The organism is Microbacterium paludicola (genome assembly GCF_015235415.1).
GTDB lineage: Bacteria > Actinomycetota > Actinomycetes > Actinomycetales > Microbacteriaceae > Microbacterium > Microbacterium paludicola.
Genome location: NZ_JADGLL010000002.1, coordinates 1 through 112,367 on the forward strand (window position 1 = coordinate 1; position 112,367 = coordinate 112,367).

104 protein-coding genes, 3 tRNA genes and 1 pseudogene (1 of these 108 running past the window's edge) are annotated in these 112,367 nt (G+C 71.0%); 49 read left to right on the forward strand and 59 right to left on the reverse strand.

Annotated features, from left to right (window positions below; translation table 11 throughout):
• The first annotated feature begins 65 nt into the window (after positions 1-65).
• The 11 genes from IR155_RS01120 to IR155_RS01170 all read left to right on the forward strand — a co-directional run bounded on the left by IR155_RS01120 (position 66) and on the right by IR155_RS01170 (position 9,962).
• Positions 66-1,013, forward strand: coding sequence for a type II secretion system F family protein (locus IR155_RS01120; RefSeq protein WP_135112334.1), 948 nt, complete (start codon positions 66-68; stop codon positions 1,011-1,013).
• 40 nt (positions 1,014-1,053) lie between these two features.
• Positions 1,054-1,254: a DUF4244 domain-containing protein gene (locus tag IR155_RS01125; protein WP_135112336.1), complete on the forward strand. Its 201-nt coding sequence runs from the start codon at positions 1,054-1,056 to the stop codon at positions 1,252-1,254.
• A gap of 59 nt (positions 1,255-1,313) precedes the next feature.
• A complete protein-coding gene (locus IR155_RS01130; RefSeq protein WP_233441059.1) occupies positions 1,314-1,622 on the forward strand; it encodes a TadE family type IV pilus minor pilin in 309 nt (102 codons plus the stop codon).
• 42 nt (positions 1,623-1,664) lie between these two features.
• Entirely contained in the window at positions 1,665-1,997 is a 333-nt protein-coding gene (locus IR155_RS01135) for an Rv3654c family TadE-like protein (RefSeq protein WP_135112338.1), read from the forward strand.
• A 97-nt stretch (positions 1,998-2,094) separates the two neighbouring features.
• A complete protein-coding gene (gene topA / locus IR155_RS01140) occupies positions 2,095-4,935 on the forward strand; it encodes a type I DNA topoisomerase (protein WP_135112340.1) in 2,841 nt (946 codons plus the stop codon).
• Positions 4,932-5,558 (forward strand): dTMP kinase, encoded by a 627-nt coding sequence (tmk, locus tag IR155_RS01145; protein WP_135112342.1) that lies wholly within the window; start codon positions 4,932-4,934, stop codon positions 5,556-5,558. Before topA ends, tmk begins: the two co-directional genes overlap by 4 nt.
• Positions 5,559-6,045: 487 nt before the next feature.
• On the forward strand, positions 6,046-7,221 hold the full coding sequence (locus tag IR155_RS01150; RefSeq protein ID WP_135112344.1) for a DNA polymerase III subunit delta': 1,176 nt from the start codon (positions 6,046-6,048) through the stop codon (positions 7,219-7,221).
• Positions 7,218-8,768: an alpha/beta hydrolase gene (locus tag IR155_RS01155; protein WP_135112346.1), complete on the forward strand. Its 1,551-nt coding sequence runs from the start codon at positions 7,218-7,220 to the stop codon at positions 8,766-8,768. The genes IR155_RS01150 and IR155_RS01155 overlap by 4 nt, the downstream gene beginning before the upstream one ends.
• Positions 8,769-8,856: 88 nt before the next feature.
• Positions 8,857-8,928, forward strand: a tRNA-Thr gene (locus tag IR155_RS01160).
• 156 nt (positions 8,929-9,084) lie between these two features.
• A complete protein-coding gene (locus IR155_RS01165; RefSeq protein ID WP_135112348.1) occupies positions 9,085-9,516 on the forward strand; it encodes a rhodanese-like domain-containing protein in 432 nt (143 codons plus the stop codon).
• A gap of 62 nt (positions 9,517-9,578) precedes the next feature.
• Positions 9,579-9,962 carry a hypothetical protein gene (locus IR155_RS01170; protein ID WP_135112350.1) on the forward strand — a complete coding sequence of 128 codons (384 nt, stop codon included), beginning with the start codon at positions 9,579-9,581 and terminating at the stop codon, positions 9,960-9,962.
• 4 nt (positions 9,963-9,966) lie between these two features.
• Here the strand turns inward: IR155_RS01170 and IR155_RS01175 are convergent, their stop codons facing one another.
• Entirely contained in the window at positions 9,967-10,554 is a 588-nt protein-coding gene (locus IR155_RS01175; RefSeq protein ID WP_194210268.1) for a GyrI-like domain-containing protein, read from the reverse strand.
• Positions 10,555-10,643: 89 nt separating this feature from the next.
• Between IR155_RS01175 and IR155_RS01180 the strand changes: the two genes are divergently transcribed.
• Positions 10,644-11,240 (forward strand): isochorismatase family protein, encoded by a 597-nt coding sequence (locus tag IR155_RS01180; protein WP_135112352.1) that lies wholly within the window; start codon positions 10,644-10,646, stop codon positions 11,238-11,240.
• Positions 11,237-12,043, forward strand: a complete 807-nt coding sequence (locus IR155_RS01185) for a transglutaminase-like domain-containing protein (protein WP_135112353.1) — start codon at positions 11,237-11,239, stop codon at positions 12,041-12,043. The genes IR155_RS01180 and IR155_RS01185 overlap by 4 nt, the downstream gene beginning before the upstream one ends.
• Before the next feature lie 19 nt (positions 12,044-12,062).
• Here the strand turns inward: IR155_RS01185 and IR155_RS01190 are convergent, their stop codons facing one another.
• The 3 genes from IR155_RS01190 to IR155_RS01200 all read right to left on the reverse strand — a co-directional run bounded on the left by IR155_RS01190 (position 12,063) and on the right by IR155_RS01200 (position 14,643).
• The gene (locus tag IR155_RS01190; protein WP_135112355.1) at positions 12,063-13,319 is read right to left on the reverse strand and encodes an RNA polymerase sigma factor; all 1,257 of its coding nucleotides are present in this window, start codon (positions 13,317-13,319) and stop codon (positions 12,063-12,065) included.
• A 1-nt stretch (position 13,320) separates the two neighbouring features.
• Positions 13,321-13,749: a YciI family protein gene (locus tag IR155_RS01195; protein WP_209306716.1), complete on the reverse strand. Its 429-nt coding sequence runs from the start codon at positions 13,747-13,749 to the stop codon at positions 13,321-13,323.
• A 120-nt stretch (positions 13,750-13,869) separates the two neighbouring features.
• Positions 13,870-14,643 carry an isocitrate lyase/PEP mutase family protein gene (locus IR155_RS01200; RefSeq protein ID WP_135112357.1) on the reverse strand — a complete coding sequence of 258 codons (774 nt, stop codon included), beginning with the start codon at positions 14,641-14,643 and terminating at the stop codon, positions 13,870-13,872.
• 99 nt (positions 14,644-14,742) lie between these two features.
• On the opposite strand from IR155_RS01200, the gene IR155_RS01205 reads away from it, so the two are divergent.
• Together IR155_RS01205 and IR155_RS01210 are read left to right on the forward strand one after the other, a co-directional pair.
• Positions 14,743-15,048 (forward strand): DUF7882 family protein, encoded by a 306-nt coding sequence (locus IR155_RS01205; RefSeq protein ID WP_135112359.1) that lies wholly within the window; start codon positions 14,743-14,745, stop codon positions 15,046-15,048.
• Between the two features lie 89 nt (positions 15,049-15,137).
• Entirely contained in the window at positions 15,138-15,794 is a 657-nt protein-coding gene (locus IR155_RS01210) for an NAD(P)H-binding protein (protein WP_135112361.1), read from the forward strand.
• Positions 15,795-15,800: 6 nt separating this feature from the next.
• Here the strand turns inward: IR155_RS01210 and IR155_RS01215 are convergent.
• Positions 15,801-15,876: transfer RNA gene (locus tag IR155_RS01215), tRNA-Lys, on the reverse strand.
• Between the two features lie 59 nt (positions 15,877-15,935).
• Here IR155_RS01215 and IR155_RS01220 point away from each other — a divergent pair.
• Both IR155_RS01220 and IR155_RS01225 read left to right on the forward strand, forming a co-directional pair.
• A complete protein-coding gene (locus tag IR155_RS01220; RefSeq protein WP_135112363.1) occupies positions 15,936-16,565 on the forward strand; it encodes a DNA-directed RNA polymerase subunit beta in 630 nt (209 codons plus the stop codon).
• Positions 16,566-16,795: 230 nt separating this feature from the next.
• Positions 16,796-17,692, forward strand: a complete 897-nt coding sequence (locus IR155_RS01225; protein ID WP_135112365.1) for an aminodeoxychorismate lyase — start codon at positions 16,796-16,798, stop codon at positions 17,690-17,692.
• A gap of 9 nt (positions 17,693-17,701) precedes the next feature.
• Here IR155_RS01225 and IR155_RS01230 read toward each other — a convergent pair whose 3' ends face one another.
• From IR155_RS01230 to IR155_RS01265, 8 genes are all read right to left on the reverse strand, one after another.
• Positions 17,702-18,769 carry an N-acetylglucosamine-6-phosphate deacetylase gene (locus IR155_RS01230; RefSeq protein WP_135112367.1) on the reverse strand — a complete coding sequence of 356 codons (1,068 nt, stop codon included), beginning with the start codon at positions 18,767-18,769 and terminating at the stop codon, positions 17,702-17,704.
• 63 nt (positions 18,770-18,832) lie between these two features.
• Positions 18,833-19,612, reverse strand: coding sequence for a phosphate ABC transporter ATP-binding protein PstB (gene pstB, locus IR155_RS01235; protein WP_135112369.1), 780 nt, complete (start codon positions 19,610-19,612; stop codon positions 18,833-18,835).
• A 51-nt stretch (positions 19,613-19,663) separates the two neighbouring features.
• Positions 19,664-20,764 carry a phosphate ABC transporter permease PstA gene (gene pstA, locus IR155_RS01240; RefSeq protein ID WP_135112371.1) on the reverse strand — a complete coding sequence of 367 codons (1,101 nt, stop codon included), beginning with the start codon at positions 20,762-20,764 and terminating at the stop codon, positions 19,664-19,666.
• Complete coding sequence (pstC, locus tag IR155_RS01245; RefSeq protein ID WP_135112373.1) at positions 20,764-21,750, reverse strand: phosphate ABC transporter permease subunit PstC; 987 nt, start codon at positions 21,748-21,750, stop codon at positions 20,764-20,766. Before pstC ends, pstA begins: the two co-directional genes overlap by 1 nt.
• Positions 21,751-21,920: 170 nt before the next feature.
• The gene (locus IR155_RS01250) at positions 21,921-23,042 is read right to left on the reverse strand and encodes a phosphate ABC transporter substrate-binding protein PstS (RefSeq protein ID WP_135112375.1); all 1,122 of its coding nucleotides are present in this window, start codon (positions 23,040-23,042) and stop codon (positions 21,921-21,923) included.
• 200 nt (positions 23,043-23,242) lie between these two features.
• The gene (locus tag IR155_RS01255; RefSeq protein WP_135112377.1) at positions 23,243-24,184 is read right to left on the reverse strand and encodes an NUDIX hydrolase; all 942 of its coding nucleotides are present in this window, start codon (positions 24,182-24,184) and stop codon (positions 23,243-23,245) included.
• Positions 24,181-26,352 (reverse strand): RNA degradosome polyphosphate kinase, encoded by a 2,172-nt coding sequence (locus tag IR155_RS01260; RefSeq protein WP_135112379.1) that lies wholly within the window; start codon positions 26,350-26,352, stop codon positions 24,181-24,183. The genes IR155_RS01255 and IR155_RS01260 overlap by 4 nt, the downstream gene beginning before the upstream one ends.
• A gap of 49 nt (positions 26,353-26,401) precedes the next feature.
• A complete protein-coding gene (locus IR155_RS01265) occupies positions 26,402-27,088 on the reverse strand; it encodes a response regulator transcription factor (RefSeq protein ID WP_135112381.1) in 687 nt (228 codons plus the stop codon).
• A gap of 168 nt (positions 27,089-27,256) precedes the next feature.
• Here IR155_RS01265 and IR155_RS01270 point away from each other — a divergent pair, with 168 nt between their 5' ends.
• The 4 genes from IR155_RS01270 to IR155_RS01285 all read left to right on the forward strand — a co-directional run bounded on the left by IR155_RS01270 (position 27,257) and on the right by IR155_RS01285 (position 30,568).
• Complete coding sequence (locus IR155_RS01270) at positions 27,257-27,547, forward strand: hypothetical protein (RefSeq protein WP_135112383.1); 291 nt, start codon at positions 27,257-27,259, stop codon at positions 27,545-27,547.
• Between the two features lie 142 nt (positions 27,548-27,689).
• Positions 27,690-28,295, forward strand: a complete 606-nt coding sequence (locus tag IR155_RS01275; RefSeq protein ID WP_135112385.1) for a nitrobindin family protein — start codon at positions 27,690-27,692, stop codon at positions 28,293-28,295.
• On the forward strand, positions 28,295-29,434 hold the full coding sequence (gene ygfZ, locus IR155_RS01280) for a CAF17-like 4Fe-4S cluster assembly/insertion protein YgfZ (RefSeq protein WP_135112387.1): 1,140 nt from the start codon (positions 28,295-28,297) through the stop codon (positions 29,432-29,434). The genes IR155_RS01275 and ygfZ overlap by 1 nt, the downstream gene beginning before the upstream one ends.
• A 12-nt stretch (positions 29,435-29,446) precedes the next feature.
• A complete protein-coding gene (locus IR155_RS01285) occupies positions 29,447-30,568 on the forward strand; it encodes an FUSC family protein (RefSeq protein ID WP_194210269.1) in 1,122 nt (373 codons plus the stop codon).
• Between the two features lie 9 nt (positions 30,569-30,577).
• On the opposite strand, the gene IR155_RS01290 is transcribed toward IR155_RS01285, so the two are convergent.
• Positions 30,578-31,396 (reverse strand): class I SAM-dependent methyltransferase, encoded by an 819-nt coding sequence (locus IR155_RS01290; RefSeq protein WP_135112389.1) that lies wholly within the window; start codon positions 31,394-31,396, stop codon positions 30,578-30,580.
• A gap of 81 nt (positions 31,397-31,477) precedes the next feature.
• On the opposite strand from IR155_RS01290, the gene IR155_RS01295 reads away from it, so the two are divergent.
• Positions 31,478-32,221: a phosphoglyceromutase gene (locus IR155_RS01295; protein WP_135112391.1), complete on the forward strand. Its 744-nt coding sequence runs from the start codon at positions 31,478-31,480 to the stop codon at positions 32,219-32,221.
• A gap of 176 nt (positions 32,222-32,397) precedes the next feature.
• Here the strand turns inward: IR155_RS01295 and IR155_RS01300 are convergent, their stop codons facing one another.
• Together IR155_RS01300 and phoU are read right to left on the reverse strand one after the other, a co-directional pair.
• Positions 32,398-35,076 carry a carboxypeptidase regulatory-like domain-containing protein gene (locus tag IR155_RS01300; protein ID WP_135112393.1) on the reverse strand — a complete coding sequence of 893 codons (2,679 nt, stop codon included), beginning with the start codon at positions 35,074-35,076 and terminating at the stop codon, positions 32,398-32,400.
• A 191-nt stretch (positions 35,077-35,267) separates the two neighbouring features.
• The gene (phoU, locus tag IR155_RS01305; RefSeq protein WP_135112395.1) at positions 35,268-35,948 is read right to left on the reverse strand and encodes a phosphate signaling complex protein PhoU; all 681 of its coding nucleotides are present in this window, start codon (positions 35,946-35,948) and stop codon (positions 35,268-35,270) included.
• 181 nt (positions 35,949-36,129) lie between these two features.
• On the opposite strand from phoU, the gene IR155_RS01310 reads away from it, so the two are divergent.
• Complete coding sequence (locus IR155_RS01310; protein ID WP_135112397.1) at positions 36,130-37,335, forward strand: sensor histidine kinase; 1,206 nt, start codon at positions 36,130-36,132, stop codon at positions 37,333-37,335.
• Positions 37,332-38,015 carry a response regulator transcription factor gene (locus tag IR155_RS01315; RefSeq protein ID WP_135112399.1) on the forward strand — a complete coding sequence of 228 codons (684 nt, stop codon included), beginning with the start codon at positions 37,332-37,334 and terminating at the stop codon, positions 38,013-38,015. Before IR155_RS01310 ends, IR155_RS01315 begins: the two co-directional genes overlap by 4 nt.
• Before the next feature lie 235 nt (positions 38,016-38,250).
• Here IR155_RS01315 and IR155_RS01320 read toward each other — a convergent pair whose 3' ends face one another.
• A complete protein-coding gene (locus tag IR155_RS01320) occupies positions 38,251-38,790 on the reverse strand; it encodes a DNA modification methylase (RefSeq protein ID WP_194210270.1) in 540 nt (179 codons plus the stop codon).
• 212 nt (positions 38,791-39,002) lie between these two features.
• Here IR155_RS01320 and IR155_RS01325 point away from each other — a divergent pair, with 212 nt between their 5' ends.
• The 3 genes from IR155_RS01325 (at position 39,003) to IR155_RS01335 (ending at position 44,079) form a co-directional block, all read left to right on the forward strand.
• A complete protein-coding gene (locus IR155_RS01325; protein ID WP_135112401.1) occupies positions 39,003-39,485 on the forward strand; it encodes a CarD family transcriptional regulator in 483 nt (160 codons plus the stop codon).
• Positions 39,486-39,564: 79 nt separating this feature from the next.
• Complete coding sequence (ispD, locus tag IR155_RS01330) at positions 39,565-40,761, forward strand: 2-C-methyl-D-erythritol 4-phosphate cytidylyltransferase (RefSeq protein WP_409366528.1); 1,197 nt, start codon at positions 39,565-39,567, stop codon at positions 40,759-40,761.
• Positions 40,762-40,890: 129 nt separating this feature from the next.
• The gene (locus IR155_RS01335; RefSeq protein ID WP_167760680.1) at positions 40,891-44,079 is read left to right on the forward strand and encodes an endo-1,4-beta-xylanase; all 3,189 of its coding nucleotides are present in this window, start codon (positions 40,891-40,893) and stop codon (positions 44,077-44,079) included.
• Positions 44,080-44,177: 98 nt separating this feature from the next.
• On the opposite strand, the gene IR155_RS01340 is transcribed toward IR155_RS01335, so the two are convergent.
• Positions 44,178-44,633: a GNAT family N-acetyltransferase gene (locus IR155_RS01340; RefSeq protein ID WP_135112407.1), complete on the reverse strand. Its 456-nt coding sequence runs from the start codon at positions 44,631-44,633 to the stop codon at positions 44,178-44,180.
• Between the two features lies 1 nt (position 44,634).
• On the reverse strand, positions 44,635-45,558 hold the full coding sequence (locus tag IR155_RS01345) for a DMT family transporter (protein WP_135112408.1): 924 nt from the start codon (positions 45,556-45,558) through the stop codon (positions 44,635-44,637).
• Between the two features lie 95 nt (positions 45,559-45,653).
• On the opposite strand from IR155_RS01345, the gene cysS reads away from it, so the two are divergent.
• The 3 genes from cysS to IR155_RS01360 all read left to right on the forward strand — a co-directional run bounded on the left by cysS (position 45,654) and on the right by IR155_RS01360 (position 48,755).
• The gene (cysS, locus tag IR155_RS01350; RefSeq protein ID WP_135112410.1) at positions 45,654-47,039 is read left to right on the forward strand and encodes a cysteine--tRNA ligase; all 1,386 of its coding nucleotides are present in this window, start codon (positions 45,654-45,656) and stop codon (positions 47,037-47,039) included.
• A complete protein-coding gene (gene rlmB / locus IR155_RS01355; protein WP_135112412.1) occupies positions 47,032-48,012 on the forward strand; it encodes a 23S rRNA (guanosine(2251)-2'-O)-methyltransferase RlmB in 981 nt (326 codons plus the stop codon). Before cysS ends, rlmB begins: the two co-directional genes overlap by 8 nt.
• Before the next feature lie 101 nt (positions 48,013-48,113).
• Entirely contained in the window at positions 48,114-48,755 is a 642-nt protein-coding gene (locus IR155_RS01360) for an NAD(P)-dependent oxidoreductase (protein ID WP_135112414.1), read from the forward strand.
• Positions 48,756-48,764: 9 nt separating this feature from the next.
• Here the strand turns inward: IR155_RS01360 and IR155_RS01365 are convergent, their stop codons facing one another.
• Both IR155_RS01365 and IR155_RS01370 read right to left on the reverse strand, forming a co-directional pair.
• Positions 48,765-50,045 carry a DUF4032 domain-containing protein gene (locus IR155_RS01365; protein WP_135112416.1) on the reverse strand — a complete coding sequence of 427 codons (1,281 nt, stop codon included), beginning with the start codon at positions 50,043-50,045 and terminating at the stop codon, positions 48,765-48,767.
• A gap of 92 nt (positions 50,046-50,137) precedes the next feature.
• On the reverse strand, positions 50,138-51,238 hold the full coding sequence (locus tag IR155_RS01370) for an ABC transporter ATP-binding protein (RefSeq protein ID WP_135112418.1): 1,101 nt from the start codon (positions 51,236-51,238) through the stop codon (positions 50,138-50,140).
• Positions 51,239-51,493: 255 nt separating this feature from the next.
• On the opposite strand from IR155_RS01370, the gene IR155_RS01375 reads away from it, so the two are divergent.
• A complete protein-coding gene (locus tag IR155_RS01375; RefSeq protein WP_135112420.1) occupies positions 51,494-52,414 on the forward strand; it encodes a DsbA family protein in 921 nt (306 codons plus the stop codon).
• 57 nt (positions 52,415-52,471) lie between these two features.
• Positions 52,472-52,547, forward strand: a tRNA-Thr gene (locus IR155_RS01380).
• A 61-nt stretch (positions 52,548-52,608) separates the two neighbouring features.
• On the opposite strand, the gene IR155_RS01385 is transcribed toward IR155_RS01380, so the two are convergent.
• The 3 genes and pseudogenes from IR155_RS01385 to IR155_RS01395 all read right to left on the reverse strand — a co-directional run bounded on the left by IR155_RS01385 (position 52,609) and on the right by IR155_RS01395 (position 55,058).
• A complete protein-coding gene (locus IR155_RS01385; protein ID WP_135112422.1) occupies positions 52,609-52,980 on the reverse strand; it encodes a VOC family protein in 372 nt (123 codons plus the stop codon).
• 87 nt (positions 52,981-53,067) lie between these two features.
• Complete coding sequence (locus IR155_RS01390) at positions 53,068-53,769, reverse strand: helix-turn-helix transcriptional regulator (RefSeq protein WP_135112424.1); 702 nt, start codon at positions 53,767-53,769, stop codon at positions 53,068-53,070.
• A 55-nt stretch (positions 53,770-53,824) separates the two neighbouring features.
• Positions 53,825-55,058 (reverse strand): annotated as a pseudogene (locus IR155_RS01395) (IS3 family transposase).
• A 256-nt stretch (positions 55,059-55,314) separates the two neighbouring features.
• Here IR155_RS01395 and IR155_RS01400 point away from each other — a divergent pair.
• Positions 55,315-57,126 (forward strand): putative bifunctional diguanylate cyclase/phosphodiesterase, encoded by a 1,812-nt coding sequence (locus IR155_RS01400; RefSeq protein ID WP_167760681.1) that lies wholly within the window; start codon positions 55,315-55,317, stop codon positions 57,124-57,126.
• Between the two features lie 20 nt (positions 57,127-57,146).
• Here the strand turns inward: IR155_RS01400 and IR155_RS01405 are convergent, their stop codons facing one another.
• From IR155_RS01405 to IR155_RS01415, 3 genes are all read right to left on the reverse strand, one after another.
• Entirely contained in the window at positions 57,147-57,542 is a 396-nt protein-coding gene (locus IR155_RS01405) for a DUF2255 family protein (protein WP_135112428.1), read from the reverse strand.
• Positions 57,543-57,562: 20 nt separating this feature from the next.
• Positions 57,563-57,901, reverse strand: a complete 339-nt coding sequence (locus tag IR155_RS01410; RefSeq protein ID WP_135112430.1) for a hypothetical protein — start codon at positions 57,899-57,901, stop codon at positions 57,563-57,565.
• 78 nt (positions 57,902-57,979) lie between these two features.
• On the reverse strand, positions 57,980-59,473 hold the full coding sequence (locus IR155_RS01415) for a serine/threonine-protein kinase (RefSeq protein ID WP_135112432.1): 1,494 nt from the start codon (positions 59,471-59,473) through the stop codon (positions 57,980-57,982).
• Between the two features lie 156 nt (positions 59,474-59,629).
• Between IR155_RS01415 and IR155_RS01420 the strand changes: the two genes are divergently transcribed.
• Entirely contained in the window at positions 59,630-60,724 is a 1,095-nt protein-coding gene (locus IR155_RS01420) for a CHAP domain-containing protein (RefSeq protein WP_135112434.1), read from the forward strand.
• Here IR155_RS01420 and IR155_RS01425 read toward each other — a convergent pair.
• Together IR155_RS01425 and IR155_RS01430 are read right to left on the reverse strand one after the other, a co-directional pair.
• Positions 60,717-60,962, reverse strand: coding sequence for a helix-turn-helix domain-containing protein (locus IR155_RS01425; RefSeq protein ID WP_135112436.1), 246 nt, complete (start codon positions 60,960-60,962; stop codon positions 60,717-60,719). The genes IR155_RS01420 and IR155_RS01425 overlap by 8 nt on opposite strands.
• Positions 60,962-61,447, reverse strand: coding sequence for a DUF2975 domain-containing protein (locus tag IR155_RS01430; protein ID WP_135112438.1), 486 nt, complete (start codon positions 61,445-61,447; stop codon positions 60,962-60,964). The genes IR155_RS01425 and IR155_RS01430 overlap by 1 nt, the downstream gene beginning before the upstream one ends.
• Before the next feature lie 136 nt (positions 61,448-61,583).
• On the opposite strand from IR155_RS01430, the gene IR155_RS01435 reads away from it, so the two are divergent.
• A complete protein-coding gene (locus IR155_RS01435) occupies positions 61,584-62,546 on the forward strand; it encodes a DMT family transporter (protein ID WP_322783504.1) in 963 nt (320 codons plus the stop codon).
• 7 nt (positions 62,547-62,553) lie between these two features.
• On the opposite strand, the gene IR155_RS01440 is transcribed toward IR155_RS01435, so the two are convergent.
• Together IR155_RS01440 and msrB are read right to left on the reverse strand one after the other, a co-directional pair.
• Positions 62,554-63,081: a nitroreductase family protein gene (locus tag IR155_RS01440; RefSeq protein WP_135112668.1), complete on the reverse strand. Its 528-nt coding sequence runs from the start codon at positions 63,079-63,081 to the stop codon at positions 62,554-62,556.
• Positions 63,082-63,095: 14 nt separating this feature from the next.
• The gene (gene msrB, locus IR155_RS01445; protein ID WP_135112440.1) at positions 63,096-63,503 is read right to left on the reverse strand and encodes a peptide-methionine (R)-S-oxide reductase MsrB; all 408 of its coding nucleotides are present in this window, start codon (positions 63,501-63,503) and stop codon (positions 63,096-63,098) included.
• 104 nt (positions 63,504-63,607) lie between these two features.
• Here msrB and IR155_RS01450 point away from each other — a divergent pair, with 104 nt between their 5' ends.
• From IR155_RS01450 to groL, 5 genes are all read left to right on the forward strand, one after another.
• The gene (locus IR155_RS01450) at positions 63,608-64,606 is read left to right on the forward strand and encodes a DUF2332 domain-containing protein (protein ID WP_135112441.1); all 999 of its coding nucleotides are present in this window, start codon (positions 63,608-63,610) and stop codon (positions 64,604-64,606) included.
• Positions 64,607-64,693: 87 nt separating this feature from the next.
• Positions 64,694-64,933: a DUF3263 domain-containing protein gene (locus IR155_RS01455; protein ID WP_135112443.1), complete on the forward strand. Its 240-nt coding sequence runs from the start codon at positions 64,694-64,696 to the stop codon at positions 64,931-64,933.
• 35 nt (positions 64,934-64,968) lie between these two features.
• Positions 64,969-65,508 (forward strand): LytR C-terminal domain-containing protein, encoded by a 540-nt coding sequence (locus IR155_RS01460; RefSeq protein WP_135112445.1) that lies wholly within the window; start codon positions 64,969-64,971, stop codon positions 65,506-65,508.
• Positions 65,509-65,625: 117 nt separating this feature from the next.
• Positions 65,626-65,829 carry a cold-shock protein gene (locus tag IR155_RS01465; RefSeq protein ID WP_135112447.1) on the forward strand — a complete coding sequence of 68 codons (204 nt, stop codon included), beginning with the start codon at positions 65,626-65,628 and terminating at the stop codon, positions 65,827-65,829.
• Between the two features lie 177 nt (positions 65,830-66,006).
• Positions 66,007-67,629, forward strand: a complete 1,623-nt coding sequence (gene groL / locus IR155_RS01470; RefSeq protein ID WP_135112449.1) for a chaperonin GroEL — start codon at positions 66,007-66,009, stop codon at positions 67,627-67,629.
• Between the two features lie 66 nt (positions 67,630-67,695).
• Here groL and IR155_RS16190 read toward each other — a convergent pair whose 3' ends face one another.
• The 3 genes from IR155_RS16190 to IR155_RS01485 all read right to left on the reverse strand — a co-directional run bounded on the left by IR155_RS16190 (position 67,696) and on the right by IR155_RS01485 (position 70,654).
• The gene (locus tag IR155_RS16190) at positions 67,696-67,983 is read right to left on the reverse strand and encodes a WXG100 family type VII secretion target (protein ID WP_167760682.1); all 288 of its coding nucleotides are present in this window, start codon (positions 67,981-67,983) and stop codon (positions 67,696-67,698) included.
• Between the two features lie 124 nt (positions 67,984-68,107).
• Positions 68,108-69,832: a sensor histidine kinase gene (locus IR155_RS01480; protein WP_409366529.1), complete on the reverse strand. Its 1,725-nt coding sequence runs from the start codon at positions 69,830-69,832 to the stop codon at positions 68,108-68,110.
• 126 nt (positions 69,833-69,958) lie between these two features.
• Entirely contained in the window at positions 69,959-70,654 is a 696-nt protein-coding gene (locus IR155_RS01485; protein WP_135112453.1) for a response regulator transcription factor, read from the reverse strand.
• A 200-nt stretch (positions 70,655-70,854) separates the two neighbouring features.
• On the opposite strand from IR155_RS01485, the gene IR155_RS01490 reads away from it, so the two are divergent.
• Entirely contained in the window at positions 70,855-71,394 is a 540-nt protein-coding gene (locus IR155_RS01490; RefSeq protein ID WP_135112455.1) for a GNAT family N-acetyltransferase, read from the forward strand.
• A 73-nt stretch (positions 71,395-71,467) separates the two neighbouring features.
• Here the strand turns inward: IR155_RS01490 and IR155_RS01495 are convergent, their stop codons facing one another.
• Complete coding sequence (locus IR155_RS01495; protein WP_135112457.1) at positions 71,468-72,772, reverse strand: HNH endonuclease signature motif containing protein; 1,305 nt, start codon at positions 72,770-72,772, stop codon at positions 71,468-71,470.
• 835 nt (positions 72,773-73,607) lie between these two features.
• Here IR155_RS01495 and IR155_RS01500 point away from each other — a divergent pair.
• The gene (locus IR155_RS01500; RefSeq protein ID WP_135112459.1) at positions 73,608-74,369 is read left to right on the forward strand and encodes an SDR family NAD(P)-dependent oxidoreductase; all 762 of its coding nucleotides are present in this window, start codon (positions 73,608-73,610) and stop codon (positions 74,367-74,369) included.
• 125 nt (positions 74,370-74,494) lie between these two features.
• On the opposite strand, the gene IR155_RS01505 is transcribed toward IR155_RS01500, so the two are convergent.
• From IR155_RS01505 to IR155_RS01570, 14 genes are all read right to left on the reverse strand, one after another.
• Positions 74,495-75,289: a DNA/RNA non-specific endonuclease gene (locus tag IR155_RS01505; RefSeq protein ID WP_135112461.1), complete on the reverse strand. Its 795-nt coding sequence runs from the start codon at positions 75,287-75,289 to the stop codon at positions 74,495-74,497.
• Positions 75,290-75,393: 104 nt separating this feature from the next.
• Entirely contained in the window at positions 75,394-76,512 is a 1,119-nt protein-coding gene (locus IR155_RS01510) for a substrate-binding domain-containing protein (RefSeq protein WP_135112463.1), read from the reverse strand.
• A gap of 61 nt (positions 76,513-76,573) precedes the next feature.
• The gene (gene mmsB, locus IR155_RS01515) at positions 76,574-77,923 is read right to left on the reverse strand and encodes a multiple monosaccharide ABC transporter permease (protein WP_135112465.1); all 1,350 of its coding nucleotides are present in this window, start codon (positions 77,921-77,923) and stop codon (positions 76,574-76,576) included.
• On the reverse strand, positions 77,920-79,440 hold the full coding sequence (gene mmsA / locus IR155_RS01520; protein ID WP_167760686.1) for a multiple monosaccharide ABC transporter ATP-binding protein: 1,521 nt from the start codon (positions 79,438-79,440) through the stop codon (positions 77,920-77,922). The genes mmsB and mmsA overlap by 4 nt, the downstream gene beginning before the upstream one ends.
• Positions 79,441-79,611: 171 nt before the next feature.
• A complete protein-coding gene (locus IR155_RS01525) occupies positions 79,612-80,607 on the reverse strand; it encodes a LacI family DNA-binding transcriptional regulator (RefSeq protein ID WP_135112467.1) in 996 nt (331 codons plus the stop codon).
• Between the two features lie 179 nt (positions 80,608-80,786).
• Positions 80,787-81,776, reverse strand: a complete 990-nt coding sequence (locus IR155_RS01530) for a DUF2332 domain-containing protein (protein ID WP_135112469.1) — start codon at positions 81,774-81,776, stop codon at positions 80,787-80,789.
• A 6-nt stretch (positions 81,777-81,782) separates the two neighbouring features.
• On the reverse strand, positions 81,783-82,706 hold the full coding sequence (locus IR155_RS01535) for an ABC transporter substrate-binding protein (protein ID WP_228066502.1): 924 nt from the start codon (positions 82,704-82,706) through the stop codon (positions 81,783-81,785).
• Positions 82,707-82,740: 34 nt separating this feature from the next.
• The gene (locus IR155_RS01540; RefSeq protein ID WP_135112471.1) at positions 82,741-83,457 is read right to left on the reverse strand and encodes an ABC transporter permease; all 717 of its coding nucleotides are present in this window, start codon (positions 83,455-83,457) and stop codon (positions 82,741-82,743) included.
• Entirely contained in the window at positions 83,454-84,110 is a 657-nt protein-coding gene (locus tag IR155_RS01545) for an ABC transporter permease (protein ID WP_135112473.1), read from the reverse strand. The genes IR155_RS01540 and IR155_RS01545 overlap by 4 nt, the downstream gene beginning before the upstream one ends.
• Positions 84,107-84,937, reverse strand: a complete 831-nt coding sequence (locus IR155_RS01550; protein WP_135112475.1) for an ABC transporter ATP-binding protein — start codon at positions 84,935-84,937, stop codon at positions 84,107-84,109. The genes IR155_RS01545 and IR155_RS01550 overlap by 4 nt, the downstream gene beginning before the upstream one ends.
• Positions 84,938-84,946: 9 nt before the next feature.
• Positions 84,947-85,261, reverse strand: a complete 315-nt coding sequence (locus tag IR155_RS01555; protein ID WP_135112477.1) for a DUF427 domain-containing protein — start codon at positions 85,259-85,261, stop codon at positions 84,947-84,949.
• Positions 85,262-85,314: 53 nt separating this feature from the next.
• On the reverse strand, positions 85,315-86,844 hold the full coding sequence (locus IR155_RS01560) for an alpha-N-arabinofuranosidase (RefSeq protein WP_167760683.1): 1,530 nt from the start codon (positions 86,842-86,844) through the stop codon (positions 85,315-85,317).
• A 35-nt stretch (positions 86,845-86,879) separates the two neighbouring features.
• Complete coding sequence (locus IR155_RS01565) at positions 86,880-88,760, reverse strand: glycoside hydrolase family 127 protein (RefSeq protein ID WP_233441060.1); 1,881 nt, start codon at positions 88,758-88,760, stop codon at positions 86,880-86,882.
• Positions 88,761-88,820: 60 nt separating this feature from the next.
• Positions 88,821-89,840: a LacI family DNA-binding transcriptional regulator gene (locus IR155_RS01570; RefSeq protein WP_228066503.1), complete on the reverse strand. Its 1,020-nt coding sequence runs from the start codon at positions 89,838-89,840 to the stop codon at positions 88,821-88,823.
• A 203-nt stretch (positions 89,841-90,043) separates the two neighbouring features.
• Here IR155_RS01570 and IR155_RS01575 point away from each other — a divergent pair, with 203 nt between their 5' ends.
• The 3 genes from IR155_RS01575 to IR155_RS01585 all read left to right on the forward strand — a co-directional run bounded on the left by IR155_RS01575 (position 90,044) and on the right by IR155_RS01585 (position 93,781).
• Positions 90,044-91,717, forward strand: coding sequence for an ABC transporter substrate-binding protein (locus tag IR155_RS01575; RefSeq protein WP_135112481.1), 1,674 nt, complete (start codon positions 90,044-90,046; stop codon positions 91,715-91,717).
• A 103-nt stretch (positions 91,718-91,820) separates the two neighbouring features.
• Positions 91,821-92,858: an ABC transporter permease gene (locus IR155_RS01580; protein WP_135112483.1), complete on the forward strand. Its 1,038-nt coding sequence runs from the start codon at positions 91,821-91,823 to the stop codon at positions 92,856-92,858.
• A complete protein-coding gene (locus IR155_RS01585; RefSeq protein ID WP_406916863.1) occupies positions 92,855-93,781 on the forward strand; it encodes a carbohydrate ABC transporter permease in 927 nt (308 codons plus the stop codon). Before IR155_RS01580 ends, IR155_RS01585 begins: the two co-directional genes overlap by 4 nt.
• Before the next feature lie 15 nt (positions 93,782-93,796).
• Here IR155_RS01585 and IR155_RS01590 read toward each other — a convergent pair whose 3' ends face one another.
• The 8 genes from IR155_RS01590 to IR155_RS01625 all read right to left on the reverse strand — a co-directional run bounded on the left by IR155_RS01590 (position 93,797) and on the right by IR155_RS01625 (position 103,135).
• Positions 93,797-94,729, reverse strand: a complete 933-nt coding sequence (locus tag IR155_RS01590) for a 4-(cytidine 5'-diphospho)-2-C-methyl-D-erythritol kinase (protein WP_135112487.1) — start codon at positions 94,727-94,729, stop codon at positions 93,797-93,799.
• A 239-nt stretch (positions 94,730-94,968) separates the two neighbouring features.
• Positions 94,969-95,811, reverse strand: a complete 843-nt coding sequence (rsmA, locus tag IR155_RS01595) for a 16S rRNA (adenine(1518)-N(6)/adenine(1519)-N(6))-dimethyltransferase RsmA (RefSeq protein WP_135112489.1) — start codon at positions 95,809-95,811, stop codon at positions 94,969-94,971.
• 21 nt (positions 95,812-95,832) lie between these two features.
• A complete protein-coding gene (locus IR155_RS01600; RefSeq protein ID WP_135112491.1) occupies positions 95,833-96,720 on the reverse strand; it encodes a TatD family hydrolase in 888 nt (295 codons plus the stop codon).
• 1 nt (position 96,721) lies between these two features.
• Positions 96,722-98,299: a methionine--tRNA ligase gene (gene metG / locus IR155_RS01605; protein WP_135112493.1), complete on the reverse strand. Its 1,578-nt coding sequence runs from the start codon at positions 98,297-98,299 to the stop codon at positions 96,722-96,724.
• Positions 98,300-98,351: 52 nt separating this feature from the next.
• Positions 98,352-99,878 (reverse strand): gluconokinase, encoded by a 1,527-nt coding sequence (locus tag IR155_RS01610; RefSeq protein ID WP_135112495.1) that lies wholly within the window; start codon positions 99,876-99,878, stop codon positions 98,352-98,354.
• Positions 99,879-99,919: 41 nt separating this feature from the next.
• Positions 99,920-100,939, reverse strand: a complete 1,020-nt coding sequence (locus IR155_RS01615) for a zinc-binding dehydrogenase (protein WP_135112497.1) — start codon at positions 100,937-100,939, stop codon at positions 99,920-99,922.
• A 35-nt stretch (positions 100,940-100,974) separates the two neighbouring features.
• Positions 100,975-101,748, reverse strand: a complete 774-nt coding sequence (locus IR155_RS01620) for an SDR family oxidoreductase (protein ID WP_135112499.1) — start codon at positions 101,746-101,748, stop codon at positions 100,975-100,977.
• A gap of 4 nt (positions 101,749-101,752) precedes the next feature.
• Positions 101,753-103,135: a GntP family permease gene (locus tag IR155_RS01625; RefSeq protein WP_135112501.1), complete on the reverse strand. Its 1,383-nt coding sequence runs from the start codon at positions 103,133-103,135 to the stop codon at positions 101,753-101,755.
• A 149-nt stretch (positions 103,136-103,284) separates the two neighbouring features.
• Between IR155_RS01625 and IR155_RS01630 the strand changes: the two genes are divergently transcribed.
• The gene (locus IR155_RS01630; protein WP_135112503.1) at positions 103,285-103,977 is read left to right on the forward strand and encodes a FadR/GntR family transcriptional regulator; all 693 of its coding nucleotides are present in this window, start codon (positions 103,285-103,287) and stop codon (positions 103,975-103,977) included.
• Between the two features lie 11 nt (positions 103,978-103,988).
• Here the strand turns inward: IR155_RS01630 and rsmI are convergent, their stop codons facing one another.
• The gene (gene rsmI, locus IR155_RS01635) at positions 103,989-104,807 is read right to left on the reverse strand and encodes a 16S rRNA (cytidine(1402)-2'-O)-methyltransferase (RefSeq protein ID WP_135112505.1); all 819 of its coding nucleotides are present in this window, start codon (positions 104,805-104,807) and stop codon (positions 103,989-103,991) included.
• An 85-nt stretch (positions 104,808-104,892) separates the two neighbouring features.
• On the opposite strand from rsmI, the gene IR155_RS01640 reads away from it, so the two are divergent.
• Entirely contained in the window at positions 104,893-106,422 is a 1,530-nt protein-coding gene (locus IR155_RS01640) for a dolichyl-phosphate-mannose--protein mannosyltransferase (RefSeq protein ID WP_233441061.1), read from the forward strand.
• A gap of 61 nt (positions 106,423-106,483) precedes the next feature.
• Here the strand turns inward: IR155_RS01640 and IR155_RS01645 are convergent, their stop codons facing one another.
• Entirely contained in the window at positions 106,484-107,320 is an 837-nt protein-coding gene (locus IR155_RS01645) for an aldo/keto reductase (protein WP_135112509.1), read from the reverse strand.
• 199 nt (positions 107,321-107,519) lie between these two features.
• On the opposite strand from IR155_RS01645, the gene IR155_RS01650 reads away from it, so the two are divergent.
• Entirely contained in the window at positions 107,520-108,740 is a 1,221-nt protein-coding gene (locus tag IR155_RS01650) for a glycosyltransferase (protein WP_135112511.1), read from the forward strand.
• Between the two features lie 94 nt (positions 108,741-108,834).
• A protein-coding gene (hrpA, locus tag IR155_RS01655) for an ATP-dependent RNA helicase HrpA (protein WP_135112513.1) crosses the window boundary here: on the forward strand, positions 108,835-112,367 show its 5' portion. Its footprint extends 517 nt past the window's final position; the window shows 3,533 of its 4,050 coding nt (coding positions 1-3,533); the start codon lies at positions 108,835-108,837; its stop codon lies beyond the right edge, outside the window.

The window sequence follows — 112,367 nt, forward strand, 5'->3', positions numbered from 1 at the left end:
GTGCGGGGCGGGATAGCGCGGGCCCGGATCGGGCGCGCAAGAACAGGAGATCGCGCGAGCCGAGGATGAATCGGCGCGGATCCTCCTCTGTTCGCCGGATCTCCTCGCGTCGGTCGGCGGGGGACGAGGCGGCCGCCATCGCGGGGCGTGTGCTCAAGCTCGCTGTGCTGCTGCAGGCGGGGGCGAGCCCCGACGCTGCGTGGCGCCACCTCGCAGGCACCGGCGACGCCGACGCCGAGCGCATCGCGCGCCGCGCCGCGGCCGGAACGCCGCTGCCGGACTCGATCGAAGCCGAGGCCGCGCGCCCGGGCGGCGACCCCTGGCGCGACGTGGCCGCGGCATGGGACATCGCCGCCACCGTCGGCGCGCCGCTCGCCGACTGCCTCCGGTCGATCGCCGCGGCCCTGCGCGATGCGCGCGAGGCACAGGACGACGTCCGGATCGCCCTTGCCGAGCCCGCGGGCACCGCGCGGCTCATGACGTGGCTGCCGCTCGCGGGCCTGCTGCTCGGCGCGGCGCTCGGCTTCGACGTGCTGGGCGTCCTCTTCACCCATCCCGTCGGCATCGCCTGTCTCCTCGTCGGCGCCGGGCTGCTGCTGCTCGCGCGCGGATGGACGCGCCGGCTCGTGCGGACGGCGCAGCCGCCGCCGGGGACACCGGGGATGCACGCCGAGCTGACGGCGATCGCGCTGAGCGGCGGAGCATCGATCGAACGCGCGCAGCGGCTGGTCGCAGAAGCGCCCGGCGGGCCCCGGCCCGGGGCGGAGGAGACGGCCGCGGTGCTCGCGCTCTCCCGCGACGCCGGAGTCCCGGGCGTCGAGCTGCTGCGGGCGACCGCCGCGCATGAACGTCAGAGCGCCCGCACCGAGGGACGCCTCCGCGCCGCGAAGCTCGGTGCCCGCCTGCTGCTGCCGCTCGGGGTGTGCACGCTGCCGGCGTTCCTGTGCCTCGGAGTCGCGCCGATGCTGCTCGGCGTGCTGTCGGCCACCCCTCTCCCGGAACTGCCCGGGTGATCCACCGGCCCCAGGGCCATCCCTACAGAAAGAAGGAGTCATGACGACATTCGAATCCGACACCACGACCCCGTCCCTCGGCGACCTGATCGCCGACGACACGGGAGCATCCACCGCCGAGTACGCGATCGTCACGATGGCGGCCGTCGCCTTCGCGGGCGTCCTCGTCGTCATCATGCGCTCGGGCGAGGTGCGCGAGATCCTGACGGATCTCGTCCGCCGGGCGCTCAGCGTGGCGTGAGTCGCTGCCGCGTGCGTCCGACGCGTCGCAGACAGGATCTGCGCGGCGAACGCGGTTCGGTGGCCGCCGAGCTCGCGGTGGCGCTTCCCGCGGTTGTCGTGGTGATCGCCCTGGGAATCGGCGGCCTGCTCGCCGCCTCGACCCACGTCCGTCTGCAGGATGCGGCGGCCGACGCGGCGCGGCTGCTCGCCCGCGGCGAGCCGGGGGAGCGCGCCGCGGGCGTGGTCGCCTCGGCCGTCGCGGGCGCCCGCAGCGCCTCGTCCCACTCGGGCGACCTCGTCTGCGTCACCGCGACGGCCGACGTGCCGATCGCCGGCATCCCCGTCACGCTCACGTCGTCGAGCTGCGCGCTGGCCGGGGGCCTGTGATCCGACGTCGCGGCGAGCGGCGCCCCTATAGAGAGGAACGACATGGCCGGATCCGCGCTCGCCGCGGGCGTCGTCGCGGCGTCCGCGGTGCTGATGCTCGGCCTCGCCGCGGCCGGATCCGCCGCGGTCGAGAGCCAGCGGATGGCGTCGGTCGCCGACGCGGCGGCACTCGCGGCGGCGGATGCCGCATCGGGTGCGGTCACGGGAGACCCGTGCGCGCGTGCCGCGGAGGTGGCGGGCGCCCAGCGCGCATCCGTCTCGGCGTGCGCGGTCGACGGGCTGATCGCCACCGTGACCGTCGGCGGACTGTTCGCCGGGATGCCGACGACCGCGACCGCGCGGGCCGGCCCGCCTCCTCCCGGCGGACCCGGCTGAGCCCGCCGCACGCGCCGCGTCGCCTTTCGGCTCACTGCATCTCACGCCAGTGCACAGTCGCCGGTGTGTATGGTTTGCAACGACGAAAGGACACCCGTTGTCAACAGGCAAGAAGCTCGTCATCGTCGAGTCCCCGACGAAGATGAGGTCGATTCAGGGCTACCTCGGCGATGAGTACGAGGTGCTGAGCTCGGTGGGTCACATCCGTGACCTCGCCGGCAAGCGCGACATCCCCGAGAAGGACCGCGCCGCGTACGGCAAGTACTCGATCGACATCGACAACGGCTTCGACCCCTATTACGTCGTCAGCGACCGCAAGACGAAGACTGTCTCCGAGTTGAAGCGGGCGGTGAAGGGCGCCTCCGAGGTCCTGCTCGCCACCGATGAGGATCGCGAGGGCGAGGCCATCGCCTGGCACCTGCTCGAGACGCTCAAGCCCAAGGTGCCGGTCAAGCGCATGGTGTTCCATGAGATCACCAAGGACGCCATCCGCGCCGCGGTCGAGCGCACGCGTGACCTCGACCTCGCGCTCGTCGACGCGCAGGAGACCCGTCGCATCCTCGACCGCCTGTACGGCTGGGATGTCTCGCCGGTGCTGTGGCGCAAGATCGGCAGCGGCGCGGGCGGGCAGGCGCTGAGCGCCGGCCGCGTGCAGTCGGCCGCGACGCGCCTGATCGTCGACCGCGAGCGCGAGCGCATGGCGTTCGTGGCGGCCGACTACTGGGGCATCCAGGCGACCGCCGCCCGCTCCGACGAGGGCTTCTCGGTGCGCCTCGTGCGCCTCGACGGCGCCTCGCTCGCCGTGGGCCGCGACTTCGACGACCGCGGACAGCTCAAGCGCGCCGTCGTCGTTCTCGACGAGAAGGCCGCCCGCGCGCTCGCGACGGCGCTCGACGCCACCGGCGAGGCGACCGTCACCAAGGTCGAGGCGAAGCCCGGCAAGCGCCGGCCCTACGCGCCGTTCACCACGTCGACGCTGCAGCAGGAGGCCGGCCGAAAGCTCGGCCTGTCGGCCAAGAACGCCATGTCCGTCGCGCAGAGCCTCTACGAGCGCGGCTACATCACCTACATGCGCACCGACTCGACCAACCTCAGCGCGCAGGCGATCAACGCCGCCCGCGAGCAGGCCGTCGCGCTGTACGGCGAGCGGGCGGTGCCGCTGAAGCCGCGCGTCTACGCCTCCAAGAGCAAGAACGCGCAGGAGGCGCACGAGGCGATCCGCCCGTCCGGCGAGCAGTTCCGCACCCCGAAGCAGGTCGCGGGCGAGCTGGGCCGCGACGAGCAGCGGATGTACGAGCTGATCTGGATGCGCACTGTCGCGAGCCAGATGTCCGACGCCGAGTTCGAGACCACCACGGTCACGCTCGAGACGCAGGCCGACGGCAAGACCGCTGAGCTGACCGCATCCGGCACCGTCTACACCTTCAAGGGCTTCCTCGAGGCGTACGAGGAGGGCCGCGACGAGCGCCGCCGCGACGCCGACGAGGAGGCGAACCAGTCGCTGCCGCAGGTCGCCACGGGCGATCGCGTCTCGCTGTCCGACGCCCAGGCGAAGGCCCACTCGACGACCCCGCCGCCGCGCTACACCGAGGCGAGCCTGGTCAAGGCGCTCGAGGAGAAGGGCATCGGCCGTCCCTCGACCTTCGCGAGCATCATCGGCGTGATCCTCGACCGCGGCTACGCGTCGAAGCGCGGGCAGGCGCTCGTGCCGTCGTGGCTCGCCTTCAGCGTCGTCCGCCTGCTCGAGCAGCACTTCGCCGCGCTCGTCGACTACGACTTCACGGCCGAGCTCGAGGACGACCTCGACGCGATCGCGCGCGGCGAGCAGAAGCGCGTCGAATGGCTGCGCTCGTTCTACTTCGGATCGGGCGAGCACCCCGGCCTGCGCGGCATCGTCGACAACCTCGGCGAGATCGACGCCCGCGCCCTGAACGCGACGCCGCTGACCGACACGGCGACGCTGCGCTTCGGCAAGTACGGCCCGTACATCGACGTCATCGACCCGGCCGACCCCGAGGGCAAGTCGCGCATCGTCAACGTTCCCGAGGACCTCGCGCCCGACGAGCTCACCGCCGAGAAGGTTCAGGAGCTCATCGACGCCCCCATCGCGGGCGACCGGGTGCTCGGCGAGAACCCCGAGAACGGCAAGCTCGTCGTCGTCAAGGACGGCCGCTTCGGACCGTACGTTCAGGAGCAGGATCCGGTCGATCCGGATGCCGTCGACGAGGCGACCGGGGAGGTCGCCGAGGAAGCGCCGAAGAAGCGCACGACCAAGAAGGCCGCCGCTCCCAAGCCGCGCACCGCCTCGCTGTTCAAGTCGATGTCGCCCGAGACGATCGACCTCGACACCGCCCTGCAGCTGCTGTCGCTGCCCCGCGTGGTGGGCACCGATCCCGCCACGGGCGAGGAGATCACGGCGCAGAACGGCCGGTTCGGCCCGTACCTGAAGAAGGGCACCGACTCGCGCTCGCTTGAGAGCGAGAGCCAGATCTTCGACATCACGCTCGAGAAGGCGCTCGAGCTGTACGCCCAGCCGAAGTACGGAGCCCGCCGCGCCTCCAGCGCCCTCAAGGAGTTCGAGGCCGATCCGGTCAGCGGCAAGCCGATCCGGATCCGCGACGGCCGCTTCGGCGCGTACGTCACGGACGGCGAGACGAACGTCACGATCCCGCGCGGCACCACGCCCGACGAGATCACGTTCGAGCGCGCGGTGGAGATGCTGGCCGAGAAGCGCGCGAAGGGCCCGGCTCCGAAGCGCGGCCGCGCGGCCGCCAAGCCCGCCGCGAGCAAGACGACAGCGGCGAAGAAGGCTCCCGCGAAGGCGACGACCGCGAAGAAGACGACGAAGGCCGCGTCCACGTCGCGCTCGGAGGCGGCGAAGAAGGCCGCGGCCACCCGGGCCGCCAACAAGGCGAAGAAGGACGCGGAAGAGCAGTGAGCGCAAGCCGCGGCCTCTGGATCACCCTCGAGGGCGGCGACGGGTCGGGCAAGACCACCCAGGCGCGCCTGCTTCACGAGTGGCTCGAGGGCACCGGTCGCACCGTCGTCCGCACGCGCGAGCCGGGCGGCACCGAGGTGGGCGTGCTCATCCGCGACATCGTCCTTCATCATCGGGGTGACATCGCTCCCCGCGCGGAGGCGCTGCTGTATGCGGCGGATCGCGCCCATCATGTCGAGACGCTGGTGCGCCCGGCGCTCGCCCGGGGCGAGGTGGTGATCCAGGATCGCTACCTCGACTCGTCCGTCGCGTACCAGGGCGCGGGCCGCGTGCTCGATGCGACCGAGGTGCGCGGGCTCTCGCTCTGGGCGGCCGACGGTGCGCTTCCGGACGTGACGGTGCTGCTCGACCTGGATCCGGCGACGGCACGCGCGCGCCTCGACGCGGCCGACAAGCCGTTCGACCGGCTGGAGTCCGAGAAGGACGAGTTCCACGCGCGCGTCCGCGCGGCCTTCCTCGCGCTCGCGGCCGAGGAGCCGGAGCGCTTCCTCGTGCTCGACGCCTCCCGCCCGGTCGAGGACCTCGCCGCCGCCATCCGCGCCCGCATCCAGCCCCTCCTCTGACCCCGCGGGCGGTCCTGCGTCGTCGTCTCGACTCGCTGGCGCTCGCTCGACAACCGGGGGCTGACGACCCGCGCGAAACGGGCTGTGCCCCGCCCCCCTGTGCCCCCGTGCGAGCGCAGCGAGCGTGGAGCGAAGCGACTGCCAACCATCTCCAGAACGTGACGTCCTCACCCCGGATGGAGCGAAGCGACAGCCCGAGATCGCGAGCGCCGGCGCGAAGCGTCGGCCGAGTGATCGAGCACGTTCACTGCACTACCCGCGAAGCGGAAAAGGACCCGACCTGTGCCCCCGTGCGAGCGCAGCGAGCGTGGAGCGAAGCGACTGCCAACCATCTCCGAACGTGACGCTCCCGCCCCGGATGGAGCGCAGCGACAGCCCGAGATCGCGAGCGCCGGCGCGAAGCGCTGGCCGAGTGATCGAGCACGTTCACTGCACTACCCGCGAAGCGGAAAAGGGAACGTCAGACCCCCGGGATAGGGTGGACGCCATGACCTCCGTGGCCGCGCCGACCCTGCCGTGGGGCGAGGTGTGGGGGCAGGATGACGCCGTCGAGACGCTGCGCGCTGCGGCATCCGACCCGGCCGCCCTCTCCCACGCGTGGCTGATCACGGGGCCTCCCGGCTCGGGCCGGGCGCCTCTTGCGCGGGCGTTCGCGGCGGCGCTGATCGCCGAGCGGCCCGACGACGAGCACACGATGCGCCAGGTCATCGCGGGCACTCATCCCGACCTCACGGCGCTGCGCACCGAGGGCGTCATCATCTCCATCAAGGACGCGCGCGCGATGGCCTCGCGGTCGTACCTCGCGCCGTCGGCCGGGCGGTACCGGGTGATGGTCATGGAGGACGCCGACCGGATGACCGAGCGCACGTCGAACGTGCTGCTGAAGGCGCTCGAGGAGCCGCCGGAGCGCACGGTCTGGATCCTGTGCGCCCCGAGCGATGCCGACCTGCTGCCGACGATCCGCTCGCGTGTGCGGGTGCTGCGGCTGCGTGAGCCGGAGGTCGAGCAGGTCGCCGCTCTCATCACGGCCCGCACGGGGGCCGATCCCGTGATCGCCGAGCAGGCGGCGCGTCACGCGCAGCGGCACATCGGCATGGCGCAGCGCCTGGCCACCGATGAGGCGTCTCGCATCCGGCGCGATGAGACCCTGCGCGGCGTCCTGCGGGTGCGCGGCATCGCCGACGTGGTCGAGGTCGCGGGGCAGATCGTGCAGGCCGCGACCGACGACGCGAAGGCCCTGACCGCGGAGCGCGACGAGGCCGAGCGCGCGTCGCTGCTGCGCACGGTCGGAATCGCCGACGGCGCCCGGATCCCGCCGGCGGTGCGCAGTCAGCTGAGCGCCCTCGAGGACGAGCAGAAGAAGCGCGCGACGCGCAGCCTGCGCGACGGCCTCGACCGTGTGCTCACCGACCTGCAGTCACTGTTCCGCGACATCGTGATGCTGCAGTTCCGCGAGGATGCCGACATCATCAACCTCGAGCTGATCGACGATCTGCGCGAGCGCGCCGCGGCCTGGCCCGCGGAGCGCACCCTCACCGTGCTCGACCACATCGCCGAGACCCGCGAGGCGCTCGAGCAGAACGTGCAGCCGACGCTCGCGCTCGAATCGCTGCTCGTCACCGTGGTCAGCGGACGACGTCCCCTTGGAGGAAGACAGGCGTGACCTCTCACATCCGTCGCCTGCTCGCCGCAGTCGCCATCCTGCTCACGGGCGCGCTCGCGCTCTCCGGATGCCTCTACGCGCAGATCCCGCCGACCGAGGAGGGAGGACCCTGCGTCACCCAGCCCGAGGTGGGCGCCGATGTCAGCTCCGAGCTCCGGCCGTTCTACGAGCAGGAGCTCGACTGGGCCGACTGCGGCAACGGCATGGAGACGGCGACCGTGACGGCGCCGCTCGATTGGAACGACCCGAGCGCCGGCGAGATCGAGCTCGAACTCGTGCGGCAGCCGGCGACGGGCGGCGACTCGCTCGGATCGCTGCTGATCAACCCCGGCGGTCCCGGCGCGAGCGGCTACGACTTCGTCGCCGAGTCGGTCGACTTCGCCGTGAGCGAGCAGCTGCAGGAGCGCTATGACATCATCGGCTTCGACCCGCGCGGTGTGGGCCGCTCGACGCCCGTGAAGTGCCTCGACACGGCGGGGATGGACGACTTCCTCTACGACCTTCCGCAGCACCCGCGCGGAACGCCGGAGTGGGAGGCGGAGCTCGTCGCCGAGAACCAGGGCTTCGCCGACGCGTGCGAGCAGAACAGCGGCGGCATCCTCGAGTTCATCACCACCGACCAGGCCGCGCGCGACATGGACCTCATCCGCGGCGTGCTCGGCGACGAGAAGCTCACGTACCTGGGGTACTCGTACGGCACGTTCCTCGGGGCGACGTACGCCAAGCTGTTCCCCGACCGCGTCGGCCGGCTTGTGCTCGACGGCGCGATCGACCCGTCGGTGTCGGGGACGGATGTCGGCATCACCCAGGGGATCGGCTTCGAGCGGGCGCTGCGCACCTACATGCAGTCGTGCCTCGACGGCGAGGGCTGCCCCTTCGACGGCACCGTGGATCAGGCGATGGGCGACCTGTCCGCCCTGCTCGCCGCGGTCGACCGGTCGCCGCTGCCCGCCCCGGACGACCGGCAGCTCGGCGCCGACACCCTCGTCACGGCGATCGTCGCCGCGCTGTACGCGCCCGAGAACTGGACGTACCTGACCCAGGCGCTGAGCGAGGCCCTGCAGGGCGACCCGACGACCGCGTTTATGCTCGCCGACTTCTACAACGGGCGCGAGAACGGCGAGTACGCCGACAACTCGAGCGAGGCGTTCCAGGCCTACAACTGCATGGACTATCCGGTCGCGCAGTCGCAGGAGGCCGAGGATGCGGCATCCGCGCTCCTGGAGAAGGAGGCGCCCACCATCGCTCCCTACTGGGAGGGGCCCGGCGTGTGCGAGGTCTGGCCGCATGAGCCGACCGGCGTCCGCGAGAAGATCGCGGCATCCGGGGCCGCGCCGATCGTCGTGATCGGCACCACCGGCGATCCGGCAACTCCCTACGACTGGGCGGTGTCGCTCGCCGACCAGCTCTCGAGCGGCGTGCTCGTGACGTACGAGGGGGAGGGCCACACGGCGTACAACGGCCAGAGCGACTGCGTCGATCAGGCCGTCGACGCCTACTTCCTCGAGGGAACGGTGCCGCAGGACGGCCTCCGCTGCGCGCCGTGATGCGACCCTCCCGGGCGGTCGCCCCGGTTCGGAGCACCGTTTCGGATCGGGTATGATTGATCTTCGTGCCGCGCGAGCGGTGCGAATCGCCACCTTAGCTCAGGGGTAGAGCAGCTCACTCGTAATGAGCAGGTCGTCAGTTCAAATCTGACAGGTGGCTCGATAAGGCCCTCGGACTCCACTCCGGGGGTCTTTTTATGTTCCCGCACGGCCATTCGGCGCCGCAGAGGGCGGAGGACCGCAGTTCTGCGAAGGATTTCTGCCGGTTCCGGCGTTCGGCGCCCGCTCGTGCCTCCGGGTGTGGCGCAATTGACGCATGACCGACCTCGCCCCGTCGCCCGCTGACACCTCCGACGCCGTCTCCTGGTTCGAGCGGAAGCTGCGCCACGAGACCGACCCCTCCGACGTCGCGGCCGCACGTGCCGCCCGCGAGCCGATCACCGTCATCGACGTGCGCAACAAAGCCTCCTTCGACCAGGGTCACGTGCCGGGCGCGATCCACCTGCCGCGCCCCGAGATCGCCGCCCGCCACGAGGAGCTCGCGGGCCTGCCGGGCCTCGTCGTGTACTGCTGGGGGCCCGCCTGCAACGGCGCCACGCGCGCGGCGCTCGAGCTGAGCCGCCTCGGCTACACGGTCAAGGAGATGATCGGCGGCTTCGAGTACTGGGCGCGCGAGGGCCTCGCGATCCAGACCGCCGAGGGGCGCAGCCGCCGACCCGTCGATCCGCTCACCGCGCCGCTCGCCTGAACGCGGGTGCTCACCTGAGAGACTGAGACGGTGAGCCCGCTTCCGCCCCCGTCGCCGCGCGCATGAGCGCCGGCGGAGCGCTCGGAGCGATCACCGAGATCCTCAGCTGGGTCGGCATCGGCGCGGCGGTGCTGTTCGGCGTCGCGGCGCTGATCGTCCGGCTCGCCGACGGCGCCTGGCAGCCGGTCCGCGGGGTCGTGATCGACGACGTCGTCCGCTGGTTCGGCGACGACGGCGTGCACGAGGCCCCGCTCACGCCGGAACTGCGGGCGGCGGCCACGCGCGACGAGCTCGACCTGTTCCACCGCATCGGCACCCGTGACGTCGTGCGCCTCCACCGGCATTCGCCGTGGCCGCGGCTGCTCGGGGGCGTCGCGCTCGCCTGCGGCACCGTCGGCGTCATCGCGGTGATCGTGCAGATCGCGGCGATGATCCTCGCGGACTGAAGGCTCAGGCCGGCCCCACGGGCTGACGCAGGATGGTGCGCCGCCGCTCGGGAGGCACGCGGCGGAAATCGCTGAGGTAGATCTCGTGGTGCCGCCCGGTCGGCACCAGACCTTCGGCCGGGATCGCCTCGTCGTGCATGCGGGCGAGCACCGGCCCCTCGTCGTCGAACGCGCCGACGTGCAGCGTCTGCAGGCACCGGCCCTCCGCGAGAGGCTCGAGGCGCACCTCCGCGGGCGCGTCGACGCCGGCGAACAGGGAATCCTCGACCCACTCGGGCACGAGGATCATCAGCGTCCAGTGCCACAGCGACTTGTCGCGCGCGCTGGTGAACACCGCCATGTCGTCGGCCCACCACAGCCCCTCGAGCGGCGGCACGACGTAGTCGCGGCCGAGTTCGCGCCGGCTCGCGAACTTGAGCCGATACGCCACGAGGTAGAGGGCCTCGATCGCCTCGCCGAACGCGCCGGTGTTGGGATCGCCGTGCCCGTCGATCATCAGGTATCGCGCGTCCGGGACGTCCAGGAAGCGGAACTCGCCGCGCTTCGCGCGGTACCCGTCCAGCGTCTTCTTGAGGTCGACCTTCTCAGGCATCCGGATCTCCTCGGGGCAACGGGACGGGGCGTCGGCTCGTGAACGGACGTGCCGTTCTCGCCAGCGAGGCGGCGGCGTACGCTCGGAACATGACCAGGGCACTGCTGATCGTAGACGTGCAGAACGACTTCACCGAGGGCGGCGCGCTCGGCGTGACGGGCGGCGACGCGGTCGCGGCGGGCATCACCCGCCACCTGGCCGAGCACGCGGTCGACTACGCCGTGATCGTCGCGTCGCGCGACTGGCACGACCCCGACAGCGACAACGGCGGGCACATCGTGCCGGCCGGCAGCGAGGGCGCGCCCGACTTCGTCGACTCGTGGCCGCCGCACTGCATCGCCGGCACCGAAGGCGCCGAGTACGACCCGGGCCTCGACACCGCCGCGGTGACGCATCACGTCAAGAAGGGGCAGGGAAAGCCCGCGTACTCGATGTTCGAGGGAGTGACCGACGACGGCGACACTGTCGCGGCCGTTCTCGCTGCGCGCGGCATCGAGACCGTGGATGTCGTCGGCATCGCGACGGATCACTGCGTGCGGGCGACCGCGCTGGATGCGCTGGAGCACGGTCAGCACGTGCGTGTGCTCACCGACCTGATCGCCGGGGTCGCCGCCGAGCCGAGCGAGGCAGCCCTCGCCGAGCTCGCGCATGCCGGCGCCGAGCTCGCCTCGAGCGGGCGGGCATGACCGCGCGCGACATCCGCGTGACGCTGGACATCGAGGTCCAGACTCCGAGCGAGCTGGAGATGCAGATCGCCGTCGCCCACGTGCCGGGCATCGAGGTGGACGAGGCGCTCGAGGTGACGCTCGACGGCGCGCGCGTCGACGTGGAGGAGCTCGTCGACCCCCTGGGCGGCCGGATCCACCGGATGCAGCTGGGCGCGGGGGAGCTGAGGGTCGCATATCGCGCCGCGGTCGAGGACCCGGGAACACCCGTCGCCGTCGCGCCGCACGACCGATCCGTCTACCTGCGACCGAGCCGCTACGCCGAGTCCGACCGGTTCCTCGCCCTCGTCGGCTCGCAGTTCGACCGCGGCCGTACACCTGCCGAACTGGTGGACGACGTGGTCGCGTTCGTGGCGTCGCGGCTGAGGTACGTCCCCGGCGTCAGTGACGTGAACGACAGCGCGATCGACACGCTGCTGGACGGCGCCGGCGTCTGCCGCGACTACGCCCATCTGACGATCGCGATCCTGCGGGCACTCGGCATCCCGGCGCGCCTTGCCGCGGTCTACGCGCCCGGTCTCAGCCCCATGGACTTCCATGCGGTCGTCGAGGCGATCGTCGACGACGAGTGGATCGTGGTGGATGCGACGCGGCTGGCTCCCCGGCAGACGCTCGTCCGGATCGCGACGGGCCGGGACGCGGCCGACACGGCGTTCCTCGACAATCACGGCGGATCCATCCTGCTGCGCTCGTACGGCATCCTCGCGACCGCGCGGGGCTCCCTGCCCGTCGACGACGGCACGCAGCGGCTGCGGCTCGCGTGATCCGCGGCCGGAGATCCGCTCAGTCCAGCGCGCGCAGCTTGCGCTCGAACACGGTCCGCTCGGCGGCGCTGCCCGTCAGGCGCGCCGCGGTCTGGAGTTCGCGGCGGGCCTCATCCGTCCGGCCGAGACGGATGAGCAGCTCGGCGCGGACGCCGGGAAGCTGCGCGTAGCCGGGGAGCTTCCCGGCGAGGTCGTCCACGATCCGGAGGGCGGTGGCGGGCCCCTCGGACATCGAGACGGCCACCGCGCGGTTGAGCTCGACCACGGGTGACGGCGCGATCCGGCCGAGCGCCTCGTAGAGCAGGGCGATCCGCTCCCAGTCGGTCGCCTCGACCGATGACGCCACGTCGTGGCACTCCGCGATCGCCGCCTGCAGCGCGTAGGGGCCGCGTCCGCGGCCGAGGGCGTCGCATTGCGCGAGTGCGTCCCGGCCCAGCGCGATCAGCCCGCGGTCCCAGCGGGTGCGGTCCTGATCCGCCAGCAGGATGGGCTCTCCCGCGGCGTCGAGACGTGCGGGGAACCGCGCGGCGGTGAGCGCCATGAGCGCGACGAGGCCGTGCGCCTCGGGCTCCCGCGGCACGAGCCCCGCGAGCACGCGCGCGAGGCGCAGGGCCTCGCGGCCGAGGTCGATCCGCATCCAGCGCTCGCCGCCGGATGCCGAGTACCCCTCGTTGAAGATCAGGTACAGCACGCTCAGCACGCCCGACAGCCGCGCGGGATACGCATCGGGGGAGGGCACCTCGAACGGCACGGCGGCCGCGGCGAGCGTCTTCTTCGCGCGCACGATCCGCTGCTGCACGGTGGCCACGGGAACCAGGAACGCCCGGGCGATCTCCTCGGACGTGAGGCCCCCGACGACGCGCAGCGTCAGCGCGATGCTCGCCTCGCGCGAGAGCACCGGATGGCACGCGACGAAGATCAGGCGCAGGACGTCGTCCTCGATCGCGTCCGGATCCCATCCGGGCTCTGTCGTCTCGTCGAGGTCGCGGGCGAGCTCCGCGTAGCGGTCGTCCTGGGTCGCGCGGCGGCGCCAGTGGTCGATCGCGCGGCGCTTGCCGACGGCCACCAGCCAGGCGCCCGGACTGGAGGGGACGCCCGAGGCCAGCCACGACGTGAGCGCATCCGCGAGCGCCTCCTGCGCGACGTCCTCCGCCAGCGCGAAGTCGCCGGTCATGCGCGTCAGCGTCGCGACGATGCGCGCCGACTCGATGCGCCACACCGCCTCGACCGCTCGTCGCGCGGACGCGGCGGCGGCCGAGGTCGGGTGCGCGCTCATCTCAGTCCTGCTCGGCCTTGCGCGCGAGCTCCTCGCGCCACTCGTCTTCCTTCTGGATCCACTCGTTGTCGGCCGGGAAGTCCTCCGGGCCGGTGACGCGGCGGACCTCGAGCTTGCTTCCCGGGCCGACCGGTGCGCGCTTGGCCCACTCCGCGGCCTCTTCGATCGTCGGCACCTCGAGCATCCAGAAGCCGTTGAACAGCTCCTTGGTCTCGCCGTAGGGGCCGTCGGTGACGACGGGCGGGGTCTGGCTGAAGTCGACGACCACGCCGGCCTCCGGGGCCAGGCCGTCGCCGCCGACCATCACGCCGGCCTTCATCATCGACTCGTTGTAGGCGCCCATCTCGGCGATGACCTCCTCGAACGGCTTCTGCTCGTAAGAGGCGACCGCCTCGTCCGTCGCGCGCATGATCAGCATGTACTTGGCCATCTCGAACTCCTTCGTCGGTTGCGGGCCGTCTCTCGACCCTTCACTCAGGCGTCGGATGGGAGCAGCCCGGATCGACACCCGCAGAAGAAATCTTTCATCGGATGTCGATCCGGGGACAGCTCAGTTCAGCGCGGGAGTGTCCTGCGGGATGACGCCGCCGCCGTAGAGGTCGGTCGCGAGGTCGCGCAGGGCGCGCAGCGCGACGCGCTGCGGCAGGGGGCCGTACGAGATGCGCGCGACGCCGAGCGCCTCGTACTCGGCCGCGGGGAGCGCGCCAGGCAAGCCGATGACGCTGAGCTTGCGGTCGCCGATGCCGGCGACGAGACGCTCGGTCAGGCCGCGGTCGAGTGGGCCGGGGACGAACACGAGCGACGCGCCGGCATCGAGGTAGGCGCGCCCGCGCTCGATCGCGTCGGCGACGATCTCGTCGATCGGACGTCCGCGTCCCAGCACGAACGAGTCCGCGCGGGCATTGAGCTGGAAGTGCACGCCCTCCGCCTCGGCCGCCTTGACCGACGCCTCCACTCGGGCGACCGCCTCCGAGAGCGGCACGAGCCGGTCCTCGATGTTGGCGCCGACAACGCCGACGCCGATCGCGCGACGGGTCGTCTCGCCCGGATCGTCGTAGCCGTTGTCGAGGTCGGCGGTGACCGGCAGGTCGGTGGCGGCGACGATCTCGGCGACCGCGGCGATCATCGCCTCCATCGGGATCTGGCCGTCGGCGAAGCCGTGGCTCGCGGCGATCGAGTGGCCGGCGGTCGCGATGGCCTTCGTGTCGGGCAGGTCGCTCACGACCTTCGTGCTGATCGCGTCCCAGACGTTGACGACGCGGAGGATCTCCGGCGCCTCGTACAGCGACTTGAGGGTGAGGGCTCTGTCGTGCGCAGTGGTCATATGGACGACGCTACGCCTGCGAGGGACACAGGCCCATCTCGCGCCGGTGAACGGTTCCGGCACGTGCGGCACCGCTCCCTGGGCATTAGTGTGCGCGGCATGGGAACTCTCGTCTACGACAGCGTCGTGCCGCCGATCGAGATCGAGGATCGCGCCCTTGCGCACCTGAAGGTGGTGGTCATCGCCAAGCTGCGGCGAGGCGAGAGCTTCGCGGTGTCGTGGGCCCACCCGCCGGGGAAGGAGGGCGGCCGCTCCACCATCTGGCTGCACCCAGGAATCCCGCTGCGGTTCATCTTCGAGGAGACCGAACAGCCCGAACTCAACCAGCGCTGGCTCGCGACGATGGCCGAATCGGCCAATGCGCTGGGCGGCATCACGCTGACGGCCGAGGAGGTCGAAGGCTGACACGCCGCGGGTGGGTGCTCGCGGTGCAGACTGGGGGGGGGGTGCCGGCCGGCGCCGGATGAGTGCCGCGCGGCTCGAGAGGAGCGCTCATGGCTGATGTCGTGATCATCGGAGGCCACGGGAAGGTCGCGCTGCTGGTGCTGCCGCTGCTGGCGGAGGCGGGGCATTCCGCCACCGCCGTCATCCGGAATCCGGCGCACGCCGCCGATGTGGAGGCCGCAGCCGGCACCCCGCTCGTGCTCGACGTCGAGAACGCGACAGAGGACGAACTCGCCGCGGCGTTCACGGGGCGCGACGCGATCGTGTGGTCGGCCGGTGCCGGCGGGGGAGACACTCGCCGCACCTACGCCGTCGACCGGGACGCGGCCATCCGCAGCATGGACGCCGCCGCGCGCGCGGGAGTGCGCCGGTACGTGATGGTGTCGTACCTCGGCGCGGGGCCGGATCACGGCGTGCCCGAGGACAACTCCTTCCACGCGTACGCGGAGGCGAAGGCCGCGGCCGACGCGCACCTGCGGGCGTCGGGCCTCGACTGGACGGTGCTCGGTCCCGCAGGGCTGACCCTCGAGGAGCCCACCGGCCTCATCGACGTGGCGCCGCTGCCGGAGGACGCCGAGCGCAGGGTGTCGCGCGCGAACGTCGCCCGCACCATCGTGGCGGCCCTCGAGCTGGATGCGACGATCGGCCGGACGATCGAGTACGTCGACGGCGCGACGCCCATCCGCGAGGCGCTCGCGCGGGTCTGAGGGGGATGGTGGGCCCCGTGGGGCTCGAACCCACGACCCTCGGATTAAAAGTCCGGTGCTCTGCCAACTGAGCTAGAGGCCCCGCACCTACTTTACGGGCCCGGATGAGCCTCCGATGCGCGTCGCGGTTAGCCTGGATCGATGACCGACGACTTCCACAAGCCGGTGCGGCGTCCGTCCGAGACCTTCGACCGGCTCTTCGCCGCGGTGGATCCTGCGGAGGTGTCGCGCGCCGCGCACTCGACCGCCGCCGCCCTGCTCTCGCGCGTGCGGCACGAGCAGGATCCGGATGCCGTCGACCGCCTCGTGGCGTTCACGTCGCGACACGGGATCGACGACATCGCTGAGCTGTGGTCGCGCTCGCCGGCGAAGACGCTGCCCGGTTCGCTGTGGCGTCTGTACCTCGTGCAGCTGTCGATCCACGACGATCCCGCCACGGCGGCGCTGCTCTACGACCGTGGCCGCGTCGAGCTGCACTCGTCGGATGCCGTGGTGGCGGGCGCACCGGTCCCCGCGGGCCCGACGGAGCTCGTGGCCCTGATCGACACGATCCTGCGCGGGGCGTTCCAGGGCGACTTCGCCGTGGCGCTCGACCGGGCGGCGGCCTTCTGCCGGGTGCAGGCGTCGGGCGCGACGCACCTCGCCGACGACTACGAGCTCACCGAGTCGCACCGCGCAAGCGAGCTCACCACTCGCGCGCTGCGCCTGTCGACCTACGCCGACGATCTCGCCGCGTCGGCGAAGCTCTGGCGTCGCGACTCGCTCACCTGACCCGCGCGAAGCGGGGGCGCGAGTGTTCGCGTACGTGTGACCGACGTCACGGGAGAAAAGAAATACCGGGCCGCAGAAACGCCTCTCGGCGCGAGGCCGCTCGCGGCGGCGAAAGTTGGAGCCCGGGGTTTGCTGCGGCCCGGCTGTTCAAGTCTAACGGAGGCCTCCGGCAGGGTATTCCCGGGGCCGTCATGCTCACCGGATGCCCAGGCCATGCATAGGCTCATCCCATGACCTGGCGCTTCGCCCTGCTCGTCGCCCCCGTGGTGGCCGACGACCCCCGCACCGACTTCGCCGACACCCTCGCCGTGATCGATCCGGATGCGCCCGCGCTCAGCGTGGGCGAGCTCAGCACGCAGCGCGGCGACGGCATCTTCGAGACCATCGGCGTCGTCGACGGGCACCCGCAGGAGGTGCGGGCGCACCTCGAACGGCTCGCGCACTCCGCGCGGCTGTGCGACCTTCCCGCCCCGCACCTCGGGCAGTGGCGCGCGGCGGTCGAGCGTGCGGCCGCTGAGTGCCCGACCGGCGAGAGCGCCATCAAGCTGATCCTGAGCCGCGGCGTCGAGCGCGCGGCGACCGGACTCGAGGGGCCGACGGCCTGGGTGACCGCGTCGCCCGTCGCTGACCACACGGCCGCCCGCACGGACGGCATCAAGGTCGCCACGCTCGACCGCGGGCTCGACAGCGGGGCCGCGACACGCGCGCCCTGGCTGCTGCTCGGCGCGAAGACCCTGTCCTACGCCGTGAACATGGCAGCGCTCCGCGAGGCCCATCGCCGGGGCGCCGACGACGCGATCTTCCTCACCAGCGACGGCTACGTCCTCGAGGCGCCTACGGCGTCGGTCATCCTGCGTCGCGGCGACACGTTCGTCACCCCGGAGCCGACCGGCGGCATCCTGCAGGGGACGACCCAGCTGAGCGTCTTCGACTGGCTCGAGGAGCAGGGGCACTCCACCGGCTACGAGCACGTCCCGGCGGCGGCACTCGCCGACGCCGACGCGATGTGGCTGGTCTCGAGCGTGCGCCTCGCGGCTCCGGTCACGCAGCTCGACGGCGTCGAGCTTCCCGTCGATCGCGAGCTCACGGCGGCGATGAACGCGTACCTGCTCAGTCCGCGCGACTGACAGCCGTCCCTACAGGACCTCGACCCGGCCGCCGGCCACGGCGACCGAGAGCGGCGGCACCTCGATGCCGAGGGCCCGTGCGGGAGTGAGCGAGGTCAGTTCCGCGACCACCGCCGGGTCCGTGCCGCGGGCGAGAAGGCGCTCGACCGCATCCGACACGGATGAGGTGCTTCCCGCGAGCGCGGACGTGCCCGCGACCGTGGCGACGCCGTCGCGCACGACGACCTCCGACCCCGCCAGCACGTACTCGCCGTCGCCGAGGCCGGCGGCCGCCATGGCGTCCGAGACGAGCATCGCCCGCCCGGCGCAGTCACGCAGCGCGAGGTCGAGCACGCGGTCGTCGAGGTGGTCTCCGTCGCCGATGAGCTCCACGGTGATCCGCTCGTCCGCGAGACCGACGCCGACGGGCCCGGGGTAGCGGTGATGAAGCGGGGGCATGCCGTTGAACAGGTGCGTCATCACGGAGGCGCCCCGGTCGATCGCGCGGCTCACCGTGTCCGCATCCGCCTCGGTGTGGCCGACCGCGACGCGCACCCCGGCGTCGACAAGCAGCGGGATGGCATCGAGCGCGCCCGGCAGCTCGGGGGCGAGCGTGATCATCCGGATGGCGCCGTCGCCGGCCGCCAGCAGGGCCTCGATCTCGGCCGGTGCGGGATCGCGGAGCAGGTCGGGGTTGTGCGCGCCGCGCCGGCCGTGGCACAGGAACGGGCCCTCGAGGTGGAGCCCCGCCAGCACGCCCGACCGGACGAGCGGGGCGAGCTCGGCAAGGCGCGTGCGGGTGTCGTCGAGCGTCCCGGTGGCGAGCGATGCCACGAGCGCGACGGAGCCGCGGCCGGCATGCCACGCGATGGCCGCGGCCGGGTCGGCGCCGGGGGTCGCGAAGTCGACGCCCCGCGCGCCGTGCACGTGCGCGTCGACGAAGCCCGGCAGCAGTGTGTCGACCTCGCGGTCGGGGCGGCGCGGCGCCTCGCCCGGCCCGCTGTCCGCCAGACGGCCGTCCTCCATGAGCGCCCAGCCCGGCCCATCCGATCCGTTCCTGTCGATCAGGCGGCGGGCGGAGACGAGGGAGGCGGTCATGGATCCATCAAAGCAGGACGGCCCCGCCCGAAGGCGAGGCCGTCCTGTCAAACGATCAGCGGATCAACCGAAGCGGCCCGAGACGTAGTCCTCGGTCGCCTGCACCGACGGCGTCGTGAAGATCGTCGCGGTGTCGTCGTACTCGATGAGCTTGCCCGGCTTGCCGGTGCCCGCGATGTTGAAGAACGCCGTCTTGTCGCTCACGCGCGACGCCTGCTGCATGTTGTGCGTGACGATCACGACCGTGTAGTCGTTCTTCAGCTCGGAGATGAGCTCCTCGATCGCGAAGGTCGAGATCGGGTCGAGGGCCGAGCAGGGCTCGTCCATCAGGATGACCTGGGGCGACACGGCGATCGTTCGGGCGATGCAGAGACGCTGCTGCTGACCACCCGACAGGCCCGAACCCGGGCGGTCGAGGCGGTCCTTGACCTCGTTCCAGAGGTTCGCGCCGCGCAGCGACTTCTCGACGAGGTCGTCGGCGTCGCTGCGGGAGATGCGCTTGTTGTTCAGCGTCACGCCGGCAAGGACGTTCTCGCGGATCGACATGGTCGGGAACGGGTTGGGGCGCTGGAACACCATTCCCACCTGGCGACGCACCATCACGGGGTCGACGCCGTTTCCGTACAGGTCCTCGCCGTCGAGCAGCACCTCGCCCTTCACGTACGCGCCGGGGATGACCTCGTGCATGCGGTTCAGGGTGCGAAGGAACGTGGACTTGCCGCAACCCGACGGGCCGATGAAGGCCGTCACGGAGCGGGGCTGGATGTCGATCGAAACGCCCTCCACGGCGAGGAAGTCGCCGTAGTACACGTTCAGGTCGTTGACTTCGATGCTCTTGGACACCTGGGTCTCTTTCTGTTTATCGCAGTCGGGAAAGTCTGAGTCGGGTGGGGGTCAGCGGCCGGTCATCTTCGGCGCGAAGATCTTGGCGATCACGCGCGCGCCGAGGTTGAGCACCATGACGATCAGGATGAGCGTCAGCGCGGCGGCCCACGCGCGGTCGAGGTAGGCCTGCACGTCGGTGCCCGGGGTGTCGTAGCTGTAGAACGCGAACACGGGCAGCGTCATCATCGGGTCGTCGAGCAGATCCATGTTCAGGTTCGGCGTGATTCCCGCCGTCAGCACGAGCGGGGCGGTCTCGCCGATGACGCGCGAGATCGCCAGCATGACCGTGGTGGTGATGCCGGTGATGGCCGTGGGAAGCACGACCTTCACGATGGTCAGCCACTTCGGCACGCCGAGCGCGAACGACGCCTCGCGCAGCTCGTTGGGGACGATCCGCAGCATCTCCTCGGTGCCGCGCACCACGACCGGGATCATCAGCACGCTGAGCGCCAGGGCGCCCATCATGCCGAACGAGATGCCGGGCCGGATGAACAGCGAGAACACCGCGTAGATGAACAGACCCGCGACGATCGACGGGATGCCCGTCATGACGTCCACGAGGAACGTGATGGTGCGGGCGATCCGGCCGCGGCCGTACTCGACGAGGTAGATCGCCGTCATGATGCCGATCGGCACCGAGATGACGGTGGCCGTCAGGGTGATCAGCACCGTGCCCCAGATGGCGTGCACGGCGCCGCCGCCCGCGCCGACGACGTTGCGCATCGACCAGCTGAAGAAGGTGCCGTCGAAGCGCGCGAGGCCCTCGGCGACGACGGTGAACAGCAGCGACACGAGCGGCAGCAGGGCGAGCACGAACGCCGTCGCGACGAGGGCGGTCATCAGGCGGTCGACCGCGTGGCGGCGGCTCTCGGCGATGCTCGAGAACACCGTGATGGCGATCAGGTAGATGACCATGCCGACGAGCAGGGCGCCCGTGATGTTGAACTGCGCGAGGTCCCCGCCGATGTTCAGCACCACGAACAGGGCGATCGAGACGAACATCGAGAAGCCCAGCAGGATCCACGGCATGCCCTTGGGCATGCGACCCGAGGTGAGCGAGGACGTGCTGACCTTCGGCGCGTCAGAGGTGGTGGCGGTGGCGGTCGACATCAGTTCGCTCCAGAGAACTCGGCCCGGCGCGAGACGATCCAGCGCGCGAGGAAGTTGACGCCGAACGTCACGAGGAAGAGGATCAGGCCCGCCGCGACGAGCGTCGCGGTGCCGTCGCCGTGCGCCTCGGGGAAGCGCAGCGCGATCGTGGCCGGGATGGTCGAGGGGTTGACCGTGCTGAGCAGCTGGAAGGTCACGAGCGACGACGGGGCGAGCACCATGGCCACGGCCATGGTCTCGCCGAGCGCGCGGCCGAGCGCGAGCATCGCGGCCGACACCATGCCGCTGCGGGCGAACGGCAGCACGGCCATCCGGATCATCTCCCAGCGGGTGGCGCCGAGCGCCAGCGCGGCCTCCTCGTGCAGCTTGGGCGTCTGCAGGAAGATCTCGCGGCAGATGGCGGTCATGATCGGCAGGATCATCACGGCGAGCACGAGACCCGCGGTCAGGATGGTCTTTCCCGAGCCGGACGGTGCGGCGTTCTCGGGCACCGCGAACAACGGGATCCAGCCGAGGTTCTCGTTGAGCCACCGGTAGATCGGCACGAGCATGGGGCCGAAGGTCAGGGCGCCCCAGAGGCCGAACACCACCGAGGGGACCGCGGCGAGCAGGTCGATCACGTAGCCGATGGCGCTGGCGAGCCGGCGCGGCGCGTAGTGCGAGATGAACAGCGCGATGCCGAGGGCGATCGGCGAGGCGATCACGAGGGCGATCAGCGCGGCCCAGAGCGTGCCGAACACGAGCGGCCAGACCCACTCGAGGAAGGGCTGGCCCCTGAGGATGTTGTTGTCCGTCGTGTCGGGCTTGAAGGCCGGCAGCGACTGGATGATCAGGAACAGGGCGACCGCGGCGAGGACGACCAGGATGATCAGGCCGGAGCCGAGCGCGGTGCCCGAGAAGATGAGGTCGCCGGGGCGCTTGACGGCCTTCGGCGGCGTGCCGGGCGCCGAGGTGGGCGCCTCGGGCTCCGTCGTGGTGGTGGTCATGGAGTTCCCGCTCCTCAGGGTTTCGGGTTCGTGCTGGGCGCTTTGTGAAGCCGGGGATTCGTCAGTCGGAAATGCGGCCGGTGCCCTCGCGCTCCTCGGAACCGAGGATCCCACAGGGGGAGGGGCGCGAGGGCACCGGCGGTGCTGATATGCGGATCAGGCGGTCAGCGTCACTCCGTGACGATGGCGTCGATCGCGGCGGCGGCCTTCTCGATCAGACCGGTCGACAGCGGGGCGGCGCCGGCGGCCTCGGCGCCGATGGCCTGGCCCTCCTCGGAGGTGACGAACTGGAAGTACGCCTTGACGAGGCTGGCGACCTCCGGGTCCTCGTACTCGACGCAGCCGATGAGGTACGAGACAAGGGCGATCGGGTACGAGCCGGCCGGGGCGGCGGCGGGGTCGACCGCGAACGCGAGGTCGTGGTCCGAGCGGCCCTCCTCGAGCGGCGAGGCCTCGACGAGCGCCGCGGCGGCATCGGCCGAGTAGGAGATGAACTCGTCGCCGTTCTGCACGGCGACCTGACCCAGCTCCGAGGTGCGCGACGCGTCGGCGAAGCCGATGTAGCCCTCGCCCGCGGCGATGGCGTCGACGACACCCGAGGTGCCGTCCGCACCCTCACCGCTCTGCAGCGGCCAGGTGTCCTCGGGCTCCCAGGTCCAGACGTCGGGGGCCGTGGCGGCCAGGTAGCTCTGGAAGGTCTCCTGCGTGCCCGACGCGTCCGAGCGGTGCACGGGGGTGATCGTCGTGGCCGGCAGCTCGACGCCCTCGTTCAGCGCGGCGATCGCGGGGTCGTCCCACGAGGTGATCTCGCCGGCGAAGATCTTCGCGATCGTGTCGGCGTCCATGTTCAGCGAGTCCACGCCGGGCAGGTTGAACGCGACGGCGACGGGCGAGATGTAGTTCGGGACCTCGACGATCTCGTCGGTCGCGCAGGAGCCGAAGCCGCCCTCCTCGATCTCCTCGATCTTGAAGGCGCGGTCGGAGCCGATGAAGTTCGATGCACCGGCCTTGAAGTTGTCGCGGCCGACGCCCGAGCCCGTGGACTCGTAGAGGACGTTCGCCTCGGGGTTGGCGGTCTGGAACTCGGCGACCCAGGCCTCCTGAGCGGAGCCCTGCGACGAGGCGCCGGTGGCCTCGATCGTGCCGCTGACGGTGGTCGTGGGCTCGCCGCTCGCGGAGGGGGCCGTGCCACCGTCGTTGCCGGCCGGGGCCTCGTTGGAGGCGCAGCCGGCGAGGGTGAGTGCAGCGACCGCGCCAAGGGCCGCGATGCTGGAGAGACGGGTGATCTTCACTGTGTATCCGTTTCGATCAGGGATTCAGGGACGTCCCCCACCGGGTTGCAGGGCACGTCGTGACGCTAGGAGAGGGCGGTGACGAGACTGCGGTGCGCGGGTGAACGGATGGTGAACGACCCCCATCGATCCCGGATCAGAGGCGGAATCCACGGCGTTCTCACACGATTCGAGATCGAATCGTGAGACGTGGATACCGGTCAGGCCTTCGGTGCGTGCGTCTCGATCGCGACGATGCCGGATCCGGGGTTGGTCGCGGAGATGTGCACGACGCTGAACGCGCCGGTCTCGAGCGCCGCGGCGTCCGAGAGGTACGAGCCGCGCATGGTCCCCGTCGCGAGCGCGAGCTCGGTCAGGATCTCGGGCAGCACCGGACCGTGGCTGCACAGCACCGCGGGCTTGCCGGAGCGCACGCGGCGCCCGACGACCTCGCGCACTCCCGCGGTGCCGTCCTCCCAGGCATCCTGACTGATCAGGTCGGTCTCGTGGATCCGGCGACCCGTGGCCTTCGACAGCGGTGCCACGGTCGATGTGCAGCGCACCGCGGTGCTGGAGACGATGCGACGCACGCCGAACGCCTGGAGGGGCCCGGCGACGGCCTTCGCCTGCGCCTTGCCCCGCGGCGCGAGCGGTCGCAGCGCGTCGCGGCCATCCCATTCGTCGCGCGACAGCGCCTTGCCGTGCCGGAGGGCGATGATCGGGAACGTGCGGAGGACGCCGTCGTCGAGCAGCCGCTCGAAGTGCTCGAGGATCTCGATGTCGACGGGATAGCTGAGGCGCGCGTGGGCCTTCTTCAGGCTCACCCACTCGACGCCGGAGACCTCGTCGTTCGGGACGAACGCGCTCGCGCGGATCGCCTCGTCGCTCGCGGCGGCCGACCAGTAGTGGACGATCTTCTGCTTGCCGCTCGGCAGCGTGTAGCGCGAGACGCCCAGCGGGGCGCCGAGCGTCGTGCGGATGCCCGTCTCCTCGAGGATCTCGCGCACCGCGGTCTCCACGAGCATCTCGCCCGGATCGACCTTTCCCTTGGGCAGTGTGACGTCCCGGTACTTCGTGCGGTGGATCAGCAGCACGCGCAGCTTGCCGTCGACGAGCCGCCAGACGACGCCCCCCGCGGCGTAGACGGCGAGATCGGCGGTCATCGGATCGCGCGCGCCTGCCGGCGGCGCTTGACGGAGGACATCCGGCGGTCCTGCAGGTCGAGCAGGGGCTTCCCGTCGGCATCCACGCTGTGACGCGTCCACACGCCGTCCTCGCCGAGGTGCCACGAGCTGATCCGCTCGTCCATCGCGAGGTCGAACAGGTTCAGCAGCTCGGTGACGTGCGCGGGGGCCGTGACGCGCACGAGCGCCTCCACGCGGCGGTCCAGGTTGCGGTGCATCATGTCGGCGCTGCCGATGAACACCTCGGGGGAGCCGTTGTTCTCGAACGCGAAGATGCGCGAGTGCTCGAGGTAGCGACCGAGGATCGAGCGCACAGTGATGTTGTCGGTCACGCCCGGCAGGTCTGTGCGCAGCGAGCAGATGCCGCGCACCCACACGTCGACCTTCACGCCCGCGATGCTCGCGCGGTACAGCGCGTCGATGATCTGCTCGTCGACCATCGAGTTGACCTTGATGCGCACGCGGGCCGGCTTGCCGGCCAGCGCGTTGCGGCGCTCGCGGTCGATCAGGCGCAGCAGCCCCTTGCGCAGGTGCAGCGGCGCGACGAGGAGTCGCTTGAACTTCTTCTCGATCGCGTAACCGCTCAGCTCGTTGAACAGGCGCGTGAGGTCGCGGCCGACCTGCGGGTCGGTGGTGAACAGACCGAAGTCCTCGTACAGGCGGCTGGTCTTCGGGTTGTAGTTGCCGGTGCCGACGTGGCTGTAGTGGCGCAGCTCGCCCTTCTCCTCGCGGATCACGAGCGCGAGCTTGCAGTGGGTCTTGAGCCCGACGAGGCCGTAGACGACGTGCACGCCGGCCTTCTCGAGCTTGCGGGCCCAGACGATGTTGTTCGCCTCGTCGAACCGCGCCTTCACCTCGACAAGCGCGAGCACCTGCTTGCCGGCCTCGGCGGCGTCGATGAGGGCCTGCACGATCGGGCTGTCGCCGGACGTGCGGTACAGCGTCTGCTTGATGGCGAGCACGTGCGGATCCCGCGCGGCCTGCTCGAGGAACGCCTGCACACTTGTCGCGAACGACTCGTACGGGTGGTGCACGAGCACATCCGACTTGCGGATGGCGGCGAAGATGTCGGGGCGTGCCTCCTGGTCGACCGGCTGGAACGGCACAGACGTGGTCGGCACGTGCGGCGGGTAGTGAAGGTCCGGACGCTTGATCGCCGACAGGGCGAACAGGGCGCGCAGGTCGAGCGGCCCGGGGAGTCGGTAGACCTCCTGCTCGGTGATGTCGAGCTCCTTGATGAGGAGGTCGAGCGTCAGGTCATCCATGTCGTCGGTGATCTCGAGCCGGATCGGCGGGCCGAAGCGGCGCCGCAGCAGCTCGGCCTCGAGCGCCTGGATGAGGTTCTCGGTCTCGTCCTCCTCGATCACCACGTCCTCGTTGCGGGTGAGGCGGAACGCGTGGTGGTCGAGGATCTCCATGCCGGGGAACAGATCCTCGAGATGCTGGGCGATGAGCTCCTCGAGGGGCAGGAACCGCATGCTCTCGCCCTCCGAGTGGGGCACCTCGACATAGCGGGGCATCATCGGCGGGACCTTGAGGCGCGCGAACTCCTGCCGGCCCGTCCGCGCGTTCCGGATCCGGATGGCGAGGTTGAGCGAGAGACCCGAGATGTACGGGAACGGATGCGCCGGGTCGACGGCCAGCGGCATCAGGACCGGGAAGACCTTCGCGTGGAAGTAGTCATACAGCGCGGTGCGCTCGTCGACGCTCAGCGCCTCCCATCCGACGACCTCGATGCCGGTCTCGGCGAGGGCCGGGCGCACCGCGTCGTTCCACGCCCTCGCGTGACGCAGCTGCAGGCGGTGGGCCTCGGCCGAGATCGCCGCGAGCGCGTCGGCCGGCGCCACTCCCACGTTCGTGGGCACGGCGAGGCCGGTCACGATGCGACGCTTCAGGCCGGCGATGCGCACCATGAAGAACTCGTCGAGGTTGCTCGCGAAGATCGCGAGGAAGTTCGCCCGCTCGAGCAGCGGCAGCGTCGGGTCCTCCGCCAGTTCCAGCACCCGCTGGTTGAACGCCAGCCAGCTCAGCTCGCGGTCCAGATAGCGGTTCTCGGGGAGCTGAGCGTCGGGAGCCTCTACGGCGGCGTCGAAGTCGTCGTCCTCGGCGTCGCCGATGCCGGTGTCCACGATGGCGGAGTCGATCATGCGGCCATCCTGCCACCGTCGCGTGACGCGCGCGTGAACGAGGGAGAGGTCAGGGCACAGCGGGCAGCTGGTCGTCGTCCTCGTAGACGTTGAAGCGGTACCCCACGTTGCGGACGGTGCCGATCAGCTGCTCGAGGTCGCCGAGCTTGGCGCGCAGGCGCCGCACGTGCACGTCGACCGTGCGCGTGCCGCCGAAGTAGTCGTAGCCCCAGACCTCGCTCAGCAGCTGCTCGCGCGTGAACACCCGCGACGGGTGCGTGGCGAAGAAGTGCAGCAGCTGGAACTCCTTGTAGGTGAGATCGAGCGGCTTGCCGTGCACCTTCGCCGAGTACGACGACTCATCGATCGTGATGCCGGAGGTCTGGATCCGGGTGCTCACCTGCTCGGTCGCCTGCCGTCCGATCGCGAGGCGGATGCGCGCATCCACCTCGGCGGGACCGGCGGACACCAGGATGACGTCGTCGACGCCCCAGTCAGGGGAGACGGCCGTGAGCCCGCCCTCGGTGACGATGAGGAGCAGCGGCGCGTCGAGGCCGGTGGTGTTGAGGATCTTGCACAGCGACTTGGCGCCCACGAGGTCGGTGCGCGCATCCACGAAGATGACGTCGGCGCTCGGGGCATTGACGAGCTGCGCGGGCTCGGCGGGAATCTGCCGCACCCGGTGGCTCAGCAGCTCGAGCGAGGGCAGGGCAGCGCTTCCTCCGGGGGCGGAGCTCAAGACAAGCAGCTGGGCCAAGCGATGTCCTTCCGGCACGGTGGGGATTCGCGCCTTGGCATCGATGCGGTAGGGACGCCGCATCGTGACCCCATCATAGAGCGCTCGTCGCGCGTGCCCGCGCCGGGCCGGCACCGCTCCCAGGTGAGGGGTTTGGCGCCACCGGGCGTCGTCGCCGACAATGGGGCGATGACGATCCCCGAGCTCGCTCCCCGCCGCCGCTACGGCGCAATCGCGGCGACCTGGGCGTTCGCGCTGCTCGTGGCGGTGATGATCGCGGTGGTCGTGCCGCTCGACTCCCACTTCCGCTGGTTCGGCCTCGCCGGGGGAGCGACGCTGATCTTCGCGTTCGTCGCCCAGCTCATCGACGGCCGGCCGAGCGGTTACATCTTCCGGGTGAGCGTCGCGGCTCTCGGCGGCATGACCCTGATCGGCATCGTCGCGCTCGTCGCGGTGCTCGCCGCCGTCAGCCCCGCGTGACGGACTAGACTGGCCGCATGGATCTCGTCGCGCTCGAACTGTTCTTCGTCGGGCTGCTGGGCCTCGCCAGCCTGGCGATCGCCTTCGTCTCCGGTGCTGTGGTCTGGAACCTGTTCCGCGGCCAGCGCTGAAGGAGGGCGGCATGATCGAGCTGCCTGAAGACCTCCCCGCCGACCTCGTGCCGCTGTCGTGGCTCCTCGGCGTGTGGGAGGGCACCGGCGTGATCGACTACCGCGTCGGTGACACCCACTTCGAGGGTGAGTTCTCGCACCGCGTCAGCTTCAGCCATGACGGCGGTCCGTTCCTGAACTACTCCGCGTCCGCCACGCTCGCCTCGGCCGACGGCACACCGTCGCGTGCCCTGAACTCGGAGACCGGGTTCTGGCGTCTGGCGCGGCCATCGACCGCCGCCGAGCCGGGCCCCGGTCTGCTGCCGCCACGCGAGTCGGAGATCGTGCGGACCGCCGACGACGTCGAGAAGCTGCGCAACGCCGCCGGCGGGTTCGACATCGAGGTCTCGCTCGTCCACTCCGACGGCGTCAGCGAGCTGTACCTCGGCCAGGCGAAGGGCCCCCGGATCGATCTCGCGACGGATGCGGTCGTGCGCACCGCGAGTGCCCGGCACTACGCGGCCGCGACGCGGATGTACGGCCTCGTCGAGAACCACCTGCTCTGGGCGTGGGACATCGCCGCGCTCGGCCGCGAGCTCGGCTCGCACGCCTCGGCCCGTCTCGCGAAGGTCTCCTGATGACGGCCGGCGCCGCGCCGTTCTTCGCCGATCGAGCGGGTGCCGTGGCGTCGGACGACGGCATCGCGCACTTCGGGGACCCGGTGCGCGAGCAGCGCCGCCTCGCCGCGGGGGAGGCGGTCGTCCCGCGGGATGACCGCGCGGTCATCGAGGTCGAGGGACCGGATCGGCTGACCTGGCTCGACTCCATCACGTCGCAGGCGCTGCGCGCGCTGGCTCCGGGGACGCCGACCGAGCTGCTCGTCCTCGATCCGAACGGTCGCGTCGAGCACGCCGCCGGGGTGCTCGACGACGGCGTCTCGACCTGGCTGATCGCCGACGCGGGCGACGTCGCGGGGCTTGCGAAGTGGCTCACGATGATGAGGTTCCGCTCGCGGGTCGAGGTGCGCGTGCGCGACGACCTCGCCGTGCTCGGCTACACAGAGCTCGGCACCGCCGAGAAGACCGTCGCGCTGATCGCGCACCGGCCCCACGACCTGCCGCTCGTGTGGGGCGACCCATGGCGCGAGGTGGCGATCGGCGGCTGGCAGTACGCCGCCGCTCCCGCGCACCCCGGCGCCCACTACACGTGGATCGAGGCAATCGTCGAGCGCCAGGCCCTGGCGACGCTCGCGGACGTGGAGCTCGCCGGCCTGCTTGCTGCGGAGGCGCTGCGGATCGCCGCCTGGCGCCCGCGCTGGGGGCGCGAGGTCGACGAGCGCGCAATCCCGCACGAGTACGACTGGCTGCGCACGGCCGTGCACCTCGACAAGGGCTGCTACCGCGGCCAGGAGACCGTCGCCAAGGTGCACAACCTGGGCCACCCGCCCCGCCGCCTGACGCTGCTTCATCTCGACGGCAGCGACAGCGTGCTGCCCGAGCCGGGCACTCCCGTCCTGCTGGCGTCCTCCGGCGACGAGGCGAGCGAGGTCGGCCACATCACAAGCAGCGCGCGGCATCACGAACTCGGGCCCATCGCCTTGGCCGTGCTCGCGCGGCGCGTGCCTGCCGACGCGACGCTGGAGATCCGCACCGACGGATCGCGCATCGCCGCCGCGCAGGAGATCATCGTCCCCGCCGACGCCGGAGCGACCGCCGAGGTGCCGCGCCTGACGCGCCTGTCACGGCGCCCGCTCGCGCAGCAGCCGCCGACGACATAGGCGACGGGCCGGATGTCCGACCCGCAGCGGGACCAGCCCTCGACCGACACGGTCGCCGTGCCGGTCACGTGGCGCACGCGCTTCTCGCCGCGCCCCGGGCTCGCGCGCGTGCGCGGATCCTGGATCGCCGTGGCGCAGATCGTCGTCGCCGCGACGGGCGCATTCCTGATCGGCCGATACCTGCTCGGGCACGAGACGCCGATGATCGCCGCGACCGTGTCGATCTCGAGCCTCGGCCTCGCGCGCGATGCCCGCCCACGCCAGGTCGCCGAGACGGTCGTGGGGATGCTGACGGGAATCCTGCTGTCCGAGGCGCTGCGCCTCGGCGTCGGCAGCGGCTGGTGGCAGCTCGCGATCACGCTGAGCGTGACCATGCTGGTGGCGCGGTTCCTGTCTCCGTCGCCGGCCTTCGCGATCGCCGCGGCGATCCAGGCGGCGATCGCGATGATCCTGCCGGTGGCGCCGGTGCCGTTCACACGGCTTCTCGACGGGGTCATCGGCGGAGTCCTGGCGGTCGTCGTGACCGCGCTGCTGCCGCGGAACCCGGCCGCCGCCGCCCTCCGCGACGCGCGGGCGTTCTTCGCCGGCTTCGACGCGGCCGCGGCCCGGCTCGTCACAGGCGCGCGACGCGGCGACCGCCTGCGCGCCGAGCGCGGGCTCGAGAAGGCCCGCGGGCTGCAGCCGGCGCTGGATGCGTGGCGCACCTCGCTCGAGTCGGGACTGTCGATCGCGCGCATCTCGCCCTTCCTGCGCGGGCGGCGCGCGGAGCTCGACCGGCAGGCGCGCATCCTTCACGCGATGGATCTCGCCATGCGCAACCTCCGCGTCGTCGGCCGCCGCATCGTGTACGTCGTCGAGGACCGGCAGCCGCGAACGGTGCCCGGCGAGGTGCTCGCCGAGATCGCGCGCGCGGCGACGCTCGTCGGCGCCTCGCTCGACGACATCGCGCAGGAGCCGATCGCGCGCGAGAGCCTGCTCGCGATCGCGCGCCGGCTCGACCCGGCCGCCATGCTTCCCGGTGAGTCGCTCGGAGAGCAGGCGCTGCTGTCGTCCCTGCGACCGCTCGTGGTGGATCTGCTCGTCGCGACGGGGATGCCGCCGGCCGAGGCGCGCGCGGCGATCCCGCGGATCTGACGGGGCCCGTCAGGCCGGCCGCACCACGTCCCAGGGGACCGTGAGCTCGCCGAGGCGCCATCGGCTGCGGGAACCGAGCACGGGGGTCCCGGATGCCCGCAGCGCGGCGACGGCCGCCATCCAACGCTGGGTCGGCCCGAAGGGGGCGAGGGCCGCGGCGCGCTCCCACTCCCTGTCGAGCGCGGCGAGGAGGTCATGGATGCGCTCGCCGGGCACATTGCGATGGATGAGCGCCTTCGGCAGCCGCTCGGCCACAACGCTCGGCCACTCGAGATCGGCGAGGCGCAGCGAGATCGTGAGCCGCGCGGGGGAGCCGTCGGCGGACACGTCGATCCAGCTGCACACGCGGCCGATCTCGTCGCACGTACCCTCCACGAGCACGCCCCCGGGCGCGAGGCGGGCGGTCATCCGGTTCCAGGCTCCCGGCACATCCTGCTCGTCGTACTGGCGCAGCACGTTGAACGCCCGGATCACGGCGGGGCGCCGACCGCCGGGAACGGGTACCTCGAAGCCGCCGCGTGCGAAGGAGACGCGGGCGTCGGCGGCGAACACCGTCTCGCCGCGCCGGGTCGCATCGATCTGCGCGGTGGCGCGCGCGACGCGCTCCGGGTCGATCTCGAGCCCGAGCAGCTCGACGTCGCCGCGCACGCGGCGAAGGCGCGCCTCCAGTTCGAGCGTCGTGACCCCGTTCGCGCCGTAGCCGAGGTCGACGACGAGCGGATCCGACGCCCGTCGGAGCTCCGCGAGGTGCGCGATCCAGCGGTCGACGCGTCGCAGCCGGTTTGTTCCCGTCGTGCCGCGCGTAGGGCGACCCTCGGGCTTCGGCATGACTCCATTCTCGCCTGCCCGGCACAGGCGAGGCGGAAGCCGCCGAGGCGGGGCGTGCCTCCCGCTCGCTAGGCTGGAGCCATGGCACACACCCTGATCCTGCTGCGACACGGCCAGAGCGAGTGGAACGAGCTCAACCTCTTCACCGGATGGGTCGACGTCCGGCTCACCGAACTGGGCCGCGCCGAGGCACAGCGCGGCGGCGAGCTGATGAAGGAGCAGGGAGTGCTCCCCGACATCGTCCACACGTCGGTGCTCAGCCGCGCCATCCAGACGGCGAACATCGCGCTCGACCACGCCGACCGGCTGTGGATCCCCGTCAAGCGCTCGTGGCGCCTCAACGAGCGTCACTACGGCGCCCTGCAGGGCAAGGACAAGGCCCAGACCCTGGCCGAGTTCGGCGAGGAGAAGTTCATGGAGTGGCGTCGCTCGTTCGACGTGCCGCCGCCCGTGATCGACCCCGCCGACGAGTACGCGCAGACGGACGACCCCCGTTACGTCGGCATCGACGGCGAGATCCCCGGCACCGAGTCGCTGAAGATCGTGATCGACCGGATGCTTCCGTACTGGGAGGGGGAGATCGTCCCCGACCTGAAGGCGGGAAAGACCGTGATCGTCGTCGCGCACGGAAACTCGCTGCGCGGTCTGGTCAAGCACCTCGAGGGGATCAGCGACGACGACATCGCCGCGCTGAACATCCCGACCGGCATCCCGCTCGTCTACGAGCTCGACGACGACATGAAGCCGACCGGCGCCAGCCGCTACCTCGACCCCGAGGCCGCTGCCGCCGGCGCCGCCGCGGTCGCCTCCCAGGGCAAGAAGTAACGCCGCCGCCCTCGCTCGCAAGGGCGCCGCTTGCGGCCCCGCAGCGTGCGTGACGAATGAAAAGAGAAGCGCCGCCCGGATCATCCGGGCGGCGCTTCTCTTTTGGGTGAGAAAGGCCCACAACGGCGAAGCCCCGCCCGGCGCGATGCCGGGCGGGGCTCCGTCGTCTCAGTGGATCAGACCCGCGTCGCGAGCTGGCGGCGCTTGTTGTACGCGACCACCAGGAGCACGATGCCGGCTGCGAGGACCAGGCCACCGAGCGACGCGTACAGCAGCGTTCCCTCGGCACCCGTGGCGGCGAGGCCGCCCGACAGCACGACCGTGATGTCGGCGGCGGCCGAGAAGCCCGAACCGGTCGCCACGATCTGGTGCGCACCGGCGGTGGCATCGCTCGGAATCGTCACCACGGCGGTGATGGTCCCGTCGGCGGACGCCGTGACCGTGTCGAGCACGACCGGCGTCGAGTGCATCTCGACGCGGACGTCCTCACCGGGGACGAAGCCGGCACCGGTGACGGTGATCCGCTCGCCCGGCGAGACGATGTTGTCGCTCACCGTGACGCCCGGCTCCGGGCCCTCGGCCACGGGGTCGGTCGGCTCGGTCGGGGCGGGCGTCTCGCTCGGGGCGGGCGTCTGGCTCGGAGCGGGCGTCTCGCTGGGCGCCGGCGTGGCCGGAACGCCGAGCTCGAAGCCGAGCTTCACGGGCGTGCCCGCGGCGAAGGTGACGACCTGGGCCGCGTCGAGCGAGGCTGCCTCGTTGTAGAACTCGGGCGTGTACGGGAAGTCGGTGAAGCCCTCGCCGTACTGCTCGTTGAGCTCCTCCCACGTGGTCTGCTGCTCACCGCAGTAGACGCTGTTCACGAGCGCCTCGTAGTACGCGTGCGCACTGCCGACGCCGATCTTGTACTCGCCGGCCGGGAAGGAGAGGTCCTTCCAGATCTGCGGGCTCGCGGCGTTGGTCTCCTCGTCGAGGAACAGGGGCTCCTCGTCGTAGACCTGCCACGCGCCGTCGACGTTCGCGTACACCGTGACCAGGACGGCCTTGCCCGTAGGTGCGCCCTCGGCCGCCCACACGTGGGCCTCGAAGGCCGGGTTCTCCTGGAGCGCGACGTCGATCGTCTCGTCGCCGTCGACCGTGAACGGAGCCGTGATCGCCGAGTTGTGCTGCGTGTCCGTCGAGGAGCTGGCTCGGATCTCGTACGAGCCGGCGGGAACGCCGGTCAGGCTGTACTTGCCGTCTGCGCCGATCTCGACGCCGTTGCCGAACGAGTCGAGCCACGAGCGCGAGTCATCCGCCGAGTAGACGGTGACCGACGAGTACTCGCTGCCCTCGACGAGGTTCGACACCGTGCCGCTGATGCGGTGGCCGCCGGTCTGCAGCGCGATCCCCGCGCCGTCGACCGTCTGCTCGGAGGCGACGCTGACCGTGGCGGCCTCGTCGACCCAGGCGCCGCCGTGCCATGCCGGGATGAAGCCGTCGACGCCCTCGGCGCGGACGATCCAGTCGCCGGCGTCGACCAGCAGCGTGTACTGGCCCTCGGCATCGGTGGTGGCGTAACGCGCGTCGTAGCACTGGGGGATGTTGGTGCGGTCGATGTCCGCGCGGTACGCGACGACGGATGCGCCCTCGATCGGGGCACCGTCGGGGCCGGTCACGACGCCCATGATGCGCTCCTCGAGCACAAGCTCGAAGTTCTTCTCGATCGACTCGGTGAGCGTCACCGTCTGCGACTCGACGGCCACCCAGGGCTGCTCGAGGTCGTATGTCGTCAGGTAGAGCTCGTACTCCTCGGCCGAGAGGCCCTGGATCTTGTACGTGCCGTCCTCGGCCGTGGCGCCGTCGTTCACGGCGTAGCCCCAGGCCTTGCTGTCCTCGCCCGTCGGGCTGACGCGGACGTCGACGCCCGCGATGGGGTCGCCCGTGGTCTTGTGCGTGACCTTGCCGGTGACCGTGATGCCGGCGTCGAGCGTGATGTTCGCTCCGGTCTTCGCCTCGGTCTCGACGGTGATCTCGGTGCTGGTCGGCACGTACGCCGGGTTGTCGGCCTTCAGCGTGTAGGTGCCGGCCGGGATGCCGCCGTACTCGCCGGTGGTCCAGGTGCCGTCTTCCTCGGCGTAGGCCGAGTCGACCTCGGTGCCCTTGGAGTCGACGAACGTCAGCGAGGTCGATCCGGCCTCGTAGGCGACGGCGCCCGAGGGGTCGAGCACCTTGCCGCTGACGGCGTACAGGCGCGGGATCTCGAACGTGACGGCGTCATCGGCGCCCGACACGGTGAAGGGGAGCGTCGTGTCGACGTAGCCGCTGCCACCGAGCTCGACCGAGTACTCGCCCTTGGGCAGCTCGGTCGTGAATGTGCCGTCCTCGGCGATGTCGAGGTACGCGTCGAGCTCGCCGCCATCGGCGGTCTTCAGCGTTCCGTACACCCCGGCTGCGGCGGTGCCGTCGTCGCCGACGATCTTGCCGCTGAGCGTGTACGTGGGCTTCAGGGCGAAGTCCTGCGTGGAGTCGCCCGCGACCGTGACCGCCTTCTCGGCGTCGGCGTAGGGCGTCGCGCTGTCGTACGGGCCCGACGCGCTCACGGTGTAGGCGCCCGCGGGCACCGACTCGAGCGTGTAGGTGCCGTCGGCCGCGGTGGTCGCCGACTCGTAGACCGAGTAGTCGTCGTTGGTGACCGTGACGCTCGCGCCCTGGAGAGCGGCGCCGCTGTCGGCATCCGTGACGGTTCCGCTGATGACGCCGGCGCCGGCGGTGGCGGCGGTGGCGGGCAGGGCCGCGAGGCCGGTCACGCCCAGCGCGATGACCGCGGCGGTCGCGAGCGCGAGCAGCCTGCTGCGTAGTGAACGCACATGTGACATTGGTGGATTTCCCCCTGATGGTTCGGATGGCGCTGTGAACAGGCGCACCGTGAACCCTCATATCGGTATCGGACGTGTCGCCGCCAGTTCTTATCCAGACGGATGAATAACTCCCCGGGGAGTCGGCGGGGAGTGCATGAAGAAAGCGCCGCCCGGAGTATCCGGGCGGCGCTTTTCGGTGTCTGCGCGGGTCAGGCCGTGGGCTCCACGGGGACGACGCCGTGCTCGAGGCCGGTCCAGTCGCCGGTGCCGAGGTAGATCATCTTCTTGGCGATCGAGACCGCGTGGTCGGCGAAGCGCTCGTGGTAGCGGCTCGCGAGCGTCGCGTCGACGGTGGCGCCGGCCTCGCCCTGCCAGCTGTCGCTGAGCACCTTCTCGAACACGCTGGCGTGCAGCTCGTCGATGTCGTCGTCGCTGTTGCGGATGTGGTCGGCGATCGCGAGATCCTGCGTGCGCAGCAGCTCGGTGAGCGAGCGTGCGACCTGCACGTCGAGCTCGCCCATGCGCGTGAAGGTGCCCTTCAGACCCTTCGGGATCGCGCGGTCGGGGTAGCGCGTGCGGGCGAGCTGGGCGATGTGCTCGGCCATGTCGCCCATGCGCTCGAGCGAGGCGCTCACGCGCAGCGCCGTGACAACGATGCGCAGGTCGCGGGCGACCGGCTGCTGCATCGCGAGGATCTCGATGGCGAGCTCGTCGAGGGCGAGGGCGCGCTCGTCGATCAGGCGGTCATCGGCGATGACCTCCTCGGCCAGAGCGACATCGCCGGAGCCGAATGCCCTGGTCGCCTTGTCGATGGCGATCGTGACGAGGTCGGAGATCTCGACGAGGCGGGACTGTACGTCCTCAAGAGACTGGTGGAAGACTTCGCGCATCGTGGACCTTTCGTCTGTGTCGCGGGGCGTTCCCGGGGCGGCAGCCGCCGAGCACGGTCTCTGCGATTCTCGTGAGCGCCGGTTAATGAGCGGGGCCGCAATGGTGAACAGTCGGCGACGCGCCCTCGTCGTGGCGCGGAGCCGGACGACTCGGTGTTCGCCATGACTTTACTCTGGTGACATGGACTCCACGCAGCTTGCGCTGCTCGCTCTGCTTCTGGGAGCGATCATCGGGGTCGGCGCGTCGCTTCTCACGCTCATCGCGCTGCGGGCCCGCGAGCGGGCAGCCCGTGAGGCGTCAGAGGCGGTGCCGGCCGGGATCACCGCTGTGCTCGACGCCATGGACGACCCCGCCGCGGTCGTCGACACCTCCGGTCAGGTGATCGCGATCTCGCCGACGGCTCCCTGGCTCGGGATCGAGAAGGACGCCCCTCTCGAGCACACGGGCCTGCGCGATCTTGTGCGCGCGGCGCGGGGCGGGACCACGGAGACGGCCAACCTGCGCCTGCTGCGTGGGGGGATGTCGTCCGAATCGCGCCTCGTCGCCGCGCGCGCGACCCGCGTCAGCGAGCGCTACATCCTGCTTCTCGTCCGCGATCTGTCGGAGCAGGAGCGCCTCGAGCAGATGCGCCACGACTTCATCGCGAACACGAGTCACGAGCTGAAGACCCCGGTCGGCGCGGTCACCCTCCTGGCGGAGGCGATCGAGCTGGCGGCCGACGACCCCGCCCAGGTGCGCGCGTTCACCGCGCGGCTGTCCGCTGAGGCGGATCGGCTGGGCCGGCTCACGGGCCGCATCATGAACCTCTCCCGCCTGCAGGCGGCCGAGGAGCTCACCTCGGTCGGCGACGTCGCGATCGACGAGGTCGTCGCATCCGCTGTCGAGGCGCACCTTGTGCAGGCGGACTCGGCGGGCGTCGAGCTCGCCCGCGGCGGAGACCGGGGACTGTACGTCCGCGGCGACGCCCAGATCCTCAAAGAGGCGATCGGCAACCTCGTCGCCAACGCCATCGCGTACTCGCCCCGGGGATCCCGTGTGGGTGTCGGCGTGCGCACCAACGGAGGCGTCGTCGAGATCGCCGTCACCGACCAGGGCATCGGCATCGCCGAGGCAGACCAGCAGCGCGTGTTCGAGCGCTTCTACCGGGCCGACCAGGCGCGCTCGCGGCGCACCGGCGGATCGGGCCTCGGACTGTCTATCGTCAAGCATGCGGTCTCGCGGCACGGGGGCGAGATCCGGCTGTGGTCGCAGCCCGACCGCGGATCCACGTTCACGGTGCGCCTGCCGCTCGCGGAGGCGCCCGTGATCGATTCCCCCGTCAAGAAGAAGAAGAAGCGCAAGCCCGCGGTCGCGGGCGCTCAAGCAGTCAAGAAAGGCCGCGAATGACGCGTGTGCTCCTGGTCGAGGACGAGCCCGACCTCGCCGAACCCCTCGCCTATCTGCTCCGTCGCGAAGGCTACGAGGTGGAGATCGCCGAGGACGGTCCCGCCGCGCTCGCCGCATACCGCGAGCAGGGGGCGGATCTGCTGCTGCTCGACCTGATGCTTCCCGGCATGCCGGGAACAGAGGTGTGCCGCCAGGTGCGCGCGACCTCGAACGTGCCGATCATCATGTTGACCGCGAAGGACTCCGAGGTCGACATCGTCGTGGGTCTCGAGCTGGGGGCCGACGACTACGTCACGAAGCCCTACTCGGCGCGCGAGCTGCTGGCGCGGATGCGCGCGGTGCTTCGCCGCACCGCCGACGCGGAGGCCGAGCTCGACGAGCGCGTGCTCGAGGGCGGGCGCGTGACGCTCGACGTCGACCGCCACACCGTCGCGGTCGACGGGCAGCAGATCAACATGCCGCTGAAGGAGTTCGAGCTCCTCGAGGTGCTGATGCGCAACGCCGGGCGCGTCCTTACGCGCGGGCAGCTGATCGACCGAGTGTGGGGCAGCGACTACTTCGGCGACACGAAGACGCTCGACGTGCACATCAAGCGCATCCGCTCGCGCATCGAGCAGGTGCCGAGCGAGCCGGTCATGCTCGTCACGGTGCGAGGCCTCGGCTACCGCTTCGAAGGTTAGCGCTTCTCTCTTTCTCACGCCTGCCGCATCCGCTCGGGCACCCGCTTCGCGGATGCCGCTCGCATGTGCGGACGCTGTCGCTTCGCTCCATCGGGGCGTGAGGGCAGCGCTTCGCGCTGCGGGCCGCATCCGCGGCACGCTCGCTTCGCTCGCACGCGGTGAGACGGGGACCGTGTGAAAAAGCAGGGCCGCAGGATCCGGAGATCCTGCGGCCCTTCCGCGTATGTGGGGTGGCTCAGTGGCCGCCCTCTTCGCCTTCGCTCTCGGTGTGCTCGAGGTGCGAGCAGTCGCTCTCGGCGCCGCCGGGCACCAGGTCGGCGAAGTGCTCGAGGCAGCCGTCGAACACGGGCACCTCGGCGAGGACGCCCTCGGCGTCGCCCGACTGGAAGTAGAGCGGAAGCGTCGCGCCGGGCTTCGCGTCGATGGCCGACAGCAGCACGGGGGACTCGCCGTCGGCGCCGAGGCTGACGACCTCGCCGGCGGGGACCTGCACGGTGGCGGTCTGGCCGTCCCACTCGAGGTTCAGCGTCGCCGCCTCGTCCGTCGTGTTGACGAGCGCGGCCACGAGGTTGCCCTCGGTGCCGTCGTCGTCGGCCACGACCACCGCGTTGCGGATCAGGACCGGGGCCGGGGAGCCCTCGGGGGCCGGGACGTTCACGCCGTCGGAAGGCGAGTACGGGATCGTCGTCGCCTGCTCCGTCAGTCCGGCGCACCCGGTGGTGCCGAGCAGGACGACGGCGCCGAGGGCGAGCGACGCGAGAATGCGGGAGTTCACGGAACCTCCAGGTGGTGCGGTCCCGCCGAGCTGCGGGCCCTGTCTGCCATTCTAGGGGGTCGCGACCCCCTCTCCCGATGCCTCCGACGGGGTCTGGGATGCTCGCCGCGAAGTCGCCCGGAGCCGTGTGTCGCTGCCGCCCATCGGTGGCCGCGAACCTTAGTGCATTGCTCGCTGTGGTATCCTGATAGTCGCCGAAAGGACACAATTCTATGCTTTTCGAGGTTGGCGAGACGGTCGTCTATCCCCACCACGGTGCGGCAACGATCACCGAAGTCAAGACCCGGGTAATCAAGGGTGAAGAGAAGGTCTACCTCAAGCTGAACGTCACTCAGGGTGACCTCGTCATCGAGGTTCCTGCAGAGAACGTCGACCTGGTCGGCGTGCGCGACGTCATCGGCCAGGAGGGACTGGACAAGGTCTTCGAGGTGCTGCGCGCCCCCTTCACGGAAGAGCCCACGAACTGGTCTCGTCGCTACAAGGCGAACCTGGAGAAGCTCGCCTCGGGTGACGTGATCAAGGTCAGCGAGGTCGTGCGCGACCTGTGGCGCCGCGATCAGGATCGCGGACTGTCCGCGGGTGAGAAGCGCATGCTCGCGAAGGCCCGCCAGATCCTGATCTCCGAGCTCGCGCTCGCGGAGAAGACCGACGAGGAGAAGGCCGCCACGGTCCTCGACGAGGTCCTGGCCTCGTAATCCTCTGCACAGCGCCCCGCCCATCCGGCGGGGCGCTTTCGCGTGCACGGCCATGCCGCCGCGTGGGTACGTTTGTGAGGTGACTCTCACCGCCTCGCCGCGCGTCGGCGTCATCGTCGTCGCCGCCGGATCCGGAACCCGCCTCGGACAGGATGCGCCGAAGGCCTTCGTCGGCATCGGCGGGCACACCATCCTGCGTCACGCGCTGCGGGGCGTCTTCGCGGCGCCCGAGGCCCAGGTCGTCGTCGTCGCCCCCGCCGGGCGCGAGGGTGAGGCGCTGACCGACGCGCGCGAGGCCGCCGGAGCGCGCGCGGAGCTCGTGTCGGTCGTCACCGGGGGAGCGACGCGTCAGGCGTCGGTCGCCGCGGGCCTCGCCGCGCTGTGGCCCGCCGTGCAGGTGGTGCTCGTGCACGATGCCGCTCGCGCGCTGACCCCGCCGGCGGTCTTCGAGCGCGTCGTCGATGCCGTCGACCGCACGGGATGGGGCGTCGTCCCCGCCCTGCCGGTCATCGACACGATCAAGCGGGTGGACGGCGACCGCATCGTCGAGGCCGTCGACCGCTCGCAGCTCGCAGCAGCCCAGACGCCGCAGGGATTCCGCCGCGACGTGCTCGAGACGTCGTACGCGATCGCCGCGGAGGAGTTCACGGATGACGCCGCCCTCGTCGCGGCCGCCGGTCATCGGGTCGCGATCGTGGAGGGCGACGTGCACGCGTTCAAGATCACCACTCCCGCCGACCTCGAGCGCGCGCGCTCGCTCGCCGCGCCCATTCCCGCGGTGCCGGCCGCGGCATCCGGCTCCGCTCTTCCCCGGGTGGGCGTCGGCACGGACGTTCACGCCTTCGGCGGGGACGGCGCCCTGTGGCTCGCGGGCATCGAGTGGGCGGGGGAGCCGGCACTGTCGGGACACTCGGACGGCGATGCGGTCGCACACGCGATCGTGGACGCGCTGCTCTCGGCCGCCGGGCTCGGCGACATCGGCACGCACTTCGGCACGTCGCGGCCCGAGTTCGCCGATGCCCACGCCGACGCCTTCCTCGCGCGCACCAGGGCGCTGCTCGGGGAGGCGGGCTGGACGATCGTCAACGTCGCGGTCCAGCTGCAGTCGAATCGCCCGAAGTTCGCGCCCCGTCGCGCGGAGGCCGAGGCCGTGCTGTCCGCGGCCCTGGGCGGCGCCCCCGTGTCGGTGGCGGCGACCACCACCGACGGCCTCGGGTTCACCGGCGCGGGCGAGGGCGTCCAGGCGTTCGCAGTGGCGCTCATCCAGCGCTCCTGACTCACTGTGCGGGAGAGCGCGGTCTCGCGCGGATCCGACTTGGTAACGGTCGGGTAAACCGCTTGCAACCCCCGCCCCAGGGTGAATATGGTGGCGTTGGCAACATTCCCCGCAGCGCAAAGGAGCGCCATGCGCAGGTCTCGCTTTCTCTCATCCATCGGTGCCGTCATCGGCGCCGCCGCCCTCGCCGTCACCGGACTCGCGGTCCCGGCCGCGGCCGCGGCGACCGTCGTCGAGACGATCGACTTCGACGACGGCACGACCGGCAGCTGGAGTCAATCCGGCGGCGGCGCCGGCACGCTGCAGTTCGTCGAGGCCGACACCGGTCTCGCGCTGCAGGTGACCGGCCGTGCCGACGACCACACCGGCATCCAGTCGCCGGCCGGCGCCTTCGACGCAGGAAACCGCTACACGTTCACGATGTCGGTGCGCCTCGCGGACGGCACCCCTGATGCCCAGGCACGGTTCGTCATGAAGCCCGCCTACACCTGGATCGGCAACACCCCGGTCTCCGCCGCCGCGTGGACCACCGTGACCGGCACGTACGACGTGCCCGCAGGCACCGACACCTCGCAGCTGCAGCTGTACATCGGCACCTCGGACACGGGTGCCGCGTACGACTACCTCGTCGACGACCTCGTGATCGCCGCCGAGCCGCTCGGCGACGAGCCGCCCACCGAGGGGCCGCAGCCCGGCACCGTGCTGCTCGAGGCCGACTTCGAGGACGGCCTCGACGGCTGGGCGCCGCGCGATTCGGGCTCGGGTGCACCGACCGTCGCGCTGACCGACGTCGCCCACGGGGGAGCGCAGGCGGCGCTCGTCACCGACCGCACGAGCCAGGGTTCGGGCATCGGCCGCGACGTGACCGAGCACATGCAGGCCGGCGTGACGTATCAGCTGGACGCGGCGGTGCGCTTCGCCGACGGGCAGCCTGTCGACGAAGTGTGGCTGAGCCTTGCCCGCACCGTCGACGGATCCACGTCCTACTCGACGCTCGCGCAGTTCGACGGCGTCACGAACAGCGGTTGGACACAGGTGTCGGCGACGTTCCAGGGCGGCGACGCCGATGCGGCGCTGCTGTACTTCGAGACGAACTACAACGGCACCAACACCAGCGACCTCCTCATCGACGACATCGTGCTGAAGGTCCCGGATCCGGCGGTGATCGAGGATCTTCCGCCGCTCTCCGGAACGCTGGAGTACCCCATGGGCGTCGCGATCGACTCGCGCGAGACGACGGGGCCCGCGGCCGAGCTGCTGCTTCGTCACTTCACGCAGATCACGGGCGAGAACCACATGAAGCCCGAGGCCTGGTACGACGCGGAGCGCAACTTCCGCGTGCATCCCGAGGCCGCCGCGCTGATGGACTTCGCCCAGCAGAACGACCTCGACCTGTACGGCCACGTGCTCGTGTGGCACAGCCAGACGCCGGCGTGGTTCTTCCAGGACGAGGCCGGGCAGCCGCTCGCCGCGGACGAGGCCGGCAAGCAGGCGCTGCGCGATCGGCTGCGCACGCACATCTTCGCCGTCGCCGAGAGCCTCAGCGACACGTGGGGAGCGTTCGGATCGGACACGAATCCGCTCACGGCGTTCGACGTCGTCAACGAGGTGGTCTCGGACAGTGGCGAGTACGCCGACGGCCTGCGCCGCAGCGAGTGGTACCGCATCCTGGGCGAGGAGTTCATCGACCTCGCCTTCCGCTACGCCGACGAGGCGTTCAACCAGGTGCACGCCGCCGAAGGCGCCGAGCACCCGGTGACGCTGTTCATCAACGACTACAACACCGAGCAGGACGGCAAGCAGGATCGCTACGCGGCCCTGGTGCAGCGACTGCTCGACCGGGGCGTCCCCATCGACGGCGTCGGCCACCAGTTCCACGTGAGCCTGGCGATGCCGGTGTCGGCGCTCGCCGCAGCCCTCGACCGGTTCGAGGGACTCGGGCTCGAGCAGATCGTCACGGAGTTCGACGTCACGACCGGCACTCCCGTGACCGAGGCGCTGCTCATCGAGCAGGGCTACTACTTCCGGGACGCGTTCGAGGTCTTCCGCGCGCACGATCTGTTCTCTGTGACGGTGTGGGGGCTCACCGACGGCCGCAGCTGGCGGTCGTCGAGCGGTGCACCGCTGCTCTTCGATGACGCGCTGCAGGCGAAGCCCGCCTACTACGGTGCGGCCGGAGCCGAGCTGCCCGACCGCCTGCGCCGGGCCGACGTGTTCGGAGGCGCGGCCCCGGCCGATCCCGCATCCGAGGAGTGGCGGCGCCTGCCGATGCAGCAGCTCGACGGCGGCGGGGCCTTCCAGGCCCGCTGGACCCCCGGCACCCTCGCGGTGCTGGTGGACGTGCCGGGCGGCAACGCGGGCACAACGGTCGATCTGCAGCTGGAGGACGCGGTCTACACCGTGCGCGGAGACGGCACGGGTGACGTCCCGGTGACCGCGCAGGTCACGGCCGAGGGCGTGCGCCTCGCGGCGCAGCTGCCACTGGGGGACGCCGGCGAGGGCGACACCGTCGACTTCGACGTGCGCGTGGCGGGCGGGGGCGCCTGGAACTCGCCCGGCGCCATCGGCACGCTGTCGCTCATCGAGACGCTCGCGTACCTGGAGGTCGCAGAGACCGCCGCGGCCCCCGTCATCGACGGTGCGGTGGACGCGGCGCTGTGGGACGCGGCGAAAGCCGTGACCACCGACGTCCAGGTCGAGGGCTCCGGCGGTGCCACCGCGACGGTGCGCACCCTGTGGCGCGAGAACACGCTCTACGTGCTGGCGGAGGTCGCCGACGCGCAGATCGACGTCTCGGGCAGCGACCCGTGGGTGCAGGACTCCGTCGAGATCTACGTCGATCCGGGCAACGCCAAGAACGGCGCGTATCGCTACGACGACATGCAGGTGCGGATCAGCGCGCAGAACGTGGTCTCGTTCGGCACCGGCGACGTCGCATTCCAGCAGGGCCGGGTGACGTCCGCGACGTCCACCGTCGAGGGCGGCTACGTCGTCGAGGCGGCCATCTCGCTGCTCGAGTACGGCGGCGAGGGGACGTTCCACGGCCTTGACTTCCAGGTCAACGACGCTGCTGCGGGCGCGCGTACGGGCATCCGGAACTGGGCGGATCCGACGGGCGCGGGCTACCAGAGCACGTCGCATTGGGGCGTCGGTCAGCTCGTCGCGGCGTCCGAGGAGCCCTGCGAGAAGCCGGGCAAGGGGAAGGGGAACCCCGACAAGCCGTGCAAGCCGGAGAAGCCCGGGAAGCCCGGGAAGCCCGACAAGCCGGGCAAGCCCGGCAAGCCGGAGAAGCCGGGCGCGGCGGGCTCCGGGGCGTGATCCGCAGCTGATCGCCTGACACACGGATGCGGGCCGTCGACCTCAGGGGCGACGGCCCGCACCCTTGCGAACGGAGCGCGCGGAGCGGCTCGACGGCCTTACAGCGCGCGCGTCATGAAGGTCGACAGCGGATCGTCGATGTATCCCCCGAACGGCCCGCACTCGACGAATCCCTCGCTCGCGTAGAGGGCCCTGGCGGGAACGAAGCCGTCGTCGCTGCCCGTCTCGAGCCAGAGCGACGTCAGCCCGCGGCCCCGTGCGTCGGCGATGATCCGGCGCAGCAGAGCGCGGGCGACGCCCCGCCCGAGGTACTCGTCGGCGGTGCGGAAGGACTTCAGCTCACCGCGCTCGGCGTCGAGCTGCGTGAGCGCGGCGACGCCCGCCACGCGGCCGTCGAGCCACGCGCTCCACACCGTGATGCCGGGGTCGCGCAGCGCGTCGATGTCGAGGGCGTGCACGCTCTCGGCCGGGGTCTGCGCATGCATCTGCGCGTGGTGATGCGCGATCAGCGCGCGGGTGTCCGCTCCCGACAGGTCGTCGATCCGGATGTCCATGTCAGCCCTCCACGGCGAACGGCTCGGGGGCGCGGCGCGTGCGCGAGCCCCAGGCGAGCAGGATGAGGCCGGCGCCGAGCACCACCAGCCCGATCGTCGGCAGCAGGGCGAGGTGCTCGCCCAGCACCGCGAGCCCCAGGACGCTCGCCGTCAGCGGCTCGCCGAGCGTGAGCGTGGCGGCGGTGGCGGCCTTCAGCCCACCGAGCCCCCACGTGAACAGCGCGTAGGCGACGGTGATGGTCGCGAGCCCCAGCCACAGGCCCATCACGAGACCGCGCGGATCCGCCATCCAGGAGACATCCGTGAACGGCAGGGCGACGAGCGCGATCGCGGCGGCCCCGCCTCCCATCGCCCCGACGACAGTGAACGGATGCCAGCCCGCGTCGAGCAGGCGGCGCTGGGCGACGGCGATCACCGCGAAGGAGGCCCCCGCGCCGAAGGACCCGACGAGTCCGGCGGGATCCGCCGATCCGCCCGCGCCGCCGCCGAAGCCGAGCAGGGCGACGCCCGTGGTGGACAGCGCCGTGGCGCTGAGCCACAGCGACCCCGGACGGGTGCGGGTGAGGGCCCACTCGAGCAGCCCGGCCAGCACGGGGGCGGAACCGAGGGCGATCACCGTGCTGACGGCGACGCCGTTCGTCGAGGTGCCGAGGAAGAACAGCGGCTGATACACGAACAGGCACACCGCGGTGAGCGCCATCAGTCCGAGGGGCACGGCGGTCAGGCGAGGCCGCTCCGATGCCGGCCCACGCCGCCTCCGCAGCCACGCCGCCCCGGCGGTGAGCAGCGCGAGCGCCGTGCCGCCGATCAGCAGGCGCATCACCCCCACCGCGAACGGGGTCGTCCCCTCCGGGCCCAGGGCCTGAGAGGTGCCGGTCGTGCCGAACAGCAGGGCTGCGGCGAGGACGGCGATCACAAAACCCACCAGGCATTCCTATCGCATCCCCGGCCCGCCTCGGTGCCGCACCGCTCTCTTGTCACACCAGGGGTTTCGCATCCCTCGCCCCGTAGGCTTGAGGGGTGACCGTCCGCATCTACGACTCCCGCGCGCAGACCCTGCGCGACTTCGTGCCGCTCGTGCCCGGGAACGTGTCGATGTACGTGTGCGGTCCCACGGTGCAGTCGGGCCCCCACATCGGGCACCTGCGCGGTGCGCTCGCGTTCGACCTGATGCGCCGCTGGCTCGAGCACCGCTTCGGGCGGGTCACTCTCGTGCGCAACGTCACCGACATCGACGACAAGGTGCTCGAGAAGGCCACGCCCGACGAGCCATGGTGGGCGCTCGCGTACCGGATCGAGCAGGAGTTCACGGCGGCGTATTCCGCGATCGGCATCCTGCCGCCGACGTACGAGCCGCGCGCGACCGCATCCGTCCCGCAGATGCAGGAGCTCATCGCGCGGCTGATCGAGCGCGGCCACGCGTATGCCGCGGCGGGCGACGTGTACTTCGACGTGCGCTCGTGGCCCGAGTACGGCGCGCTCACGCGCCAGTCGCTCGACGCCATGGAGCCCGCGGCGGATGCGGATCCGCGCGGCAAGCGGGATCCGCGCGACTTCGCGCTGTGGAAGGGCACCAAGGAGGGCGAGCCGTCCTCTGCGACGTGGGAGTCGCCGTGGGGCGCGGGCCGGCCCGGGTGGCACATCGAGTGCTCGGCCATGTCGCGCCGCTACCTCGGCGCCGAGTTCGACATCCACGGCGGCGGGCTCGATCTGCGCTTCCCGCATCACGAGAACGAGCTGGCGCAGTCGACCGCGGCGGGGGATCCGTTCGCGCGCTTCTGGGTGCACAACGGCCTGGTGACGGTCGACGGCCAGAAGATGTCGAAGTCGCTCGGCAACTTCACGCTCGCGCACGACCTGCTCGCCGCGCGCCCCGCGCCCGTCGTGCGCTACGCGCTCGCCGCGGCGCACTACCGTTCGAGCCTGGACGTCTCGGAGGGCGCGCTCGACGAGGCCGCCGCCGCGCTCGGGCGGATCACGGGGTTCCTCGCCAGGGCGGAGCGCCAGCTGGGCACGGCGGACACCTCCGACGTGCCGGAGGCATTCGCCGCGGCGATGGACGACGACCTCGGCGTGCCGCAGGCGCTCGCGGTGCTGCACGAGACCGTGCGCGCCGGCAACACCGCCCTCGACGCCGGGGATCAGGCTGCGCTCCGCGCGGCGCACCAGCGCGTGACGGCGATGGTACGCGTGCTCGGGCTCGACGTCGCCGCCGAGCCCGAGTCGACGGCATCCGGTGCGCAAGCCGCCCTCTCGACCCTCGTCGAGCAGCTCATCGCGCAGCGCGCCGAGGCGCGCGCATCGAAGGACTGGGCGACCGCCGACCGCATCCGCGACCTGTTCGCGGCCGCGGGGGTCGCCCTCGAAGACAACACCGACGGAACAGTCTGGAGTATCAATGGCTAATACGGGTCGCCCCGGCGCAGGCCGCGGCAAGAAGAAGGGCCCCACGAAGGGCTCGGGCGGGCTCGGCCGCAAGGCGCTCGAGGGAAGGGGACCGACGCCCAAGGCGGAGGACCGCGTCTATCACGTCGCCCACAAGCGCAAGCAGGCCGCCGAGCGTCTGTCGGCCAAGCGCGGCACGGGCCCGAAGCCCACCACGCGGGCGCCCCGCGCGAAGGGCGACACGGACATCGAGTTCGTGACCGGCCGCAACTCGGTGCTCGAGGCGCTGCGCGCGAAGATCCCCGCGACCGCGTTCTACATCGCCCAGCGCGTGGAGATGGACGACCGCGTCAAGGAGATGCTGTCCATCGCGAAGCACCGCGACATTCCCATGCTCGAGGTCACGCGCCCCGAGCTCGACAGGATGGCCGGCTTCGACGGCGTGCACCAGGGTGTCGCGCTCAAGGTTCCGCCGTACGAGTACGCGCACCCGCAGGATCTGCTCGAGCAGGTCATCGACCGCGGCGAGACACCGCTGTTCGTCGCGCTCGACGGCGTCACCGATGCCCGCAACCTCGGCGCGATCATCCGCTCGACCGCCGCGTTCGGCGGCCACGCGGTCATCGTGCCGCAGCGTCGTTCGGCGGGAATGAACTCGGGCGCGTGGAAGACCAGCGCCGGCGCCGCCGCGCGCATCCCGGTCGCGATGGCGACGAACCTCACCGCCATGCTGAAGGACTTCAAGAAGCAGGGCGTGTTCGTGCTCGGCCTCGACGGCGGCGGCGACGTCTCGCTGCCGTCGCTCGGCCTCGCCGACCGTCCGGTCGTGGTGGTCGTCGGCAGCGAGGGCAAGGGCCTGTCGCGCCTTGTCACCGAGACGTGCGATCAGGTCGTCTCGATCCCGATCTCGTCGGCGACCGAGTCGCTCAACGCCGGCATCGCGGCATCCGTCGCGCTGTACCAGATCGCCACCCTGCGCCAGTTGCAGGACTGACCGGGAATGCGGATCGCCCGCCGGCGTTGGCGAGGATGATCCCGGATCCCCGGATCGGCTCGAGCAGTTCCCGAACCAGCCTTACCCGACAGGAGTGTGACATGGCCCGCATCGCCGTCATCGGAGGCACCGGCTACGCCGGCGGCCACATCGTGAAGGAGGCCGCGGACCGCAGTCACACCGTCGTCTCGGTCGCCCGCAAGGTGCCGGCCCAGCGCGTCCCGGGCGTCACGTACGTCGAGGGATCGCTGCTCGACATCCCGGGGCTCCTCGCCGAGCTGCAGGGTGTCGACGCGATCATCCTCGCCGTCGCGCCGCGCGGGGACATGGCGGGCAAGGTCCGTCCGGCGGTCGCCGAGCTCGTGGCAGAGCTGCCGCAGGGCGTGCGCCTCGGCGTCATCGGCGGTGCGGGCGGCAGCCTCGTCGCGGAGGGCGGCCCCCGCCTCGTCGATGCGGGCCAGTTCCCCGAGGACTTCAAGCCCGAGGCCCTCGAGGCGATCGGCGTGCTCGACGACCTGCTCGAGGCGCCCGAGTCGGTCGACTGGTTCTTCGTCCACCCGGCAGCGGGCTTCGGCGGATTCGCCCCGGGCGAGCGCACCGGCCACTACCGCACGGGCGGCGACATCCTCGTCTCGGACGAGCAGGGTGAGTCGTACATCTCCGGCGAGGACTTCGCGATCGCGATGATCGACGAGATCGAGACCCCGAAGCACCGTCGCGCGCGGTTCACCGTCGGCTACTGAGCCGCGGGCTCAGACGAGGTCGCGCCAGTCGACCTCGGGGGAGCGGGTGCCGATCGGCGCCGTCAGGGTCTCGGTGAGGGGACCCATGATGGTCGCCTCGTCGCGGCGGTGGCTGAGGACGTCGCGGATGTAGCTCGTCAGCACCTCCGCGAGGGGGACGGATGCCTCGCGCTGCTCCTGCAGGAACCAGCGGTGTTCGAGCACTTGGTGGTAGACCTCGGCGGGCTCGAGCTTGCCGCGCAGCTCGAACGGGATGGCGCGCACGACCGGCTCGAACACCTGCGTCAGCCACTCGTGCGCGGCGAGCTCCTCTTCCTCCTCGGAGCGCCCCGCGCGCAGGCGGAACTCGTCGAGGTCGTTCAGCAGGCGCCGCGCCTGGTTCTCCTCCACGTCGAGGCCGGTCAGGCGGATGAGGCGGCGCGTGTGGTGCCCGGCGTCCACGACCTTCGGCTGGATGGACACGCGGGTGCCCGACGCCTCGGTCTCGATCGACATCTCGTCGATGTCGAAGCCGAGCTCGTTCAGATGGCGGACGCGCTCGGTGATGCGCCACACCTCGCTCACCGAGAAGGTCTGCTCGTCGTGGATGGCGCTCCACAGGCCGCGATAGGCCGACACGATCCCGTCGGCGACGGCGACCGGATCCACGCCCTCGACGCGGCCGCTGGCGGCGAGATCCAGGATCTCGCCGGCGATGTTCGTGCGCGCGAGATCCAGGTCGTGGTCGCGCTGTCCGTCGCTCAGGCCGTCCTCGTGCAGCTCGCCGGTCTCGGCGTCGACGAGGTACGCGGCGAACGCTCCCGCGTCGCGGCGGAACAGCGTGTTCGACAGCGAGACGTCGCCCCAGTAGAAGCCGACGTTGTGCAGCCGCACGAGCAGCAGCGCGAGCGCGTCGACAAGGCGGGTCGCCGTGTCGGGCCGCAGCGAGTGGGTGAACAGCGCGCGGTACGGCATCGAGAACTTCAGGTGCGCGGTGACGAGCGCGGCCGGCAGGGGAGCGCCCTGCGGGGTGTGACGTCCGGCGATGACAGCGACGCGGCGCACGCACGGCACATCCAGCTTGGCGAGCGCGCCCAGCATGTCGTACTCGCGCTGCGCCATCTCGGCCGTGGTCTCCTTGACGGCGATGACCTGCCCCGACAGCTCGCTGAAGCGCACGATGTGCCGGGAGATGCCCTTGGGCAGCTTCACGATGTGCTGCGCGGGCCAGTCCTCGAGCCGCGTGGACCAGGGCAGCGTGAGCAGCTGGGGGTCGGTCTCGGCGGCGGTGATGCGCAGGGAGTCGGGCACGGATCGCCTCCGGGTCGGGTATCGGGGTGCAGGGAGAACAGAACGGCGCGGGCAGATCGCTGTGATCCGCCCGCGCCGTCAGGTGTGGTGCGTCAGGAGTGCGTGATCGCAGCCGTGACGCGCTGGCCCGACTCGATGTCGAACACGTGCACGTGGTGCGGCACGGCGGCGAGCGTGACGGTCTCGCCGGCGTTCGGGTGGTTGCGGCCGTCGACGCGGGCGACGATGTCGGTGCGGACGCCCTCGATGTCCGAGTGGCCGTACAGGTAGCCGTCGGCGCCGAGCTCCTCGACCAGGTCGACGACGACGCTGAGGCCCTCGCCGCCGGCGGGGCCGACCTCGATGTCCTCGGGGCGCACGCCGATGGTGGCCTGCTTGCCGTGCACCTTGGCCAGGGCCGAGGCCTCGACCGGGACGACCTTGGTGCCGAAGCGGATGCCGCCCTCGGCGAGGTCGGCCGAGAACAGGTTCATGGCGGGCGAGCCGATGAAGCCGGCGACGAACACGTTGTTCGGCTTCTCGTACAGATCGCGCGGCGTGCCGACCTGCTGCAGGATGCCGTCCTTCAGCACGGCGATCCGGTCGCCCATGGTGAGGGCCTCGGTCTGGTCGTGCGTGACGTAGACGGTGGTGACGCCGAGGCGGCGCTGCAGCGACGCGATCTGCGTGCGCGTCTGGACGCGGAGCTTGGCGTCGAGGTTCGACAGCGGCTCGTCCATGAGGAACACCTGCGGCTCGCGGACGATGGCGCGACCCATGGCGACACGCTGACGCTGACCACCCGAGAGGGCCTTCGGCTTGCGGTTCAGGTAGGGCTCCAGGTCGAGCAGCTTCGCCGCTTCCTGCACGCGCTTCGCGCGCTCGTCCTTGCTGACGCCGGCGATCTTGAGCGCGAAGCCCATGTTCTCGGCGACCGTCATGTGGGGGTACAGCGCGTAGTTCTGGAAGACCATCGCGATGTCGCGGTCCTTGGGCGGCACGTCGGTGACGTCGCGGTCGCCGATCAGGATGCGTCCCTCGTTGACCTCTTCGAGGCCGGCGAGCATGCGCAGCGAGGTGGACTTTCCGCAGCCCGAGGGGCCGACGAGGACGAGGAACTCGCCGTCACCGACCGCGAGGTCGAGGCTGTCGACCGCGGGGCGCGTGCCGCCAGGGTACAGACGAGTTGCGCTGTCGAAAGTGACCGAGGCCATTTCTTCTCCTTCACCGGCAGGTACGTGCCGGACGATCCGTAGTGATGGAGCGACGGGATGAGCCGCCGCCGACCCGCCTTTGGGTCTCGATCAGTATTGCATGACCGGCGGCCGGCCCGGCATCCGGGCGTGTCGCCGCGGTGTGCCGCGCCGCGTATCGCCGTCCTGTCTGGGTTTCTCCCAGCAGCCGTGGCTAGCATCGAGGACGTTGTGGCCGGTGTCTCCGGCCCCGAGATCCACGTTCCAAGAGGTTGCATGTCAAGCGACGAGACGGGCCAGACCCCCGATGCGCGTGGCCGTCGTGATGCGGTGCGCGAGAAGGCCCAGCAGGTCAAGGCGCGTCAGTCGCGCAATCGGGTGCTGCGTCTTTCGGCGATCCTGCTCGTCGGCTTCGCCGCCGTCGCGGGGGCCGCGTACTGGGTGACGAGCGCAGTCCTGCCGACGCTCTCGGAGCCGACGCTCAACCCCACCGCCATGACGGATGACGGCGTGGTCATCGACCGGGCCCTCCAGCGGGAGACGGCCGGCGAGGTCCCCGAGGAGCCGGCGGAGGGCGAGGAGGCCCCCGCTCCCGAGGAGACCCCCGCGACCGAGCCGATCCGGATCCACCTCTTCGTCGACTACCTCTCCGAGGCGGCCGGCGAGTTCCAGCGCGCGAACGCGACCCAGCTGACCGAGTGGGTCGACCAGGGTGCGGTCGAGCTCGTGTACCACCCGGTCGCCCTGCTGACCTCGAAGTCGAACGGCACCAAGTACTCGCAGCGCGCCGCGGGCGCCGCCGCGTGCGTCTACGAGCACGCGCCCGAGGCCTTCATCGCGTTCAACAACGAGCTGCTGACGAACCAGCCCCCGGTCGACAGCGACGGCTACACCGACGCGGAGCTCGCCGACCGAGCGATCGCGACGGGAGCCGACGACACCAGGGCCGTGCGCGCCTGCATCGAGAACGAGGACTTCTTCGGGTGGGCCCGCGAGGCCACCGAGCGCGCGCTGAACGAGCCGCTGCCGGGAACCGGCGACGTCTCGCTCACGGGTGCCCCGATGATCCTCGTCAACGGCGAGCCCTACGTCGGCTCGCTCGACAAGCCCGAGGAGTTCGCGGCCTTCCTGCTCGCGCTCGACAGCGAGGAGTACCTCAAGACCGCACAGCCCGAGGACGAGTCCGAGGGGCAGTGAGCGTCGGGCGTTCGCGCCCGCTCGGTATGCTGACTCGGTCGCCGTTCTCGGCGCCACGCCGGCTTAGCTCAGTTGGTAGAGCACCTGTCTTGTAAACAGGGGGTCGTGGGTTCGAACCCCGCAGCCGGCACCATATGAATGCCCTGCGTCGGCCGCGGGGGTCCGTCAGAACGTGATCATCACCCTGTGACTGGTCAGCCGGCGGGGCGGCTGAACAGGTTCACGACATTGCCGTCGGGATCGCGGAACAGCGCGGAGCGGTTGCCCCACGGCATTGTCGACGGCGGCAGCACCACGTCGCTCAGCTCGGCCTCGAGCCGGGCGAACTCGGCGTCGACGTCGTCCACCTCGAACTCCACGATCACCGAGCGGTTCGCGGAAGGGCCGACCGCGCCGCCGAGCATCGCCACCGTCGCGGGGCTGGCGATCGCGAGCGTGGCCCCCGGGCCGGTGAACTGTGCGAAGACCGGTGCGGGGCGCGCCGCGGTCTGGCCCGTGACGCGCTCGTAGAACGCGGCGAGACGGTCGACGTCGTCGGTGATGATGCGGATGGATGCGAACGGCATGGGTGCCTCCGGTCGTGGTGCGAATTCGATCCTCACCAGCCTCGCGCCGTGGCGCGACAGCGTCCTGTCGGTGTTTCGCAGGATCGATCAGGGCATGTCGTCCATGACCGGGCGAAGCGTGCCGAACGGGATGTCGAGGTCCTCCCGGCGCAGCGCGCGTGGCGGCGGGCGCTCGTCGGTGAGCTCGGCCGAGATCATCCGATCGCCGCGGAACGCCCGGGCGCCGTCGCGGAGGCGGCACCACGCGATGAGGTACCAGGTGCCGTCCCGGCCGATGGAGCCGAGCGGCTCGATCTCGCGCTCGGTGATCGACCCGTCGCGGTCCCGATAGGTCAGGCGCACCACGCGATCCGCGCGCAGGGCGTCGGCGAAGGCCGGCGGCACGGGATCCTCGTCGTCGGGCTCGAGCAGATGCACGCGCGCCGCCAGGGCCGTCGCCCGCCGGGCGTCCTCCTCGGGCATCACGGCGAGGAGCTTGCGCAGCGCCGTGCCCGCCGAGTGGCGGAAGGGACCCCGGCGGAGAGCGCCGAGGCCGACCAGCAGTGCGAGTGCCTCATCGGGCGTGAAGCCCATCGGCCCAAGCGTCGCCGACGCGTCGATCGCGTAGCCGCCGGTGCGGCCCGGATCGGCCCAGATCGGGACGCCGGACTGCTGCAGCGCGGACAGGTCGCGCTCGACGGTGCGGACGGAGACCTCGAAGCGCTCCGCAAGCCAACGCGCGCTGCGCCGGCGCGGCGATGCCGCCCGCAGTTCCTCGACCAGGGCGTACAGGCGGTCCGTGCGGTTCACGTGTCGATCATGCCCCGGGCCTTGGCCCTTGATCGTGGACACGGTGTCGGTTCGGTTATGCCGCTTCCGCGAGCGTAGCGGAGCGTGCGGCTTCGTAGGCGTTCGGGCTGATGTTGCCGATCGCGGAGTGGCGCCGGCGAGTGTTGTAGCGGTTCGCCCACCGGAACACGGCCCGGTAGGCGGTGGCCTGGTCCGGGAACGCTGACCGGCCGGCGAGGAGTTCGCGCTTGAGCGTGGCGTTGAAGCTTTCCGCGAGTGAGTTGTCGGCACTCGTGCCGACCGCGCCCGTGGACTGGGTCACGCCCAGCTGCTCGCAGAGCGCGGCGTAGGCCTTCGAGGTGTAGACGCTGCCGTGGTCGGAGTGGAAGATCGCGCCGACCAGCGACCCGCGGTCGCGGTGCGCGGCGCGGAGGGCGTCTTCGACGAGTTCGGTGCGCATGTGTCGGCGACTTGCCAGCCCGCGAGCTTCCGGGAGCCGAGATCGATGCAGGACGCGAGGTAGAGGTTCGTGCCGTCGGCGATAGGCAGGTAGGTGATGTCGCCCACGTAGCGGCGGCCGGGGTCGCCGACGGAGAAGTCCCGTCCGATCAGGTCGGGGAAGCGCCTGGCGGACTGGTCCGGGATCGTGGTCTTCACCCGTCGTCGCAACCGGATCCCCGCGAGACGGTGCTCACGCATTACCCGCGCGACGCGCTTGTGATTCACCCGCTCCGCCACGGGCACACCGTCGTTGAGGTCGGCGGTGATCCTGGGCGCCCCGTAGGCGCGGTCGCCACCCTGAGCGGGGTCTTGCAGCACCCGGATCCGCGCCGCCAACACCGCGTCGTCTGTCGCCTTCGCGGCTCGCCGCCCGGCGGAGTCCAGCCAGGCGTAGAACGACGAGCGGGCGACCTCGACGACCTCACACAACCGCTTCACGCCGTAGGCGTCCTTGTGATCCTCAACAAACTGGAAGCGGTTCACCAGTTCGTCTCCCCGGCGAAATACTTCGCCGCCTGACGGAGGATGTCCCGCTCCGTCTCGAGCTTGCGGGCGTCGGCCTGCAAGGCCGCGAGGTCGGCCTCCAACCGGAGGACCTTCGCCGCCTGCGACTCCGGTCGCCCCGTCGCCCCCGGCGGCGACGCAGCGGCAACCGTGACCCCGGAGCCGAACTTGTCGACCCACTCTTTCAGCGCACCCCGAGAGATCCCGAGATCCCCGGCGATGCCCTTGAGCGTCGAACCCGGCGTGGACTCATACAAGTCCACCGCGCGCTGCCGGAACTCGTCCGTGTAGTTCTTCCTAGCCATCCCTTGGATTCTCGCTTCCCCAGCATCGTGCTGGAATCAGCGTGTCCAAGATCAGGGGTCAAGCGCCCCCGATCGCCGCGGAGGCGCCGCCTCGTGGGTCTCTTCGTGCGATATTCGCGATACCGGTATCCGAAAATGCGGGGAAAGTCGGCGCGTGAATTCGGCGCCAAAGTGTTCCTCTGGATTTGCATAATGGGCACCGGCATAAAGGCATTCTGTTCACCGGGAGTTTCCCGGAATGCCGCACAGTGTGCGCGTGCCTTCCGAAAATCTTCTTGCCCCGCCCCGCGACGCATTCCGTCGCGTCGGTGGGACCGCCGCGGCGGGCACCGGAGCTCAGACCGTGGGGGATCTGAGCACCCCGGTGCCGACGCTCGCGGCCGACACTCCGATCCTTGTCGCCGAGCGGCGCTTCCGCGATGAGCCGACGCTCCGCGCCGTCGCCGTGGCGGGGCCGGGCGGGCTCGCGCTGCTGACGCTGCGGCTGCTCGAGACGCAGCTCAGCGGCCGCCTCGGCTACGGACGCGCACTGCTGTCGCGCGCGGTGGTGGGCGGGATCGTGGACGCCGACAGCCTCGTGCTCGAGTCGGACGCGCCGCTGCTGGAGGCGGCCGAGCAGCTGCTCACGCGTGTCGACTGGCTGCGCGACGACGAGGTGCTCGTGATGGGCCCGGACGGCGAGCCCGCCGTGGCGTCGGTATCGGTGATCTTCCGCGAGGTCGGCCTGCTGTTCCGCGACATCGCGATGCGCGACCAGCTCACGGGACTGCCCAATCGGCGCCTGCTGCACGAGCGGGGGGAGCTGCTGTCCACCGAGGTGGACCCGAGCCGGATGGCCGTGCTGTACGTCGATCTCGACGGCTTCAAGCAGATCAACGACAGCCTCGGCCACAAGACCGGCGACGAATTGCTTGTGGAGTTCGCGCGGCGGCTGAACGCGTCCGTGCGCCCCCAGGACCTCGTCGGCCGCCTGGGCGGGGACGAGTTCGCCGTGCTGCTCACCGACGTGGGCGAGGAGGAGACGATCGCGGTCGCCGACCGCATCATCGCCGCGTCGCAGGAGAGCTTCCTGATCGACGGCCTGCAGCTGTACCTGTCGGCCAGCGTCGGCGTGGTCACCGGCGCGGAGGTGGCGTACGAGGAGTCGTCGCTGAGCGTGCTCGACACGCTGCTGCAGCGATCCGACGTCGCGATGCTGCACGCGAAGCGCGCCGGCAAGGCGCGCATCGGTCGGCTCGGGGCCCACGACGACATGGCGTCACCCAACCGGCCCGCGGTGATCCGGCGCCGGCTTGGTCACGCGCTGGAGCAGGCGGCGCAGAACGAGACCGCGCCCGGCGTGCTCTCGCTGCACTACCAGCCGAAGCTCGATCTGCACTCGGGCGAGGTCGAGTCGGTCGAGGCGCTGCTGCGGTGGAACGATTCCGAGCTGGGCCAGGTCTCTCCTGCCGAGTTCATCCCCGTCGCCGAGCACACGGGCCAGATCCGGGCGCTCGGATCGTGGGTGCTGCGCGCGGCGTGCCGGCAGGCGAGGGAGTGGATGGACCAGGGGCACAGCTGGACCGTCGCGATCAACGTGTCTCCCGTGCAGCTGGGCATCCAGGGATTCGTCTCCGAGGTGCTCGGGGCGGTGCGCACCGCCGGCATCCCGACACGCCTGCTGCAGATCGAGGTGACCGAGAGCAGCGCGATCGGCGACGTCCCGTTCGCGCTCGAGCAGCTCGCGGATCTGCGGACGGCGGGCGTGCGGGTGCACCTCGACGACTTCGGCACCGGATACTCGTCGCTCGCGCGCCTGCGTCACCTGCCGCTGGACGCGCTGAAGATCGATCAGAGCATCACCGGCCGGATCGACTCGGATGAGGCCGATGCGATGCTGCTGGCGGGCGTGATCGGCGCGGCGCATCTCCTCGGGCTCACGGTGATCGCCGAGGGCGTGGAACGCGATACCCAGTTCACGCGCCTCAGTGAGCTCGGGTGCGACGTGGTGCAGGGGTACCTGATCGGCCGGCCGAGCCCCGCGGGCGACCTGCCGCGCCTGTCGGCCGGTCCGTTCCCGCTCGCCTGACGCCCGGCCGCAGCAGCGCGTCAGCCGGCGTCGGGTCGCCGGAGGATCAGCAGCGTGCTCTCCCGCGCCGCCGCGCTGACCACGGTGTCGATGTAGCGGGGACCGAAGTGGCCGTACTTCGCGCGATAGACGTCGTCGACCGCGTCCTGACGCGGATCTCCCGCGTCCACCGGCTCGAAGAGCACGTCGAACTCCGCGTCGCCGACGCGGATGCGCCCGGTTCCCGCGGCCACCGCGCGTCGGAACCAGCCGTTCTCCGGCCCGTACGCGGAGCGGACGTAGAGGCCCTCGCCGGCGCGGACGGCCCAGATGGTGACGTACGGGCGCAGTGTTCCGTCGTGCCGGTGCGAGGCGATCTGCAGCTCCTCCGCGCGCCCGATCCGGTCAAGGTCGTCTGTTGTCCACTCGCTTGTCATGCGTCCTCCTCCGTCGGCACTCACAGGGTAGGCCGGGGCGACGCCGGGAGGGGCGGTTTCGGTGCGGTTGCGCGCCGGCCGGGATCGTCCGCGAGACGCCGGGCGGCCGCGTCGCGTCGTGTCACGGCGTTGCGCCAGACGACCGTGCTGACGGTTCCGCGCTCGGCCGTCCACTCGACGATGACGACGCGGTCGTTCCAGCCGCGAGCGAAGGCCTCGATGCGCTCGGTCGGGCGATGCGGCCACGAGATCCACGCCCAGACCGGCATGGCATCGCTGTGCCATTCGATCGGCTGCGGCCCGTACGCCAGCGCCGGCAGCGTGCAGGGGGCGATGTTCGACACGACGATCTCGAGCATCTGCTCACTGACCTTCGTACTCGCCACGGATGAGGAGCGTAGGCGCAGCCGCGGACATGCGCGGCCCGCCGGCGCCGACTACTGCACCGGCTGCTCCGTGGGAAGGGGTGTCGGGATCTCGACCGGCGCCGAATCGTCGCCGTCGTCCTCGGCATCCTCCTCGGCGGCCTTCTGCTGCTCCTCCTCCGCCTTCCGCTGCTCTTCCGCGGCCTTCTCTTCGGCCTTCCGCTGCTCCTCGGCCGCCTTCTCGGCCTCCTTCGCTGCCTTCTCGTCCGCCTTGCGCTGCTCCTCCTCGGCCTTGCTCTGCTCGTCCTCCGAGACGGGCGGGGCGGCCGGCACCTCGGCGGGCTGCTCCTCGGCCGGAGCGGTCGGCTCGGGCGACGGGGTCCGCTCCACGGCGGGAGCGACGGACCGGTTCGGCTCGCCCGATCCGGCCAGCCCGGAGCCGAGCGCCCAGACTCCGATGCCCGCCGCGGCCAGTGCCGCGGCGGCCCCCGTGACGGCAAGCGCGCGGCGCCCCCGACGCGATGGTGCCGCGGGATGCGCCGCGGCCGTGTGCTGCGCCGTGACGGGAGGGCCCGGCGCCTGCGCGAACGCGGTGGTGGCGTCCGTGGCCGGGAAGGCGGTCGTCGGCGCGTCGCCCGCGGCGGCTGCGGCACCCGCGGTGCCCGCACCGAGCACCGCCGCGCCGCCGAGCGCGGCGAGAGGCACGGTCGCCGCGCCGTCGCGGTCCGCCGCCCGGCGGCTCGCGAGACGCGAGGTCTCGCCCGCGACGGCCGCGGCGGACGGGCGGTGCGCCGGATCCTGCGCGGTCATCCGATCGATCAGCGACGCCCACTCAGGCGGCACCGACGCGGGGATGGTGGGGCGCGCCGTCTGGCGCGCGACGAGGCTCTCCATCGGCGTCGACCGCGGGAAGCCCGGCGAGCCGGACAGCGTCTCGAGCAGCACAAGCCCGAGCGCGTAGATGTCGGCGGCGGGCGTCGGCGCTTCGCCGCGCGCCTGCTCGGGCGCGAGGTACGCCGCCGTGCCCATCACCAGCCCGGGGGAGGTCATCCGGTCGCCGTCGAGGAGGTACGCGATGCCGAAGTCGGCGAGCTTCGCGTGGAAGCGGCGCCCCGGTGTCTCGGTCGAGGCGAGCAGCACGTTCGATGGCTTGATGTCGCGGTGCACGATTCCCGCGCGGTGTACCGTGTGCAGGCCCTCGGCGAGCTCGGTGGCGAGGACGGCGGTCTCGGCGGGGGAGAGCGGTCCCTCCCGCAGCAGCCGCGACAGGGGTGGTCCGTCGACGTACTCCATCACGAGGTAGTCCTGGCCCTGTCCGATGTGTGCGTCGAAGAGCGTCACGAGCGACGGGTGGCTGAGTGAGGCCAGCAGGGTGACCTCGCTGTGCGCACGTGCGGCGGCGTCGCCCTCCATGTCGGCGATGAGCTTGATCGCCACGGTGCGGCCGAGGGCGGCGTCCTCGGCGCGGTAGACACGGGACATCCCGCCCGTGCCGATGCGCTCGATCAGGCGGTAACGGCCGTCGAGGATGGCGCCCGTCTGCGATTCGGGTTCGCTTCCGGTCATGCCTCCACCGTACGGACCCGGCCTGGGTGCGCCATCCGGGTTGACAATCCGCGGCCGGCTGTCCGTCGCGGTGGACAGGACCCGGTGCCCGGGCACAACCCGAGTACCCGATAGTGTTCGGCCGGGCCTGTGTGCGCACGCCCGTGAGGAGTGGATGTGACCATCGTCGACCGACGCGCCGGGATCCGGCTGCCCCGGGCCCTTGCCGCCCTGCTCGCGACCCTCGCGCTGGTGGTGTCGTCCCTGGTGTTCGTCGCGCCCGCGCAGGCGATCACCTGGGGCCCGAAGCTCTGCGACGGCTTCGCCGCCTGCGCCGCCAAGGGGTACGGCAACGCCGGCTACCAGAGCGTGTACAAGCAGTCGTTCTGGAACATGTACGGCGGTCACAACTGCACGAATTACGTCGCCTACCGCATGCAGAAGGCGGGGATCCCGCGCTTCGTCCGCGTCGGCTACGGCAACGCGTACCAGTGGGGAGCGGAGGCGAAGGCCGCGGGCCTCGCGGTCGACAAGGGCACGCCCCGCGTCGGCGACGTCGCGTGGTGGGACCGTGCCGCGATCGGCGGCAGCGGCCTCGGGCACGTCGCCTACGTCGAGAAGGTCGACGTCAGGGCCGGCACCTTCACGGTCTCGGAGGACAACTACAGCTCCGACTTCGACTGGCGCGTGTACCGGATCAGCGAGGTCTCCGGATTCATCCGCGTCGCCAAGCCGTCGCTTCCCGCGTCGCCGATCCCGACGGTCTCCGGATCGGCGGTCGTCGGCGGGACGCTCACCGCCAGGCCCGGCACGTGGGCGCCGACCGGTGTCGCGCTGACGTATCGGTGGCTGCGCAACGGGGCGGCCATCTCCGGCGCGACGAAGAGCACCTATCGCGTGGTCACGGCCGACGCCGGCACCAAGGTGTCGGTGCAGGTCACGGGCGCCAAGGCGGGATACACGACCACCACGCGCAGGAGCGCGGCGGTGTCGGTGCCGCTGCTGGCGATGAGCGCGCCGGTGCCGACGATCACCGGCACGCTGCGCGTCGGCTCGACTCTCACCGCGAACCCGGGAGCGTGGGCGCCGTCGGGCGTGGTCCTCACCTACCAGTGGCTGCGCGCCGGACAGCCGATCGCCGGGGCGACCGCGCGCACCTACAGGCTCGCGGCGGCCGACAAGGGCAAGGCGATCTCGGTGCGGGTGACCGGCAAGAAGGCGAACTACGCGACGACCGCGCGGACCAGCAAGGCGACGGCGGCGATCAGGTAGCGGCCGGCTCGGGCTCGCCGGGCTCGCCGGGCTCGTCCGGCTCCCAGCGCAGCACGTCGCCCGGCTGGCACTCGAGCACCCGGCAGATCGCGTCGAGGGTCGTGAAGCGCACCGCCTTCGCGCGGCCGTTCTTCAGCACCGCCAGGTTCGCGGGAGTGATGCCCACTCGCTCCGCCAGGGTGCCGACGGCCATCTTGCGCCGCGCCAGCATCACATCGACGTCGACGATGATCGCCATCAGACCACCCCGTCGAGCTCGGAGCGCAGCGTCCGGGCCTCGATCTCGCGGTCCATCGCCTGCTGCAGCAGCTGGCGCATCACCACGACGAGCAGCGCGACGCCGCCGGTGACGAACGCCGCCCCGCACACGAGGCCCACCACGCCGGGCGCCGCCGAACCGGGCGCCAGCAGTGCGGCGAGAGCGAAGGTCACGACCGCGTCGAACGCGATCGCGCCGATGATGACATCCACCCAGCGGAAGGCCGCGCGGGAGAAGACCGATCCTCGGCGCACGAGGGTCAGCAGGCGCCAGATGCACACGGCGCACACCTGCAGCCCGAGGATCCAGAAAGCGGCGATGGCGACGAGCACGATCCGGCCCCACAGCGCCTCTCCCTCGAGGTCGACCCACACAAGGGGCAGGATGACCGCCTGTACGAACAGGGATCCGGCGAGCGAGAGCGCGATCACGATCTGCAGCGCCAGGACGACGTACTTGCCCATGGGGCCTCCTTCATCGAAGAACGACATAAACCTATCGCAAGTCGATAGATACCGCAACGCTTTCGATCACTGTCTCCCCGAAGCGGCGCCGTCCCGGCGGATCGGGGGCGCCGGGCGCGCGCCTAGGCTGGGACGAGTGAGTGGATCCCGTGGGCCAGCCGAGGCGCGAGCGCGGCGGGGCGGGATGCTCGCCCTCGCGGCGGCGATCGCGGTCGGCGTGCTCACCGCGATCCAGTCGCGCATCAACGGCGCCCTCGGGGCGGAGCTCGACAACGGGATCCTGGCGGCGGTCATCTCCTTCGGCAGCGGACTGCTGCTGACCGCCGTGCTCGCCGCCGCGCTGCCGTCCGGCCGCGCGGGCGTGGCGCGCCTCATCGCCGGCATCCGCGATCGGGGGATCCCGTGGTGGCTGCTCATCGGCGGGGCGGGCGGCGCCTTCACCGTCGCGTCGCAGGGCCTCGTGGTCGGCATCATCGGCACCGCGCTGTTCACGGTCGGACTCGTCGCCGGCCAGACGCTCAACGGGCTTGTGCTCGATCGGGTCGGGTACAGCCCCGCCGGTGTCACGGCCGTGACCATCCCGCGGGTGCTCGGCGTCGGGCTGGCGCTCGCCGCGGTCGCGGTGTCGCTCGCCGGTGGCGGAACCGCAGAGGCGCCGCTGTGGATGCTCATCCTGCCGGTGCTCGTCGGCGCCGGGCTCGCGTGGCAGCAGGGAACGAACGGGCGGCTGCAGCTGAAGACCGGTTCGGCGCTCACGGCGACGTTCGTGAACTTCGTCGGCGGCACGGTGCTGCTCGCGATCATCGCGCTCGTGCAGGTGCCGCAGGTCGGGTTCTCGCCGCTGCCCGCGTCGCCGTGGCTGTACACCGGCGGCGCGGTGGGCGTGATCTACATCTTCCTGTCGGCCGCGCTCGCGCCGCGGATCGGGGTGCTGCTGCTGTCCCTCGGGTCGGTGCTCGGCATGCTCGTGGGATCGTTCGTGCTCGACCTCGTATGGCCGCCCGCCGTGCCGCCGTCGCCGATCCGCTCGGCGATCACCGTCGTCATCGCCTGCGTGGGCGTGGCCGTCGCGGCCTTCGGGCGTCGGCCCGTCCGCTGACGCGAGGTCAGTCCTTCTTGCCGCGCGGCATGCGCGAGAGGTGGCGGGCGCCGTCGATCGTCTTGCCGCGCAGCGGACGCGAGCGCTCGGGCTTGCCACCGACGTAGAGCCAGCCGAGCAGGTGCTCGCCCTTCTCCAGGCCGTGGGCCTTCGCGACCGCCTTGGCGCGCGTGTAGTCGCCGGTGCGCCAGAACACTCCCCAGCCGGCCTCGTCGAGCAGCAGACTCAGGGCGTGCGCGACGCCCGCGGCGGTCGCCTCCTGCTCCCAGGCGTCGACCTTCTTCGAGCGCACCGATGCCACGACCGCGATCAGCAGGGGAGCGCGCAGCGGCTTGGAGTACACGCCCTTCTTGCCCTCTGACTTCGCGATCGCGCGGCCGAGGGCGATCCGGTCGTCGCCGCGGATCTCGATGAGCCGCCAGGGCCTGAGCTCCTTGTGATCGGCGACGCGTCCGGCGGCCGAGACCAGCTCGACGAGCTCGTCGTGGGTCGGCGCCGCATCCGTGACTTTCGAGAGCGAGCGGCGGGCCCGCATCGCCTCGAGGGCGGTCACGACTCCTCAGCGGGTGCGAAGTTCAGGGAGAGTGAGTTCATGCAGTAGCGGTCGCCGGTCGGCGTCCCGAACCCGTCGGGGAAGACGTGGCCCAGGTGCGAGCCGCAGTTCGCGCAGCGCACCTCGGTGCGCCGCATGCCGTGGCTGTTGTCCTCGAGCAGCTCGACCGCGTCGGGGCGCACCGACTCGTAGAAGCTCGGCCAGCCGCAGTGCGAGTCGAACTTGGTGCCGCTCTGGAAGAGCTCGCTGCCGCACGCGGCACACGTGTACAGGCCCGCGCGCTCCTCATCCAGCAGCTCGCCCGTCCACGGGCGCTCGGTGCCCGCCTCGCGCAGCACCGCGTACTGCTCGGGCGAGAGCTCAGTGCGCCACTCGTCCTCGGACTTGCTCACGTTGTACGACATGGAATCCTCCCGGGGGTCGCTATCAAGATTACGGCCGTCTGCGGCCATCGGGATCGTGTGTGACGCAGGACGGATCGGCCTCCCGGCCCCGGGAGAATGGGGCGATGGACACGCACGAGGACGCCGCGGCTGCCGTCGCCGAGCGCTTCGCCCGCTTCGCCCGCGACGAGGCGCCGGGTCGGTCGGACGTCTACCTGTCATGGGCGCGCGAGGTCGCGGGCGACGCCGGGCTGCGCGACATCCTGTCCCGCATCCCGGCCACGCACCGGCAGCCCCCGCTCGTCTTCGCGGTCACGCGGATGCTCGGGGCGCCCGTCTCGGACGGGCCCACGTGGGCGGCGTTCGTCCGCGCGCATGCGGAAGAGGTCGTGGCCGAGTGCGCCGCCCGCACGCTGCAGACGAACGAGCCGCTGCGCTGCGCCGTGCTGCTGCCGGCGCTCGCGCTGATCGACGGCCCGATCGCCCTGCTCGAGCTCGGCGCCTCGGGCGGGCTCTGCCTGTATCCGGATCGCTACGCCTACCGCTACGAAACCGTCGCGATCGGGGAATCGACCGTGACGCTCGCATCCGCGTCGCGTGGTGCCGCGCTGCCGGAGCCGCGGCTGCCCGAGATCGTCTGGCGCGCGGGGATCGACCTGCAGCCGCTCGACGCCCGTGACCCGGCCGACCGCGCCTGGCTCGAGGGACTTGTGTGGCCCGAGGAGAGCGAGCGCGCCGCACGCATCGCCGCGGCGCTCGGCATCGTCGCCTCGGAGCCGCCCCGCCTCGTGGCGGGGGACGCCGCCGACGTCGACCTCGTCCGCCGGGTCGCGGCGGACGCCCCCGCCGACGCCACGCTCGTCGTCACGACGCCGGGGATCCTGCCGTACGTGCCACGCGCCCGCCGCGACGGGCTGATCGCGGCGCTCACCGCGGCTCCGGACGATGCCGCCGGCATCCGCGCGGGCGGCGTGCGCTGGATCACGCTCGACCAGCCGGGCCTCCACGACGCGTGGGTCCCGCCGATCGACCCCGCGACGTGGCCGGGCTTCGCGCTCGCGCTGGACGGGCGGGTGCTCGCCGCGGCCGACCCGCTCGGATCCTGGATCGACTGGCGCGCGTGATCGACGCCGGGCCCGCTCGACGGTGAATGACGGCACCTCTCGGTGCGCCTCCCGACCCGCGCCAGACGGGCGCCTAGCCTCGAATCCATGCCCCTCTCCGACCGCGACCGCGCCCTCCTGGCGTTCGAGGCGCGCTGGCGCGTCCACGGTGGCGCGAAGGAGGAGGCGATCCGCTCGGAGCTCGAGATGGCGCCCGCCCGCTACTACCAGCTGCTCGGCCGGCTGATCGACTCGGGCGACGCGCTCGCCGCCGATCCGCTGCTCGTCGGGCGCCTGCGGCGGATGCGCGACGCGCGCGACGCCGCCCGCTCCCGCATCGCCGGCTGAGAGGTCCTGCTCGGACGCCCGGGTACGATCGAGCCGTGCCGACCAGCTTCCCCCGGGACCGTTTCGACGACGTCCCCCGCCAGCCCGCCCGCGTCGGCGCTCATCGGGCCGAGCAGCCTCGCACCCCGCGCGGCGTCGTGCTGATGTGGGCCGCCCTCGCGACGGTCATCCTGATGATCGCCGGAATCCTCGGGTTCCTCGTCCTCTCGCAGCGCACCGGGATCGTGCCCGACCCGCCGCAGGCCGAGCCGACCGTCGCGCCCGTCGTCGACACCGAGTACACGGTGCTCGTGCTCAACGGAACGAGCACGAGCGGCGTCGCCGAGGAGGTGGCCGCTCAGCTCGTCGCGGCCGGATGGGAGGAGGGCTCCGTCATCCCCAGCGACTCGTCGGCCACCGACTTCCCGGAGACCACTGTCTACTACGCGTCGCCCGAGGAGGAGGCCGCCGCGCTCGGCGTCGCCCAGGCGATCGGGGGCGCGCGCACGGAGCAGAGCGACCAGTACGACCAGCCGGGCGACGAGGAGAAGGAGCTCACGGTCGTCGTCGGACTCGACCGTGTTTCCGCCGGGTAAACAGTTCGATGCAGGCGTGTCAATAGTCGCCTGAACCGCCTCGAGCCCCGAAAACACGCGGATACGATTCCCCGGTAATCCCCTCCATCAGGAGGGCCCAGTACCAGGAGAGTTCGCATGACCCAGGGCACCGTCAAGTGGTTCAACGCCGAGAAGGGCTACGGGTTCATCACCGTGGCGGACGGCAGCCAGGACGTCTTCGTCCACTACTCGAACATCGAGATGAGCGGATTCCGCGTGCTCGAGGAGGGCCAGGCGGTCGAGTTCAACGTCGGCACCGGCCAGAAGGGCCCGCAGGCCGAGGCAGTGCGTCCCGTCTGATCCCCATCGTTCCCGGAAGGCGCCCCGTGACATCGCTCGCGGGGCGCTTTCCGTGTGTACGGCGCGGCGGCCCACGCGGCTTGCACTCGATGGGGGTGAGTGCCAGAATCGTCCTGGCACTCCCCTCAGGTGAGTGCTAAAGACCACACGCCTACGTCCGGGAGGGACGACACCAACATGGCAAAGATGATCGCTTTCGACGAGGAGGCCCGCCGCGGCCTCGAGCGCGGCCTCAACATCCTGGCCGACGCCGTCAAGGTGACGCTCGGCCCGCGCGGTCGCAACGTCGTGCTCGAGAAGAAGTGGGGCGCCCCCACCATCACGAACGACGGCGTCTCGATCGCCAAGGAGATCGAGCTCGACGACCCGTACGAGAAGATCGGCGCGGAGCTCGTCAAGGAGGTCGCCAAGAAGACCGACGACGTCGCCGGTGACGGCACCACGACCGCGACCGTTCTCGCCCAGGCTCTCGTCCGCGAGGGTCTCCGCAACGTCGCCGCGGGCGCTGACCCGATCAGCCTCAAGCGCGGCATCGAGAAGGCCGTCAAGGCGCTCTCGGACGAGCTGCTCTCGCAGGCCAAGGAGGTCGAGTCCAAGGAGCAGATCGCTGCGACCGCCTCGATCTCGGCCGCCGACCCCGCCATCGGCGAGCTCATCGCCGAGGCCATCGACAAGGTGGGCAAGGAGGGCGTCGTCACCGTCGAGGAGTCGAACACCTTCGGCACCGAGCTCGAGCTCACCGAGGGTATGCGCTTCGACAAGGGCTACCTGAACCCCTACTTCGTCACGGACCCGGAGCGCCAGGAGGCCGTCTTCGAGGACCCGTACATCCTCATCGCGAACCAGAAGATCTCGAACATCAAGGATCTTCTCCCCGTCGTCGACAAGGTGATCCAGTCGGGCAAGGAGCTCGTCATCATCGCCGAGGACGTCGAGGGCGAGGCTCTTGCGACGCTCGTGCTCAACAAGATCCGCGGCATCTTCAAGTCGGTCGCCGTCAAGGCCCCCGGCTTCGGTGACCGTCGCAAGGCTCAGCTGCAGGACATCGCGATCCTGACCGGCGGCCAGGTCATCACGGAGGAGGTCGGCCTCAAGCTCGAGAACACCGACCTCGAGCTGCTCGGTCGTGCCCGCAAGGTCATCGTCACCAAGGACGAGACCACGATCGTCGAGGGTGCCGGCGATGCCGGTCAGATCGAGGGTCGCGTCACGCAGATCCGTCGCGAGATCGAGAACACCGACAGCGACTACGACCGCGAGAAGCTGCAGGAGCGCCTCGCCAAGCTCGCCGGCGGCGTCGCCGTCATCAAGGCGGGCGCGGCCACCGAGGTCGAGCTCAAGGAGCGCAAGCACCGCATCGAGGACGCCGTCCGCAACGCGAAGGCCGCCGTCGAGGAGGGCATCGTCGCCGGTGGTGGCGTCGCCCTCATCCAGGCCGGCAAGGTCGTCTTCGCCGGTGACCTCGGCCTGGTCGGCGACGAGGCGACCGGTGCGCAGATCGTCAAGGTCGCCATCGAGGCCCCGCTGAAGCAGATCGCGCTCAACGCCGGCATGGAGCCGGGCGTCGTCGCCAACAAGGTCGCCGACCTCCCCGTCGGCCACGGCCTGAACGCCGCCACCGGCGAGTACGGTGACCTGTTCGCGCAGGGCATCATCGACCCCGCCAAGGTGACGCGATCGGCGCTGCAGAACGCCGCGTCGATCGCCGGCCTCTTCCTCACGACCGAGGCCGTCGTCGCCGAGAAGCCCGAGAAGGCGTCGGCGCCGGCCGGCGACCCCACGGGTGGCATGGACTTCTGATCCAGAGCCGCTGAGCCAGAACGGCCCCTCCTTCGGGAGGGGCCGTTCTGCTGTCCGCTGTCGGGGTCAGCGGAACATCCCGGAGGTGAGGCGCTCGGCCTCCGCGTACTGCGAGCTCGCCGCGCCGAGTGCGCGGCCGAGTCCGTCGAGGGCCTGCTCGACGGACTGCTGCACGGCCTTCCACTGAGCGAGCGCGGACTGGAACGAGGTGGCGCTGGCGCCCGTCCACGTCGTCTCGAGCTGCGCGAGCTGACCGCTGAGGGTCAGGCTCGTGGTGCGCAGCTGCTCGGCGGTGGCGAGGGCCTGCCCGTTGGCGGCGGAGACCGCGTCGGTGTCGACGGTGAAGATGGCCACGATGTGCTCCCTGGGTCGTGTGGCGGGTGGATGACCCCACGCTAGGAAGCCCGCACACCCCGCAGGGGGCCGGCAGCGGATCCGGGAGAGACCGGTCCGCGAACGCGTGCTGTGGACGACCGGCTCAGTCGGTGAGCTCGCGCCGCACGCGCGGCACAGGCCGGGTCTCGGCGAGATCCGGCTCGGGAGCGGGAGGCGGTGCCAGCGGGAACGCGACGCGGAAGGTCGCCCCGCCGCCCGGGGTGTCGAGCACCTTCACCGAGCCGTGCAGGGCCTCGACGATCGAGGCGACGATCGCCAGCCCGAGGCCGCTGCCGCCGGTCTCGCGTGCGCGCGAGGAGTCCGCCCGCCAGAACCGCTCGAAGATCTGGTCGCGGATCGCCTCGGGAACTCCCTCGCCGTGGTCGACGACGGCGATCCAGCCCATCCGCGCGGCGACGTCGACGCCGACCTCGATCTCGATCGGCGAGCCCTCGGGGCTGAAGCGGCGGGCGTTGCCGAGCAGGTTCGCCACGACCTGGCGCACCCGGTGCTCCTCCCCGAGGATCACCGGCGGCACCGCCACGGGGCGCAGCGAGTGCGGCACCGAGAAGTCGAGTCGCGGCACCCCGCCCGAGGGGCGGTCCTCCTCCACCACCGGCAGCTCGCCGGTGTGCGGATCGCCCGGTGCCTTCGGCCGGCGCCGCAGCAGCGAGCTCAGGCCCTCGGTCGCGGCGCTCAGGGTGCGGGGGAGGCGGCGCGGCGTCTCGTGCGGGTGGGCGTCCTCCGGCTCCTCGCTGCGCACCAGCGCGATCGGCTCCGTGAGGGCCTCGATCGTCGTGTCCACCACCGTCACGTCGCGCCCCGGCTCGGCCGCCCGCACGTCCAGCGCGGCGTCGCGTGCGATCGGGCGCAGATCCAGCGGCTGGATGTCGAGCTCGCGCTTCTCGTCGAGGCGGGCGAGGGCGAGGAGGTCCTCGACGAGGACGCCCATCCGGATCGCCTCCTTCTCGATCCGCTCCATTGCGCGCGCGGTGTCGTCCTCGCCCTGGATGGCCCCCATCCGGTACAGCTCGGCGTAGCCGCGCACGCTCACGAGGGGAGTGCGCAGCTCGTGGCTGGCATCGCCGACGAAGCGGCGCATCTGGCGGACGGTCGCGTCGCGCTCGGCGATCGCGTCGTCGATCCGGTCGAGCATGGTGTTGATCGCCGCCTTGAGGCGGCCGATCTCGGTGCGCGGCTCGATGTCGCTCAGGCGCTGGCTGAAGTCGCCCGCGGCGATCGACATCGCGGTGTTCTCGACCTGGCCGAAGCGGCGGAACGTCAGCGTCACCGCCCAGCGCGTGAGCAGGGCGCCGCCGATGATGGTGACAAGCGCGACGAGGAAGAAGATGCCGAAGTACGTGCCCACGACGTCCTCGACCTCGTTCAACGGCCGCGCGACAAGCTGCGTGTAGATGTTGTTGCTGCCGGGGAACTGGATCACCGCGAACGCCGCGCGGTACTCCATCTCGCCGTCCGCGTCGGTGAGGCGCTTGATCTCGCCGGCGTGCGAGTAGGCGTAGTCGAGGGCGATCGAGTCGGGGAACACCGGCGGCGGCCAGGGCGCCTCGGGTCCGGGGCCGCCGGCGCGCGAGAGAAGCTGCCCGTCGACGCCGTACAGTGCCACGTAGTAGTCGGTGCGCGGGGCGTTCGCCTTGGCCGTGAACAGCGGCCCGTTGCTGCCGTCGGAGATGTTGAACAGCTGCTCGCCGACGGCGGAGGAGGCGAGCTGCTGCAGCGAAGACTCGATGCTTCCGATCAGCGCCTGGCGCAGCATCGGCACCGTGCCGATGCCGGCGGCCATCAGGCCCAGCGCGAGCACGGTCACCGTGACCCCGGTGACCTTCGCCCGAAGGCTGATCCGCCGCCACCAGGTGGTGACCGCGTCGGTCTTCTTCGCCAGGACGTGCCTCTTTCGGTGGGTGCGTCCGCCGGATCGGCGGGCGCGACGGGATCAGCCCGCCTTGTCGACCTTCAGCATGTAGCCGAAGCCGCGCTTGGTCTGGATGAGCGACTCCGACGCGTGCGGGTCGATCTTGCGGCGCAGGTACGAGATGTAGCTCTCGACGATGCCCGCGTCGCCGTTGAAGTCGTACTCCCACACGTGATCGAGGATCTGCGCCTTCGACAGCACCCGGTTGGGGTTGAGCATGAGGTAGCGCAGCAGCTTGAACTCGGTGGGGCTGAGGTCGATCTGCGCGTCGCCGACGAACACGTCGTGCGTGTCCTGATCCATCGTCAGCTCGCCGGCGCGGATCACCTGCTCGTCCTCGGTGTCCTGCATGGTGCGGCGCAGGATCGCCTGGATGCGGGCGACGATCTCGTCGAGGCTGAAGGGCTTGGTGACGTAGTCGTCGCCGCCGGCGTTCAGGCCCTTGATCTTGTCTTCGGTCTCGTCCTTCGCGGTGAGGAAGAGGATCGGCGCCGTGAAGCCGTGGTCGCGCAGACGCGTGGTGACGCTGAACCCGTTCATGTCGGGAAGCATCACGTCCAGCACGATCAGGTCGGGCTCCTCCTCCAGCACGGCGGAGATCGTCGCGGCGCCGTTGCCTACGGTCTTCACCTGGAAGCCCGCGAACCGCAGGCTCTGCGAGAGCAGGTCTCGGATGTTCGGCTCGTCGTCGACGACCAGGATGCGCGGTGCGGTCATGGCCCCATTATGTCCGTCCCCCCTTTGATCTGGGCGGATTTCGCCCCGGATCGGCCCATAGCGAAATCGCGAGCGCCTGCGGTGGACGTCGTGGCGCGCGGATCCAGGCCGGAGCGGGCCACCACGCGGCGGGGTACACGCCGCCACAATGCCGCAGGCGGCTCGGCGCTGCGGGCCCCTGCCTCAGTCAGAATGTGACGATGACGCAAGATCGCCGGATCCGGCTCGCGACGACCGAGGACGCGGCCGCCTGCGCGGTCATCTACGCGCACTACGTGCGGCACACGGTCATCACGTTCGAGACGGAGCCGCCGTCCGTGGCGGACATGGCGGTCCGCATCGCGACGTCGAACGAGCGGCACGCGTGGCTCGTGCTCGAGGAGGCGGGTGCCGTCGTCGGATATGCCTACGCCGGCCCCTTCAAGCCGCGCGCCGCCTACCAGTGGAGCTGCGAGGTCAGCGTGTACCTGCACCCGGAACACCGCGGCGCCGGCGCGGGACGCGCGCTGTACGACGCTCTGCTGCCGATGCTCCGTGAGCGAGGCTACCGGCGGGCGATCGCGGTCGTCGCGCAGCCGAACCCGGCGAGCAATCGCCTGCACGAGAAGCTCGGCTTCACGCACACCGGCACGCAGCCCCGGGTCGGGTGGAAGCACGGCGCCTGGCACGACGTGGCGTGGTCGCAGCTCGACCTCGTGCAGGACGAAGACCTCGTCGCACCGCCCGCGCCGCCCGCGTGATCGCGCCGGCAGCGCCCGCCGTCCCTCGCCGCTCGATGCCATGGCGGGTGCTGTGTCGGCAGTGGGCCTCGGGTCAGAAGGGTGGTGGGTCGTCGCTGAGGTGCAGGTCCGGCATCAGGATCTCGGCTTCGGCTTCGAACCTGACCATCGGGGTCGGTTTGTACGCGTATACGCGTCCGAGCGGGCTGATGTATTCGGTGAGTCCGTCGGGCCCTTGCCGCATTCCCCATCGGGAGTGGTGTTTGAGGCGGTGGTGGGCTTCGCAGAGGTGGGCAGTATTGGTCACCGCGGTCGGGCCGCCGCGTGAGTACGGCGTGGTGTGGTCGATGTCGCAGCGCCTCGCGGGTTGCCGGCATCCGGGGAACCGGCAGTGCTCGTCCCTGGCGACCAGGAACCGGCGTTGCGCGGCGGTGGGGGTGTAGGCGTCGACGGTGTCGAGGGCGCCGGTGTCCTTGTTCTGCCACAACCGCACCCACATGCCGGCGTTGCCGGCCAGGCGACGGGCGGTGTCGGGGTCGATCGGCCCGTACCCGGTGAGGAACGCCGCGTCATCGCCGATGCCGGTGACCGTGTCGACGGGGATCGTGACCTGCACGGTGGCGCGGATGGCGTCCAGACCGTCCCCGGCGGTGGGGGTGCCGGTGAGGACGAGGTCGGTGAGCACGTCCGCACGGTGGTGATCCAAAGTTCGCGTGTCGCCGGTGCCGGCGGCACGGGCGACGGCTTTGTTCTTCACCGCCATCTGCGTGACCCGGTCGTGCATCGCATAGACCATCACGGCGGGCCCGACGTATCGGAACTCCCCCATCCCGTCCTCCAATGGGCTCACCCACGCACCGCGTTGTGCCATCGCCTCCTCGTGCCGCACCGCCAGCGGCACCGGGTCGATCCGCTCCGCCACGGAGCGGACGAGGGACCTGAGCTGGCCTGCGGTCATGACCTCCGCCCGAGGGAGGACGATGCTCTCGTACTCGGCCCGGGAGTCATCGTCGAGGCGTTCCCCGGCGGCGACGATCGCCTTCGCGTGGGGTTCGCTGATCCGCCCGGCCTGCAGGGCGGCGAACGTGGTGGGGAACTCGACGACGAGGGTGAGGGCCTCGCCCATCCGGGTGCGGATCGTGCCGTCGGGGATGCGGGCGGCGGCGCCGAGTTCGGCGGCCATGGAGCGGGTGGCGAAGTCGTACTCCGACTCCGACCCGCTCCGACGAGCCTGCGCCGCAGCGACCTCCGCCAACCCGACAAGCACCTGCGCCTGCTCGGCCCGCGCCCGGGCGATCTGCTGCTCCAGCTCGACGAACCGGGACACCAGCACATCGGCGCGCGCGTTCTCCTCCGCCGTGGCGATCCACGGATCCGGGGCGAACATCTGTGAGGTCATGAGGCAAGTCTGACAGGGGCCACCGACATTCCACCGTCGCGGAAACACCTGATCCCCGGTGGTTTCGACTGTGGAGAAGAGACAGGGTCGGGAGGGGTGTGGACGAGGCAACGGGGCCGTGGCACTCAGCCCCACGGGCGCGTCCGGGGTGGTTTCGACTCGCTTCGCTCGCTCAACCCGTTTCGACTCCGCTTCGCTCCGCTCAACGACCGGAAGCGCGGTGCAACCAACGGGCGAACCGACCGGGAGGGGCGTGAGCCCGACCGCGGGTCAGCGGAGGCGAGGGGTTCGGCGGCGAAGCAGGGGTGAGCCTGCGAACCGGGCCCCAACTTCGCCGACGAATCCCTGCCGAAGCGGAACCGACCACGGCAGCGGCCGCGAACAGCACAACCCGTTTCGACTCGCTTCGCTCGCTCAACAACCGGAGTGGTACAAGCCACGGGTGAGCCCGGGGCGGCTTCGACTCGCTTCGCTCGCTCAGCCCGTTTCGACTCCGTTTCGCTCCGCTCAACGACCGGAAGCGCGTACAACCCACGGCCGGTTTGGGCGTTTCGACACTTCGACTCGCTCCGCTCGCTCAGTGCGGCGCTCGCTTCGCTCGCTCAACGACCGGGTGGTGCGAACCGCCCGCGGGTCAGCGGAGGCGAGGGGTTCGGCGGCGAAGTAGGGGTGAGCCTGCGAACCGGGCCCCAACTTCGCCGACGAACCCCCTGCCGCAGCGGAACCCCCACGACACCGGGCCAACGAACAGCACAACCCCGTTTCGACTCGCTCCGCTCGCTCAACGACCGGGAGGGACTCGATCGAGGGGCCCGAAGGGGACAGACTGCTGAGCATGCGCATCACCGGATCCCACGCCGTCGTCACCGGAGGGGCGTCCGGGCTCGGGCGCGCCACAGCCGCGCGACTCGCGGCACGAGGAGCGCGCGTCTTCCTGCTCGACCTCCCAAGCTCACGCGGCGAGGACACCGCTGCCGAGATCGGCGACGCCGCCACCTTCGTCCCCTGCGATGTGACGCAGGTCGAGGAGGTGCGCGCCGCCGTCGCCGCGGCGTCGGCCGACGGCCCCCTGCGCATCGTCGTGAACTGCGCCGGCGTCGCCACGCCCGGCAAGCTGCTCGGCCGGGACGGCCCCCTCCCCCTCGAGACCTTCCTGCGCGTCGTGAACATCAACCTGGGCGGCACCGTCAACGTCGCCGCGCAGGCGGCGGCCGCGATGGCGCAGACCGATCCCGCCGACGGAGAGCGCGGCGTGATCATCAACACCGCGTCCGTCGCGGCCTTCGAGGGCCAGATCGGTCAGATCGCGTACAGCGCCTCGAAGGCGGGCGTCGCGGGCTTCACGCTCCCGGCCGCCCGCGAACTCGCCTCCAGCCTCATCCGCGTCGTCACGATCGCCCCGGGGCTGTTCGAGACGCCGATGATGGCCGGCCTGCCGCCGCAGGCGCAGGAGTCCCTCGCCACCAAGACGCCGCATCCCGCACGACTCGGGCGTCCGGACGAGTTCGCCGCGCTCGCCGAGCACATCGTCGAGAACCCGATGCTCAACGGCGAGACGATCCGCCTCGACGGCGCCGTCCGCCTCGAGCCGCGCTGAGCGCAGTCGTCGGATCCACGGCTCGGTCGTCGGGCCGACGGTGCGGATGACGTCGCCTGAGGCTCATGCGCATCATGCGCCCCACGGATCCGACGACTGAGCGTCGCCTCCGACGACCGGCCGGCTCAGAGCCGGATGTCCCCCGCCGCGGTGAGCTCGCGCCACGGCTCGGCGCGCACCGCGGGCGGCAGCACGTCGGCCTCGACGAGCCGGTCGAGGCCGAGGCCCGTGAGCTCGGCGATGTCGGCCACCGGCACCTGGAACGTGCGGAACGGACCGAGGTCGGGAACCTCCGCGGCGACCCCCTGCTCGATCTCGTCGACGTCGATCACGGGCGACTGATCGAGCACGAAGCCGGCGGCGCGCAGCTCGCCGTCTCGCACCCACGCCGCGATCTTGAAGAAGCGCAGCGGCACCAGGATGCCCCGGTACGGCAGGTCGTCGGCGCCGAGCACGGGTGCCGTGAAGACGGAGATGCGCTGGTCATGCGCGTCCGCGTACTCGAGCACGTGGTCCTCGAGACCGACCCACAGCTCTTCCGACTGGTTGAAGCCGGACGCCTGCGGCGCAGCGTTCGTGTAGTGGAACGTGTCGCTGTTCGCCTGCCGCGCGTCCTCACCCCACACGGGGTCACGGCGTCGCACCAGGTGACCGCGGTCGAGGTCGTTGCGCGAGTACACCTCGGGACCCGCCTGCCACTCAGCCGGGATCCGCTCATCCAGGCGCCAGTCGTCACCACGCGGCACGTCGACCAGCGCCGCCCCGTCGATGTTGACGGCGGTCAGCCGCGCGAGCCGGCGATCCCGATCGAGGATCACCGTGAAGTGCGTGTAGTCGAGCGGCACCGCCGTGGCCTGCGCCTCGGCGGGCACGGTGGGAAGCGGCAGGTCGGCATCCAGGAAGTCCGGCGAGTAGCCCATGCCCCGACCCTAGAAGCCACCTCCGACACGGGCGAGGGCCGCCGGATGAACTTCCGACGGCCCTCGCGTGACGGACCTCCGCGCGGGGAGGATCCGGGGACTTCTCAGTAGGACTGGACGATCTCGAGGAGGCTCGGGACGTTGGCGTAGGCCTCTTCCGCGTTCTCCTTCGTCACGATCACCGGGTCGAGCAGGTACGCGGGGACGACCTTCACGCCGTTGTCGTACTGCTCGGTGTCGTTGACGTCGACCTCCTCGCCCTTCTGGAGCTGACCGATCATCTTGATGGTCTGGTCGACGAGGAGCGCGGTGTCCTTGTTGATCGTGGAGTACTGCTTGTCCTCCATGATCCACTTCACCGACTCGACCTCGGAGTCCTGACCGGTGACGACCGGCTGCTTCTTGCCGGCCTGCTCGACCGAGGTCAGGATGGCGCGGGCGAGCGTGTCGTTGGGCGACAGCACGCCGTCGAGCTCCTTGTCGCTGTACGTCGACGTCAGGATCCCGTCCATGCGCTCCTGCGCGTTCTCGGCGAGCCAGCCCTGCGTGGCGGTCTGACCGATCTCGGTCTGACCCGAGCCCACGACGAGCGTGCCGTCGTCGATCTTCGGCTGCAGGACGTCCATCGCACCGTTGAAGAACACGGCCGAGTTGGCGTCATCCGGCGAACCGGAGAACAGCTCGATGTTGTACGGCGCCTCGTGGCCGGCGTTCTTCTCGAGGCCCTCGAGCAGCGCCTCGCCCTGGAGCTGGCCGACCTTGAAGTTGTCGAACGCGACGTAGTAGTCGACGGCCTCGGTGTTCTCGATGAGGCGGTCGTAGGCGATCACGTAGGCGCCGGCGTCGCGAGCGGCCTCGACCTGGGTGGCGAGCTGCTTGCCGTCCTTCGCGCCGATCACGATGACCTTGGCACCCGAGGTGACCATGGCCTGGATCTGGTTCGCCTGCTCGGCGACCGTGTTGCTGGCCGGTGCGTACTGCACGTCGGCCTGGAAGCCGGCGTCCTCGAGACCCTGCGTGAACAGGTCGCCCGCGAGCACCCAGTTCTCGCTTGTCTTGTCGGGCAGCGCGACGCCGATGCGAGCGCCTTCCTCGAACCCGGCCGGGGCCTCGGACTCGCCGGGAGCCGCACCGCCGGTGCCGCCGCGCTCCGAGGAGCAGCCCGTCAGGCCCAGCGCGAGCGCCGCGACCGCCGCCGTGGCGGTGAGAGCGATCTTCTTCATGTGATTCACAACTCTTTCTCTGTGCACAGTGCGTTCTGTGTGAGGGGAACGAGATCGCGACTCAGCTGCGAGTCGAGGCCTCCTTCTTCCCCGCCGCGGTCGTCGCGGCGGGAGTCTGGATGTCGCCGGAGAAGTCGGCGATCGCCTTGCGTCGGTTCATCAGGAACCCGATGACCGACGGCCGGCCCTGCTGCTTGTTCCAGACGTCGATGCCGACGGCGATCAGCAGCACGAGGCCCTTGATCATCTGCACCTGCGACTGGTCGACACCGAGCAGCGACAGACCGTTGTTGAGGAACGCCATCACGAGGCCACCGATGATCGAGCCGATCACGGTGCCGATGCCGCCCGAGACCGCCGCGCCGCCGATGAAGACCGAGGCGATCGCGTCGAGCTCCCAGCCGTTGCCGTCCTGCGGACCCGAGGCGGTCGCGCGGGCGACGTAGATCATGCCGGCGACCGAGGCCAGGACCGACATGTTCATCATCACGAAGAAGTCGACCCAGCGGTCCTTGACGCCCGACAGTCGCGCGGCCTGACGGTTGCCGCCGACCGCGTAGATGTGGCGACCGAAGACGGTGCTGTTCGTGAGGAACGAGTAGATGATGACGAGGACGAGCAGGATGATGCCCGACACGGGGAAGCTGGTTCCCTCGCGGCCGGTCGCGAACATCCATCCTGCCCCGAGGATGACCGCCGCGAGCAGCACCATCTTCGTCACGCTGACCCACAGCGGGGCCTTCTCGGCGCCCATCTTGGTCTGCACGCGGCGCAGGCGCAGCTCGTTGAACACGATCCACGCGACGCCGAGCAGAGCCAGGATCATCGTGGGCACGTTGAACGGAAGCGGGATGGCGATCTCCGGCAGGTAGCCGGCGCCGATGTAGACGAACTCACGCGGCACGGTGACGGACTGCGAGTCGCCGATCCACTGGTTCGCACCGCGGAAGAACAGCATGCCGGCGAGCGTCACGATGAACGCCGGCACCCCGACGTAGGCGACCCAGAAGCCCTGCCAGGCGCCGACGAGCACGCCCACGCCGAGGCCGAGGAGGATCGCGAGCGGCCAGGGGAGGTTCCAGTCGGCCATCGCCTTGGCGACGATGATGCCGGTGAACGCCGCGACCGATCCGACCGACAGGTCGATGTGGCCCATGATGATGACCATCACCATGCCGATCGCCAGGATCAGGATGTACGAGTACTGGTTGACGACGTTGATGAGGTTGCCGCTGGAGAGCGTCAGGCCCGTGCCGCGGAAGATCAGCGTCAGCACCTGGAACAGCAGGATGATGACGATCAGCGCGCCGAGGATGCCGAACTGGCGCGAGACGGACTGGCTGCCGCCGAACATCGTGCGGATGTCGCTGAAGCGGAAGCCGCGGTGCTCGGTCTGCGTGGTGCTGGTCATGCGATTGCTTTCTGGCTCAGGGAGGTCATGCTGCGCATGAGCGCCTCGGGGGTCGCGTCTGCGGCGTCGAGGCAGTCGGTGATCCGACCCTCGAAGACGGTGTAGATCCGGTCGCTGATGCCGAGCAGCTCGGGCAGCTCGCTGGAGATCACGATCACGCCCTTCCCCGCCGCGGCGAGGTCGTTGATGATCTGGTAGATCTCGTACTTCGCGCCGACGTCGATGCCGCGCGTCGGCTCGTCGAGGATCAGCAGGTCGGGGTCGGTGAACATCCACTTCGCCAGCACGACCTTCTGCTGGTTGCCGCCGGAGAGCGTCGCCACCCCCGTGCCGACGCTGGGCGTCTTGATCCGCAGGGCCTTGCGGTAGTCCTCGGCGATGCGGTGCTCGAGCCGCTCGTCGACGACGCCGCGCTGGGAGATCTTGGAGAGCTTGGCCGAGACGGTCGAGCGCTTGATCGTGTCGAGCAGGTTGAGGCCCAGCACCTTGCGGTCCTCGCTGACGTAGGCGAGGCCATGACGGATCGCCGACGACACGTCGGGAAGCTCGATCTCCTGGCCGTCTTTGATGATCGTGCCCGACACGTATTCGCCGTACGAGCGGCCGAAGATGCTCATCGCGAGCTCGGTGCGGCCGGCGCCCATCAGGCCGGCGATGCCGACGACCTCGCCGCGGCGCACGTTGAGGCTGGAGCCCTTCACGACGTATCGCTCGGAGACGGTGGGGTGGCGCACGACCCAGTCGCGCACCTCGAAGAAGACCTCGCCGGGGTGCGACTCGCGGTCGGGGTACCGGCTCTCGAGCGAGCGACCGACCATCCCGCGGATGATCCGGTCCTCGTTGATCTCGCCCTTGGTGATGTCGAGCGTCTCGACCTTGCGGCCGTCGCGGATGATGGTGATCTCGTCCGCGATCTGCTCGATCTCGTTGAGCTTGTGGCTGATGATGATCGACGAGATGCCGCGGCCCTTGAGGCCAAGGATCAGGTCGAGCAGGTGCTGCGAGTCGTCCTCGTTGAGGGCGGCGGTCGGCTCGTCGAGGATCAGCAGCTTGACGTCCTTGTTGAGCGCCTTGGCGATCTCGACGAGCTGCTGCTTGCCGACGCCCAGCGCCTTCACCTGGGTGTCGGGGTCGTCGCGCAGACCGACGCGGGCGAGCAGCTCGGTCGCGCGCATCCGCGCGGTGCGCCAGTCGATCGCGATACCCGAGCGCACCTCGTTGCCGAGGAAGATGTTCTCGGTGATCGACAGCTCGGGGATGAGCGCGAGCTCCTGGTGGATGATCACGATTCCGGCGGCCTCGCTGGCGCGGATGTCACGGAAGCGCATCTCCTCGCCGCGCAGCAGGATGTCGCCGGTGTAGGTGCCGTACGGGTATACGCCCGACAGCACCTTCATCAGGGTCGACTTGCCTGCGCCGTTCTCGCCGCAGATCGCGTGGATCTCGCCCGACTGCACGGTCAGGCTCACGTGCGAGAGCGCCTTGACGCCGGGGAACTCCTTCGAGATGTCGCGCATCTCCAGGATGGGCGGCGACACCGCCGGGAAGGCTGCCGTATTGCTCACTTCGACCTCGCTGTCTGGGTCACGCCTTCTCCTCGTTCATCGAGGAACCTCAGTCGTCGAGGTTTTGTGACCGTTCACATCGGAGTACATCGTGCATCTCTCCGCGTCGCATGTCAAGCGGCGTCAGCTGCGCCAGGGGGCGGCGCTCGAGGCGCGCGGCAGCAGTCGCGCTTCGAGAGGGCCGAACGCCGGGGTCTTCTCGCCCCGGATGTCGGCGAGCAGCAGCTCGACCGCCCGCCGGCCGAGCTCGGGGAAGTCCTGGTGGACCGTCGTCAGCGGCGGCCAGACGTGCGGCGCGACCGGGATGTCGTCGAAGCCGACGACGCTGACGTGACCGGGCACGTCGAGCCCGGCGTCGCGGAAGCCGTGCATCAGCCCGATCGCCATGAGGTCGTTCGCCGCGAACACGGCGGTGAAGTCGCCGCGACGAGCGAGCTCGAGGCCCGCGAAATGGCCGAAGTCCGCTGTCCAGTCGCCGCGGATGGGGGCGATCGTCGGCAGGTCGGCGTCGCGCAGCGCGTCGAGATAACCGCGCATGCGCGACTCGGCCTCGATCCAGTCCTGGGGGCCCGCGAGGTGCACGATGTCGCGGTGGCCGAGCTCGATGAGGTGCGCCGTGGCGAGCCTCGCCCCCTCGACCTGATCGGCCGCGAGGCTCTCCCCCGTCGCGCCCGATGCGGTCTGCAGACTCACGAACGGGACGTCGATCGCCATTCCACGCAGGACATGGAACACGCGCACCTGGGGCGCGAGCACGACGATTCCGGCGATCTGCTCGCGCACGAGCTGACGCACGGCCGCCCCGATCGCCTCGGGCGTCGTCGCCGGCAGATTGACCGTCGTGACGGAGTAGCCCTCCGAGCGCGCCGCCTCCTCGATCGTGGCGATGGACGACGCGGGGCCGAACTCGCCGATCGTGGCCGACATCACGCCGATGACGTTGGAGCGGCTCGTGACGAGGGCGCGCGCGGCGAGGTTCGGGCGGTAGTCGAGCACCGAGATCGCGTCGAGCACGCGCTGCTTGGTCTCGGGCCGGATGCTCGGATGGTCGTTGAGCACTCGCGACACGGTCTGGTGCGAGACGCCCGCAAGGCGCGCGACGTCGCGGATGCTCGGCATCCGCGTACGCTCCGACGCCTGTTCCACGAGTGCTCCCCTAACCCGGTTGGCTCGGCAGCTGCGCCGGACCCGACCCGTTGCGCCTGAGGCGCGGCATGCGGATGTGCACGTTCACACCCGTCGGTTCATTATGCCGGGATCGCGGCGCGAGCGCACACGAGCGCGTCGCCGGGCGAGGCTCAGTCGAGCCAGTGAAGCGATCGGCCGTGCTGGTCGGCGAACGCGACGTGCTCCCCGTCGATGCCGAGCAGCAGCTGCGCCGGAGGGGCATCGGCGCTCATCCCGGGGACGACGCCGGGTGGCTCCAGGCCGACCCAGCGGCAGCGCCCTTCCGCGACGCGCTCGCGCATGTCGGCGGCGAACGCGCGGCGATCCTGCTCGTCAAGGTACATCAGCACAACGCTGTGGAACACGACGACCGCGGCGCTGCCGTCCGTCTCCTCGTGCGCCTGCCGGATCAGCGCATCCAGGTCGGCCCGCAGGTCGCCCCGGACGACGGGCGGCGGATCCCGCCGCGCGAGCGCCACCCCCGCGCGCAACCGAGCGAGGCGGTCGTGCTGCTCGGGCCATACGAGGGTCTCGAGCCAGCGCACCTGGTCGCCGTCGCGCACGTCGATCGGATCGAGATCGAGCCCGCGCCGCCACAGGACCTCGGGACGCTCGACGGGCAGAGGCGCCGGTCCGGTGACCTCAGTCACGAGCTCGGGCTCCCCCGGCGCGCCCAGGGTGCGCTCCCCGCTCGGCGTCCGCCAGCGGTACGCCCAGCGGTCGGGAAGCAGGCACAGCCCGGCCGAGGCGCCGACCTCGATCAGGGCGAGCGGCCGCTGCCCCGCGGCGAGCGCGAGGGCCGGCAGCAGCGTGCCGAGCCTGCCGGCTTCGTTCGTCTGCGTGGCGTGCGTGAGGATCGTCTCGCGGATCGCCGGACCGTCGTCGCCGAGCAGCGCGTCCCGCAGGCCGTCGTATGGTTCGGGCGCCGGCACACCGTGACGGCGCGCGGCGGCGAAGACGAGGTTCGGCTGCCGCTTCAGGGGCGGCAACTCGTCGAGCCAGGCCAAGACCCGATCGTCATCCGCCGCCGCGAGAGCCCAGTCGGCGAAGGTCTCCGACGCGCCCGCCGCGTAGCGCGCGAAATCGCGGTACGCGGCCCGGGTCTCCCCGAAGAGGTCCATCTCGGCTCAGCCGAGGCCGTTGTCCGCGAGCCACTCCGTGGCGATCTCGGCAGCCGAGCGCTGCTCGACAGTGTTCTGCACGTTCAGCGCCACGAGCCCCTCGGGCGTGAGCGCCGCACTGACCGGATCGATCACGTCAGCGATCTCATCGGCCACCTCGCTCGAGGCGATCGGCACCACGTTCGAGGACAGGATCAGCCCCTCGGGGTCGGCGAGCGGCACGAGGTCCTCGGTCTCGATCTTCGGGTCGGCCGTGAACACGTTCGCCACGTCGATCGTCCCGGCGAGCAGATCCTCGACCGTGGTGTCACCCGTCGCCGAGAACTCGAGATCGACGCCGTAGACCTCCTTGGCGCCCTTCGGCCCGTACGGCCGCTCCTCGAGCTCGGGCGGCCCGCCGAGCGTCAGCGGGCCCTCCACCCCGGCGAGGTCGCCGATGGTCTCGAGACCGTGCTCCTCGGCGAAGGCCGCCGTGACCGTGTAGGAGTCCTGATCCGTCGCCGTCGACTGCTCGAGGGCGGTCAGGTTCTCGGGGAGCGCCTCGGTCAGCGCCGCGTAGACGTCATCCGGCGTGCGCGCCTCGGTGTCCTCGTCGAGGAACTGCAGCAGGTTGCCGCTGTACTCGGGGAAGAGCTGGATCTCGCCGCTCTCGAGCGAGGGAAGGTACGCGTCGCGCTGGCCGATGTTGAACTTGCGCTCGACCTCGAAGCCCTTCGCCTCGAGCGCCTGCGCGTAGATCTCGGCGATGATCTCGTTCGAGGGGTACGTCTGCGAGCCGACGACGATCGCGTCACCGCCGGCGGCCGCGGCCGATGCGTCTCCCGACGGCTCGGCGAGGGGGTCGCTCGAGCCACACCCTGCGAGCGCCATCGTGAGCGCAAGTCCGATGGCGCCGCCGACCGCGCCCCGCTTCATCCCGTTCCGTGCCATGACCCAGGTCCCTTCCCGTCGTCCTGCGCCGAGCCTACGCCGGGACGGGGACACGGGGACCGGTCCGCGACAGAAGGCGTGGACCGCCGCGCAGGTGCCGCGGCACCGCGGCCCGCTGCAGCAGGGCGAACACCCCGTCGAGCACGAGCGCGAGCGCGGCGACGGCGATCGCGCCCCCGAGCACCTGCTCGAAGCGGCGCAGCTGCAGCCCCTGGATGATGTCGTAGCCGAGACCACCGAGATTGACGTAGGCCGCCAGGGTCACGGTGGCCACGACCTGCAGCACGGCCGACCGCAGACCGGCGACGAGCAGCGCGAGCCCGAGCGGAGCCTCGATGCGCCACAGGATCTGCCACTCGCTCATCCCCTGCGCCCTGCCGGCATCGATGATCCGCCGGTCGATCGCCTCGAGCCCCGAGTAGGCGCCCGCGAGGATCGGCGGGATCGCCAGCAGCACAAATGCGATGAGCGCCGCCTCCGGCTTGCGCGTCACGCCCAAGACGAGCACGAGCAGCAGGATCAGGCCGAAGGACGGGATCGCCCGCGCCGCTCCCGAGATCCCCACCGCGAGCTCGCGCCCTCGTCCGGTGTGCCCGATCGCCCAGCCGGCCGGGATTGCGACCGCCGCGGCGATGGCGACAGCGCCGAACGTGTAGGCGAGGTGGGTGAGGAACGCCTCCGGCAGCGGGTGGGAGCCGTCAAGCCGCTCGGGCGAGAACAGCCACGCGAGCGCCTCCAGCAGCAGGTTCACGCCCTCGCCCCCTTCGGCGCGACGACGCGCGCCCACGGCAGCAGCACACGGCCGGCGAGTACGAGCAGCACGTCGACGATCAGCGCGACGATCGCCACGGCGACAACGCCCGCGAGGATCTCCTCGACGATGCGGCGCTGGAATCCGTTCGTGAACAGGTAGCCGAGGTTCGTGACCCCGATCAGGATGCCGACGGTCGCCAGCGCGACGGTGCTGACCGCCGCGACCCGCAGGCCCGCGAGGATCACGGGTCCGGCCAGCGGCAGCTCGACACCCCAGAACCGCCGCACCGGGCCGTACCCGACCGCCACCGCGGCCCGGCGCACGTCGCCGTCGACCGAGTCGAAGCCGTCGGCGACGGCGCGCACGAGGATCGCCACCGCATAGATCGTCAGGGCGAGCATAAGATTCAGCTCGCTGAGCGCGCTGATCCCGAAGATCACGGGAAGAAGCGGCAGCAGCGCGAGCGAGGGAAGCGTGTAGAGCAGCCCCGTCACCGCGATGACCGGGCCTCGCAGCGCGCGCCACCGGTGCGCCGCCCACCCCAGTGGCAGCGACAGCAGCAGGCCCCACAGGATCGGCAGCAGGCTCTGCCGCAGATGCTCGACCGTCAGCGACAGGATCAGCCCGACGTTGTCGGCGATCCAGGTCATCCGTCGTCTCCGCCGCGCAGCACTCCCTGCACGCGGCCGTCGCTGTCGACGACCACGCTTCCGTGGGCCGTGCGGCGCACGTGGAGCTCGCGCCGCCCTCCCCCGACGAAGTCGGCGACGAAGTCGTCCGCGGGAGAGGTCAGGATCTCGGCCGGCGTCCCGCGCTGCACGATCCGCCCGCCGGTGGCCATGACGACCACCTCGTCGCCGAGCAGGAAGGCCTCGTCCACGTCGTGTGTGACGAACAGGATCGTCTTCCCCAGTTCGCGCTGAAGGCGCAGCAGCTCCTGCTGCAGCTCGCGGCGGACGATCGGATCGACCGCGCCGAACGGCTCGTCCATCAGCAGGATGTTCGGGTCGGCCGCGAGAGCCCTGGCGACACCCACCCGCTGCTGTTGCCCTCCGGACAGCTGGGAGGGGTACCTGCTCGCGAACCTCGGGTCGAGGCCCACGACCTCCATGAGCTCGAGGGCGCGCTCGCGCGCCTCCTGCCTGCCGACGCCGTTCAGCAGCGGCACCGTGGCGATGTTGTCGACCACGCGGATGTGCGGAAGCAGGCCCGCCTGCTGCATGACGTAGCCGATCCGGCGACGCAGGGCGACCGGATCCCGGTCCTTCACGTCCTCGTCGTCGATCAGGACCGCCCCCGATGTGGGGTCGACCATCCGGTTCACCATGCGCAGGAGCGTGGTCTTGCCGGACCCCGACGACCCGAGCAGCACGACGGTCCGGTGGGACGGCACCGTCAGGCTGACGTCGTCCACCGCGACGATCTCGCCGCGTCCGTCGGCGTAGGTCTTCCGGACGGACCGGAATTCGATGCTCACGCTGGCCGCTCAGGGAAGGATGGTGACCTCGTCGCCGAAGGCGACGTAGCCCGAGAAGTCGACGCCGACCCGCTCGATCGCGCTGTGCAGCGGCGTCGGGTAGCTCCAGGCGGCATCGATCGACTCGTCGTGGACGTCGCCCTGGGAGTGCCGCAGCGTCCAGTACTGGCACTCGCCCTTCCAGGGGCACGTGTACGGCGTCGGGCTCGCGTGGAACATCGAGCGGTCGAGGGAGTCCGGCGGGAAGTACCGGTTGCCCTCGATCTCGACGATCCGATCGTCCGGGGTGTCGGCGACCACATGGTCGCGCCAGAGTGCGCGCATGCAGCGAGCGTAGCCCGGTCCGCCGACGTCCGGGCGGTTCGCGCCGGGATTGCTCAGGCCAGCTCGAGCGCCACCGTGACGTACGAATGCGCGGGAAGGTCGACCTCGAGCCCGCGCTCGCTCGGGCGCACGCCGTCGTGAGCGCGCGGGGCGACGTCCGACGGCCGGTCGGGCGTGTTGTGCGCGCCGAGCCCCTCCGCCCCGAGGATCCGCGCGGAGTGGCCGATCACGTGCCGCCCCCGCAGATCCAGGAGGACCGTGCGGCCGGATTCCGCGTCGAGATTCGACAGCGAGATCAGCGCGGTGTCCCCCGTGGTCGATGCCGACGCCGAGACGAGCGGCAGCTCCCGGCCGGCCGCCGTGAGCGTGGGGACGTCGCGCAGATGCACGGCGAGGGCGTCGGCATCGTGGTGCCCGGTGTTCATCTCGAACACGTGGTACGTCGGCGTGAGCACGAGCGCGCCGCTGTCGGGGTCGGTCAGGATCATCGCCTGCAGCACGTTGACCGTCTGCGCGATGTTCGTCATCACCACGCGGTCGGCGTGGGCGTGGAACGCGTCGAAGTGCACCGACGCGACGAGCGCGTCGCGCAGGGTGTTCTGCTGGTACAGGAAGCCCGGGTTGGTGCCCGGCTCCACGTTCCACCACGTTCCCCACTCGTCGACCACAAGGCCCACCTTGCGGTGCGGGTCGTAGCGATCCATCACCGTCGAGTGCCGCGTCAGCAGCTCGTGCATCCGGTGGGCCCGGGCGAGCGTCGTGTACCACTCGTCCACGGTGAACTCGGTGGCGCTGCCCTTGTCGGCCCAGTCGCCGCTCATTGTGTAGTAGTGAAGCGAGAGGGCCTGGAACGGCGCCACCGGAGCCGCCGGATCGGCCGCGAGATCGCCGAACGAGCGCATCAGCGTCTCGGTCCAGTGATAGTCGGCGGTGTCGGCACCCGCCGCGATCCGATACAGCTCGTTGCCGCCGTGGTTGCGCGCGTACGTCGCGTACTGGCGGGCAAGCGCCGAGAACGTCTCGACGCGCATGTTGCCGCCGCAGCCCCAGGCCTCGTTGCCGAGGCCCCAGAACGGCACCTTCCACGGCTCATACCGGCCGTTGGCGCGGCGCAGCGCGGCCATCGGCGAGTCGTCGCCGCGCGTGAGGTACTCGACCCACTCGGACATCTCCTGCACGGTTCCCGACCCGACGTTCCCCGAGATGTAGGGGTCGGCGCCGAGCATCTCGCACAGGTCCATGAACTCGTGCGTGCCGAACGAATTGTCCTCGACCACGTCGCCCCAGTGCGAGTTCACCATCCTGGGGCGCTGATCGCGCGGGCCGATACCGTCGCGCCAGTGGTAGTCGTCGGCGAAGCAGCCGCCCGGCCACCGCAGGTTCGGGATCCGGATCGCGCGCAGCGCGTCGACGACGTCGGACCGCAGACCCCGCTCGTTGGGGATGTCCGAGTCCTCGCCGACCCAGAACCCGCCGTAGATGCAGCGCCCGAGGTGCTCGGCGAAGTGGCCGTACACGTGGCGCGAGATGGTGGGCCCCGGCAGGTCGAGGTCGATGATCGCGGTGGTCGTCGGCGTGCTCACGGTCGCTCTTTCCTTCTGTGGATGCGGATGGTCGGTCACGGGGTGGGGAGCCAGACGCGCATCGCGCCTGGCGCCCGGTTGCCCCAGGTGGCGAAGGGGATGGCGGTGACCTCGTGCTCCCCGCGCGCCGCGACGGGCTGGCCCGAGCGGTAGAGGTCATCGGGCTCGGCCGCCTCGGCGCACCGCAGGCGCAGCGTCCCGTCCTCGCCCGAGACGGGGTCGGCCGGCAGCAGGACGAGGTCGTCCACCGCGAGCGTCGACGGGAGATCCGCCTGCTCGACGCAGTAGACGAGCGGGCCGCGTTCGACCGCCAGCGCACCGCGGAGCGCATCCACGCGGTGGTGGGCCCGAGTGAAGCGCGGCGTCAGGTCGAGCTCCAGGCGGTAGTGCGCGCCGGGCGCCAGCGGGACGGTCGCGTAGCCGTCCGCCTCGCGCGGGTGCGCGCCGTCCGCGGCCTCGAGCGACGATGCGGACGACCAGCTCGGCACCCGCACGCGCAGCACGGCCCCGGCGGCGACGTCGCCGGCGACCTCGATGTCGACCCGGCCGTCGACCGGGTACTCTGTGCACACCCTGACCGTGCCCGAGCCGAGCGGCGCCGGGAGGTCGATCTCGGCATCCGCGAGCTGATGGATCCAGAGCGCGCCGTCCGTCGCCGACGCGACGTACGCCCCGAGCTGCGCCACAGTGCGTGCGACATTCGGCGGGCAGCACGCGCACGAGTACCAGGACGTGCGCTGCCGCGGCGCGTTCTCCTCCGAGTGACGGTCGGGGCGCTGCTGCAGCGGGTTGGCGTAGAAGAACCGCGTTCCCGACGCGTCGACGGCCGCGGCGAGCGCGTTGTGAACCTCGCGCTCGATCGTCTCGGCGTAGCGCGCGGGCCCCGCGGCGCCGTCCGCGAGCAGCATCCGCCACGTCCAATGGATGTCCGCGACGGTCGCGCAGGTCTCGGCGTAGGCCCGCTCGGACGGCAACTCGTAGTCGTCGCCGAACGCCTCGTCGCGGTGCCGTGCACCGAAGGCGCCGGTGAGGTACATCTTCCGCTCGTGCACGCTCGCCCACTGCGCGTCCATCGCCGCCCGGAGGCCGGGGGCGTCGGCCTCCAGCAGCAGATCGGTCACGCCGGCGTTCAGGTACAGCTGGCGCACCGCGTGGCCGATGGCGGTCGTGGCCTCGCGCACGGGGACGTGGTCCTGGAAGTACTGGGGGCCGAAGGCGCCGGCTGGGAGGACCCCCCGACCTCGCAGATCGATCATCTTCGCCGCGAGCGCCAGGTACCGCTCCTCCCCGGTGAACCGGGCGAGCTCGACGAGGGCCGTCTCGATCTCGGGGTGCCCGCAGATCGCATCCTGCCGCCCCGGGCCGAAGAGGTCGTCGAGCAGGTCGGCGAAGCGGCGGGCGATGTCGAGGAGATCCGTGCGCCCGGACGCCCTCGCGAGGGCCACGGCCGCCTGGATCAGATGGCCGGCCACGTACATCTCGTGGGTCCACTCCTGCTCGGCGAACCGCTTATCGGGATGCACTCCCTGGATCCAGGTGTGCACGTATCCATCCGGCTCCTGGACCCGGGCGACGAGCGCGATCACGTCGTCGAGCCACGCCTCGTGCCGCCGCTCGCCGCTGCGCGCGGTCTCCCACGCGATAGCCTCGATGGTCTTGTAGAGGTCGGAGTCGGCGAACACGAACCCGCGGTGGGCTGCGTCCGACTCCCCCACGATGCGGCGGAAGTTGTCGAGCACTCCCGAGGACTCCACCTGCGCGATGCAGTGAGGGATGGTCGCTTCCGCGTTCAGTCGCTGCCATCGCCCGAGGGCGCCGCCGCGCAGACGCACGGCCGGTACGGCGAGGGGTCGGTGCCGGGTCGCCGCCATCGGGGCGGCGGGAGCGACGAGCTCGGACGCGGCGGAGGCGTGCACTGGATCTCCTTCGATCGACGGGAAAGCGTTATCCGCGACACGGTAGCGCAGCTGGCCGGATCAGCGCGTCGAACCGCGCACGACGAGTCGCACGGGCGTGGCGACGTGCTCGGCCGGCGCATCCGGATCGGCCAACCGACGGTGAAGCAGCCGCACCGCCTCGCGCGCGACGGTCTCGTGCCCGGGATCGACCGACGTCAGCCCCGGCGGCACGTACCTCGATACCTGGAGGTCGTCGAAGCCGGACACCCTCACATCGTCCGGCACGCGCAGCCCGGACTCGTGCAGCGCACCGAGGGCCGCGAGTGCGATGACGTCAGTGGCGGCGAAGACCGCATCGAAGGGCAGGCCCGCCGCGATCACCTTCAGAAGGGTGCGCCGCGCGTCCTCGAAGGAGTAGTCGCCGATGGGGACGACGTACCGCTCGTCGATCGGCAGCCCCGCGTCGCGGTGGGCCTGCTCCCATCCCACACGCCGATCGGAGGTCATGGCATGCGCGTCCCCCGACGTGCAGCCGAGGGCCAGGATCCGGCGGGAGCCGCGAGCGATCATGTGCGCGGTGGCCTCCTGGGCCCCGGCCTCATTCGCGAGTCGCACGTGGTCGAAGCGATCGGGCACATCGCGCTCACCCAGCAGCACGATCGGCGTGGAGCTGCGGATGCGATCGAGATCCTCGCGATCGAGCCCGACCGAGGACATCAGCACGCCGTCGTACAGCTGCAGTCGCGCGCGGCTGACCGAGGCCATCTCGAGCTCGGCGCTCGCCGTCGTGCGCTCGAGCACGAGGTGACGCCCGCCGGCCTCCACCTCCCGCGCGACGGCGTCGGCGAGCTCGCTGTAGTAGTCGTAGAAGCTCGGCACGATCAGGGCCACGGTGCCCGTGCGTCCGGCACGCAGGTTGCGCGCCGTCAGGTTCACCTCGTATCCGAGCGACTCCACGGCCGCGAGCACTCGCGCACGCGTCGGCGCACCCACCGGACGGCGGTCGTTAAGGACGTTCGACACGGTCATCGTCGACACGCCGGCCTCTCGCGCGACATCCGACATCGTCACCATGGCGATCCCTCCCCCCTGCATCATGTCACCGCTCGCCGGTGCGCCGCGCTCCGTCGAGCGCATGGGCAGTGACCTGGACTATATCGATAAATGTTTCCCTTGACGCAACCGATGGCGGCACATAGTTTGACGTTAAAATCCGCACGGGACGAGGGCGAGAGGCATCCGCTCCCCGGCACCGCATGGCTCGGCCGACGACGTCCGGGCACAGTTCTCAAGGGAGAGACATGAAGCGTGAACTGACCGCGCGACCGGCGCGCCGATTCGCCAGGGCCGCGACCGCACTGGCCGTCGCCGGGACCCTCTTCGCGGTCGCCGGATGCACCGCCGGCGGCTCGAGCGAGGAGCCGGCAGGCAGTGAGAACGACGCGGGCTCGATGAGCGGCTACGGCGTCGACAAGACGTTCACGGCCTCCGAGCCGCTGACCTTCTCGATGCTCTGGACCGACTGGCCGGAGACGCCGATCAAGGACTCATGGGAGGTCTTCGACGAGATCGCCGAACGCACAAACGTCTCGCTCGAGCTGACGAACATCCCGTTCAGCGACGCCCTGGAGAAGCGCAGCCTGCTGATCAGCGCCGGCGACGCGCCCCAGATCATCCCGCTCGTGTACACCGGCGAGGAGAGGCAGTTCGCCGCCACCGGCGCCGTCGTCGCACTCAGCGACTACGAGGACCACATGCCCCACTTCCAGAAGTACGTGGACGAGTGGGACCTGCGCGACATGATCGACAACCTCCGCCAGGCCGACGGCAAGTACTACATGATGCCGGGCCTGCAGGAGGTCTCCGTCCCGACGTTCACCCTCGTCGTCCGCACGGACATCATCGAGGAGGTGGGCGCCGAGGTCCCGGAGACCTGGGACGACCTGCGCACCGTCCTGGAGAAGATCAAGGCGAAGTATCCGGACAGCACACCGCTCGCCGACGGCTTCGAGGGTCAGTCGATGCTCAACTACGCCGCCCACGCGTTCGGCACCGTCGCCGGCTGGGGCTTCGGCAACGGCACCTTCTTCAACGAGGAGAAGGGCGAGTTCGAGTACGCCGCGACCAACGAGGGATACAAGGAGATGGTCGAGTACTTCCACGGCCTCGTCGAGGACGGCCTGCTCGACACCGAGTCGTTCACGGCGGCGGTCGAGGGGAGCAGCACCGTGCTGGAGAAGTTCGCCGCCGGGCAGGTCTTCGCCGCCTCGGGCGCGAACGGCACCGTCCAGGAGTTCAACGCGGCCCTCGAGGCGGCCGGCGCCGAGGGCTACGAGGTCGTGCAGATCGCCCCTCCGGGCGGACCCGCCGGTCAGATCGTCGAGCCCCGCAACTTCTGGAACGGCTTCATGCTCACCGCCGAGGCCGAGGAGAGCCCGAACTTCATCGCCCTGCTGCAGTTCCTCGACTGGCTGTACTACAGCCCCGAGGCGCGCGACCTGCTGCGCTGGGGCGTCGAGGGAGAGACGTACACCAAGGGCGCGGACGGAAGCTACCAGCTCAACCCCGAGTACTCGCTCGACGCGTTCAACATCAACCCGGACGCCCCGACCGACATCCAGAAGGACCTCGGCTACTCGAACGACCCGCTGTCGGGGTCGACCGAGTCGCGCGCACTGAAGGAGTCGTACAACGTGCCCGCGTTCGTCGACTACATCGACTCCGTGCTCACCAACCGCACCCCGCGCGATCCCTTCCCGCCCGCGCCTCTCGACGAGGCCGAGCTCGAGCAGGCGTCGCTGCTGTCGACGCCGCTGAAGGACACCGTCGACACCAACACGCTCAAGTTCATCCTCGGTGAGCGCCCGCTGTCCGAGTGGGACGCGTTCGTGAGCGAGCTGGAGGGCCAGAACCTGCAGGGCTACCTCGACCTGATCAACGGCGCCCACGAGCGCTACGCCGCGGAGAACGGCTGATCGGTCCGCTCCGGGTTCGGCGGGGTGCGAGCGCCCCGCCGAACCCGCCATCCGATCCGTTGCCATCCGATCCGTTGCCATCCGATCCGTTGAAGGTGCAGACATGGAACTGACGCACGCGGCGACGAGCGGCACGACCGCCGTCACCGATCCACCACCGCCCGCGCGTGACGGCGCCGCCGTCCGCCCGCCGCTGGCGCCGTCGCGACGCCCCGGAGGGCGCGGGCGCCGGCCCGCGAGGATCCCGTGGCGCAAGACGCTGCGGCACGACGGCGTGCTCTACGCGATGGCGCTCGTGCCGATCATCTATCTGCTCGTCTTCCGGTACGTGCCGATGCTCGGCAACGTCATCGCGTTCCGCCGCTTCCGGCCCGGCGGGAACATCCTCGGCGAGGAGTGGGTCGGGCTTCGCTACGTGCAGATGTTCATCTCGGACGCCACGTTCTGGCACGTCTTTGCGAACACCGCGATCCTCGGGGCCCTGACGCTCGTCGTGTGCTTCCCGCTGCCGATCATCCTGGCGCTCATGCTGAACGAGGTCCGCAAGCGGGCGTTCAAGAACATCGTGCAGTCGATCACCTACCTCCCCCACTTCCTGTCGATCGTCATCGTCGCGGGCGTCGTGATGCAGCTGCTGTCGCTGCAGGGAACGGTCAACCAGATCGTGGAGGCGATGGGCGGCGACGCGATCCCGTTCCTGCAGCGCCCCGAGTGGTTCCGGGTGATCTACGTCGGCTCGGAGGTCTGGCAGACCGTGGGCTGGGGGACGATCCTGTACCTCGCTGCCCTGACCACGGTCGACGACTCGCTGTACGAGGCGGCGCGGATCGACGGCGCCGGCCGGTGGCGCCAGACGTGGCACGTCACGCTTCCCGGCATCCGGCCGACGATGATCACCCTGCTGATCCTGAACATCGGGACGTTCCTCAACGTCGGCTTCGAGAAGGTGCTGCTTCTCTACGCGCCGCTCACGTACGAGACGGCTGACGTGATCTCGACGTACCTGTATCGCGTGGGTCTCGTCTCGAACAATCTCAGCTACGCGGCGGCGATCGGCCTCTTCCAGGCGTGCATCGGCCTCGTGATGGTCCTGTCCGCGAACTTCATCTCGCGGCGAGTGGTGGGAGCAAGCCTGTGGTGACCGAAGCGATCGTGACCGGCAAGGCCGTCGGCCCCCGCACCCGAGGCCCCCGCGACTCGACGGGCTACCGCGTGTTCACGTGGTTCAACGTCACGGCGTTGGTGGTCATCTGCCTCCTCACGCTGTACCCGTTCGTCACCCTGATCGCGCAGTCCTTCTCGAGCTCCGGCGCGATCAAGGCCGGGCTCGTCAACGCGCTGCCGGTCGGCTTCAACCTCGACACGTATCACGCGGTCACATCCGACGGCAGGTTCTGGGGCACCTACGGCAACACGGTGCTCTACACGGTCGTGGGAACCGTGCTGGCGATGGCGCTGACGACGACGTTCGCGTACGTGATCTCGCAGCAGCACCTGCGCGGACGCAACGTGCTCATCGGCATCGCGGTGTTCACGATGTTCTTCAACGGCGGGATCATCCCGAACTACGTGCTGATCTCATCCCTCGAGCTGAAGAACACGATGTGGGCCGTCGTGCTTCCGGGCGCGCTCTCGGTGTTCAACCTTCTTGTGATGAAGTCGTTCTTCGAGAACATGCCGCGCGAACTCGAGGAGGCCGCGCGGATCGACGGGCTCGGCTGGTGGGGGATCTTCACGCGCATCGTGATGCCGCTGTCGAAGGCGGTGCTCGCAACCATGACGCTGTTCTACTCGGTGAGCTACTGGAACGACTGGTTCTCGGCGTTCCTCTACCTCGACAAGAGCGAGCTGTTCCCGCTCTCGCTGCATCTCAGGAATCTGATCGCGGGGGCCTCGACCACAACCGCGGAGAGCGCCGCGGCCATCGGCTCGACGAGCGCGGCGATCTCGGCGAACGTCGAGGCCGTGACCATGGTGCTGGCGATCATCCCGATCCTGTGCGTGTACCCGTTCGTGCAGCGTCACTTCGTCTCGGGGGTGATGCTCGGATCCGTGAAGGGATGAGCCCGGCGACCCGATTCAGCCGACGACGCGCGCGCCCGGCACGGGCCCGTGCACGTGCAGCGCGGGGAACCCCGCGGTCTCGAGGTCGGTGAGCAGTTCGAGCGCGTGCTCGGCCGATCCGCACAGGAACGCCAGCGTCGGCCCCGAGCCGGAGACGATGCCCGCCAGCGCGCCGGCGGCCTCGCCGTGCTCGAGCACCGCCGCGAGGTCCGGCCGCAGCCTCAGCGTCGCGACCTGCAGATCGTTGCGGAGCGCGGCGGCGAGCATCGCGGCGTCTCCCGCCCGCAGGGCGTGAAGCACCTCGGGATCGACCGACGGGCGCTGCACGACGGGGCCGATGTCGACTTTGTGGCGCTCGCGGTGCGCGTCGAGCTCGCCGTACACCTTCGGCGTCGACACTCCCTCGTCGCTCGTGACCAGCACCCAGTCGAACCGCCCGCGCGCCAGGGCGGGGTTCAGCACGTCACCGCGACCGGTGCCGACCGCGGTGCCGCCCTTGAGCGCGAAGGGGACGTCGGCGCCGAGCCGCGCGGCGAGACGGTGGAGCTCCTGGCCTGTCAGGCGCGTGTCCCACAGCGCATCGCACGCCAGCAGTGCCGCGGCGGCATCCGCCGATCCGCCGCCCATACCGCCTGCCACCGGCACCTGCTTGTAGACGTCGAGGTGCACGCCGCCCTCGTAGCCCGTCTCCTCGGCGAGCAGCATCGCCGCACGCAGGGCGAGGTTGCGCTCATCGGTGGGAACGCCGTCGAGGTCGACGGTGCCGCTGACGGTCATGCTGAAGCCCTCGGCGGCGGTCGCCACGACGTCTTCGTACAGCGACACCGCCTGGAAGGCCGTGGCGAGCTCGTGGTAGCCGTCGCCCTGCAGCGCGCCCACCTCGAGGTAGACGTTGATCTTCCCCGGCGCGCGCACGCGCACCGACGGGATCTCCTCGGCGAACGTCACTTCGTCTCGCTCCGCTCGCTCAGTACGGCGCACTTCGTCTCGCTCCGCTCGCTCAGTACGGCGCACTTCGTCCGGCGTCGCTCGCTCAGTACGGCGCACTTCGTCCGGCGTCGCTCGCTCAGTACGGCGCACTTCGTCCGGCGTCGCTCGCTCAGTACGGCGCTTGCGTCGAGGTCTCGCGGGGAGTGGCTCACGTTCCCCAGGCTATCCGGGGTTCCGGGACCGGATCCGCTCCGCCGTCACACGACCGCGCGGGCGATCCGGACGAAGTCGTCGATCGAGAGCTCCTCGCCGCGCGCGGTCGGCGCGACGCCGGCGCGCTCGAGCACCTCGGTGGCCCCCGCGGACGTCCCGCCGAGCACGCCGGCGAGGGCCTGCCGCAGCATCTTCCGTCGCTGCTGGAACGCGGCGTCCACGATCCGGAAGGTGAGGAGGCGCTCCTCCTCGGTGCCGCGGGGCTCCGGATCGCGCCGGAAGGCGACCAGCACGCTGTCGACGTTCGGGACCGGCCAGAACACCTGCCGCGAGACGGTGCCGGCGAGCCGCCACGGGCCGTACCAGGCGGCCTTCACGCTCGGCGCGCCGTAGACCTTGCTGCCGGGAGGCGCGGCGAGCCGCTCCCCCACCTCCGCCTGCACCATCACCACGCCGCGCTCGAGCCCCGGGAACGTCTCCATGAAGTGAAGAAGCACGGGCACCGAGACGTTGTACGGAAGGTTCGCCACGAGCACGGACGGATCGCCCGGAAGCTCGGTCACGCGCAGCGCGTCGGCGTCGACCACCGTGAGAGCGTCGTCCGGCACCCCGTGCTGCGCGGCGGTCTCGGGAAGGCGCTCGGCCAGCCGGTGGTCGATCTCGACCGCGGTGACCTTCGCACCGGTCTCCAGGATCGCGAGGGTCAGCGATCCGAGACCCGGCCCGACCTCGACGACCCGGTCGTCCCGATCCACCCCGGCCACCTGCACGATCTTGCGCACCGTGTTGGCGTCGACGACGAAGTTCTGCCCCAGCTTCTTCGTGGGCGTGACGTCGAGCGACGCGGCGAGCGAGCGGATCTCGGTGGGCCCGAGCAGAGTGACCATTCGTCTATTGTCGCGGGTCGGTCAGAACTCCCCGTACACCTCGACGGTGTTGGCGGCGAGCTGGGCGCAGAGCTCGTCGACGTCGATGCCGAGTTCCGCCGCCATAAAACGCACGGTGACCGGCACGAGGTACGGCGCGTTCGGGCGGCCGCGGTGCGGCACCGGCGTGAGGAAGGGCGCATCCGTCTCGACGAGGATCCGCTCCCGCGGCGTCACGGCGAGGGCGTCGCGCAGGTTCTGGGCGTTCTTGAACGTGATGTTGCCGGCGAACGAGAGCCAGTAGCCGGCATCCGCCGCCTCGCGCGCCATGTCGGCATCGCCCGAGAAGCAGTGGAACACCGTCTTCTCCGGCGCGCCGACGCGGACGAGCGTGTCGAGCACGTCCCGGTGCGCGTCGCGATCGTGGATCTGCATCGCGATGCCGTGCTTCTTCGCCAGCGCGATGTGCGCCTCGAACGACCGGTGCTGTGCGGGCCGGCCAGACTCGTCCGTGCGGAAGTAGTCGAGCCCGGTCTCGCCGATCGCGCGCACGCGCGGGTGCGCGGCGAGTTCGTCCATCACGGCGATCGCCTCGTCGAGGCGGCCCGCCGCGTCGTACACCGGGGCGTCGTTCGGGTGGATCGCCACCGCCGCGAGCACGCGCGGGTGCGCCTCGGCCGCCGCGACCGCCCAGCGCGACGACTCGATGTCGCCGGATGCCTGCACAACGCCCGCGATCCCCACCTCGAGCGCGCGCTCGAGGTGCGCCGCGAGGTCGAGCGACTCGTCGCCGTCCGTGATCTCGAGGTGGGCGTGGTTGTCGTACACCGGCACCGCGAGCGGCTCGGGCGCCGCCGGATAGCGGATGTCCTTGCGTCCGTCCTTCGCGCGCTCGCGGACGTAGGTCTCCGGGGCCTCCGGGGAGCTCACGTCAGTCGGCCTGCTCGATGCGAGGGAACAGCGGCGCCAGCGTCTGCGTGGCGGTGCCCGCGGGGAGGATTTCCCAGGAGCCCGCCTCGCGGACCGGCTGCCCGGCGAGCGCGCCGAGCGCGTCGTCCGCGCCGAGCGCCGTCCAGAGCTTCGCCGTCGACTGCGGCATCACGGGCGACAGCAGCACGGCGAGGGCCCGCAGACCCTCGGCGCACGTGTACAGCACCGTCGCGAGGCGCTCGCGCTGCGACTCGTCCTTCGCCAGCGCCCACGGCTCGTTGTCGGTGATGTAGCCGTTCAGCTCGTCGACGATCGTCCAGATCGAGCGGATCGCCTCGTCGATCCGGAAGCGGTCCATCGCCTCGTCGGCGCGCGCGGCGGCATCCTGCACGGTCTTCTGGATCGCGAGGTCGACGTCCGTGTACGCGCCCGGCTCGGGGACGGCACCGTCGAAGTACTTGCCGATCATCGCGATGGTGCGCGAGGCGAGGTTTCCGAAGCCGTTGGCGAGCTCGGCCTGGTAGCGGGCCGACAGGTCCTCCCACGAGAACGAGCCGTCCTGGCCGAAGGCGATCGCCGAGAGGAAGTAGAACCGGAAGGCATCGCTGCCGAAGGTCTCGACGAGGGTCTCGGGCGCGATGCCCGTCGCCTTCGACTTCGACATCTTCTCGCCGCCGACAAGCAGCCAGCCGTGCGCGAACACGCCCTTGGGGACGTCCAGACCCGCGGCCATGAGCATCGCCGGCCAGATCACCGCGTGGAAGCGCAGGATGTCCTTGCCGACGACGTGGTAGCCGGGCCAGCGGCGCGCGAAGGTGTCCTCGTCGGCGCCGTAGCCGACGCCCGTGGCGTAGTTCAGCAGCGCGTCGATCCACACGTAGAGGACGTGCGAGGTGTCCCACGGGATCGGGATTCCCCAGTCGAACGCCGAGCGCGAGATCGACAGGTCCTTGAGGCCCTGCTGCACGAAGGCGACGACCTCGTTGCGCGCCGACTCGGGCTGCACGAAGTCGGGCTGGTCGCGGTACAGCGCGAGCAGGCGATCCTGGAACTCGCTGAGCTTGAAGAAGTAGTTCTTCTCGTGCAGCAGCTCGAGGGGCTTCGAGTGGATGACGCAGACCTTGAGGCCCTCGAACGGGCCGGTGCCGTCGACGATCTCGCTCTCGGGCTTGAACTCCTCGCAGCCGACGCAGTACAGGGCCTCGTACTCGCCCGCGTAGACGTAGCCGCGGTCGTAGATCGACTGCCAGAACTTCTGCGCCCGGGTCTCGTGGCGCTCCTGCGTGGTGCGGATGAAGTCGTCGTTCGCGACATCCAGCGTCTTCAGCAGCGGGAACCACGCCTCGGTCACGAGCTTGTCGACCCACTCCTGCGGGGTCACGCCGTTCGCCGCCGCGGCGCGCATCATCTTCTGGCCGTGCTCGTCGGTGCCGGTGAGCATCCACGCGTCGTCGCCCGCCTGGCGGTGCCAGCGCGCGAGGGTGTCCACCGCCACCGTCGTGTACCCGTGGCCGATGTGGGGAACATCGCTCGGGTAGTAGATCGGCGTGGTGATGTAGAACGAACGGCCGGAAGTCACCCGTTCATCCTAGTTTGGGCGTGACGTCGCGTTACGCGCGGGCGCTGTGAGCTCAGCGGTCCAGCAGCAGCGACGGGGCGAGCTCGCGCAGGCGCAGGTTCGCGGGCTGCAGCGCGCCGTACAGCTGGTCGAACACCGGCAGCAGGGTGGCGTACACGGCGGAGTCGGCCGGGCGCGGGGCGATCCGATGAGCGACCGGCACGATGTCGGCCGCGACGTCGATCGACTCGATCAGTCCCAGCGCCTCCATGCCGAGCAGGGCGGCGCCGAAGCCCGACCCCTCCTGCTCGTCGAGCAGCCCGATCGGCATCGCGAACGCGTCGGCGATCACCTGCTGCCAGAGCGGATGCTTCATCACCCCGCCGGTGGCGCGGATCTCGTTGATCTCCAGCCCCGCGGCGCGCATCGACTGCAGGACGAGCGACAGCTGCAGCGCGACCCCCTCGACGGCCGCGCGGACGAGGTGCTCGCGCCGATGCGCGCGCGTCAGACCGACATAGGCGCCGCGCGCGGTGCTTCCCCAGTGCGGTGCGCGCTCGCTCAGCAGGTACGGAAGCATCAGCAGCCCGCCCGCGCCGGCGGGGACGGTCGCGGCCGCGTCCAGCAGGTCGGACGCCGAGCCGCCCTCGTCCTCGCCCGCGATCTCGGCGCGCACCCAGTCGAGCACCACACCGCCGTTGTTGATGGCGCCGCCGATGACCCAGCGGTCCTCGGTCAGCGCGTAGCAGAACACCCCGCCGCGGGGATCGACCGCGGGCTTGTCGACGCCCACGCGCAGGGCGCCGCTGGTGCCGATCGAGCACGCCGCGACGCCCGGGCGCACGGCCCCGACGCCGAGGTTGGCGAGCGGGCCGTCGCCCGCGCCGACGACGACGGGCGTCGACAGCGGAAGGCCGGTCGCGGCGCCCGCCTCCTCCGTCAGCCCGTCGAGCACGGTGGTCGTGGCGACGAGCTCGGGAAGCTGCTCCTGACGGATCCCGGCGAGGCCGAGCGCCTCCTCGTCCCACGCGAGGCGGTGGATGTCCATCAGCCCCGACGCCGAGGCGAGCGAGTGGTCGACGACGAGCGCGCCGCACAGGTGCAGCAGCACCCAGTCCTTGATCCCGACCCAGAAGGCGGCGTTCTGCCGGATCCGGGGCTCCTGCTCGCGGAACCAGATCAGCTTCGTCAGGGGCGACATCGGGTGGATCGGGGTTCCCGTCCGGCGGTGAAGCGCGAGGCCGCCGGCGGATGCGCGCACGCGCGCCGCCTGGTCGGCGGCCCGGGTGTCGGCCCACGTCACCACCGGGGTGAGGGGACGCAGCTCGTCGTCGAGGGCGAGCAGGCTGTGCATCGCCGACGAGAACGACAGCCCCGCGATCCGCTCGACGCCGATCTCGGCGACCACCGCGCGAAGGCCCTCATAGACCGCGCCGAGGATCAGGTCGGGATCCTGCACCGCGTGCCCCGGGTGCGGCTCCTCGAGCGGGTAGCCGTGCGAGGCGGACGCGAGCTGACGGCCATCCGGCGTGTACGCGACCGTCTTCGTCGCGGTGGTGCCCATGTCGACGCCGATGACCACATCGCGTGCTGTCGTCATCTCGCGCGCACCTTCCCGTCCGGCCTCAGCGCCATCGTGCCTCATGCGGCATCGCCTGTCATCGCGACGACGACCTTGCCCGAGCGGCGGGAGTCGCGCGCGAGCGCGAACGCCTCCTCCGCCCGGTCGACGGGAAGCACGTGCGTGACGACCTGCTCGATCTCGGGCCGGCGGTCGAGCAGGACGACCGCCTCGTCGATCTCCTCGCGGAAGCGGAACGTGCCGCGCAGGTCGACCTCCTTGGAGATGAAGGGCGCGAGGTTCACCGGACGCGGCGCGTCGGGCACCATCCCGACCTGCACGACGACGCCGCGGCGGCGGACGGCGGCACCCGCCGCGCCGATCGCGACGGCGACGCCCGAGCACTCGAGCACGACGTCGAACGCCGAGGGCGGCAGCTCGTCCTCGCCGATGCGCACGACGGCATCCGCGCCCAGCGCGGTCGCGCGCTCGAGCGGCTCGGGAAGCACGTCGCTCACCGTCACGTGGGATGCGCCCCGCGCCTGCGCGGCGACCAGGGCAAGCAGGCCGATCGGGCCCGCACCCGAGACGAGCACGCGCGCGCCGGACAGGTCGCCCGCGCGATTCGCGGCGTGCAGCGCGACCGCGAGCGGCTCGGCGAGCACGGCGCGCCGCACGGGCAGCGACGCCGGCAGCGGGCGCACCATGTCGGCGCGCACCACGAGGTACTCGGACATCGCGCCCTGCGTGTGCGGCCACGTCGACGCGCTGCCGAGGTACGAGCCGCCGGGCCACAGGTGAGGCTCGTCCTCGATCCCGCGCTCAGGCGCCCCGAATCGCGCCGGGTGCACGGTGACGGGGGTGCCCGCCTCGAGCGCTCCGCTCGGGTCGAGGTCGACCCGGCCGGCGAGCTCGTGGCCGGGCGTCAGCGGCTCGCGCACCACGTACTCGCCGTTGGCTCCCTCGAAGAAGTAGTGGAGGTCGGATCCGCACACGCCGACCACGTCGACCCGCAGCCGCACCTCGCCCTCGCGTGGCTCGGGCATCGGCGCCTCGCGCACCGCCATTGACTCCTTGGCGTCGATGTACACCGCGCGCATCGCGGTCCCCTTCCTGCTCATGCGGATGACCGCGCTCAGACGACCGCGGTCATCCCGCCGTCGACGAAGATGTTCTGCCCCGAGACGAAACCCGACGCGTCGGAGGCGAGGTAGAGCAGAGTTCCCCACAGCTCGCGGAAGTCACCCCAGCGCTGCGCCGGTGTGCGGTTCACGAGCCAGGAGGTGAACTGCTCGTCCTCCACCAGCGCGCGGTTCATCTCGGTGGCGAAGTAGCCGGGCGAGAGGGCGTTGACCTGCACGCCGAAGCGCGCGAGATCCGCCGCCATGCCCTGGGTCAGGAGCGCCACGCCGCCCTTGCTTGCCGAGTACGGGGCGATGGTCTGTCGCGCGAGCTTCGACTGCACCGAGGCGATGTTGATCACCTTGCCCGAGCCGCGCTCGGCCATGCCGGGCGTCACGAACCGCGACACGTAGAACACGCTCGACAGGTTGCTCGCGATCACGGCGTCCCAGTCGTCGACCGGGAACTCGGTGAACGGCGCCCGCCGCTGCACGCCCGCGTTGTTGACGAGGATGTCCGGCACGCCGTGCTCGGCGATCAGCGCGCCCACGGCGGCCTCGACGGCCGCCGCGTCGGTCACGTCGAAGCGCACGGCGGCCGGTCGCGTGCCGGTCGCCCGCTCGATCGCGTCCCCGGCCGCGGCGAGCGCCTGCGCGTCGCGGCCGTGGAGCACAACCCTCGCGCCCGCCTCCGCGAGCGCGAGGGCGAGCGACAGGCCGAGCCCGCGCGACGATCCGGTGACGAGAGCGAGACGCCCCGAGACGTCGAAGAGATCGGTGCCCGTCATGCGCTCAGAAGATCAGGTAGATCGCGAGCACGAGGACGAACGCGACGACCGACTCGATCGCCTGCTGGACCGTCCACGTCTTGAGCGTGGTCTTCACATCCATGTCCATCAGGCGCCCGACGAGCCAGAAGCCCGAGTCGTTCACGTGGCTCGCGAACACCGATCCGGCCGCGGCCGCGAGCGTGATCGCCGCGGTGTCGATGACGCTCAGGCCCGCCGACGTGACGGCGGGAGCGAGCAGGCCCGCGGTGGTGACGAGCGCCACGGTCGCCGAGCCCTGCGCCACGCGCAGCACGACCGCGATGACGTAGGCGGCGAAGATGAGCGGCATCCCCCAGGAATCGAGGGTCTCGGAGAGCGCGTCGCCGATTCCCGACGCGCGCAGCACGCCGCCGAACATGCCGCCGGCGCCGGTGATCAGGATCACGGAGGCGACCGTGCCGAGCGTTCCCTCGACGAGCTTCTCGAGGGCCGATCCGTTCTCGCCGCGGAACCTGCCGAGCACGAGCAGCGCGACGAGAGCCGTGATGAGCAGCGCGACCGGCGACGTGCCGATGAGCATGAGCGCCTGCACCCACGTCTGGTCACGGTCGACGACGCCGGCGGAGCCGAGGGCGTTCAGGCCCGTGTTGAGGAAGATCAGCAGCAGCGGCAGGACCAGGATCGCGACCACCGTGCCGAACTTCGGCGGATTCGTCGGCTGGTCGTCGTCCTTCACGCCGAACAGCGCGGGCACGATCATCGGGTAGCGCTTGTTGACGAAGGTCGCCCACAGGTAGCCCGAGACGTACCAGACGGGGAACGCGAGCACGAGGCCGAGCAGCAGCACAACGCCGAGGTCGGCCTCGAAGAACTCGGAGGCCGAGACGGGGCCGGGGTGCGGGGGAAGCAGCACGTGCATCACCGAGAACGCCGCGGCGCCGCTGAAGCCGTACAGCAGCAGGTTCTTGCCGCCGATGCGGCGCGCGACCGCGAAGATGATCGGCAGCATCACGATCAGGCCCGCGTCGAAGAAGATCGGGAAGCCGAGGATCAGCGACGTCAGACCGAGCGCGAACGCCGCCCGCTTCTCGCCGAAGACCGACACCATCTTCTCGGCGACGACCTTCGCGCCGCCGCTGGACTCGATGAGGCGCCCGAGGATCGCGCCGAGGCCGATCAGCAGGGCGACCGAGCCGAGCGTCGAGCCGAAGCCCGCGACGAGCACGTCGTTGACGAGCACGGCCATCGGCAGGCCGGTCGCGATCGCCGTGAGCAGCGAGACGACGATCAGCACCAGGAACGCGTGCAGCCGCACCTTGATGACCAGGAACAGGATCAGCGCGACGGCCGCCGCGGCGATGCCGAGCAGCGGGCCCGCGCCGAGCGTCTGGGTCCAATCTTCCATGGGGGTTTCTCCGTTGAAATCGGGGATGCCGCGGCGGCGCTCGCATCCGAGGAAGGCCTCGTCCGAACGTGATCGGTGCGGACGTGCGACAAAGGTACTACTTTTCCGCTCGGTAAGGTATCACCATTCAGACCTCGCAAAGGAGCGTGATGGCCGGCGGAACTCACCGCGACGTGCTCGGGGAGCTCGGGCGACGCATCGCCACGGGCATGATCCGTCCGGGCTCCGTCCTCACGCTCGCCGGGATCGAGCAGGATCTGGGGGCCTCGCGCACCGTCGTACGCGAGGCGGTGCGCGTGCTCGAGAGCATCGGGATGGTCGAGTCGCGGCGCCGGGTCGGCATCACGGTGCGACCGCGCGAGCACTGGGACGCCTTCGATCCGCAGCTGATCCAGTGGAACCTCGACGGCCCCTTCCGGCAGCAGCAGCTCGAGGCGCTCGCCGAGCTGCGCGTCGCGACCGAGCCGATGGCGGCGCGTCTCGCTGCCCGCCGCGCGACGCCGACCCAGCGCGCCGAGCTGCGGCGCCTCGCCGAGCGCCTCGTCGAGCTCGGCGAGCGCGGCGAGGGCGCATCCGACCCGTACCTGGAGGCCGACGTCGCGTTCCACGCGCTGCTGCTCGCGGCCTCCGGCAACCCGCTGCTCGCCGTGCTCGAACGACCCGTGCACGCGGTGCTCGAGGGGCGCACCCGGCTGGGGCTGACCCCCGCGGTGCCCGCCGAGGGGACGCTCGAGGAGCACATGCGCGTCGCGCTCGCCGTCGCCGAGGGCGACGCGGACGCCGCCGAGCGCCACTCCCGCGCGCATATGCACACCGTGTGGGATGAGATGTCCTCGGACTGAGGGGCGCCGGGTCAGCCCCGGGCGGCGAGCGCGGCCTGGTAGAGGTCGCGCGAGGAGTGTCCCGTGTGCGCCGCGACCTCGGCGGCGGCCTCCTTGAGCCGCGTGCCGGAGGCGACCATCGCCTGCACCTGCGCGAGCGCGTCCTCGGGCGAGACGTCCCCCGCGACCGCGCCGGCGACGACGATCACCAGCTCGCCGCGCACTCCCTCCTCGGCCCACGCGGTCAGCTCGGCGAGGGTGCCCCGCGCGACCTCCTCGTGAAGCTTCGTGAGCTCACGGCACACCGCCGCGCGGCGATCCTGCCCGAACGCCGACGCCATGTCGCCGAGGGTCTGCGCCACGCGGGTCGGCGCCTCGAAGAACACCATCGTGCGCGGCTCGGCGGCGAGCGCCGTCAGGGCGCGGCGCCGCTCCCCCGGCTTGCGCGCGACGAACCCCTCGAACGTGAAGCGGTCGGTCGGCAGGCCCGCGACGGCGAGCGCGGTCAGCACGGCGCTCGGACCCGGGATCGCCGTGACCGTCACGCCGGCCTCCGCCGCGGCCGAGACGAGGCCGTATCCCGGATCGCTCACGGTCGGCATCCCCGCATCCGTCAGGACGACGAGATCCTGCTCCCTGGCGAGTTCGACCAGCTCGGCGGCCTTCTGTCGCTCGTTGTGGTCGTGCATCGCGATCAGCCGCGGCCGGTTCGCGATGCCGAGCCCGGCGAACAGCCGCTGCGCGGTGCGCGTGTCCTCGGCTGCCACGACGGGCGCCTCCTCGAGCACCTCGATGAGCCGGCGGGACGCATCCCCGAGGTTGCCGATGGGCGTCGCGGCGAGGATGATCACCGCTTCAGGGTAGTCCCGCGTTCCTGCGCGACGCCGTGGCGCCGCCTCGCGGGCAGGGACCCGGCCGCGCCCTAGGCTGTTGCGGGTGAGGATCGCGCCCCGCACCGCCGGCTGGCTGACGCCGCTCGCGCTGACGGTCGTCGCGGCGGCCCTCCGCTTCATCGGGCTCTCGCACCCGCACGAGCTGGTGTTCGACGAGACCTACTACGTCAAGGACGCCTGGACGCTGCTTCACCTCGGCTACGAGGGCACGTGGCCGGACGACGCGAACGCGCTCTTCACCGGCGGCGACACCGCCGCCTTCCTGACCGACCCGTCGTACGTCGTCCATCCGCCGCTCGGCAAGTGGCTCATCGCCGTCGGCATGCTGCTGTTCGGGGCGGAGAGCGGGTTCGGATGGCGGTTCTCCGCCGCTGTCGCCGGCACCCTGCTCGTCCCCCTCGTGTACGCGATCGCGCGGCGCCTCTCCGGCTCGGTGGTGATCGGCGCGGTCGCGGGCGGGCTGCTCGCCGTCGACGGCCTGGCGAACTCGCTCAGCCGCGTGAGCCTCCTCGACGGGTTCCTCGCGTTCTTCGTGACGCTCGCCTTCTGGTTCCTGATCCTCGACCGCGAATGGATGACGAGGCGCCTGGAGGCCTGGCAGGCGGATCCGCACCCCGGCTACACCGGCCCCGTGGTGTGGGATCGCCCGTGGGTGCTCGCCGCGGGCGCGGCGCTCGGCGCCGCGACGGCCGTGAAGTGGTCGGGGCTCTACGTGCTCGCGGGCGTCGGCCTGTTCCTCGTCGTCTCCGACGCGCTGATGCGCAGGCGCGCGGGAGTGAAGGAGTGGTACGCCGCGGCGCTCGTGCGCCAGGGGCCCGTCGCGTTCCTGCAGCTGGTGCCGGTCGCGGCGGTCGTCTACGTGGTGTCGTGGACGGGCTGGCTCGTCACGACCGGCGGCTACGACCGCGGATCGGATCCGAACCCGCTCATCGCGCTGTGGAACTACCACCAGTCGATGTACGGCTTCCACGTCGGCCTGAGCGCGAGCCATCCGTACGCGAGCCCCGCCTGGCAGTGGCCGCTGCTGCTGCGTCCCACGGCGATGTGGCTCGCGCGGCCCGAGGCCGGCACGGCTCAGTGCGCCTGGAGCGACGACTGCATCGGCGTGATCGGCAGCCATCCGAACCCGATCACCTGGTACGGCGCGTGGGTCGCGGTCATCCTGCTCATCGTGCTGCTCATCCGGCGCCGCGCGGGGGCATCCGCGTTCGGGTTCGCCCTCGTGCTGACGGGACTCGCGGTCACCTACGTGCCGTGGCTGCTCTACCCCGCGCGCACGATCTTCCAGTTCTACACGGTGGCGATGCTGCCGTTCCTGGTCATCGCGCTCGCGCTGGCGCTCGGCGGGCTGACGCAGCAGCGGGATCCGGTGACGCTGCCCGACCCGAGCCCTGCCGAGCTCGCCTACGCCCGGCGCGCCGCCGCCCGCGAGACGCGCGCGTGGCGCGTGTTCGCGATCTCGTTCGTGGCGATCGCGGTGCTCGCCGGCATCTACTTCCTGCCGCTGTCCACCGGCTTCCTCACCCCGTACGGGTTCTGGCTGATGCACATGTGGCTTCCCGGCTGGATCTGACTCAGGACGCCGGTCGCGGGGGCGCGCGTGAGGGGAGACCCCACGCGCGCCCCCGCCAGGGTCAGTTGACCTCGTTCGGGTGGCCGCCCACGCGGCCAGAGCCGTCGAGCGGGTCGAGCGCGTCGATCGCGGCGACCTCGGCGTCGGTGAGCTCGAAGTCGAACACGTCGAAGTTCTCGGCCATGCGCTCGGGGCGCACCGACTTCGGGAACACGATGAAGCCCCGCTCGAGGTGCCACCGGATCACGACCTGAGCGGGCGTCTTGCCGTGCGCGGCGGCGGCGTCGGCCACCGCCTTCTCGCCGAAGAGGTCGTACTTGCCCTGGCCGAGCGGACCCCACGACTCGATGAACATCCCGTGATCGGCGGCCCACTGCGTGATCTCGCGCTGCTGGTACGCGGGGTGCAGCTCGATCTGGTTCACCGCCGGGGTCACGCCGGTGTCGCCGACGATGCGCTCGAGGTGCTCGACGAGGTGGTTCGACACCCCGATGCTCTTCGCGAGCCCCCCGTCGCGGATCTCGATGAGCTTCTGCCACGCGTTGAGGTAGTTGTCGTTCGCGGGCGCGGGCCAGTGCGTGAGGTAGAGGTCGACGTGGTCGAGGCCGAGCTTCTCCAGGCTCTCGGAGATCGCCGCCTTCGGCTCGTCGCCGGCCTGGCGGTCGTTCCACAGCTTGGTCGTGATGAAGAGCTCGTCGCGCGGGATGCCGCTCTTCGCGATCGCGGCGCCCACGCCCTCCTCGTTGCGGTAGATCGCCGCGGTGTCGATGTGGCGGTAGCCGGCCTCGAGGGCCTCACTGACGGCCTTCTCGGCCTCGGCCGGCGGCACGAGGAAGACGCCGAAGCCGAGCTGCGGGATCTCGAAACCGGAATTGAGCGTGATGGTGGGTACGGTCATGCCTTCGACCCTAGGAGCGGGAGGGGGTCTGTGGCTCGGGATTCCGGGATCGAGGTGGCGGCGATAGGATCCGGCAACGCTTCCGACGGTCCCGTTCGGAGGGCGTCCTCTCGTCTGTCCACAGCTCGTCACACGCCGGAAGCATCGGTGAAGTATCGTGCACCGCCAGACCGCATTCACACGTCGCTGAAGGGGCTGCATGTCGATTCGGGTTCTGAGCCTCTACGAGGGGTTCTTCGCAGGCGGCGCACGCATCCTGCACACCAACGTCGTCCGCGCGCTCCACGCGTCGGGTCAGCGTCATTCGGTGCTGAGCATCGCGAGCTCGGCGAAGCGCGAGGGGACCATCCAGAGGATGGAATCCGACGCCCGGTACCAGACGCTCACGGCGAGCGGCGTGCCCGTCCGCACCCTGGGACGGACGGCCGGCGCGAGCGCCCCCTCCCCCGAGTCGTACACCGACGAGGAGCTCGCGATCGCGGCGGCGGCGGTGGCCGACGTCGACGTCATCCTGTCGCTGAAGGAGCAGCCGGTCGGCCTGCTGCGCGCCCTGCGCGACCGCGGGCTGATGCCGGACGTGCCCGTGATCGTCTGCCTTCACCGCTCGGATCCCCGGCACTCCGGCGCGGCCCTCGACCACCTCGTCGACGCCGCCCGCGACGGGCTCGTCACCGACGTCGTCTCGTGCGCCGCGTCCACCGAGATGGCCTACCGGCGCGCCGGCGTGCATCCCGAGCGCAGCGTCGTCATCCCGAACGGGATCGACCTCGATGTCTTCCGTCCCGGCACGCAGGACGAGATCTCGGAGACCAAGCGGAAGCTGGGGATCCCGGAGGATGCCCCGGTGGTCGTGTACGCGGCGCGCTTCGATCCGATGAAGGACCCCTCGCTCTTCCTGCGTGCGGTCGCCGAGCACGAGCGCGAGGACGAGCGCACACACTACGTGATGTGCGGCGCCGGGATGACGCGCGAGAACGCGGCGTTCGCCGAGCTGCTCGAGGAGAGCGGCGTCGCCGGCACGCACCGCGTGCACGCGCTCGGCATCCGCGACGACATGCCCGCGCTCTACCGGATCGCCGACATCGTGGCGCTCACCAGCTCGTTCGGCGAGGCCTCGCCGCTGTGCCTTCTCGAGGGGATGGCGAGCGGGGCCGTCCCCGTGACGACCGACGTCGGGGACGCCGCGGTCGAGGTCGACGGCGTCGGGCGCGTCACGACGCACCTCCCGGCGGATGTCGCCGGGCACTGGCGGGATGTCATCGACGAGCCCGTCCCCCACCGCGACGGCATCGACGCGCTGCGAGACCGGATCGGCGCGCACCGGATGATCGACGACTACCGCGACGCGATCGCCACCGCATACGCCGCGCGCATGACGCCGGCCCGCGCGGGGGCCGGCGCCGACGCCCCGCGGCGCTGACCGGAACGACACACCCCCGGCGCCCGACCAGGCGCCCGCGGCCCGCCCTGGCGCGCCGCGCTGAGGCGCGCCCGGCGACATAGACTGGAGGGCTATGCCCGAGCCCCGCATCTCCTACCCGCCCGAGCTGCCCGTCAGCGGTGCGCGGGACGAGATCGCGCGCGCCATCCGGGATCACCAGGTCGTGATCGTCGCGGGCGCGACCGGATCGGGAAAAACCACCCAGCTGCCGAAGATCGCGCTCGAGCTCGGCCGCGAGCGCATCGCGCACACGCAGCCGCGCCGCCTCGCCGCCCGCACGATCGCCGAGCGCGTCGCCGAGGAGCTCGACGTGCCGCTCGGCGGGCTCGTCGGCTACAAGGTGCGCTTCACCGACAAGGTCTCCGACGCGACCCGGATCGCGCTGATGACCGATGGCATCCTGCTGAACGAGATCCACCGCGATCGGACGCTGTCGCGCTACGACACGATCATCGTCGACGAGGCGCACGAGCGCTCGCTCAACGTCGACTTCCTGCTCGGCTACCTCAGGCAGCTGCTCCCCCAGCGTCCCGACCTCAAGGTGATCATCACCTCGGCGACCATCGACCCGCAGTCGTTCGCAAAGCACTTCGCCGCGCAGGATGGCACGCCCGCGCCGATCATCGAGGTGTCGGGGCGCACGTTCCCGGTCGAGATCCGGTACCGGCCGCTGGTGTCCGACGTCGCGGCGGAGGACACACCGGCCGAGCCCGAGACGGTCGCCTACGACGCCGAGGACGAGGTGTCCGCGATTGTCGCAGCGCTGCGCGAGCTCGACCGGGAGGCCCCGGGCGACGTGCTCGTGTTCCTTCCGGGCGAGGCGGAGATCCGCGATGCGGCGGATGCGGTGCGCGGCGCGTTCCGCGATCAGCGCGCGCCCACCGAGGTGCTGCCGCTGTACGGCCGGCTGAGCGCGGCCGAGCAGCACCGCGTGTTCGAGCGCTCGACGGTGGCGGGCGTGAAGCGCCGCGTGGTGCTCGCGACGAACGTCGCCGAGACGTCGCTGACCGTTCCGGGCATCAAGTACGTCATCGACACCGGCACTGCCCGCATCTCGCGCTACAGCAACCGCGCGAAGGTGCAGCGCCTGCCGATCGAGGCCATCTCGCAGGCGTCCGCCCAGCAGCGCTCGGGTCGCGCCGGTCGCACAAGCGCCGGCATCGCGATCCGCCTCTATGGCGAGGACGACTTCGCCCGACGTCCCGAGTTCACCGAGCCGGAGATCCTGCGCACCTCTCTCGCGTCGGTGATCCTGCAGGCGCTGGCGCTCGACTTCGGCGACATCCAGCGCTTTCCGTTCCTCACGCCGCCGGATTCGCGCGGCGTCAAGGCGGCGACCGACCTGCTCATCGAGCTCGGCGCGGTCGTGCTGACGCGCGACGGCGCGCCCCGCCTCACCCGCATCGGCCGCGACATCGCGAGCCTGCCGATCGACCCGCGCTTCGCGCGGATGCTGATCGAGGCGCACCGCAACGGGACCGTGGCCGAGGTGCTCGCCATCGTGTCGGGCCTGTCGATCCAGGATGTGCGTGAGCGACCGGAGGACCAGAGGGAGCAGGCGGATCAGGCGCACGCGCGATTCGCGGATCCGACGAGCGACTTCCTGACGCTGCTGAATCTGTGGAACCACCTGCAGGAGAAGCAGCGCGAGCTCGGGTCGAGCGCGTTCCGGCGCCTGTGCCGCTCGGAGTTCCTCAACTACGTGCGCGTGCGCGAGTGGTTCGACGTCCACCGCCAGCTCCGCGGATTGGCCTCGGGCCTCGGTGGCGGCAAGCGCGCGAAGGGCTCCGAAAGGACGACCGAAGCCCCCGTGCGAGCGCAGCGAGCGTGGAGCGAAGCGACCCCGCAGCGCGAAGCGCTGCCTTCCGCGGAGCGAAGCGACGCGGTGTCGCTCGCCGAGGGCCCCCGAAGGGGCGCCCGAGAGCGTGCGACGGCGAGCGGAGCGAGCGATAAGAACGGCGCCAGGGGCGATCTCATCCACCAGGCCCTCCTCGCGGGCCTGCTGTCGCAGATCGGCGTCCTCGACGAGCGTGAGAAGTCGAAGGATGCGCGTGGCCCCCGTGGCGCCGAGTACCGGGGCGCGCGCGGCATCCGGTTCTCGATGTTCCCGGGGTCCGTGCTGCGCAAGCGGCGGCCGAAGGCGGTGATGGCGGCCGAGCTGGTGGAGACCTCGCGGTTGTTCGCGCGCACGGCGGCGCAGATCGATCCGGCGTGGGCCGAGTCGCTCGCGGGCGACCTCGCCAAGCGCCAGGTCTCCGAGCCGCACTGGTCGAAGGACGCCGGGGCCGCGGTCGCGTACGAGAAGGTGACGCTGTACGGCGTCGAGATCGTCCCGCGTCGGCGCATCCAGTTCGCCCGCGTGGATCGCGCGGCGGCCCGCGAGCTGTTCGTGCGGCACGCGCTCGTCGAGGGCGAGTGGGATCCGTCCCGCCTCCCGCAGAACGTGACCGCCTTCCTGCGGCAGAACCACGAGCTGCGGCGCCGGCTCGAGAAGCTCGAGGAGCGCGAGCGGCGGCGCGACATCCTGGCGGGCGACGAGGCGGTCTTCGCGTTCTACGACGCGCGCATCCCCGCCGAGGTGTTCGACGTCCGCTCGTTCGAGACGTGGTGGCGTGACGCGCTGTCGCGCACGCCCAAGCTGCTGACGATGCGCGAGGCCGACCTTGTCGAGGGTCAGGCGACCTCCGACGCGCGTGAGTTCCCCACCCGCTGGACGCAGGGCGACCAGACGCTGAACCTCGCGTACCGGTTCGAGCCGGGGGCACCGGATGACGGCGTCACGGTGGTCGTGCCGCTCGCCCTGCTCGCCTCGCTCGAGCCGGTCGGGTTCGACTGGCAGGTGCCGGGGATGCGGTCGGAGCTCGTCACCGCGCTGCTGCGGGCGCTGCCGAAGGCGATCCGCCGTCACGTCGTTCCGGCCGCCGATTGGGCCGAGAAGCTCTCGGGCGAGCTGGAGGGACAGGGACCGGAGGACCACGCCGGTCGCCCGCCGCAGTCGCTGCGCGAGGCGCTCGCGAAGCGCATCCAGCGCGTGGCGAACCAGCCTGTGACGGCCGCCGACTTCGAGCTCGAGCGCGTGCCGGGGCATCTTACGATGTCGTTCCGCGCGGTGGACGAGCGCGGCCGCGCCCTGGGGGCGGATCGCGACCTGCGCACCCTGCAGGATCGCCTCGCCGGCCGCGCCCGGCAGAGCGTCGCGCGGTCGCTCGATCGCGAGGCGCGTCGCACCGGTCCCGCGGAGGTCGCGGGTGCGCGTCCGGTGCTGGAGCGCACGGGGCTGACGGACTGGGACCTCGGCGACCTTCCCGAGGTGGTCGACACCAAGGTGGCGGGCGGCGTCGTGCGCGGGTACCCGGCCCTCGTGGACGAAGGGTCGACCGTCGCGCTGCGTGTGGAGGCCACGCCCGAGCGGGCGACCGCCGACACGCGCCGCGGCGTGCGCCGGCTCCTTCTGCTGCAGGTGCCCTCGCCCGTGTCGTACGTGCAGGAGCACCTGACCGCGAACGAGAAGCTCGCTCTGGCGGCCTCGCCGTATCCGTCGGCGAAGGCGCTGATCGAGGACTGCCGCGCCGCGGTCGCCGACGCGGTGCTCGACCGATCGGGCTC

Excerpts from the sequence above, each read along its gene's own strand:
- IR155_RS01415 (WP_135112432.1), bottom strand. The coding sequence starts at position 59,473 with ATGACCGGAAGCGAACCCGAATCGCAGACGGGCGCCATCCTCGACGGC.
- IR155_RS01495 (WP_135112457.1), bottom strand. The coding sequence starts at position 72,772 with ATGACCTCACAGATGTTCGCCCCGGATCCGTGGATCGCCACGGCGGAG.
- IR155_RS01300 (WP_135112393.1), bottom strand. The coding sequence starts at position 35,076 with ATGTCACATGTGCGTTCACTACGCAGCAGGCTGCTCGCGCTCGCGACC.
- IR155_RS01425 (WP_135112436.1), bottom strand. The coding sequence starts at position 60,962 with ATGGCGATCATCGTCGACGTCGATGTGATGCTGGCGCGGCGCAAGATG.
- IR155_RS01285 (WP_194210269.1), top strand. The coding sequence starts at position 29,447 with ATGTCCGACCCGCAGCGGGACCAGCCCTCGACCGACACGGTCGCCGTG.
- pstC (WP_135112373.1), bottom strand. The coding sequence starts at position 21,750 with ATGACCACCACCACGACGGAGCCCGAGGCGCCCACCTCGGCGCCCGGC.
- IR155_RS01410 (WP_135112430.1), bottom strand. The coding sequence starts at position 57,901 with ATGCTCGAGATCGTCGTGTCGAACATCGCCCCCTGCACGCTGCCGGCG.
- IR155_RS01295 (WP_135112391.1), top strand. The coding sequence starts at position 31,478 with ATGGCACACACCCTGATCCTGCTGCGACACGGCCAGAGCGAGTGGAAC.
- IR155_RS01580 (WP_135112483.1), top strand. The coding sequence starts at position 91,821 with ATGGAACTGACGCACGCGGCGACGAGCGGCACGACCGCCGTCACCGAT.
- IR155_RS01335 (WP_167760680.1), top strand. The coding sequence starts at position 40,891 with ATGCGCAGGTCTCGCTTTCTCTCATCCATCGGTGCCGTCATCGGCGCC.
- rsmA (WP_135112489.1), bottom strand. The coding sequence starts at position 95,811 with ATGGTCACTCTGCTCGGGCCCACCGAGATCCGCTCGCTCGCCGCGTCG.
- IR155_RS01150 (WP_135112344.1), top strand. The coding sequence starts at position 6,046 with ATGACCTCCGTGGCCGCGCCGACCCTGCCGTGGGGCGAGGTGTGGGGG.
- IR155_RS01575 (WP_135112481.1), top strand. The coding sequence starts at position 90,044 with ATGAAGCGTGAACTGACCGCGCGACCGGCGCGCCGATTCGCCAGGGCC.
- IR155_RS01620 (WP_135112499.1), bottom strand. The coding sequence starts at position 101,748 with ATGACGGGCACCGATCTCTTCGACGTCTCGGGGCGTCTCGCTCTCGTC.
- IR155_RS01370 (WP_135112418.1), bottom strand. The coding sequence starts at position 51,238 with ATGGCCTCGGTCACTTTCGACAGCGCAACTCGTCTGTACCCTGGCGGC.
- mmsA (WP_167760686.1), bottom strand. The coding sequence starts at position 79,440 with ATGCGCGACATCTCGAAGGAGTTCCCCGGCGTCAAGGCGCTCTCGCAC.
- IR155_RS01180 (WP_135112352.1), top strand. The coding sequence starts at position 10,644 with ATGACCAGGGCACTGCTGATCGTAGACGTGCAGAACGACTTCACCGAG.
- IR155_RS01260 (WP_135112379.1), bottom strand. The coding sequence starts at position 26,352 with ATGATCGACTCCGCCATCGTGGACACCGGCATCGGCGACGCCGAGGAC.
- IR155_RS01125 (WP_135112336.1), top strand. The coding sequence starts at position 1,054 with ATGACGACATTCGAATCCGACACCACGACCCCGTCCCTCGGCGACCTG.
- mmsB (WP_135112465.1), bottom strand. The coding sequence starts at position 77,923 with ATGACCAGCACCACGCAGACCGAGCACCGCGGCTTCCGCTTCAGCGAC.
- IR155_RS01195 (WP_209306716.1), bottom strand. The coding sequence starts at position 13,749 with ATGGCCAAGTACATGCTGATCATGCGCGCGACGGACGAGGCGGTCGCC.
- IR155_RS01405 (WP_135112428.1), bottom strand. The coding sequence starts at position 57,542 with ATGACAAGCGAGTGGACAACAGACGACCTTGACCGGATCGGGCGCGCG.
- IR155_RS01310 (WP_135112397.1), top strand. The coding sequence starts at position 36,130 with ATGGACTCCACGCAGCTTGCGCTGCTCGCTCTGCTTCTGGGAGCGATC.
- IR155_RS01525 (WP_135112467.1), bottom strand. The coding sequence starts at position 80,607 with ATGCCGAGCATCCGCGACGTCGCGCGCCTTGCGGGCGTCTCGCACCAG.
- IR155_RS01315 (WP_135112399.1), top strand. The coding sequence starts at position 37,332 with ATGACGCGTGTGCTCCTGGTCGAGGACGAGCCCGACCTCGCCGAACCC.
- IR155_RS01220 (WP_135112363.1), top strand. The coding sequence starts at position 15,936 with ATGACCGACGACTTCCACAAGCCGGTGCGGCGTCCGTCCGAGACCTTC.
- IR155_RS01290 (WP_135112389.1), bottom strand. The coding sequence starts at position 31,396 with ATGCCGAAGCCCGAGGGTCGCCCTACGCGCGGCACGACGGGAACAAAC.
- IR155_RS01530 (WP_135112469.1), bottom strand. The coding sequence starts at position 81,776 with ATGGACCTCTTCGGGGAGACCCGGGCCGCGTACCGCGATTTCGCGCGC.
- IR155_RS01465 (WP_135112447.1), top strand. The coding sequence starts at position 65,626 with ATGACCCAGGGCACCGTCAAGTGGTTCAACGCCGAGAAGGGCTACGGG.
- groL (WP_135112449.1), top strand. The coding sequence starts at position 66,007 with ATGGCAAAGATGATCGCTTTCGACGAGGAGGCCCGCCGCGGCCTCGAG.
- IR155_RS01645 (WP_135112509.1), bottom strand. The coding sequence starts at position 107,320 with ATGACCGTACCCACCATCACGCTCAATTCCGGTTTCGAGATCCCGCAG.
- IR155_RS01325 (WP_135112401.1), top strand. The coding sequence starts at position 39,003 with ATGCTTTTCGAGGTTGGCGAGACGGTCGTCTATCCCCACCACGGTGCG.
- IR155_RS01205 (WP_135112359.1), top strand. The coding sequence starts at position 14,743 with ATGGGAACTCTCGTCTACGACAGCGTCGTGCCGCCGATCGAGATCGAG.
- IR155_RS01555 (WP_135112477.1), bottom strand. The coding sequence starts at position 85,261 with ATGCGCGCACTCTGGCGCGACCATGTGGTCGCCGACACCCCGGACGAT.
- rlmB (WP_135112412.1), top strand. The coding sequence starts at position 47,032 with ATGGCTAATACGGGTCGCCCCGGCGCAGGCCGCGGCAAGAAGAAGGGC.
- IR155_RS01230 (WP_135112367.1), bottom strand. The coding sequence starts at position 18,769 with ATGACCGCCTCCCTCGTCTCCGCCCGCCGCCTGATCGACAGGAACGGA.
- IR155_RS01275 (WP_135112385.1), top strand. The coding sequence starts at position 27,690 with ATGATCGAGCTGCCTGAAGACCTCCCCGCCGACCTCGTGCCGCTGTCG.
- IR155_RS01170 (WP_135112350.1), top strand. The coding sequence starts at position 9,579 with ATGAGCGCCGGCGGAGCGCTCGGAGCGATCACCGAGATCCTCAGCTGG.
- IR155_RS01225 (WP_135112365.1), top strand. The coding sequence starts at position 16,796 with ATGACCTGGCGCTTCGCCCTGCTCGTCGCCCCCGTGGTGGCCGACGAC.
- IR155_RS01135 (WP_135112338.1), top strand. The coding sequence starts at position 1,665 with ATGGCCGGATCCGCGCTCGCCGCGGGCGTCGTCGCGGCGTCCGCGGTG.
- IR155_RS01490 (WP_135112455.1), top strand. The coding sequence starts at position 70,855 with ATGACGCAAGATCGCCGGATCCGGCTCGCGACGACCGAGGACGCGGCC.
- IR155_RS01510 (WP_135112463.1), bottom strand. The coding sequence starts at position 76,512 with ATGAAGAAGATCGCTCTCACCGCCACGGCGGCGGTCGCGGCGCTCGCG.
- IR155_RS01385 (WP_135112422.1), bottom strand. The coding sequence starts at position 52,980 with ATGCCGTTCGCATCCATCCGCATCATCACCGACGACGTCGACCGTCTC.
- msrB (WP_135112440.1), bottom strand. The coding sequence starts at position 63,503 with ATGTCGTACAACGTGAGCAAGTCCGAGGACGAGTGGCGCACTGAGCTC.
- IR155_RS01360 (WP_135112414.1), top strand. The coding sequence starts at position 48,114 with ATGGCCCGCATCGCCGTCATCGGAGGCACCGGCTACGCCGGCGGCCAC.
- IR155_RS01200 (WP_135112357.1), bottom strand. The coding sequence starts at position 14,643 with ATGACCACTGCGCACGACAGAGCCCTCACCCTCAAGTCGCTGTACGAG.
- IR155_RS01270 (WP_135112383.1), top strand. The coding sequence starts at position 27,257 with ATGACGATCCCCGAGCTCGCTCCCCGCCGCCGCTACGGCGCAATCGCG.
- IR155_RS01175 (WP_194210268.1), bottom strand. The coding sequence starts at position 10,554 with ATGCCTGAGAAGGTCGACCTCAAGAAGACGCTGGACGGGTACCGCGCG.
- IR155_RS01630 (WP_135112503.1), top strand. The coding sequence starts at position 103,285 with ATGGCCGGCGGAACTCACCGCGACGTGCTCGGGGAGCTCGGGCGACGC.
- IR155_RS01340 (WP_135112407.1), bottom strand. The coding sequence starts at position 44,633 with ATGGACATCCGGATCGACGACCTGTCGGGAGCGGACACCCGCGCGCTG.
- IR155_RS01440 (WP_135112668.1), bottom strand. The coding sequence starts at position 63,081 with ATGCGGGCCCGCCGCTCGCTCTCGAAAGTCACGGATGCGGCGCCGACC.
- IR155_RS01185 (WP_135112353.1), top strand. The coding sequence starts at position 11,237 with ATGACCGCGCGCGACATCCGCGTGACGCTGGACATCGAGGTCCAGACT.
- IR155_RS01505 (WP_135112461.1), bottom strand. The coding sequence starts at position 75,289 with ATGGGCTACTCGCCGGACTTCCTGGATGCCGACCTGCCGCTTCCCACC.
- IR155_RS01450 (WP_135112441.1), top strand. The coding sequence starts at position 63,608 with ATGGACACGCACGAGGACGCCGCGGCTGCCGTCGCCGAGCGCTTCGCC.
- phoU (WP_135112395.1), bottom strand. The coding sequence starts at position 35,948 with ATGCGCGAAGTCTTCCACCAGTCTCTTGAGGACGTACAGTCCCGCCTC.
- IR155_RS01120 (WP_135112334.1), top strand. The coding sequence starts at position 66 with ATGAATCGGCGCGGATCCTCCTCTGTTCGCCGGATCTCCTCGCGTCGG.
- IR155_RS01610 (WP_135112495.1), bottom strand. The coding sequence starts at position 99,878 with ATGACGACAGCACGCGATGTGGTCATCGGCGTCGACATGGGCACCACC.
- IR155_RS01255 (WP_135112377.1), bottom strand. The coding sequence starts at position 24,184 with ATGACCGCCGATCTCGCCGTCTACGCCGCGGGGGGCGTCGTCTGGCGG.
- IR155_RS01650 (WP_135112511.1), top strand. The coding sequence starts at position 107,520 with ATGTCGATTCGGGTTCTGAGCCTCTACGAGGGGTTCTTCGCAGGCGGC.
- IR155_RS01455 (WP_135112443.1), top strand. The coding sequence starts at position 64,694 with ATGCCCCTCTCCGACCGCGACCGCGCCCTCCTGGCGTTCGAGGCGCGC.
- ygfZ (WP_135112387.1), top strand. The coding sequence starts at position 28,295 with ATGACGGCCGGCGCCGCGCCGTTCTTCGCCGATCGAGCGGGTGCCGTG.
- IR155_RS01625 (WP_135112501.1), bottom strand. The coding sequence starts at position 103,135 with ATGGAAGATTGGACCCAGACGCTCGGCGCGGGCCCGCTGCTCGGCATC.
- pstA (WP_135112371.1), bottom strand. The coding sequence starts at position 20,764 with ATGTCGACCGCCACCGCCACCACCTCTGACGCGCCGAAGGTCAGCACG.
- IR155_RS01545 (WP_135112473.1), bottom strand. The coding sequence starts at position 84,110 with ATGACCTGGATCGCCGACAACGTCGGGCTGATCCTGTCGCTGACGGTC.
- IR155_RS01615 (WP_135112497.1), bottom strand. The coding sequence starts at position 100,939 with ATGCGCGCGGTGTACATCGACGCCAAGGAGTCAATGGCGGTGCGCGAG.
- IR155_RS01210 (WP_135112361.1), top strand. The coding sequence starts at position 15,138 with ATGGCTGATGTCGTGATCATCGGAGGCCACGGGAAGGTCGCGCTGCTG.
- IR155_RS01570 (WP_228066503.1), bottom strand. The coding sequence starts at position 89,840 with ATGATGCAGGGGGGAGGGATCGCCATGGTGACGATGTCGGATGTCGCG.
- IR155_RS01190 (WP_135112355.1), bottom strand. The coding sequence starts at position 13,319 with ATGAGCGCGCACCCGACCTCGGCCGCCGCCGCGTCCGCGCGACGAGCG.
- IR155_RS01375 (WP_135112420.1), top strand. The coding sequence starts at position 51,494 with ATGTCAAGCGACGAGACGGGCCAGACCCCCGATGCGCGTGGCCGTCGT.
- IR155_RS01485 (WP_135112453.1), bottom strand. The coding sequence starts at position 70,654 with ATGACCGCACCGCGCATCCTGGTCGTCGACGACGAGCCGAACATCCGA.
- IR155_RS01500 (WP_135112459.1), top strand. The coding sequence starts at position 73,608 with ATGCGCATCACCGGATCCCACGCCGTCGTCACCGGAGGGGCGTCCGGG.
- IR155_RS01535 (WP_228066502.1), bottom strand. The coding sequence starts at position 82,706 with ATGGCACGGAACGGGATGAAGCGGGGCGCGGTCGGCGGCGCCATCGGA.
- IR155_RS01165 (WP_135112348.1), top strand. The coding sequence starts at position 9,085 with ATGACCGACCTCGCCCCGTCGCCCGCTGACACCTCCGACGCCGTCTCC.
- IR155_RS01430 (WP_135112438.1), bottom strand. The coding sequence starts at position 61,447 with ATGGGCAAGTACGTCGTCCTGGCGCTGCAGATCGTGATCGCGCTCTCG.